The organism is Paenibacillus sp. PL2-23, from assembly GCF_040834005.1.
GTDB lineage: Bacteria > Bacillota > Bacilli > Paenibacillales > Paenibacillaceae > Pristimantibacillus.
In genome coordinates, this window is the sequence record NZ_CP162129.1 from 1817672 (window position 1) to 1933014 (window position 115343).

Annotated in this window: 76 protein-coding genes (2 of these 76 running past the window's edge); 68 read left to right on the forward strand and 8 right to left on the reverse strand. The window is 46.1% G+C overall.

Going from position 1 to position 115343, the window contains the following annotated elements:
• The 17 genes from AB1S56_RS07750 to AB1S56_RS07830 form a co-directional block, all read left to right on the forward strand.
• On the forward strand, positions 1-862 hold the 3' portion of the coding sequence (locus AB1S56_RS07750) for an ABC transporter permease subunit (RefSeq protein WP_340870346.1). It extends 53 nt beyond the left edge of the window; only the last 862 of its 915 coding nucleotides appear in the window; the start codon falls outside the window, past its left edge; the stop codon is at positions 860-862.
• Between the two features lie 23 nt (positions 863-885).
• Positions 886-1758, forward strand: a complete 873-nt coding sequence (locus tag AB1S56_RS07755) for a carbohydrate ABC transporter permease (RefSeq protein ID WP_340870344.1) — start codon at positions 886-888, stop codon at positions 1756-1758.
• A gap of 152 nt (positions 1759-1910) precedes the next feature.
• On the forward strand, positions 1911-3512 hold the full coding sequence (locus tag AB1S56_RS07760) for an extracellular solute-binding protein (RefSeq protein WP_340870342.1): 1602 nt from the start codon (positions 1911-1913) through the stop codon (positions 3510-3512).
• Positions 3513-3635: 123 nt separating this feature from the next.
• Positions 3636-4679: a response regulator gene (locus tag AB1S56_RS07765; RefSeq protein ID WP_340870340.1), complete on the forward strand. Its 1044-nt coding sequence runs from the start codon at positions 3636-3638 to the stop codon at positions 4677-4679.
• Positions 4679-6553, forward strand: a complete 1875-nt coding sequence (locus tag AB1S56_RS07770; protein ID WP_340870338.1) for a histidine kinase — start codon at positions 4679-4681, stop codon at positions 6551-6553. The genes AB1S56_RS07765 and AB1S56_RS07770 overlap by 1 nt, the downstream gene beginning before the upstream one ends.
• On the forward strand, positions 6543-7310 hold the full coding sequence (locus AB1S56_RS07775; RefSeq protein ID WP_340870335.1) for a 3-oxoacyl-ACP reductase family protein: 768 nt from the start codon (positions 6543-6545) through the stop codon (positions 7308-7310). The genes AB1S56_RS07770 and AB1S56_RS07775 overlap by 11 nt, the downstream gene beginning before the upstream one ends.
• Positions 7307-9400, forward strand: a complete 2094-nt coding sequence (locus tag AB1S56_RS07780) for a heparinase II/III family protein (protein ID WP_340870333.1) — start codon at positions 7307-7309, stop codon at positions 9398-9400. Before AB1S56_RS07775 ends, AB1S56_RS07780 begins: the two co-directional genes overlap by 4 nt.
• Positions 9397-11772: a DUF4962 domain-containing protein gene (locus AB1S56_RS07785; protein ID WP_340870329.1), complete on the forward strand. Its 2376-nt coding sequence runs from the start codon at positions 9397-9399 to the stop codon at positions 11770-11772. The genes AB1S56_RS07780 and AB1S56_RS07785 overlap by 4 nt, the downstream gene beginning before the upstream one ends.
• A 218-nt stretch (positions 11773-11990) precedes the next feature.
• Complete coding sequence (gene aldA / locus AB1S56_RS07790) at positions 11991-13457, forward strand: aldehyde dehydrogenase (protein WP_340870327.1); 1467 nt, start codon at positions 11991-11993, stop codon at positions 13455-13457.
• 193 nt (positions 13458-13650) lie between these two features.
• Positions 13651-16842, forward strand: coding sequence for an S-layer homology domain-containing protein (locus AB1S56_RS07795; RefSeq protein ID WP_340870323.1), 3192 nt, complete (start codon positions 13651-13653; stop codon positions 16840-16842).
• Between the two features lie 114 nt (positions 16843-16956).
• Complete coding sequence (locus AB1S56_RS07800; RefSeq protein WP_340870321.1) at positions 16957-18774, forward strand: histidine kinase; 1818 nt, start codon at positions 16957-16959, stop codon at positions 18772-18774.
• Between the two features lie 5 nt (positions 18775-18779).
• Positions 18780-20402 carry a response regulator gene (locus AB1S56_RS07805; protein ID WP_340870319.1) on the forward strand — a complete coding sequence of 541 codons (1623 nt, stop codon included), beginning with the start codon at positions 18780-18782 and terminating at the stop codon, positions 20400-20402.
• A 16-nt stretch (positions 20403-20418) separates the two neighbouring features.
• Positions 20419-21780, forward strand: coding sequence for an extracellular solute-binding protein (locus AB1S56_RS07810; RefSeq protein WP_340870317.1), 1362 nt, complete (start codon positions 20419-20421; stop codon positions 21778-21780).
• A gap of 175 nt (positions 21781-21955) precedes the next feature.
• The gene (locus AB1S56_RS07815; RefSeq protein ID WP_340870316.1) at positions 21956-23344 is read left to right on the forward strand and encodes an extracellular solute-binding protein; all 1389 of its coding nucleotides are present in this window, start codon (positions 21956-21958) and stop codon (positions 23342-23344) included.
• A gap of 63 nt (positions 23345-23407) precedes the next feature.
• Positions 23408-24277 (forward strand): sugar ABC transporter permease, encoded by an 870-nt coding sequence (locus AB1S56_RS07820; RefSeq protein WP_340870315.1) that lies wholly within the window; start codon positions 23408-23410, stop codon positions 24275-24277.
• 4 nt (positions 24278-24281) lie between these two features.
• On the forward strand, positions 24282-25595 hold the full coding sequence (locus AB1S56_RS07825; protein WP_340870314.1) for a carbohydrate ABC transporter permease: 1314 nt from the start codon (positions 24282-24284) through the stop codon (positions 25593-25595).
• Positions 25596-25627: 32 nt separating this feature from the next.
• Positions 25628-26404, forward strand: a complete 777-nt coding sequence (locus AB1S56_RS07830; protein ID WP_340870312.1) for an SDR family NAD(P)-dependent oxidoreductase — start codon at positions 25628-25630, stop codon at positions 26402-26404.
• Between the two features lie 60 nt (positions 26405-26464).
• On the opposite strand, the gene AB1S56_RS07835 is transcribed toward AB1S56_RS07830, so the two are convergent.
• Positions 26465-28708 (reverse strand): helix-turn-helix domain-containing protein, encoded by a 2244-nt coding sequence (locus AB1S56_RS07835; RefSeq protein ID WP_340870310.1) that lies wholly within the window; start codon positions 28706-28708, stop codon positions 26465-26467.
• Positions 28709-28942: 234 nt separating this feature from the next.
• Here AB1S56_RS07835 and AB1S56_RS07840 point away from each other — a divergent pair, with 234 nt between their 5' ends.
• The 8 genes from AB1S56_RS07840 to AB1S56_RS07875 all read left to right on the forward strand — a co-directional run bounded on the left by AB1S56_RS07840 (position 28943) and on the right by AB1S56_RS07875 (position 42971).
• Positions 28943-29857 carry an ABC transporter permease subunit gene (locus AB1S56_RS07840; protein ID WP_340870308.1) on the forward strand — a complete coding sequence of 305 codons (915 nt, stop codon included), beginning with the start codon at positions 28943-28945 and terminating at the stop codon, positions 29855-29857.
• 27 nt (positions 29858-29884) lie between these two features.
• Positions 29885-30775: a carbohydrate ABC transporter permease gene (locus AB1S56_RS07845; RefSeq protein WP_340870307.1), complete on the forward strand. Its 891-nt coding sequence runs from the start codon at positions 29885-29887 to the stop codon at positions 30773-30775.
• A gap of 43 nt (positions 30776-30818) precedes the next feature.
• Positions 30819-33128, forward strand: a complete 2310-nt coding sequence (locus AB1S56_RS07850) for a glycoside hydrolase family 3 N-terminal domain-containing protein (protein WP_340870305.1) — start codon at positions 30819-30821, stop codon at positions 33126-33128.
• On the forward strand, positions 33118-35781 hold the full coding sequence (locus AB1S56_RS07855) for a family 78 glycoside hydrolase catalytic domain (protein WP_340870303.1): 2664 nt from the start codon (positions 33118-33120) through the stop codon (positions 35779-35781). Before AB1S56_RS07850 ends, AB1S56_RS07855 begins: the two co-directional genes overlap by 11 nt.
• Before the next feature lie 29 nt (positions 35782-35810).
• Positions 35811-37064: a hypothetical protein gene (locus AB1S56_RS07860; RefSeq protein WP_340870301.1), complete on the forward strand. Its 1254-nt coding sequence runs from the start codon at positions 35811-35813 to the stop codon at positions 37062-37064.
• 201 nt (positions 37065-37265) lie between these two features.
• Positions 37266-38900: an extracellular solute-binding protein gene (locus AB1S56_RS07865; RefSeq protein ID WP_340870300.1), complete on the forward strand. Its 1635-nt coding sequence runs from the start codon at positions 37266-37268 to the stop codon at positions 38898-38900.
• A gap of 106 nt (positions 38901-39006) precedes the next feature.
• A complete protein-coding gene (locus AB1S56_RS07870; protein WP_340870298.1) occupies positions 39007-40593 on the forward strand; it encodes a sulfatase-like hydrolase/transferase in 1587 nt (528 codons plus the stop codon).
• Positions 40594-40616: 23 nt separating this feature from the next.
• A complete protein-coding gene (locus tag AB1S56_RS07875; protein ID WP_340870297.1) occupies positions 40617-42971 on the forward strand; it encodes a helix-turn-helix domain-containing protein in 2355 nt (784 codons plus the stop codon).
• 74 nt (positions 42972-43045) lie between these two features.
• On the opposite strand, the gene AB1S56_RS07880 is transcribed toward AB1S56_RS07875, so the two are convergent.
• Positions 43046-45313 carry a helix-turn-helix domain-containing protein gene (locus tag AB1S56_RS07880; protein WP_340870295.1) on the reverse strand — a complete coding sequence of 756 codons (2268 nt, stop codon included), beginning with the start codon at positions 45311-45313 and terminating at the stop codon, positions 43046-43048.
• Positions 45314-45526: 213 nt separating this feature from the next.
• Between AB1S56_RS07880 and AB1S56_RS07885 the strand changes: the two genes are divergently transcribed.
• From AB1S56_RS07885 to AB1S56_RS07895, 3 genes are all read left to right on the forward strand, one after another.
• Positions 45527-46477 (forward strand): sugar ABC transporter permease, encoded by a 951-nt coding sequence (locus AB1S56_RS07885; RefSeq protein ID WP_340870293.1) that lies wholly within the window; start codon positions 45527-45529, stop codon positions 46475-46477.
• Between the two features lie 20 nt (positions 46478-46497).
• Entirely contained in the window at positions 46498-47364 is an 867-nt protein-coding gene (locus tag AB1S56_RS07890; RefSeq protein ID WP_340870292.1) for a carbohydrate ABC transporter permease, read from the forward strand.
• A gap of 70 nt (positions 47365-47434) precedes the next feature.
• Complete coding sequence (locus AB1S56_RS07895) at positions 47435-49003, forward strand: extracellular solute-binding protein (protein WP_340870291.1); 1569 nt, start codon at positions 47435-47437, stop codon at positions 49001-49003.
• A 131-nt stretch (positions 49004-49134) separates the two neighbouring features.
• Here AB1S56_RS07895 and AB1S56_RS07900 read toward each other — a convergent pair whose 3' ends face one another.
• Complete coding sequence (locus AB1S56_RS07900; protein ID WP_340870290.1) at positions 49135-49941, reverse strand: phytanoyl-CoA dioxygenase family protein; 807 nt, start codon at positions 49939-49941, stop codon at positions 49135-49137.
• A gap of 146 nt (positions 49942-50087) precedes the next feature.
• Here AB1S56_RS07900 and AB1S56_RS07905 point away from each other — a divergent pair, with 146 nt between their 5' ends.
• The 5 genes from AB1S56_RS07905 (at position 50088) to AB1S56_RS07925 (ending at position 55759) form a co-directional block, all read left to right on the forward strand.
• A complete protein-coding gene (locus AB1S56_RS07905) occupies positions 50088-50882 on the forward strand; it encodes a helix-turn-helix domain-containing protein (protein ID WP_340870288.1) in 795 nt (264 codons plus the stop codon).
• Positions 50883-51016: 134 nt separating this feature from the next.
• Complete coding sequence (locus AB1S56_RS07910; RefSeq protein WP_340870287.1) at positions 51017-52663, forward strand: extracellular solute-binding protein; 1647 nt, start codon at positions 51017-51019, stop codon at positions 52661-52663.
• Positions 52664-52748: 85 nt separating this feature from the next.
• Positions 52749-53711 carry an ABC transporter permease subunit gene (locus tag AB1S56_RS07915; RefSeq protein WP_340870286.1) on the forward strand — a complete coding sequence of 321 codons (963 nt, stop codon included), beginning with the start codon at positions 52749-52751 and terminating at the stop codon, positions 53709-53711.
• A gap of 17 nt (positions 53712-53728) precedes the next feature.
• Entirely contained in the window at positions 53729-54607 is an 879-nt protein-coding gene (locus tag AB1S56_RS07920) for a carbohydrate ABC transporter permease (protein ID WP_340870416.1), read from the forward strand.
• Between the two features lie 30 nt (positions 54608-54637).
• Positions 54638-55759 carry a glycoside hydrolase family 88 protein gene (locus AB1S56_RS07925; protein WP_340870285.1) on the forward strand — a complete coding sequence of 374 codons (1122 nt, stop codon included), beginning with the start codon at positions 54638-54640 and terminating at the stop codon, positions 55757-55759.
• Positions 55760-55818: 59 nt separating this feature from the next.
• On the opposite strand, the gene AB1S56_RS07930 is transcribed toward AB1S56_RS07925, so the two are convergent.
• A complete protein-coding gene (locus AB1S56_RS07930) occupies positions 55819-56700 on the reverse strand; it encodes a helix-turn-helix domain-containing protein (RefSeq protein WP_340870283.1) in 882 nt (293 codons plus the stop codon).
• A 174-nt stretch (positions 56701-56874) separates the two neighbouring features.
• Here AB1S56_RS07930 and AB1S56_RS07935 point away from each other — a divergent pair, with 174 nt between their 5' ends.
• The 7 genes from AB1S56_RS07935 (at position 56875) to AB1S56_RS07965 (ending at position 68589) form a co-directional block, all read left to right on the forward strand.
• Positions 56875-58320 carry an L-fucose/L-arabinose isomerase family protein gene (locus tag AB1S56_RS07935; protein WP_340870281.1) on the forward strand — a complete coding sequence of 482 codons (1446 nt, stop codon included), beginning with the start codon at positions 56875-56877 and terminating at the stop codon, positions 58318-58320.
• A gap of 132 nt (positions 58321-58452) precedes the next feature.
• A complete protein-coding gene (locus tag AB1S56_RS07940) occupies positions 58453-59847 on the forward strand; it encodes a sugar ABC transporter substrate-binding protein (protein ID WP_340870280.1) in 1395 nt (464 codons plus the stop codon).
• Between the two features lie 88 nt (positions 59848-59935).
• Positions 59936-60838: a sugar ABC transporter permease gene (locus AB1S56_RS07945; protein WP_340870415.1), complete on the forward strand. Its 903-nt coding sequence runs from the start codon at positions 59936-59938 to the stop codon at positions 60836-60838.
• Positions 60838-61665 carry a carbohydrate ABC transporter permease gene (locus tag AB1S56_RS07950; protein WP_340870278.1) on the forward strand — a complete coding sequence of 276 codons (828 nt, stop codon included), beginning with the start codon at positions 60838-60840 and terminating at the stop codon, positions 61663-61665. Before AB1S56_RS07945 ends, AB1S56_RS07950 begins: the two co-directional genes overlap by 1 nt.
• A gap of 163 nt (positions 61666-61828) precedes the next feature.
• Complete coding sequence (locus AB1S56_RS07955; protein ID WP_340870276.1) at positions 61829-64387, forward strand: glycoside hydrolase family 78 protein; 2559 nt, start codon at positions 61829-61831, stop codon at positions 64385-64387.
• On the forward strand, positions 64380-65927 hold the full coding sequence (locus AB1S56_RS07960; RefSeq protein WP_340870274.1) for a sulfatase-like hydrolase/transferase: 1548 nt from the start codon (positions 64380-64382) through the stop codon (positions 65925-65927). Before AB1S56_RS07955 ends, AB1S56_RS07960 begins: the two co-directional genes overlap by 8 nt.
• Position 65928: 1 nt before the next feature.
• Positions 65929-68589, forward strand: coding sequence for a glycosyl hydrolase (locus AB1S56_RS07965; RefSeq protein WP_340870273.1), 2661 nt, complete (start codon positions 65929-65931; stop codon positions 68587-68589).
• A gap of 11 nt (positions 68590-68600) precedes the next feature.
• Here AB1S56_RS07965 and AB1S56_RS07970 read toward each other — a convergent pair whose 3' ends face one another.
• Positions 68601-69629, reverse strand: a complete 1029-nt coding sequence (locus tag AB1S56_RS07970) for a LacI family DNA-binding transcriptional regulator (RefSeq protein ID WP_340870271.1) — start codon at positions 69627-69629, stop codon at positions 68601-68603.
• 168 nt (positions 69630-69797) lie between these two features.
• Here AB1S56_RS07970 and AB1S56_RS07975 point away from each other — a divergent pair, with 168 nt between their 5' ends.
• The 15 genes from AB1S56_RS07975 to AB1S56_RS08045 all read left to right on the forward strand — a co-directional run bounded on the left by AB1S56_RS07975 (position 69798) and on the right by AB1S56_RS08045 (position 89459).
• Complete coding sequence (locus AB1S56_RS07975; protein WP_340870270.1) at positions 69798-71144, forward strand: sulfatase; 1347 nt, start codon at positions 69798-69800, stop codon at positions 71142-71144.
• 627 nt (positions 71145-71771) lie between these two features.
• Positions 71772-72194, forward strand: a complete 423-nt coding sequence (locus AB1S56_RS07980) for a DUF6431 domain-containing protein (protein WP_340869355.1) — start codon at positions 71772-71774, stop codon at positions 72192-72194.
• A gap of 46 nt (positions 72195-72240) precedes the next feature.
• Positions 72241-73596: a DDE-type integrase/transposase/recombinase gene (locus tag AB1S56_RS07985; RefSeq protein ID WP_367903367.1), complete on the forward strand. Its 1356-nt coding sequence runs from the start codon at positions 72241-72243 to the stop codon at positions 73594-73596.
• The gene (locus tag AB1S56_RS07990) at positions 73589-74389 is read left to right on the forward strand and encodes an ExeA family protein (protein WP_367903368.1); all 801 of its coding nucleotides are present in this window, start codon (positions 73589-73591) and stop codon (positions 74387-74389) included. Before AB1S56_RS07985 ends, AB1S56_RS07990 begins: the two co-directional genes overlap by 8 nt.
• Positions 74390-74406: 17 nt before the next feature.
• Complete coding sequence (locus tag AB1S56_RS07995; RefSeq protein ID WP_367903463.1) at positions 74407-74613, forward strand: DUF5348 domain-containing protein; 207 nt, start codon at positions 74407-74409, stop codon at positions 74611-74613.
• Between the two features lie 135 nt (positions 74614-74748).
• Positions 74749-75660 carry an ABC transporter permease subunit gene (locus tag AB1S56_RS08000; protein ID WP_340872691.1) on the forward strand — a complete coding sequence of 304 codons (912 nt, stop codon included), beginning with the start codon at positions 74749-74751 and terminating at the stop codon, positions 75658-75660.
• A gap of 15 nt (positions 75661-75675) precedes the next feature.
• Entirely contained in the window at positions 75676-76542 is an 867-nt protein-coding gene (locus AB1S56_RS08005; RefSeq protein ID WP_340872689.1) for a carbohydrate ABC transporter permease, read from the forward strand.
• 65 nt (positions 76543-76607) lie between these two features.
• Positions 76608-78248, forward strand: coding sequence for an extracellular solute-binding protein (locus AB1S56_RS08010; protein ID WP_340872687.1), 1641 nt, complete (start codon positions 76608-76610; stop codon positions 78246-78248).
• A gap of 187 nt (positions 78249-78435) precedes the next feature.
• Positions 78436-80649, forward strand: coding sequence for a helix-turn-helix domain-containing protein (locus AB1S56_RS08015; RefSeq protein WP_340872686.1), 2214 nt, complete (start codon positions 78436-78438; stop codon positions 80647-80649).
• 60 nt (positions 80650-80709) lie between these two features.
• On the forward strand, positions 80710-81315 hold the full coding sequence (locus tag AB1S56_RS08020) for a hypothetical protein (protein ID WP_340872685.1): 606 nt from the start codon (positions 80710-80712) through the stop codon (positions 81313-81315).
• A 5-nt stretch (positions 81316-81320) separates the two neighbouring features.
• Complete coding sequence (locus tag AB1S56_RS08025; RefSeq protein ID WP_340872683.1) at positions 81321-82577, forward strand: hypothetical protein; 1257 nt, start codon at positions 81321-81323, stop codon at positions 82575-82577.
• A 203-nt stretch (positions 82578-82780) separates the two neighbouring features.
• On the forward strand, positions 82781-83644 hold the full coding sequence (locus tag AB1S56_RS08030) for an AraC family transcriptional regulator (protein ID WP_340872682.1): 864 nt from the start codon (positions 82781-82783) through the stop codon (positions 83642-83644).
• A gap of 109 nt (positions 83645-83753) precedes the next feature.
• Positions 83754-86639: a glycoside hydrolase family 2 TIM barrel-domain containing protein gene (locus AB1S56_RS08035; RefSeq protein ID WP_340872680.1), complete on the forward strand. Its 2886-nt coding sequence runs from the start codon at positions 83754-83756 to the stop codon at positions 86637-86639.
• On the forward strand, positions 86636-88027 hold the full coding sequence (locus tag AB1S56_RS08040; RefSeq protein ID WP_340872678.1) for a sulfatase-like hydrolase/transferase: 1392 nt from the start codon (positions 86636-86638) through the stop codon (positions 88025-88027). Before AB1S56_RS08035 ends, AB1S56_RS08040 begins: the two co-directional genes overlap by 4 nt.
• A gap of 31 nt (positions 88028-88058) precedes the next feature.
• Entirely contained in the window at positions 88059-89459 is a 1401-nt protein-coding gene (locus AB1S56_RS08045) for a sulfatase (protein ID WP_340872677.1), read from the forward strand.
• Between the two features lie 189 nt (positions 89460-89648).
• Here the strand turns inward: AB1S56_RS08045 and AB1S56_RS08050 are convergent, their stop codons facing one another.
• Complete coding sequence (locus AB1S56_RS08050; RefSeq protein ID WP_340872675.1) at positions 89649-90494, reverse strand: AraC family transcriptional regulator; 846 nt, start codon at positions 90492-90494, stop codon at positions 89649-89651.
• A 217-nt stretch (positions 90495-90711) separates the two neighbouring features.
• Here AB1S56_RS08050 and AB1S56_RS08055 point away from each other — a divergent pair, with 217 nt between their 5' ends.
• Positions 90712-91854, forward strand: a complete 1143-nt coding sequence (locus AB1S56_RS08055; RefSeq protein ID WP_340872674.1) for a glycoside hydrolase family 88 protein — start codon at positions 90712-90714, stop codon at positions 91852-91854.
• A 105-nt stretch (positions 91855-91959) separates the two neighbouring features.
• Here AB1S56_RS08055 and AB1S56_RS08060 read toward each other — a convergent pair whose 3' ends face one another.
• Positions 91960-93408, reverse strand: a complete 1449-nt coding sequence (locus AB1S56_RS08060) for a sulfatase-like hydrolase/transferase (RefSeq protein ID WP_340872672.1) — start codon at positions 93406-93408, stop codon at positions 91960-91962.
• A 129-nt stretch (positions 93409-93537) separates the two neighbouring features.
• Between AB1S56_RS08060 and AB1S56_RS08065 the strand changes: the two genes are divergently transcribed.
• From AB1S56_RS08065 to AB1S56_RS08100, 8 genes are all read left to right on the forward strand, one after another.
• Positions 93538-94299 carry an AraC family transcriptional regulator gene (locus AB1S56_RS08065; RefSeq protein ID WP_340872671.1) on the forward strand — a complete coding sequence of 254 codons (762 nt, stop codon included), beginning with the start codon at positions 93538-93540 and terminating at the stop codon, positions 94297-94299.
• A gap of 126 nt (positions 94300-94425) precedes the next feature.
• The gene (locus AB1S56_RS08070; protein WP_340872670.1) at positions 94426-96255 is read left to right on the forward strand and encodes a histidine kinase; all 1830 of its coding nucleotides are present in this window, start codon (positions 94426-94428) and stop codon (positions 96253-96255) included.
• Positions 96233-97321: a response regulator gene (locus AB1S56_RS08075; protein WP_340872669.1), complete on the forward strand. Its 1089-nt coding sequence runs from the start codon at positions 96233-96235 to the stop codon at positions 97319-97321. The genes AB1S56_RS08070 and AB1S56_RS08075 overlap by 23 nt, the downstream gene beginning before the upstream one ends.
• A 193-nt stretch (positions 97322-97514) precedes the next feature.
• A complete protein-coding gene (locus AB1S56_RS08080; RefSeq protein ID WP_340872668.1) occupies positions 97515-98495 on the forward strand; it encodes an ABC transporter permease subunit in 981 nt (326 codons plus the stop codon).
• A 19-nt stretch (positions 98496-98514) separates the two neighbouring features.
• Entirely contained in the window at positions 98515-99396 is an 882-nt protein-coding gene (locus AB1S56_RS08085; RefSeq protein ID WP_340872667.1) for a carbohydrate ABC transporter permease, read from the forward strand.
• 255 nt (positions 99397-99651) lie between these two features.
• Positions 99652-101016, forward strand: coding sequence for an extracellular solute-binding protein (locus tag AB1S56_RS08090; protein WP_340872665.1), 1365 nt, complete (start codon positions 99652-99654; stop codon positions 101014-101016).
• 186 nt (positions 101017-101202) lie between these two features.
• The gene (locus tag AB1S56_RS08095; RefSeq protein WP_340872664.1) at positions 101203-103812 is read left to right on the forward strand and encodes a glycosylhydrolase-like jelly roll fold domain-containing protein; all 2610 of its coding nucleotides are present in this window, start codon (positions 101203-101205) and stop codon (positions 103810-103812) included.
• Positions 103813-103842: 30 nt separating this feature from the next.
• Positions 103843-108798 (forward strand): alginate lyase family protein, encoded by a 4956-nt coding sequence (locus AB1S56_RS08100; protein ID WP_367903441.1) that lies wholly within the window; start codon positions 103843-103845, stop codon positions 108796-108798.
• A 170-nt stretch (positions 108799-108968) separates the two neighbouring features.
• Here the strand turns inward: AB1S56_RS08100 and AB1S56_RS08105 are convergent, their stop codons facing one another.
• Complete coding sequence (locus AB1S56_RS08105) at positions 108969-109859, reverse strand: AraC family transcriptional regulator (RefSeq protein WP_340872660.1); 891 nt, start codon at positions 109857-109859, stop codon at positions 108969-108971.
• A gap of 166 nt (positions 109860-110025) precedes the next feature.
• Between AB1S56_RS08105 and AB1S56_RS08110 the strand changes: the two genes are divergently transcribed.
• From AB1S56_RS08110 to AB1S56_RS08125, 4 genes are all read left to right on the forward strand, one after another.
• Positions 110026-112293 (forward strand): glycoside hydrolase family 3 N-terminal domain-containing protein, encoded by a 2268-nt coding sequence (locus tag AB1S56_RS08110; RefSeq protein WP_340872659.1) that lies wholly within the window; start codon positions 110026-110028, stop codon positions 112291-112293.
• 100 nt (positions 112294-112393) lie between these two features.
• On the forward strand, positions 112394-114166 hold the full coding sequence (locus AB1S56_RS08115) for a sensor histidine kinase (RefSeq protein WP_340872657.1): 1773 nt from the start codon (positions 112394-112396) through the stop codon (positions 114164-114166).
• A 16-nt stretch (positions 114167-114182) separates the two neighbouring features.
• Complete coding sequence (locus AB1S56_RS08120; RefSeq protein ID WP_340872656.1) at positions 114183-114965, forward strand: response regulator; 783 nt, start codon at positions 114183-114185, stop codon at positions 114963-114965.
• A 103-nt stretch (positions 114966-115068) separates the two neighbouring features.
• On the forward strand, positions 115069-115343 hold the beginning of the coding sequence (locus AB1S56_RS08125; RefSeq protein ID WP_340872655.1) for an extracellular solute-binding protein. Its footprint extends 1021 nt past the window's final position; only the first 275 of its 1296 coding nucleotides appear in the window; the start codon lies at positions 115069-115071; the stop codon falls past the right edge of the window.

Genomic DNA, 115343 nt, shown 5'->3' on the forward strand with positions numbered 1-115343 from the left:
TTTCCTTTCCATTCCAGGCTTGCTTTATTTTCTGGTTTTCAAATACGTGCCTCTGTTCGGGTCCGTCATCGCGTTCCAGGATTTCAACCTGTTCAGCGGCGTATTCGGAAGCCCATGGGTTGGCTTCAAGCATTTTGAGCGGATGTTCTCGCATTATGACTTTATCAACATCCTGAAGAACACCCTGCTCCTGGGCATGTACGATATTTTGTTCGCCTTCACGGCGCCGATCGTACTCGCGCTGCTGCTGAATGAAGTTCGGCTTATGCTTTATAAGAAAATTATTCAGACCGTTATGTATGCGCCGCACTTTCTGTCTTGGGTCATTGTAAGCGGTATCTTCGTCGGCATTCTGTCGCCTGAATCCGGCGTACTGAACGTGATGATTGGCTGGTTCGGCGTTGATCCCATCTACTTCCTGGGTGACGAATCTTATATTCGCACGATTCTTGTCGGCTCCGGATTATGGCGCGATGTAGGCTGGGGCACTATTATTTATCTGGCTGCTCTCGCGGGCATTAATCCTGATCTGTACGAGGCTGCTGAAATTGACGGAGCGGGCCGTTGGAAACAGACGCTCAACATTACACTTCCTGCGCTCTTGCCCGTAGTTACGATTCTGTTCCTGCTCAAAATCGGCGATTTCATGGATTATGGCTTCGAGCGCGTATTCGTCTTCCAGAATCCGCTTAACATTCAGAACAGTGAAATTTTGGACACTTATATCTACAAGGCTGGCTTGAGACAGCTGCAGTTCAGCTACGCGACGGCGATCGGCGTATTCAAATCGGTTGTAGGTTTGACCTTGCTTATGATTGCCAACACACTAAGTAAAAAAGCGACGGGAGAATCCTTGTACTAACTCAGGGGAGAGGTGTAATTGCAATGAGACATGCAAGCTTAAGCAGGAAAATATTTATGGTATCCAACTATGTGTTCCTAACTTTACTCGGACTCACGATGTTTCTCCCGTTTATGAACGTTATTGCCCAATCCTTCAGCAGCGGCGGTGCCATCGATCGCGGCGAGGTTATGTTCTGGCCGGTAGAGTTTACCACCCATTATTACCAATATGTGTTCGCGGATGTTTCGATCTGGAGAGCCTTTGGCATCTCGGTCTACATTACGGTCGTCGGCACCATTATCAACCTGGCGGCAACATCTCTGTTAGCTTACCCGATTTCTCGTCAAGAATATGTGGGCCGGCGTCTAGTTATGATTCTGATCCTGCTGACCATGATTTTCAGCGCTCCACTCATTCCGCAGTTTATTCTAATGAGAGAGCTGAGCTTGACGAATACGCTATGGGCGCTTATGCTGCCTACAGCTATCAGCGCATTTAACCTGTTTGTCCTACGTTCCTTCTTCGCCCAGCTGCCGAATGAAATTATTGAAGCGGCAAGGATTGACGGCTGTGGAGAAACGCGTACACTATGGAGTATTGTGCTTCCGTTGTCCAAGCCAGCCCTGGCAACTGTCGGTATCTTCTACTCCGTTACGAACTGGAACAAATATATGGATGCCCTGTACTATATTAATGACCGCAGCTTGTACCCGCTTCAGGTTAAGCTTAGAGAGCTTCTTATTACCGATGACCTGTCGGATACGGGAAATCTTGCTTTCGAAGTCACTTCGCAGTCTGTACAAGGCGTTCAGATGGCCGTCATTCTCGTAGCGACATTGCCCATTATTCTGTTGTATCCGTTCCTGCAGCGCTTCTTCATTAGCGGTATGCTGATCGGATCCATCAAATCGTAAATGATCGACTTGTACAAAACCTAAAAAAATGACAAGGGACACAAAGGAAGTCCATTGTTGACCCGAATCGAAACTGACTATACTTGAGTTGAGCTTGAAAGCGCTTCATGAAGTCGTTTTCAACTAATAAAAAACGAAATGAGGGGTTAGGCATGACAAGGTTTTTGACAAGAGCCGGCGTGCTGCTTACAACATTCGCACTGCTGGTCGCATGCTCTGGCAACAATGGTGGAAATGAAGGAGGCAATGCTACAACGGCTCCGACTGCCACGAACAACGGTGCTGGGACTGTTGATGAGAAAAAGGATCCGGTTAAATTCTCCATCTCCATGAGAACGCTGAACGTAGCGTACGTAGAGAAGCATCCTGACATCAATGAAGACAAATACGTCAAGAAGCTGGAAGAATTGACAAACTCGGATCTGGACATTCGTTTGATTCCTCATAACGAATATCAAGACAAAATGGTGCAAATGTTCGCGACTAACGATATTCCGGATGTAGTGCAAGGCTCCGGCGGTCTGAGCGGAGCGGAGCTGGCTGGCGGAGTAGCCAACGGTGTATTCCTTCCCCTCAATGATTTGCTGGAAGAGCATGGCAAGGACCTGTTAGCATTTATTCCTGAAGCAGCATGGGATCGTATGACGGATGACAAGACAGGCAACATCTACGGTATTCCTGAAGTGCTGACGAATCCATCGCGCCGTGCAACATGGATCCGTACGGACCTGCTGGAGAAAGCAGGCAAGGAAATTCCAACTACAGTTGAAGAGACGCTTGAAGTGCTTCGCGCCTTCAAAGAGCTGGGAGTTGAGCAGCCATTCGCTGGCCGCCAGAACTTCAAATATGCGGACACGTTCTTCGGCGCTTACGACGTATTTGGTTACCTGAACCAATTCAAGCTGTTCCCTGACGGCCAAGTGAAGCCAAGCTTCTTCGACTCAGAGAACATGAAAAAAGCGATTCAAGTGTACAAAACAATGTATGACGAAGGCTTGATCAGCAAAGAGTTCGCAACAGTCGAAAGCTCCGACTTCCGCAGCAACATCACAAGCGGCAAGGTAGGCATGTGGTCCATGAACGCGAACGAGCTTCCAATCTGGGGAGCGCAGCTGAAAAACAATGTACCAGATGCTGAGATTGCTCTGATTCCTTCTCCTGTAGGTCCAGACGGCAGCGGCGGCTACGCGCATTACAACCCTGTAACGCGTTCCTACCTGATCAACGCTGAAGCGAAGGACAAAGCTGCTGATATCGTGAAGTACTTTAACTGGATGGTTAGTGAAGAAGCGGAATTGTTCTTCAGCTACGGTATTGAAGGCGAAGATTATCAAGTTGTAAACGGTGAGCCGAAGTTCGAGGTGCCTACTGATACAGAAGGCACGGACAAGATGAGATACCTGAACTACTGGCTGTGGATGGTTCAAGACACAACTTACAACAAAATGGTATCCTCCCTGTCGGACAGCGGCTTGCAAATGATCGACGCATTCGATAATATGCTATCCAAAGAGGGTCGCAGAGGCATTGAATTTGATCCACGTCTGGAAGCTCTTATCCAGAATCCGGATTTGAATCCGAAATCCGATGAAATGCCGCCGCTTGTACTGGAGAAGGTACTGCGTATTGTATACGGCAAGGACTCCCTGGATTCGTTCGACCAAGTGCTGGAGGAATACCTGTCCAAAGGCGGCAACGATGTAATTAAAGAGGCAACAGAACGTTATAACAGCAAAGAAAATTCTTTCGAATAGAAATTTGCATTAGCTGCAGAACACCCTTCCCGATCATGGCGCAGCCTCCGTCGGGAGGGGTTCCTGCATCGTATGGCCTGAAAATTGCTTTCCACTCCCAAGCCAAATGAAATGAGGTGCTCCATGTATCGTATTCTTGTCGTCGAAGACGAACCGATGATTCGCAAAGGTCTGGAAAAGCTCATTCATCTGGCTTGCAAAGGAAAGGCCGAAATCGAAAGCGCTGAGAATGGGGAAGAAGCGCTGGCTCGCATAGAGGCGCTTCGCCCCGACTTCGTATTCACGGATGTTCGCATGCCGCGTATGGACGGACTGGAGCTGTGCAGGCGGATCAGAGAGCTGCAATACGATATTGATATTGTCGTTGTGTCGGGCTATAGCGATTTCGAATATGCGCAGAAGTGTGTCTCTTATGGAGTCAAGGAATATATCTTAAAGCCGGTAACCCGTGCGGGCATTGCCGAAGCCGTACAGAAGCTGATGGATGGCGCGCAGGCCAGGAGAAAAGCCTCTTTTATCTCGTTCGAGGAGCAGGCGGAGTGGGCAGAGCAGCTGGAAGACGCGCTCTGGCATCTGAATGCCGGTGATCGCGAGCAGGCTTTGACCCATTTGAAGGACTACTGCGCGAAGCATTCATTTCCCGCCGTACAATTGGGCCAATTGCTGCAGGAGCTTAACCAGCGCATCGTGAAGCTGCTGAATCGAAGAGACGTGTACAGCTTTCCGGAACGGGCCGCGGACGCAGGTCTGGATGATCGCAGTCCGGAGGCCGTATTCCAATGGTTCGAGCAGGAGCTGGATGAAATTGCCCGTCTCATTCGGACCAAACGGAGGGGACATCTGAAGGACCCCGTCGAGGAAGTAAAGGCGTATATCGAGCAGAATTTGTCCAAGGAATTATCGCTGGAGGAAGTGGCGGAGCGTCTTGGACTCAATCCATCCTATTTCAGCCAGCTGTTCAAGCAAATGACGGATGAGACCTTTGTGCAATATCGGATCAAACGAAGAATGGAGCGGGCCAAGAAGCTTCTGGCGCTGCCCCATTACAAAATTACCGACATCTCGCATGAGGTCGGCTATTCGGATCATCCCTATTTTACGAAAACCTTCAAGAAGGTAACGGGTTTGACGCCGTCGGAGTACCGGGAAATGCTGGGGATTGATTGATGAGGAAAAGCCTGGCGACGCAGATTTTTGTCTACTTCTTTGTCCTCGTCCTTCTATCCATGTGCACCGTGGGCATATTCTCGTACATGGAATCCGCTAGAGCTATTGATAAGCAGGTTGAAAAATATTTTACAACGGTTATTAACAACGCCGCTATGCAGACGGATCGACAGCTGATGATGTTCGAGCGTATATCAGTGTCGGTTCTATCTCAGCAGCAGGTGAAGAAGTTTCTCGATATGGACCCGGAGGACAGCTATGCCTACTATCAATTTTCGACCAAAATCCAAAAGGATATCTTCGAGAAAATTCATATCATGTATCCCAATCAAATTAATATGATGTATGTGCTGGGCTATCATGGGCGCTCCATCTTCGATGCGAACCAAAACTTCTCCGCGCACAGCGTGAGTACCGCAGACAGACTGAAGGAGCTGGATGAGCAGACGGAGGCTAACGGCCGAATTGCGATCTTGAATACGGGCCTGCTTAACCGAGACGCGGACCGTGTCATAACAGTTGCTCGCAAAATAAGAGGGTATTCCACCTATGGCATTAAAGGCGTGCTTGCCGTGGAATTTCATGAAGAGCAGCTGACGGACCTGTGGGAGCAGATGGATCTAGGCGAAAATGGTTTTTTCTTCATTCTGGACCAACAGGGCCAGGTCATATACGCTCCTGACGGCGATAGAATGAGCGATTCCTTCCTGGAGCAGGTATCCGCCCAGATTGTCGATAACGGAAATCAGCGTTTTGTTGTGAATGATGAGTCCCAGGAGCGTCTTATCGTCTCGCGCAAATCGGAATATTCCGGCTGGAGTCTGGGGATTGCCATGCCGCTTGAGGAGCTTCGCGAGCCGATCTCGGTCATTCGCACCACTACGGTAACTGTGGGTGTGCTAACGCTGGCAGCGGCGCTAGTGCTGGCCTTGCGCTTCGGAGGGACGATCGTCAGTCCCATCCGCACACTTATGAATGGCATGCGGGAGACAGAGAAGGGCAATTGGCAATATGTGCAAGTGAAGCCGCGCAAGGATGAAGTGGGCGCACTTGTTCACAGCTATAATCTGATGGTGGGACGGCTGTCCGAAATGATAGACCGGGTCTATGACGCCGAGCTCAAAGGGCAGAAGGCGCAGCTTGAGCTGAGAGAGCTGCAGCTGGAGCGGCATAGAGCGGAATACCAGGCGCTGCAGCTACAGATTAATCCTCATTTTCTGTACAACACGCTGGAGACAATCAATTGTTATGCCATCGTACAGGATTCCGACGATATCTCGGAGATGGTCGAGGCGCTGGCTTACATGCTTCGTTACTCCGTTCAGACGAACCTGGAGGAAAGCACGATTGTCAATGAGCTGAATCACGTTAGAAATTACATGATTATATTGAAGCATCGCATCGGCAGGGAGTTTGAGGTCGACGTCGTTATGAATCCAGAATTGCTGCTGAAGGGCATGGTCAGGCTGACGCTTCAGCCTATTGTGGAGAACATCTTCCAGCATGCGTTCCCGAACGGCATTGAGGCGCATCATTACATTCGGATCGACGCGAAGCAGACCGAGGGCAGAATCGTGGTTACCGTTGAAGACAACGGCGCAGGCATGTCGGAGGAGCGGCTGTCCAAGCTGAGGAAGCGACTGCTGGAGAACCGTCTGTCCGAGGATCAAGACAAAAGAGGCAACCGCAAGCGCGGCGGCATTGGCGTTCTAAATGTACACAGAAGGCTGCAGATGGTATATGGAGACGAATACGGCATTTCGATTGAAAGCAAGGCTGATCAGGGGACTATTGTTTTTATAACAATGCCTGATTCTCAATCCATTGGCGTACACAAAGAGATCACTTGGGGAGGAACAAAAAATGAACATTAATTTGACTGGTAAAGTAGCATTGGTAACAGGCGCAAGCGGCGGTATTGGCCGCGGAGTAGCCATCGAGCTGGCAAGGCAAGGAGCGAAGGTAGCCGTTAACTACCTGAGCAGCGTGCAAGGAGCAGAGGAAACGGTAGCCGCAATCCAGGCGATTGGCGGCGAAGCTGTCGCGATCCGCGCAGACGTAACGGACGTGGCGCAAATTAACGATATGGTAGCTCAGGTCGAGAAGGCCTTCGGCGCACCTATCGATATTCTTGTCAACAACGCTGGTCATCTGGTTCAGCGGCTTGCTAATGCCGAGATGACAGAAGAGCTTTACAATAAAATTATGGACGTCAATATGAAGAGCACCGTATTCGTCAGCAAGGCGGTCATCCCAGGGATGAAGAAGCTTGGCGGCGGACGAATCGTTAACTTGACCTCCATCGCGGCCCACAACGGCGGCGGACCAGGCGCCTCCATCTACGCGGCGAGCAAAGCTGCGGTATTGTCTTACTCCAAAGGCTTGGCTAAAGAGCTGGCTGCCGACGGCATTCTGGTTAACGCGATTTCGCCTGGCTTCATCGGCGGTACGGCATTCCATGCAACCTTCACCCCGGATGCGGCAAGACAAGCGACCATTCAAGGTATTCCGCTGAAGAGAGAAGGCACGCCTGAGGATGTTGCGGGAGCCGTCCTGTACCTCGTATCGGAGCTTTCGTCTTATTTGACGGGAGAAACGATCGAAATCAACGGCGGAATGTTCATGAGATGATGAATTTACAAGGGCAAACCAAAGGACAGGCAGGACAACAAGCTACACTAAACCGGCTGAAGAAGGAATTGGATCAGGCGATGGCGTGCGAGGCTTCCATTCCTATGGAGCCAGGCGGCTGGTGGCATCAATATGTATGTCCCACCCATCATACAGAGCTGCTGTTTGACGAGCTTCGCGAGGATGACGGCCGCTACCACTGTCCATATGGCTGCGTGCTGGAGGGGGAGCCGTATCATGGCGCATGGCTGGTGTATCGTCACCAGCTATGGGCTAGACGCTCGCTGAAGGCGGCTGCGGTATACGCCGCAACGAAGGAGCTTGCATACGGGAGCTATGGGCGCGATATTATTAGCGCTTATGCCAAGCAGTTTCCCCTGTATCCCGTTCATCCCGATGCGCAGCCTTGGATGCTGAAGGGCCGCGCCTTCCATCAGGCGCTGACCGAGGCGATCTGGGCAACCACGCTTCTCCAGGCTTATCTGCTGCTGCAGGATTCGGGACTAGCGTTCGGGGAAGCGCAAGCGGATATTACACAATTTATCAGCATGCTGGAGAGCAGCATGGAGCAATATCATCATATTCTGACGATCGAAAGAGACCAGCCTGAGAATAACTACACAGCCTGGCTGAATGCGGCGTTAAGCTGCGTATACGCGGCCAAGCAGGACCACGCGAAGCTTGATAGTCTGCTTGAGCGCAAGGGCGGCATCCGGAACCATCTGGAAATCGCGATTTTGAACGATGGTCTGGAATTCGAAGGCAGTGTCTATTATCACGTTTTTGTGCTTCGCGCTTATTTGATAACGGTGGAGATGCTGAAGCGCTTCGACATCGACGGCTTCGAGATCAAGGCGGAGGGCTCGCGTCATATCGAAGGCATGCTGGATGTTCTGATCCGCCTGGCCGAGGAGGATGGCCGTCTTCCAGCGACACATGATGGACCGTATGGAAGAATGCCTTATACGCTTGAGATCATTGAAGTGTTCGAGAAGGGCTTGGCGAGATATCAAAAACCTGAATATTGGAAATTATTGAACTATTATTATGAAACAATGGGGCAGGGGGACAGTGAGGCGCTTCAATCATCGGAGCCGTGGGCCTATCGAAACGCTGGTCTCGAAGCGCTGCTGTACCGTCAGTGGACAGGCGAGGAGATCAGCCTTGAGGATCCCCCAGCCGCTTCCTCCGCTCTGCTTCCGGACAGCGGGTTTGCCTGGCTGAGACAGGCCGGCAATCCTCTTACAGCCATGGTGGATTTCGGTCCGCATGGCGGCTCGCATGGCCACTTCGACAAGCTGAATGTCATGCTTAGCTTGAATGGCAAGCCTGTTTCACCAGACAGAGGAACCGTTCCTTATGGATCGGTGCTCAAGAAGAGCTGGTATCCTGCTACCACGTGCCATAACACGGTTAGTGTAAACGGTCAGTCTCAGCAAGAAGCAGAGGGATGCTGCCTGTCCTTTGTGGAAGAGAAGGCCTATACGGCTATGACGATGTCTGTGGACGGCGCTGTACCTGGAGCGACTCTTGTCCGCCATCTGCTTGTGGGCGCAGATTATATCGTGGATTGGTACCAGATTGGACTGGCTGAGCCCGGCGAGATTGACTGGTGGTTCCACTTCATCGGCGAACCGTCGGTGGAGGGCTGGGACTTCAACGCGACTCCGGCCGCTCTGGGCCAGGACAACGGCTACGAATATGTGCGCGCGATCGCGAAGTGGAGCAAGTCGTCTTCTGTGTCAGCGAATGAGGACATCATGGCCCGTGTGACCATTACAGGGCTGGAAGGCGGCAATAGCCTGTCCTCCGCGGTTGCCCTCTCGGAGAATGCGGAAGCCTATTTGGTGGAATCCCCCGGACTTGCGGATGACCCCAGTGTCATGATGAAGGGTGTTCTCGTCCGGACAGCGGGAGCTAGTGCCGATGTGGCAGCCGTATATGCCGCTGGCGACAAGGAGCTGGACGTTCGTCTCCAGCCTCTGGATGAGAGCGGAGCAAGCGCCGAGAAGAAGCTTACCGTGCGCATTGGCAATGAGTTGATCAGCTATCAATTAACCGCAGATGGAATCAGGGAGATGAGCATATGAATACCCTCAAGCTATTTGAACCGCAAAGCGGCATATTGTCTGTCCCATATGAACCGAACGATCAAAGCAAGCTGCTGGAGAATCCGCCTCGCTTCACGTGGATGCCCGCGCTCGCGGAAGGCGATTGTTATGCGCTGCAGTACTCCAGCTCGCCCGACTTCAAGACGGGGGATACCGTTACGGTTCGCAATATCCCGTACAACCTGTATACGCCGTCCGAAGCGCTGGAGCCCGGCTCCTATTATTGGCGTTACGCGCTGGAGGGCGGACGCCCGGCTTCCAGTCGCAGCGGCTCTCAGGCATGCAGCGTATCCAAAACCGTTGGCGGAGACCTGGATGGGTCAATCGGCAGCAGCTGGAGCGTGGTAAGAAGCTTTCAAGTACCGGAAGGTTTGCCTGAAACGCCGCTTCCTGATCGAGACGGCCGCTATAGCTCCACCATCGCGACGCATCCACGTCTTTGGCTGAATCAAGACGGACTTCAGAGCCTTCGAGAGCGTATCGCGGCAGACCCCGCTTATGCGGGCTGGGACGTATTCATGGAGCGTTCCGTCCAGCCCTGGCTGGAGCGCGAGCTGATCGCCGAGCCGGCTCCATATCCCGATAACAAGCGTGTGGCTGCACTATGGCGCCGCATGTACATGGATTGCCAGGAGACGCTGTATGCGATTCGCCATTTGAGTGTTGCCGGTGTGGTGCTGAAGGACGAGACGATCTTGGAGGCGGCGAAGAAGTGGCTGCTGCATACCGCCTCGTGGAATGCTGAAGGCACGACGTCGCGCGATTATAACGACGAATCCTCCTTCCGGATCGCGGGCGCGCTTGCGTGGGGCTACGACTGGCTGCACGATGTGCTGAATGAGGAGGAGCGGAAGGCTGTGCGTGAAGCGCTGCTGGAGCGCGCGCGACAGGTTGCGTTCCATGTCATCGACCGCTCCCGCATTCATCAGGTGCCGTTCGACAGTCATGCCGTTCGTTCGCTTTCTTCGGTATTGGTGCCTGCAGCCATCGCTTTGCTGCATGAAGAGCCGGAAGCGCAGGAATGGCTGGACTATACGCTGGAGTATTACGCTTGCCTGTATTCGCCATGGGGCGGAGAGGACGGCGGCTGGGCGGAAGGTCCTATGTACTGGACGACGGGTATGGCCTACTTGATCGATGCGCTGAACCTGGTTCGCAATTACTGCGGCATCGACATGTATAAGCGGCCGTTCTTCTCGAAGACGGGAGATTTCCCGCTGTACTGCTACAGCCCGGATACAACAAGAGCAAGCTTCGGCGATCAGTCCTCGCTGGGAGAGCGTCCCATTCTGAAGACGGGCTACAACATCCGTCAGTTCGCCGGCATTACCGGCAACGGCCTGTATCAGTGGTATTATGAGCAGACGCTGGACAACGATCCCGACCCGGACTCCAAGTTCTATAACTATGGCTGGTGGGACTTCCGCTTCGACAGCGTCATGTTCCGCCATGATTATCCCGAGGTAGCGCCGGTTATCCCGGATGAGAGCGTCATTGAGCCTGTGAAGTGGTTCCGCGATATCGGCTGGGTCGCGATGCATCACCGCATGCATGAGCCTTCTGAGCATGTTATGCTGCTGGCGAAGAGCAGCCCATACGGCTCCATCAGCCACAGCCACGGCGATCAGAATGGCTTCCTCATTCACGCGTTCGGCGAGCCGCTGGCGATCGAGAGCGGCTATTATGTAGCGTTCGGCAGCACGATGCACAGAAATTGGCGAAGGCAGACCAGTTCCACCAATGCGCTGCTTATTGACGGACAAGGGCAGTATGCTGGAACAAACAAGGTGCTCGCCATGGAAGCGGCCGGGGTTGTGCAGGAAGCATGGCACAAGGACGGAATCAGCTATTGCAGAAGCGACGCAACGGCAGCTTACAATGAGACGGTGCCGTATGTGAAGCGCTGCATGCGCGAGATTTATTTTATCGACCAATCCTATTTCGTGATCGTGGATTATGTGGACCTGGAGCAGAAGGGCAAGGTGGAATGGCTGCTGCATACGATGAACCAAATGACATTGTCCTCCAATGCGTTCCTTGTCAATGGAACGAAGGCGGATATGGACGTTCGGTTCGTATACAGCTCCTCTGGCAGCCTGTCGCTTCGCCAGCATGACGAGTTCACCGATGTGGAGCCTTCCGAATATGAGGGCCTTCCGAAGCAGTGGCATCTGCATGCCGAGACGAAGGAAGCGCGCAGCCATAGGCTTGTGTCGCTGCTTGTCCCAATGAAGAAGGGCGACTCCAAGTTCGTCTCGCACTTCATGGACGATCAGGACCACGGCGTGCATCTGTACTTCACGAACGAAGCAGGCAAGACACGCAAGATTGAGGTTGCGAAGGCTTATTAATAGATGAATGGATCGGCAGGCTGTCTGGAGCATTCCAGGCAGCCTGTTTGGTTTGTCTAAGGGATTGGACTGGATCGTGACCGCGTGTTTCATGATTTGTTCAGCCGACTAGCCGCTAATAAGTGAAGATATTTATAGAAAGTCATTTATATATTTGTACGGCCGCATGGCTGGGAGGGGGTAAAATGATGCAATCCTACAATTAAGAGGTGAAGGTTATGATGACAGGGACAACAGGCAATACAACCTATTATCGACTTTATATAGACGGACAATGGATGGATTCGGCCTCCGGGCGCTTGACTGAGGTGCTGAATCCTGCCAATGAAGAAGTGATTGGACATGTAAGCGATGCGGATCCGGAGGATGTGCAGAAAGCGCTGCACTCCTCGGAGAAAGCTCAGCGCTCGTGGAAGCTTCTGCCCGCTGTTGAGCGGGCACGGTATTTGGTCAAGCTGGTGGACCGCATCCAAGAGGAGCGGGAGCATTTCGCCCGGCTGCTTGTGCTTGAGCAAGGCAAGACCTATCGCGAGGCGCTTGGCGAAGTCGACGATACGATGGCTTATTTCATGTACGCGGCGGAATCGGCGAACCGTCTGAAGGGTGATGTGCTGCCGGCTAACCGTCAGGGCGAGATGCTGATGATTCAGAAGGTGCCGTATGGCGTCACTGTAGGGCTGTGTGCATGGAACTATCCCCTTGCGCTCATTGGCCGCAAGCTTGGTCCGGCGCTGGTGACAGGGAATACGATGATTATTAAGCCGCATGAGCTCACACCTCTTGCATCTGCAGAGCTGTTCCGCCTTATTGACGAGGTTGGCTTCCCGCCTGGGGTAGCCAATCTGGTTACGGGTACAGGTGTGGAGGTCGGGCAGGCGCTGGTTAGCAGTCCTATTACGAAGCTAGTGACCGTTACGGGCAGTGTCAGAGCGGGTCAGGCGATCTACAAGGCGGCGTCGGACAACATTACGGCGTTATCCCTGGAGCTGGGCGGCAAAGCCCCGTTTGTTGTGCTGAAGGACGCTGATGTGGATCAAGCGGTGGAAGCGGCAGTTGGCGCGCGCTTCGCGAACTGCGGGCAGGTGTGCATCTGCAATGAGATGGTGCTTGTGCATGAGAGCATTGCCGATGCATTTACGGAGAAGCTGCTGGAGCGAGTGAAGTCTGTTAAGCTGGGCGATCCCTTCGACGAGTCAGTGACGATGGGACCGAAGGCGAACGGACGGGATCTGGAGAAGATTGATGCTATCGTGCAGGAGACGATCCGACAAGGCGCTACTCTGGCTGCGGGCGGCAAGCGTCCAACAGGAGACGAGTTCCAGAAGGGATACTGGTACGAGCCGACGGTACTAACGAATGTTACGCCTGATATGGCTGCAGCACGAGAAGAGATCTTTGGACCGGTCCTGCCGATTGTTCGGATCGGAAGCTTCGAGGAAGCGGTGAGCATCATTAATGCCAGCGAGCTTGGCTTATCGGCTTATCTGTACACCAATGATTATCGCAAGCTGATGCAGGCAATCCAGGTGCTGGAGGTTGGCACGGTATTCCTGAACCAAGGCATGTCGGGCTGCATGCAGGGCCATCACAGCGGCCATAAGCTGAGCGGTATTGGCGGCGAGGATGGCGAATACGGCATTGAGGGCTACCTCCAAAAGCGAACTGTCTACTTGAATTATGCTTAATAGAGGTTAAGAAGCCAAGAAAGAGCAGCGGGGCGGGAAGTTTAAGTCCTCGCTGCTCTTTCTTGTATTGGCTGGGAGAACGCTTACGATTTTTATAGGATTGCCATGCAAATGCTTAAGATATTTATGCGATTGGCCAAGCCTTGTTCGATAGAATGGAGGAGCAGATGAATCGGAAAGGGGTTAACAAGGAATGAAGCGACACAGTTTGATGATTCTGGTCTTCCTCATCATGATGGGAGCGTTCTCCTCGCAGGCGTATGGCATGTCCTCCAAGCACTGGGCGGATGGCACAATTCAGGCTTGGGTGCAGGCGGGATATGTCGAGGCGGCATCAGAAGAGGTAAAAAATCCGAATCGCGCTCTCTCTCGCGAGGATGCGGCAAAGCTGATTGGGAGCTCCATCGGCTGGGAAGCCATGGATGCTTCGAGACTGTCGAATGCGGGAGCAGCGGCATGGGCTGTTCAAGCGTCCCAAGGCAAGCCTATTGATCAGGCCAATAAAGGAGTTACTCGAGAGGAAGCCGTCATTATCGCTTCTGCATTCATAAGCGATGATGCTGCAGGAAGCGTAGAGCTGGACCGGATTTTCCGGGATATTGCCGGTATGAGCGCTGAAGGGAAGGCGGCGCTTAAGGCCGTATATGAGGCTGGAGTGTTCGTAGGCAACGGGAGCAAGCTGCGCCCTCAAGCGAAAATTACGTTCGCAGAGCTGGTGACGGCGCTTGACCGTGTCATCTCCTATCGTTATGGATTCCCTTCTCTTGATTTCGAGAATGGTGCGATTCCAGACTTTGTAACGACAGGAGATTCCACGATTGAAGTTGTCCACAACGAGGCAACGAACTCCAAGGCGTTGAAGGTCGTCTACGGCGCGGCGGACTTCCCGACTGTCAAATTCACGGCGACTACGCCTTGGCAATTCGGCAGCAGCAAAGCCTTGTCCTTCGAGGTCACGAATCCGACGGACAAGGACATCACCTTCTACCTGCGAATGGATGATGACAAAAGCGCGGACGGCGTGGCGCATTCCACTGTAAGCGCTGCCGTTGCGAAAGCAAACAGTACACAAAAATATTTTCTCAGCATGGGCTCGGAAGCGCTGGATCTCGGCATGCGGTTTCTGCCGCCCAATCCTGCCGGCAGCCAGCTTGGCTACGGCTGGGGAGAGAAGGGGCTGGACAGCAGCCATATCGTGGAATTCCAGCTGTGGCAAATGTATACGAAGCAGGAATCCACTCTCCTATTCGATAACATTGCCGTAATCGGCGATCCCAATACGGATCTCAGCTACATGGACGACCTGGTGGATGGTTATGGCCAATACAGGGGCCTGGACTGGGAGGGCAAGGTACATACCGATGGGGATTTCCTTGCTGACAAGAAGGAAGAGGCTGCTGCGCTCGCCAGCGCCAAGCCGTTGGAAACGAGCAAATATGGCGGTTGGCTGAACGGACCGAAGCTTGAGGCTACCGGGCACTTCCGTGTGGCGAAGCATGAAGGTAAGTGGACGCTGGTGGATCCTGAAGGCTACTTGTTCTTCTCCAATGGTCTTGATATCGTTCGACTGGATGATATGAATACCTGGATCTCAGGCCGGGAAAATATGTTCACGGAGCTCCCCTCCAAGGATGGAGAGCTGGGCGAGCATTACACTTATACAACCATAGTAGGGGCTCCTCCACTGGGGCAAACAGAGGGCTGGCTGTTCAACCATTACCAGGCCAATCTGGAGCGCAAATACGGACAGGACTACGTGAAGGCATGGAAGGACATCTCTGTGGATCGCTTCAAGAGCTGGGGCTTCAGCTCGCTCGGTAACTGGTCGGACCCGGCATTATTTTTCGGGAAGGGCGATGAGCATGGTATCGCTTATGTTGCCAATGGCTGGACGCATTGGGGACAGCATGCCACCATTCCAAGCGGAGGCGGCTGGGCGCCGGTAGCAGATCCATTCGATCCGGCATTTAAGACAAGCGTGGACGACATGCTGGACGAACAAATATTGGCGTATGGCGTTGAAGATGACAAGTTTATGATTGGGGTCTACATCGATAACGAGATCGCTTGGGGCAATCCCGCCAATACGGGAAGCAAGTATGCGCTGATTAGCAACATTATGGCCATGGACAGCTCAGCTAAGAGCAGCTATGCCAAACGCACAATGATTGACCACCTGAGGGCTGTTTATAAAAACAAAATTGAAAGTCTGAACAGCCAATGGGGCACCAGCTTCGCTTCGTTTGACGCTCTTGGCAAGCCTTATCAGCCGGCAGAGCTGTCCGAGGGCATGCTGCCTGACTATTCGGCCATGCTGAGTCTTCTGGCGGATGAATACTTCCGCATTGTGGATGAAGCGGTGAGCGCGAAGCTTCCCGATACCCTTTATCTGGGCTCGAGATTTGCGGAGTGGGGCACAAGCGAAGAGGTGCAGAAGGCAGCGGCGAAGTATGTGGACGTCATCAGCTTCAATGTGTATAAAGAGGATGTGGAAGGCGAAAACTGGATGCATCTTGAGGAGCTCGATATGCCGGCGATTATCGGTGAATTTGCTTTCGCTTCGGATGACAGAGGCATGTTCGGAACGGGGCCAAACGCGGATACGTCGGCTGTGGATCAAGAGAATCGCGGCGAGAAGTATGTTCATTATATGGAGACTGTACTGAACAATCCTTATTTTGTCGGTGCGCATTGGTTCCAATATGTGGATCAGCCGCTGCTTGGACGCGCATGGGACGGGGAAAATTATAACCTAGGTTTTGTGGATGTAGCCGATGTGCCTTACGAGGAAATGGTCAGCGCTGCAAAGGATGTGCATGCGAGAGCATATGACATCCGCTTTCTTGGCAAGGGCACGGGTACAGGAGGCGGCCAGCCAGGCAAGGAGTGGCTGATGTCCTTTGAGTCGAACGAGGATTTGTCCATCGTTACAGCCTACAAAACAGCCGTTGTTCAGTATGGAGCCGCTGGCGCAACGGATGGCAAACGGGCGATGAAGGTTAGCGTAGGTACGCTAGACGCGGATTACTCCGGAGTGGAGATTAAGCCGGCAGCCCCATGGCACCTGGGGAGCAAGCCGCTCGTGGTCGCCGATGTGACCAATCCCAATGGGCTGCCGATCCAGCTTCGCGCGAATGTAACGGATAAGAAGGGCGCGCTTCGTACCTATTATTTTGCCATTGGGGCCAAGGAATCCCGCACGATTTCGATAGCCCAGTTCAAGGCATCCGACCCTGTATGGGGGGAGCAAGAGGGCTTCTGGGGAGCGGAAGCGACGGGGCTCGACGCTTCGGGAATCGCCTCCATTCATCTGTATCTGTGGGAGGATGCGCCGGAGAGCGGTGATTCGTTTATTATCGATAACCTTCGCTTGTCACAGAAGTAGGCTGTCCCGCTGGTTTGAGCACTTTGTTTCCAATTGGAAACGGGTGCTCTTTTCCACTTTGTATCTCATCCCTTACAATAAGAGGACGTGATACTGGGAAGGAGAGGTGGAGCATTGCGGATCTTGTATGCTATAAGCCGATACATCGGCAAGTCCCTGTATCGCAAAATATTATTGTCTTATTTGATTATTATCGCTTTAATTGTATTCGTGCTCCTGTTCGACTTCTATTTCCGAACGGCTAATGACTTGCGGGCACAGGCAGTAGATAGTCACCTTCGCCTGACGCAGCAATCCGCTTCCACGCTGAACGCGAATATGACGAACGTCAAAAGCTTTGCCTGGAACTACTTTGGAGACTTCGACTTTCATCAGTTTGTGCGCGGTATGGGCACAGATCCAGAGGGACAAAGCTCCTACCGCGGCAAAATATCCAATTTTGTATACAATCATCCCATTGTATCGAATGTGGTGATCTCGCAGCTTGACGGCTTCGCTATGCGGGTAGGCGGTCTGGTATCCACCCTGATTGCCCCGAGTGAAATGCAGCGCTTGACGGATGTCGCGATTGAAGCCAATGGCAAAGGCTTGTGGCTGCCTACGGATATGTACAATCCCAGTGCGTCAGGACAGCAGGTCGGTTACACGTTGTCGTACGTCCAAGCGATTAGACAAATTACCTTGACATCGCCAGGTCCCATTATTGGTGTGATGCATTTTACGCTGTCATCGGAATCGCTGGAGCAGTGGCTGGCGGAAAGCGAGGGGAGCCGAGAGGGCAGAACCTATCTGGTGGAAAAGGATTCTGGCACCGTCGTGTATTCCAGGAATGCTGGTGAGCGGGGAAAGCGTATCTTGACAGCCGAAGAGCTGCTGATGGTTGGCAGCCAGAGCAAAGGCCACTATTACCGTTCCAGCTCAGGAGAAAACCAATTGATCGCATATGACAGTCTGGGGCATACGGGCTGGCTTGTCGTTACGGAGGTGCCTACTCGGGTACTGACGGAGTCTGCCGACAATTTCACGAAGCGGACGATCTGGATTGGCGTGTTCACCCTGCTGTTCTCCATGCTGCTGGCGGGATTTATTTCGTCCCGAACCATTACGCCGCTTAAGCTGCTTAGCAAAGGCATGAAAGCGATTGAGAAGGGCAATTATTCCGTCGTGCTTCCCGTACGTACCGAGGATGAGATCGGGTATCTGAGCAAATCCTTCAATCGTATGACCAGGGAGATCAACCGTCTGATCAGCAAGGTATATGAATCGGAAATAGTGAAAAAAAATGCGGAAATCAAATCGCTGCAATCGCAGATCAATCCCCATTTCCTGTACAACACCTTAGGCATTATCGATAGTATCTCCTCGCTGCACGGGGACGAACGAGTATCTCTGATCAGCCGTTCGCTGGCCAAGATGTTCCGCTATAATATAAGCGGCAATGATGTGTCCAAGCTGGATGCGGAATTTCAGCAAATCAGGCTCTATTTGTCCATACAGAAAATCCGGTTCGACAGCAGGCTGGACTACACCATTTATTTGGAGCCGGGTCTGGAGCAGGTGCCGATCCCAAAGCTTCTGTTCCAGCCGCTAGTGGAGAACAGCGTCAATCATGGAATCAGCCATAGCATTGATGGCGGGATTGTCCGAATTGAAGCGATTTCTCTGAGTCAGGACGAGCTTCAGGTGAAAATATGGAATAATGGATTGGTCATTGATGAGGAGCGGCAGCAGTGGCTGAGGGCGCTGCTGCAGCTGGAGGATGCTCCTGCAGGGCTTGAACATCAACAGGCTTCTATTGGCCTTCACAATGTGCAATCCCGTATCCGCATGTTATATGGTTCGGAATGCGGCATTACGTTCAACAGCGACGAGCAATATGGGACAACCTTTTCCATTACGATCAAGACCTATTTGCCCGACCAGGAGGCTTAAACGATATGAGAATTATGGTGTTGGATGACGAGCCCATTATTCGACAAGGCATCATCCATAAGATTCGTCAAACCGGTCTGCCTGTAGAGGTCGTAGCGGAAGCGGGGGACGGGCTCAAGGGGCTGGAGCTGATGAAGACAGCGAAGCCGGAGCTGATTGTAACGGATATTCATATGCCCGGCATGAACGGGCTGGAATTTATCCGACACGCGTTGGAGCTGGATGCCCGGGTTAAGCTGGTCATTGTAACCGGCTATGATCAATTTGATTATGCCAGACAAGCGATCAAATACGGAGTCAGCAATTATTTGGTGAAGCCGCTGGAGGACGATGAGCTGTATGCAACGTTGATGGAGCTGTTGGAGCGCAGAGAGGCGGAGCAGCAGACGGATCAGATGATTCAGGAGCTGAAGAGCGTGGCCGAAACAAGCCAGGAGGCTTCCCGTCAGCAGGTGCTTACGCAATTTCTGCAGGAGGAGGACTTCGCGGAGGCCAGCAGCGAGCTGGATGAGCTTGCGAAGCATGGAGCTGCCTTTACGGCGGTTGTCCTCCAATTGGAGCCGTTCAAGGTGCCTCATGGCTCCTTTGGTCCAGGTGAGGAGGAGCTGCTCTGGTTCGCGATCAAAAATATTGTAACGGAGCGCTTCTTGTCCAATGCCATCAAAGGTATTCTCGTGCACCATTCACTGCGGCGCTTCGAGCTGGTATATGTGCTTGGACTGCAGAAGGGGCAGGACAGCGCTGGAGTGACCTACACGCTGGAAGCGATTTCGTTCGGCATACGGAAGTATCTGAAGCTGGGTGTCACGATAGGCGTAGGGCCTTATCAGACTCAAATGGCCAAGGTGCAAGAGAGCTACCGGGAAGCGAAGCAGATCGCCAGGAACGCGATCCTTCATGGAGGGAATCGGATCTATCAGGCCCAGGGCGCAGCGAATGGGGGGCAAGAGGCGCAACGGAAGTCCTTTATCGGCCAAGAGGATGTCAAGCTCCTGGAGGATTGGCTGGGCAAGTGGGAGAAGGACAAGGTTCACAAGTGGATCGAGCGGCGGCTAGGCGCCATTGTGCAGGAGCCCGCCTCCAGCTATGTGATGGTGGAATGGTTCTGTGTGGATTTCTATCTGTTCCTCAACAAATATTGGATCACCCATGCCACGGACTCGCAGTGGGCGATTGGAGAGCTGACGGATCTGCAGCGAGAGCTGCAGCAAGCGACAGCATGGCATGAGATTGTCGAGCAGATGAAGCGGCTCGTTACGAATATGATTGGCTTATTGTCCAAATCCAATAATATTGAAGGAAAAGAAATTATGGAGGCAGTTCGGCTCTACTTGGAGCGCCATTACGCAGAGCCTATCCAGCTGGCGATGATTGCGGAACGGTTCTTTATTCATCCCAATTACTTCTCCAAGCGCTTTAAGGAGAAATACGGGGAATCCTTTGTTGATTTCTTGAATGGGCTTCGGATGAAGGAAGCGGCGCGGCTGCTGGTGGAGACCGATATGAAGATACGCGATATCAGCGAGAGGGTCGGCTTCGACGATGCGGCTTATTTCGGAAGCGTATTCCGCAAGCGCTTTGGCGTTACTCCAGGCCAATATAGGGATAAGAGCGCTCCGCATGCGTAGAAAGGAGGGGAGAAGGATGGTTGCAGGTATTGTGACAAAAGCGACATTAGGGGCGGGCGCTGTCCTATGGTTCCTGTTGTCTTTGACCGCGTGCTCCGGAGATAACCATCTGAAGCTGGAAGACGGCTTGACGGACCCTGTTGTCGAAATTGTTGTCTGGGACAAGCCATTCGCGGGTTCGGCAGAGAAGCCGTATTACGAGCGCATGTTTCAGGAATTCGAGCAGGCCTATCCCCATATCCGGGTGATTCATATGGAGGCGGCCTTCCAGAAGGAGCGCGAGCAGTTTATGACAGCTGTCGCAGGGGGCGAGCAGCCGGATTTGTACAATGCCGCATTTCCCGATATGGAGTCGTACATTGATCAGGGCATTCCTGCCGATATTACAGAGATGTGGACACAATATCCGGACAGCGCCGACTATTCCTCCATTGCTATGGCGACAGCGGAGAAGGATGGACGAATCTATGGTATTCCTAACTTCATGTATGTGACAGCCTTGGCGTATAACAAACGGATTTTTGAGGAGAATGGCATCAACCCGGAGGAAGCTTTCCTGAATTGGGACTCCTTCGCAGCGGCGGCGGAGCAAGTGACCGACCGCTCCAGCAATCAATATGGCTATACCATTCTGGGAACCGAGTGGGCGGATTGGTTCTATGAATATTATGTGTGGCAAGCTGGAGGCGATCTTACCAGCAAGAATCCTGATGGAACCGTACAGTTGACCTTTAATTCCAATGCCGCGGTTCAGGCGCTGAGCTATTATCAGGATTTGAAGTTCCGCTATGGCGTGACGCAGCCCAACACGCTGCAAAGTCTGGATGACAACAAAAAAGACTTCTACGCTGGGCGCGCCGCGACGATGATTACAGCCTCCAACTGGTTCGGGGAAATGCTGGAATCGGGTGTTGACATGGATGATATCGGAGTGACGACGTTTCCGAAGGGTCCCGCTGGCGTGTCACTTGCGCAGGTGGGCGGAGGTATCTGGATTTTGAACCCGAACGCGACGGAAGAGAAGCAGCATGCAGCCTTCACCTACGCGACCTTCATGACCTCCAAATACGCTTTGGAGCAGATGCTTCGATTCCAGAAGGAGCAAGGCATGCTGCCCAATCTGCTGTCGGTGCGGGAGGACGTTGATCCCATCGCTTACGCGGAAGGGATGCCGGAGGAGCTTGTCCGCAGTATTCAGCGGGCAGCCGAGGGGAGTCGGCTTGAATATTTCCTCAAGTCCCGTCTAAGCCCTTATGTCTCTGCTGCGGTTCAGGAGGTTCTGCTGAATGAAAACACAAAGCCATATGATGCCCTCACCCGAGCGCAGGAGAAAGCTCAGCGCGAGGTCATTGACACTTATAATATGGAGTTCGACTAACCCAGCGAGCGGACAGCCTTCCAAGGCTTCCGCTCGTTTCTGTATGTATGGTTAAGATATTCGTATGAACCGCTTAATATATTCTTACAGCTCACGCCCCCATTCCTTCTACAATAAGAAGTGTAAAGCAAAGCAAAGCAAAGCTAAGCACATCACTCGAATGGGGGAACTATCAGTGAAAAAGAAAGCAAAGCTAATGGCTGTTCTAGCCCTGACTCTCGTTGTATCGCTGTTCATGGCAGCATGCTCCGGCAACAACGGCGGCAATAATGGAAGCGGCAAGGGCGGCGATTCCGCATCAGCACCGCCTGCTACGGATGAAGTGGTTGAGATTGTATCTTGGGACATGCCGCAGGACGGCGACCCCGCTAAGCCATATTGGGAGCAGGTGTTCAAGGATTTCGCCGAGAAATATCCGAACATCAAGGTTGAGCATGTGATGCAGACGCTGACCAAAGAAAGAGAGCAGTTCATGACAGCGGTTGTAGGCGGCGAGCAGCCGGATCTGTACGCGAATGCGTTCCCGGATATGGAATCCTACATCGACCAAGGCATTACGGCTGATATTACGGAGCTGTGGAACAACTACGCGGAGAAGGATATGTTCCTGCCTTCCGCTACACAAGCAGCTACAAGAGACGGCAAAATTTACGGCATTCCGAACTTCATGTATGTAACGGGACTGGCTTACAACAAACAGATGTTTGCTGACGCGGGCCTTGATCCGGCAGAAGCGCTGAAAAACTGGGAGTCCTTCGGCGAGGCAGCGCAGAAGCTGACGGATGCCTCCAAAAATCAATACGGCTATGCCTTGCTGGGCATGGACTGGGCGGACTGGTTCTTTGAATATTATGTATGGCAAGCCGGCGGCGACCTGACCGAGCAGCAGGAAGATGGAACGGCTAAGCTGACCTTCACGTCTGAGCCTGCCGTACAAGCGCTGCAATATTACAAGGATCTTAAATTCAAGTATCAAGCGACACAGAAGAATGTTGTTCAAAGTCTTGACGAGAACTCCAACGACTTCTACCAAGGCCGCGCAGCTTCTATGATTGCCGCATCCAACTGGTTCGGCGGTATGGTTTCCTCGGGCATGGATATCGAAAACATTGGTTTCTCCGTACTGCCTCCGGGCCCTGGCGGCACGTCCCCAGCACAGGTGGGCGGCGCGGTGTGGATCTTTAATCCGAAGGCAACACCAGAGAAGCAGCAAGCGGCGTTCACGTACGCAACGTACCTGATGTCCAAGGAAGTACAGGATGGGTTGCTTCAGTACCAGATGGATAACGGTATCTTCCCGAACCTGTTGAATGTAAGAAGCGACGTGGATGCGTCTCAATTTGTGGAAGGCATGCCTCAAGAGCTGATCGAGAATGTGCAGGCAGCAGCTGGCGAAGGCCGTCTGGAGTACTTCCTGAAAGCACGTCTGAGCCCTTATGTGGTCAAAGCTGTTCAAGAGGTGCTCCTGGATGAGAAGGCGGATCCAATGGCGGTTATGCAGAAGGCGCAGGATCTGGCACAGCGTGAAGTCGTAGACAAATACAATCAAGAAGTTAAAAAATAATAGCCATTGGGATTCCCCCGGCCGGGGGAATCCCGATAGCCGTTCCTGGGGTGAGGGAGACATATGTTGCGTAGATTAAACATTCGCTGGGTGCCGGTTTTGTTTTTGTTGCCTTCTGTAATTTGTTATGTGATGTTTAAGTATTATCCATTAATGAATATGGCCTATATTAGTTTTTTTGACTATAGCATCGTTAATCCGCCTGGTAAATTCATCGGCTTCGCCAATTATACGGAATTTTTGAAATCAACTACGTTCTGGCAAGCGATTTCGAATACGTTTATATTCTTTGGTCTATATTTGGTCCTTACATTCTGGATTCCCATTGTTCAAGCTTTGTTCCTGTATGATATTCGACGGGGCAACGCTTTCTTCCGTTTCATGTATCAATTGCCAACCATCATGCCTCTTGTAGGCGGGGTGCTCGTATGGAAATGGATGTATAACCCGGATTTTGGCTTGCTGAACTACTGGCTTGATTTTGTAGGATTAGGTCCATACCTGTGGCTCAATGACGCCACGATGACGAAGCTTGCAATCGTTCTGCCTGCCGTATTCGCCGGCAACGGAATAGCACTGCTGTTGTATTATTCCGCACTGAAGTCCATACCAACGGAAATATTGGAGGCGGCGAAGATGGATGGAGCAGGTCCATGGAGAAGGATGTGGACGATGCTTCTGCCCAATATCAAATTTATTATTGTCATTCAATTTGTGGCTTTCATGTCAAGCGTCCTGCTTGCTTATGACCATATTTACATTATGACGCAAGGCGGACCAGCAGGCAGCACAACGGTCGTGTCCATGCTTGTTGTCAACTCAGCCTTCCAGCAATCTCGATTCGGCATATCCGGTGCGGTATCCGTATTTATGTTTATCGTCATTGCGTTACTGACCATCATTCAGAATAAAATTTCCGCAGAAAAGGATTGATCATATGGAACGCACTCGCATAAGGGAAAAAGGGGGAAGATCGCTAAAGATTACGGCCTATGTGGTGACAATATCGTTCGTAATCTTTGCGTTAATCCCTATTCTGTGGATGTTCGCCTCCTCGCTCAAGACGGAGAAGGATATTAACTCCTATCCACCCAAGTGGCTGCCGACGATTCCCCAATCCATTCAAGTGACAATTGATTACACAGGAATGGATGAGACTGATCCGGCATTCTACGAGAAGGACGCCATGAGAGCGATGTGGTATCCGTGGATGAAAAATATCCGTGAGAGCATTGGCGATGTGACCATCACAGGCGTGAAGGACGGTCGTAAGCTCTATACAGCAGAGACCGTCTCCTCTATGTTCTTTGTCGGACAGCCTAAGGTTGTGCCAACCACGATCTTCAATGACAAGATGATGGATAAGAAGCTGCCTATCATCCAGGAGAACAAGCTGTCCAAGTTCGAATGGGAGGGTGACAGCGGGAAGAGTATAGCGGTAACGCCGTCTATTGCGGAGTCCGAACTGTCCAGCCGCTTCTCTGCCTTCTATCAATCCAATGAATTAATAAAGGGTCAAGTTGTTGCCATTAGCGAACAATCCAACTGGGTTCGTGTATTCAGCAGCTATATGGCGCTCAACAAAATCGCGGAGGATACGGCCGGGGCGCTGGGCTTCGCCCAATATTTCTTGAACAGTGCTATTATTACAGTGGCGAGCGTCCTTGTGCAGATGGTGCTTGGCGGACTTGCGGGATATACGCTGGCGCATCTCATCGAGAGTAAGAAATGGAAGTTTTTCTGGATCATGTTTTTCCTGGCTACAATCATGATTCCTGATATTTCCTTATTGCTGCCGATGTATCTGCTCATGAAGGACTTGGGTCTCGTTAATTCCTTACTCGCCGTAATTTTGCCGCATACCGCCTGGGGGATTATCATCTTCCTATTCAAGGGCTTCTTCGACCAAGTGTCCAAGGAGCTGCTGCAGGCGGCCAGGGTTGATGGCGCTACCGAGCTTAGAACGTTCCTGCAGATCGTGACGCCGCTCTCTATTCCAATCTTTACTACTGTCGGCGTCATGACCTTCATTCCGGTATGGAATGAGTTTCTATGGCCGCTTGTCGTCAACAGCTCGCCGAAATATTGGACGTTTACCGTTGCGCTCAATGACCTGCAGAATCAGCCAAGCGTGCTGCAGAATATGCTGATGGCCAGCGCATTTGTATCCATGATCCCGCTGCTGCTGATCTTCCTCTTCTCACAGAAGTATATCGAGAAGGGTGTTGCATTCTCAGGTGTGAAGGGTTAAGGGGCTTCAGAACAAGGAGGCGAATTGCCGATATGATTGGGAAGGTTGCGATTGTGACGGGCGCAGCAGGAGGTATTGGCAGAGGCATCGTCGAAGTGCTGCTTCGCGAGGGCTGCCGCGTCGCTATGCTGGACTGGAATGAAGAGGCAGGCCATGCAGCCATGCGAGAGCTGACTGCGGCCGGGGGAGAAGCGGTTTTCATATGTACGGATGTAGCCAAGGAAGAGGATCTGCAGGAGGCAGTGAATCAGACCGTCTCCCGATTCGGAGATATTCATATTCTGGTCAATAATGTAGGGACACATTACTACAGGCCGGTGGAGCAGATTCCTTCAGATGAATTTGACCGGGTGCTGCGAACGGATCTGAAGGGGCAGCTCCTGCTTATTCAACAAGTGTTGCCGCATTTGAAACGGAACCAATCCGGCTCGATAATTAACATCGCCTCCGTACATGCACAGGTTACACTTCCGGGCTTCAGTTCCTATGCAGCGATCAAGGGCGGAGTAACGGCGATGTCGAGAAGTCTTGCGCTGGAGCTGGCGCCCTTCGGCATCCGGATCAATTGTGTGCTGCCGGGTTTAACGCGGAACATAGGCATGGACCGCTACCTGAGCAGCATTGCCGCTGATGAACGCAAGACGAGAGAAGCCGAGCTGACCCGCAATATACCATTGGGGAGAATGGCGGAGCCTGTCGAGATCGGCGAGCTGGTCGCTTTTCTTGCAAGCGACAAGGCAGCCTATATGACGGGCTCCTCGCTGGTGATCGACGGCGGGGTGTCAGTCCGGCTGCATAATGATTATTAATACGGTAAGGTGCCTAGCGACTGTGCTGAGGCACCTTTCTCATTAATATAAGAAGTGGTCTTATTCTTTCTTTTGCCCCAATTTGCGATATTCCCCTGGTGTCATTCCTTCCTTCTTCTTGAAACGATCTATGAAATAAGAGACGTTGATATATCCAGCCCCCGTAATAATATCTTTCACAGAAGTATCCGTCTGCAAAAGCTCTTTTTTTACATGCTCGATGCGCAGGTCAAACACATAATCGGTAAAGGTAGCCCCTGTCATATCTTTGATGGAGCGACTGATAAATGACTGGGATAGGGACAGCTCTTCTGCCATTTGGCCCAGGTTAAATTCATATAGCAAATAATGCTCATGAATATAGGTTATGATTCGTTGGCCCAGCTCCGTTATTTCCTCGTTCTTGCGCTCCTTGGCATGCTGGCATAGCGTGACCACACATTGACTTATGTCTTGTCTGAATTGATCCATGGACTGCTGATTGACGAGCTGCTTGAACGTTTCGGTATGATGAGGCAGTGCTTGCGCATGAATCAGCTTGAATATGGAGTTGACCAAATCCGATGTCATACACTTGGTCATCAGAAGGGACTTCTGGTCGTTAATCTCCATAATAATTTGCTCAAGAGATTCCAGCGCCAACTGCTCGTCCCCTTGTTTAATGGACTGGAGTAAAGTGAGCTTAATATCAGCGGAGTACCAGCGAGTTGAATCCTGCTCATTCCAGTCGACGACATCAAGATAGTTAATTACGCTGCCAGAAGGGAACTTCAGCTCATATTCCTTGGCAGCTAATGATTCAATATATGATCGGTGAATACCGAGAAAGGTGTCGTAGATTCTGCCAATGCTAATCGTTGGGCGAGCCCCCGTTCGTTCGGAGATCACCTTCTGCAATTCTTTGACGGCATGGTCAACGTTGCTTGACGATTCATGAGATTGGTTAGACAGGCCCACGATACAAGCGAAGGTTCCGCGACGATAAAATTCAATTGGATAAACGGCTATATTCTCATTGGAGAAGGCAGCCAGGTTGTTCGATAACTCCTGCGTTAATGTGGTGCTCGCTTCTTCAACGCTAAAGCTCAATATGAAGTGTGAGACGCCTCGAAGGACTACCTGATGTTCCTTCATGAAGGCGTATATATCGGACTCCGCTATAAAGTATCCGCTAATAAGCTTGACCAGAAATTGATCCTGAATGAATTGCTTCTGATTCTCCACTTGATAGAGAAGAGATTGTTGACTTTGTGACATGCTTTCAAAGGAATGGGCAATATAATCAAACTCTTGATCCGTATTAGGTCGGGCTGCTTCAAGCTCTAGCTGAATTCTGGAGATTATTTGCTGAACAGGCTTGTAGAATCGCTTGGATAACAAAATAGCAACAGCTACCCCGATAAATACTAAGGATATCAGCAGGTACACAATTAAATTGGTTAGCTTCAATACTCGTTGGTAGAACTGATCAGTCGGAATGAGAGTCATATAGGTCCATCCGGTTGCCTCCGATTTGACCCAGGATACGGACATTGAATTCGATTCGATAATCATTGAGGACTGCTTGCTCTTCGATGCTTGATCCTGAAGATGATGGATAAAGTCATCTGTAAGTGTGAGCTCATTTGTCTTGGAGGTAAGTAGATTTCGATTCTGATCGAATACGAATACGGCACCCCTGAAGTCTCCTAAGATCGGCGCCATTAATTTGTATAATCGCTGGCTATCGAACAAATAAAGCACAATGCCATGCGGGTTAAGTGATCGAACAGGGAAAGGAATGCCGATGGTCATAATTTCCTTGGAAATATGATGGGTAATTACAGGTTCGGATGGCCGCACAAAAGGCAGCTTGTGTTCCTTAAGATCATTGATCCAGTGCTCGGACACCTCCGTTTTGCTCCTATAATAGTCTTTGATCAGCGATGCTGTGCTGTACAAGGCGTTCGAAGAATAAAAATTACCGCTATCAAATTGATGATAAAAAATTTCCTCGAAGTAGGAGGAGCTTGCTTTGTACTTCTGGATTTCCTTTATGACCTGCATAGAGGCGTAGGTATCGTTAAGATGATAGCTGGACAAATCAGGATTCAAGGACATCAATACAGTCGTTTCGGTTAAATCCAGGAACTGCTGATCCATCAGGTCTACAGCCTGATGAAGCCGAGCCAGATTAGTTTCTTCAATTTCTGTTCGGAGAGCGCTTACAGCGCCTGCATATATAAAGACACCCAAAATGGCGACAGGAATACTGAACATAATAATAAAGGCGAGCAGGTATTTGGTGTATAAGTTCCACCGCATGCGGGCACTCCCTTTCTGGGCTTATTAGGTGTATCTCTTATTGTAGCTATATATGGAGCGACAATAAAGCATGAAATAGCCATATTGCGAAATCGGATATCCCGAATGAAGCGGATATGCCCATTGTATATATTCGATTATGAAGGGGAATGGAGATATTTACGGTAATGGCGTTGGGGTGCTACAGTCGGAGCAAGTTACGAAACGACAATAGACAAGAGGTGGTTCATTGCTATGAACGTGTACTTGCAGACTTGGAAAAAACAAATTAAACGAAACTGGCACCTGTATTTGTTTATATTGCCGACATTAGCTTATTTTATAATCTTCAACTACCTGCCCATGTATGGGCTGCAAATCGCATTCAAAAACTTTTACCCCTCTCAAGGCATATTCGGGAGTGAATGGATTGGTTTTGAGCATTTTGACCGATTTTTTAATTCACCTTCCTTTTGGACGATTATTCAGAATACGATATCCATCAGTCTGTATGAGCTTGCCTTGTTCCCTCTCCCGATCCTGTTCGCGTTAGCTATTAATGAGCTGCGAAATGGGATGTTTAAGAAAAGTGTTCAGATTATTACCTATGCGCCACATTTTATATCTGTCGTTGTAGTTGCGGGGATCATCGTTTCTCTGGTTCATCCAACAACAGGAATAATCAATAAGGGTATTGTCCTGTTAGGCGGAGAGCCCATCAGCTTCATGACCGAGCCAGCTTGGTTCAAATCCATCTATGTATGGTCCGGGACATGGCAGCAATTAGGCTGGAATTCGATCATTTATATAGCGGCGCTCAGCGCAATTAATCCGGAGCTGCACGAGGCAGCTACTATAGACGGCGCCACTCGTGTGCAACGAATTTGGAATATTAACTTGCCGGGAATTATGCCTACCGTCATTATTCTGTTGATTCTAAGTATAGGCAGCTTTATGTCTATCGGCTTCGAGAAGGTCTATCTATTGCAGAATCAGCTGAACATGGATTCGTCAGAGGTCATTCAAACTTATGTATACCGGAGCGGCTTGCTTCAGGCACAATACAGCTTCTCAGCGGCGGTAGGACTCTTTAATTCCGTCATTAATTTACTGCTGTTAGTTTCAATTAACTCGATTGCACGCAGGGTAAGTCAAACAAGCTTGTGGTAACACACGAAAAATAGGGAGTGAAGCCAAATGAAATCCTCTTTCGGAGACAGGGTTTTTGAAACGATCAATCGTGTTGTCTTAATTCTGGTGACGCTGGTTGTGCTGTATCCTCTAGTCTATGTTGTGAGTGCCTCAATCAGCGATCCAACTTACGTAAACACAGGCCAAATGTGGCTGTGGCCGATCGACATCACGTTAGATGGCTACCGCAGAGTGTTGGATAACCCAGATATCTGGACAGGTTATCGGAATACCATTATTTATACTGTGCTTGGTACAAGTATCAATCTTCTATTAACGATTCCATGTGCTTATGCTTTGGCGCGAAAGGATTTATACGGCCGTAATTTCATTACTGGCATATTTCTTGTAACCATGTTCTTCAGCGGAGGTCTAATTCCGAGCTATCTTATTATTAAGAATCTGAATCTTCTGGACACTCCATGGGTGCTTATTATAGTGGGGGGAGCCAGCGTCTGGAACTTGATTGTGGCAAGAACCTTCTTCCAGAATACGATTCCGCGAGAGCTTGAGGAGGCTGCTGAGGTTGACGGCTGCTCCCATATCTCCCTGTTCCTGCGCATTATAATTCCAATATCAGGACCAATTATTGCGGTAATGGCATTGTTCTATGGTGTTGCTCACTGGAACCAATACTTTAATGCGCTGATGTATCTGCAGGATCGATCATTGTTCCCGCTGCAATTATTTCTGAGAGAAATTCTGATCGTTAATGAAATGAGCGCCAGTATGATGATGGATGGTGATTCGATGGCTGCTATGGCCGAGCAAGCGAAAATTGCAGATATTATCAAATATGCTGTCATTATCATTTCTGCGCTGCCCTTGCTTATTTTATATCCGTTTGTTCAGCGGTTCTTTATTAAAGGTATTCTAATCGGCTCATTAAAAGGCTAATAGAGACTGATTCGAAATCATAATCGAGACATGGAGGAAAGATATGCATCCTTATAAAAACGTCGACTTACCTGTAGATGTACGAGTAGACGATTTATTGCATAGAATGACGCTGGCTGAGAAGGTGGTGCAGACGCTTTCGATTGGAAAGGTTGGACAAAGCTTTGATGTCCAGCTTAATGAAGACGGGAGTCTTGCGGAGGGAGGTATTGAAGAAATTTATAAGCATGGTGCCGGCGCCATTCAGCTTCCCTTCAAGACCGACTCCATTGAGGCAAGAATCAAGAAGCTTAACGCGCTTCAGGACTATTTTGTAAACAAAACAAGGCTGGGAATACCTGTAATGGCTCAAGAGGAATGTCTGCACGGACATCTAGCTAAGGATGCGACAAGCTTTCCCATCCCTATCGCTATGGCGAGCACATGGGATACAGAGCTGATTGAACGTGTATACACCGCAATTGGGAAGGAAGCAAGGGTCAGAGGGGGGCATGAAGCGCATACGCCTGTGCTTGATCTTGCAAGAGATCCTCGATGGGGGCGAACAGAGGAAACCTACGGCGAAGATACGCACCTTGTTTCGAGAATGGGAGTAGCTGCAGTCAGAGGCTTACAAGGCACCGATGAAACCGTTGGACCTGAGCATGTCATTGCCGCTCCCAAGCATCTGGCTGGTTATGCGCAGTCTGATGGAGGACGCAACTTTGCGCCAAGCAACATTCCCATTCGCGTGCTGAGAGATCAGATTCTGCCTCCATTCCAAGCGGTGGTACAAGAAGCTGGAGCGCTCGGCATGATGCCTTCTCATAATGAGATTGATGGAATTCCTTGTCACGGGAACAGGCAGCTGCTAACCGGCATTCTTCGAGATGAATGGGGCTTTAACGGAATTGTTGTATCCGATTACTTCGACGCCTCCAGATTGGATATCTTGTTCCATGTTGTAGACAATCAGAAGGAAGCCGCAGTCAAAGCGCTCAAGGCAGGTTTGGACATGGACTTGCCTGGCGGAGGATGTTTTGTCCATTTGTTGGATGCCATAGCTGAGGACCCTGCGTTGGAGGAAGTTCTGAATGTTACAGTAGCACGCATATTACGAGTCAAGTTTTTGCTGGGGCTGTTCGAGAATCCATATGCAGATGCAGAGCATGCCAAGCAAGTCATTAATTGTGAGCAGCATAAGAAGCTTGCCAAGGAAGCGGCGGACAAATCGATTACCCTGCTAAAAAATGAGGGCGGGCTGCTGCCTCTGAACAGGCATGCAATTCGCAAGCTTGCTGTAATTGGACCGAATGCACATCCCATCTGCACCGGTTCATACAGTACAAAGCCGAATAAAGGAATTAGTATTCTGGATGGAATTATAGCCAAAACAAATGGAGAGCTGGAAGTTGCTTATGCGGTAGGCTGCGAAATAATAAAAGGGAAGGATGATAGCGGGGAAACGGAACTGGATCGACGCATGAATAATCCTCAATTAAGTACATGGGATAAAAATGCTGCTTGGATCGAAGAGGCAGTCTATGTAGCTCAGGAAAGTGACGTAGCTATTCTCTGTGTAGGAGGCAACACCTTAACAAGCAGAGAGGCTATATTCTTCAATGATGATAGAGGAGACAGATATGACTTGGATCTCCCTGGTGTTCAGAATGAACTGGTCAAAAGAATCGTCGAGACCGGTACGCCAACTGTGGTCATTCTTATCAATGGAGGTCCATTGACGATTAACTATATCGCGAAGCATGTGCCCGCTATCCTGGAGGGCTGGTATCTTGGGGAAGAGACAGGTCATGCGGTAGCGGATGTATTGTTCGGCGATGTGAATCCAAGCGGCAAGCTGCCTATTACTTTCCCTCGTTCAGCAGGACAATTGCCTGTGTATTACTCACAAAAACCAACGGGCTTATTCAAAAAATATTTATTTGCCGAGCACGATGAGCCGCTGTTCTCTTTCGGTACGGGATTAAGTTATACAACATTCCAATATCGTCATTTGCAATTAAGCTCAAATACGATGCCGATGAATGGTTGCGTCACTGTAACTGTCGAAGTCAGCAATACGGGTGAGCGCGCAGGGGATGAAATTGTGCAATTGTATATTGCAGACCTGGTGAGCTCTGTCACAAGACCCGTTCAAGAATTAAAAGGCTTCATGCGCATTACACTCCAGCCAGGTGAAGCACAAACGGTTGCTTTCCGCATTGAGCCTTCTATGCTGAGCTTTACAGGAGAGGACTATGAAATGACGGTGGAGCCTGGCGCATTCAAAATAATGGTGGGTTCAAGCTCGAAGCATTATGATTCTATCGTTCTGAATGTGATAGAAGAGGAGAAAACAAACGATGCACAATAAGGGCAGCTTTCATCCTTACGACTTGCGCTGTGAATATAAGGCGCATTACCTTGGGCTGGGTGAGCGCAGCCCAAGGTTCAGCTGGAAGCTTCACGCGGATGCCCGAGATGTGCGGCAATCCGCTTACAGGCTGTGTGTATCGACTGGAGAGCAGGAAATATGGGACACAGGCAAGGTCGATTCTGATCAGTCCCTGTATGTCACATATGCGGGTCCTGCCCTAAGCTCAAGAACTTGTTATGAGATCCGAGTTAAAGTCTGGAATCAGCTTGGGCAGGAGTCGGATTGGAGTGAAGCAGCATACGGTGAGACAGGGCTGTTGGAGCTTGATGAATGGAAAGCCTCATGGATCACTGCCAAATTCGAGCAAACGGAGCCCTGTCAGCTGATGCGCAAGTCATTCACATTAGACGAGAGCATCGCTTCGGCCCGATTGTATGCAACAAGTCTTGGCGTATACAGGGTGTATGTTAATGGGGAGTCCCCTGATGACACCTTGTTTGCACCCGGCTGGACTAGCTATAGCAAGAGGCTGCAGTACCAAACCTATGATGTAACGAAGCTGCTTGCAAGCGGAGAGAATACAATTGGCGTCATGCTGGGCAATGGCTGGTATATGGGCAATTTGGGCTGGAATGGATTAAGTCAGCTGTATGGCAATGAACGCGCCGCATTATTGCAGCTTCACGTCCAATATAAGGATGGCAGAGAAGAAGTGATTGTCTCGGATAACTCCTGGAGAGCCAGTAAGAGCGCTTTGCTTATGTCTGAGCTGTATCACGGCGAATATTACGATGCGCGGCTCGAAAGCAAGGGGTGGCATCAGCAAGGATTCGATGATAGTGAATGGATCCCCGTATCACTGTTAGACTATGGCTATGATACATTGATAGCGCAAGAAGGCGAGCCGGTTCGAATAGTGGAGGAGCTGCAGCCTGTTCAAGTGCTTTGTACACCTAAAGGGGAAACCGTAGTAGATTTTGGTCAGAACATGGTTGGTTGGGTGCAGTTTGCGGTCGAGGCGGATGAGGGACATACCATTGTAATTCGTCATGCAGAGGTGCTGGATGAGGACGGAAATTTCTATACGAGTAACCTGCGTACAGCCAGACAAACAATCACTTATATCTGCAGTGGAGGACAAAGGGAATGTTATGAGCCTTATTTTTCATTCCAAGGCTTCCGCTATATCCAGGTTGAAGGTATTCAGCCGGAGCTGATTGCAGCAAGTGTTGTGGCTAAAGTTATTCATAGCGATATGGATCAAACGGGATCGTTCGAATGCTCTGACGAGCTGGTGAATCAGCTGCAGCGAAATATTGTATGGGGGCAAAGAGGGAACTTCCTCGATATCCCAACCGACTGTCCGCAGCGTGATGAAAGGATGGGCTGGACGGGTGATGCGCATGTGTTCATGCGCACAGCTGCCTTCAATATGAATGTAGCCCCTTTCTTCACCAAATGGCTGAAGGACCTGGCCGCCGATCAGCTTCCAGATGGTGGCGTACCTTTTGTAATCCCCGATGTGCTTCGAGGAAGGCACTCATCAGCAGCCTGGGGAGATGCAGCCGTTATATGTCCTTGGGTGCTGTATGAACGTTATGGGGATAAGCGGGTGCTGGCGCAGCAATATGAGAGCATGGTGAAATGGGTGGAGTATATCCGGGCGCAGGGCGAGCAAGAGTATTTATGGAATACGGGCTTTCACTTTGGCGATTGGCTTGCAATGGATGCCCCGAACGGCAGTCGTGTAGGTTCAACACCAAAGGACTTGATTGCGACAGCTTTCTATGCGTATTCTGCCGCACTCCTGGCGAAGACGGCGGCAGTGCTTGACAAGCTGGAGGACGCAGCCCGTTATTCGGAGCTTAGCGAACGAGTAGCCCAAGCCTTCCGGAGGGAGTTTGTCACCCCGAATGGCAGAGTGGCGTCGCCGACGCAAACTGCCTATGTATTGGCTCTTATGTTTGATTTGCTGGAGAAGAAGGATAGGCCGCAGGCAGCCGCTGTTCTGGCTCGTTATGTAGAGGAGCAGGACACTCGTTTAACAACCGGCTTTGTAGGCACCCCTTATCTTTGCCTGGCCTTGTCCAAGCATGGATATACGGAGCTTGCCTATAAGCTGGTTCTGCAGAGAGAGTATCCGTCTTGGCTGTATCCGATTTCCAAGGGAGCAACAACGATCTGGGAGCATTGGGACGGCATTAAGCCTGACGGATCCTTATGCAAGGATCCCATGAACTCTTATAATCATTATGCCTATGGCTCAGTTGGAGAGTGGTTATACAGAATCGCGGCGGGACTGGATACCGATCTGCAGAATCCAGGCTACAAGAAGGTGAGAATAGCGCCTCAGATTTCGGAAGCGATCAGCTATGCCCGTGCGTCTTATAGCTCTATGTATGGGGTGGTCGCATCAGGCTGGGAGCGGCTGGAGGACGGAAGAATGAGGGTGAAGGCCGTCATACCGCCGAATACGGAGGCATCTGTTCTGTTGCCAGGAGCAGTAATGGAGCTCGTGTTGGAATCCACGGTTCCCGTCGCAAATGCTGCAGGCGTACATTCGGCACAGCAGACAGATGCTGGTGTACTGCTTGAGGTAGGCTCGGGAGAATATGAGTTTCTATTCTGCTGTAACCCCAACATGAGATAAGCTTTACGAATGGAGAGGAGGACCATACAATGGGCAAAACGGTATTAACCATTGAAGGTGAGCAGTTTGTTATTAATGGGAAGAAAACGTATACGGAAATTGCCGGCAGTCCGTCCCAGGTTCATGGCTTATTAATGAATGCGAGATTTGTTCAAGGTATATTCGATGATAAGCAAGACCCCCATCGCTTCCACCGTTTTGGGCGCAGGTTCGATCCTGATGAGAATACTAATGCTCTTATTGCTGCATTGCCAGAGTGGTATCGGGCAGGTCTGCGAGCATTTACCGTTTGTTTTCAAGGTGGCGGTCCATGCTTTACCATACAGAATTCAACGATCGATAACAATCCTTTTTCGGAGGATGGCACAAGCATTGATCCGGCTTACGGGAATCGAATGGACCGTCTGATCAGAGCTGCTGATGAATTGGGCATGGTCGTTATTGTAAGCTACTTCTATACAGGGCAGACAGGACGCTTGAAGGACGGCAAGGTGGTATTAAATGCGGTCAGGTCAGCATCTCGATTTCTGAAGGAAGGCGCTTATACGAATGTCATTATTGAGGTCTGCAATGAGCACAATATCGCGCGTGACCATCCATTAATTGCGTCGAGCGAGGGAATGGTTGCCTTGATGGAGATTGCTCGTTCAGAATCTGGAGGAATGCCTGTAGGCTGCAGCGGTCTAGGAAGATATATTAATGAAGAGGTTTGTAAGGAAAGTGACGTTATTCTTATTCACGGCAACTGGCTTTCTCGACAACATTATTATAATCACATTCAGCAAGTAAAGGCATGGGCGCCTGGCAAGCCGGTCCTATGCAACGAGGATTCGCCAGACATCAGCAAGATGGATGTGGCTTTTCGCACCGGTACATCCTGGGGTTATTACAATAACATGACGAAACAGGAAGTGCCCGCTGATTGGACGATTACACCTGGTGAGGATCGTTTCTTTGCCGAGCGAATGGCACTAGGCTTGGGCATTGAGAGGTCTGTAATACCAGAGGATGAACAGTTTTATCTTCAAGGTTTGGAGCCTGATATGTCCTATGAAGGAAAACGTTGGATCAGGCTAGCGAGCTTATATCCGGAGAAAATTAATTATGTGGACTTTTACCGAAATGGAGAGCTGCGGTTTACGTGCTATGATGGCGTACATGCAGTTAATCATAAAAAAAACTGGGAAATGGGTGCGGTAGACATAAGCCCTGAGGAGGAGGTATGGAAAGCAGTTGTACATCTGCATGATGGAAGAATTGTAGAGAAAATTGGTAAGGGTTGAGGTATACGAATACGATGCAAGAAAGGAATATATGGCTTCTCTCATGCTGTATTCGTCCGCTATTCTGATAAGTACAAGCGTTATGCATAATTGGAGTATTAACGATAAAAGAGATATTTCGGAGTGACATCCAAAGGGTTATAGTGAAAGCGTTACCTGCTGAACTTCATGTAGGAAAAAAGTAAAGGGGAGTGTTACGACTTGAAGAAAAAGATGCTGGCATTAGTGGTAGCTGCTTCAATGCTGATGAGTTTGATCGCAGCCTGTTCATCCAAGGAAGAAACAGAAGATAACAAACCTCGAAATTCTGCAGTCCCTCAAAACTTAAATGCAACCGGGTACCCTGTTGTGAATGAAAAGGTGACTCTTAAGTTAATGGGAGCGAAAGGAGCCAACCAGGGTCCTTGGGATCAGATGATGTTTTTTGAGGAAATGGAAAAAATAACAAATATTCATTTTGATTTTGATACACCGGATAGCAAGGTGTTTCAAGAAAAGAAAAATCTGACGTTTGCCAGCGATAATCTGCCAGATGTGTTTTTTGCCGGCTCTTTGACCACCTTTGATCAGATCAATTACGGCAAACAGGGCCTGCTCATACCACTTGAAGACCTTATTGACCAATATGCGCCGAATTTCAAAGCGTTGATGGACGAGAATCCTGCCATCCGTCGAGCGATTACTGCACCGGACGGCCATATCTATGCGTTGCCGCAAGTTTCCGATATCATTCGAGATATGATGTTCTTCAGAACCTATCTGAATGCAGAGTGGATGGAAGCGCTGGGCAATCCGCAGGTTCCACAAACGACTGACGAGCTGTTGGAGCTGTTAAAGCGCTTCCGTGACGAGGATCCTAATAGGAACGGGAAGCAGGATGAGCTCCCGTTGTCCTTTATTAATGTAAAAAATGATTCGTTGAACATGGCTAGAACGTACATCATGCCAGCCTTCGGAGTGCTGGAGGATAGACCGAATCAATCCCGCTTGCAGGTGTCAGAGGACAAGGTCAAGGCTGTATTCATGTCGGAGGGCTACAAGGAATTCCTGAAGTATATGAAGACCTTGCATGATGAGAAGCTGCTTGACCCAGAGATATTTACTCATACGGATCAACAGCTGAAGGCTAAAGGCCAAGAGAACGTGATTGGGATGACAATGCATGCGGCTCCGTTCTCCGTATTCAAGGTTGAAAAGCCCGAGGACAATGAAAAGTATCCATTGGTGATGCCGTTAACAAGCGCTATGAACAGCGAGAAGCTGTTTACCCCGCGTCCTAATATTACAATCGGCACCTTTGCTATTACCAAAAATAATCCACATCCAGAAGCAACAATGAGATGGGTAGACTACTTGTATACGCCAGAAGGCTTTATGCTGGGGAATCAAGGAATTGAAGGCGAGGCCTGGAAGTGGAAGGACGAGAGTAAAAACGAGTGGGAAAGAATTACGCCAGAGGGAATGAACAAGGAGGAGTTCCGCGCCCAGAATACACCTGATATTGGCTCAACGATCCCGCTTCTGAAGAGCATGGAGCTTAACTACAAACAAAATGACCTGGTCAACAACATTCTCAATAAGCAGGCCGATGAATTGTCGCAATATGCTCAAGAAGCTATGCCGCTGCTCTTCCTGTCGGAGGAAGAGGAAAGCCGTGCAAATATTTTGAAAAACGATCTAATGAACTACATCGCGCAAATGGAAGCAAAGTTTGTGCTTGGCAAAGAGAGCTTTGACAATTGGGATAGTTATGTGTCTACTCTAAAGAAAATGAATGTCGATGAGTACGTAGAGATTTATCAGAACGCGTACGACCGTTGGAAGGATACAAAATAAAGATAGTAAGAAGCTCCACTTTTGTTGCAGTGATTGTCTGCTGCAATGAAGGTGGAGTTTACACTTTATTTGTGTAAGCGCTTAATTAAATGTGGGGTGAAGTGAATTGAATCAAAAACCATTAAATATCCTGTGGATTTCGTTAGAGGATACGAGTCCAAGGTTTGGCTGTTACGGAGATGCGGTTGCCCGAACGCCTCATATCGATCAGCTCTCAAGGGAGGGCTGCCGCTATCCCAATACGTTTGCTACTGCCGGCGTTTGTGCGCCCAGCCGTTGTGCGGTTATTACAGGGATGTATTCCACCTATGTAGGCGGTCAGCATATGCGAACCACTCATACGAATCAGGATACTCCTGAATTACCTACGCCTTATGAAATTGTTCCCCCTTCTTATGTCAAAGTATTCTCGGAATACTTAAGGGCTCAGGGCTATTATTGTACAAACAATCTAAAAACGGATTATCAGTTCAAACCGCCATTTACGGCATGGGATGAATGCGGACCAGATGGACATTGGCGAAATCGCGGAGCCAATCAACCGTTTTTTGCGGTATTTAATACCACCGTCACCCATGAGAGCAAGATGTGGCCTAGGGAAGAGGAAGAGCTGAAGACGAACCCAGATGAAGTGGCATTACCGCCATACTTGCCGGATACTCTGCTTGTACGGGAAGCTATAGCCCGGCATTATGACAACCTATCATTAGCAGACGACTATGTGGGTAAACTGTTGCAGCAGCTAGAAGAGGATGGTTTATCGGAGAATACGGTTGTTATGCTATGGAGCGATCATGGCGAAGGACTTCCTAGAGCAAAGCGGTGGACATATGATGCGGGCATTCGGGTGCCGCTTATCGTTCGCTGGCCAGGCCGAATCCAACCGGGGACTGTCAATGAGCGACTAGTGAGCTTGATCGATTTGGCCCCGACTGTATTAGAGCTTGCTAATCTCCAGATACCTGCTCACTTGCAAGGCAAGAGCTTTCTCCATAAGGGTGAAGAAAGAGCATACATTTATGCTGCACGCGATCGTTACGATGAATCCTATGATATGGTCAGAGCGGTTCGTGATAAGCAATACAAATATATTCGGAATTATTATCCTACCCAGTCGTATCAGCTATGGATTCCGTTTCTGAATCAGCATCCCATCCAGAGAGAGCTCTGGCGATTGCATGAGGAAGGGAAGCTGGAAGGCTTGGCTGCACAGTTTGTTGGGAATGGCAGACCTGTTGAAGAGCTGTACGACTGTCAAGGGGATCCATACGAGCAGCATAATTTGGCCAATAAGCCGGAGTATTCCAAGGAGCTTCAACGTATGCGAGAGGCGTTGGAGCAGTGGAGAACGAAATACGATCGTCTAGCCGAGGTGCCAGAGACAGAAATGGTCGCACAGATGTGGCCTTCCGGCAAGCAGCCGCAAACCGCCAAACCTCGATTCGTGACAGTGTCTGGAGGGATATGCGCTTCAGAGCTTATTGAGAATGGAACTGTTAGTCGGCCGGCACTTGTTCAAATTCATTGCAGTACACAAGGAGCATCTATTGCTTATAAGCTGAATGACAATACACCTCAGTGGAGCTTGTATACAGGCGCCATTCGTATAACCGAGGATGTGAAACGGCTTCGTGCAAAAGCTATTCGCATAGGCTATCAGGAAAGTGTGGAGACCGTACTGGGATTTGAATGATTCTCTTGAGGAGAGAATGCGGAATGAGAAAAAAACGTATCCAAAGCGTGACAATAACTTGGTTTTTTTCCTATGTCATCGTACTATTATTGCCGATGGTCATCAGTGTATTCGTATATCAGGAATATTCGAGGTCCTTAAAGAATGAAACAAGAATGGCCTATTCTTCTTTGTTGATGCAGCTGCAAGAGGCAGTTGACAAGGATTTGGAAAGTATGAAGCGTTTGAGCCATCAGATCGCCTGGGATCAAAATATTCAGAACTTATTGAGATACGCAAATCAAGATATTCCGCGGACAAACTTGAATTATGATTTGTTTCTGCTTGCCCAAAACTTATCACAGTACAAGTCTACCTATCTAGATATGGACCAGTTTTATATTTATCTCTCAACGCCCAACCCTACGGTTGTATTTCCTGGGGTTGTGAATGAACCGTTAATGGCCTATCAATTTGTTCATATGAACGAGGCATACTCCTATGAAGCATGGTTGGAGAGGATGCAAAGCAAAGTGAATCAGGGCTTAGTATCCATGCCGAGATTAGGAGCCAAGCCTGCAATTGCTTATTTGCAAAGCTTTGCGAGCAGTCATACTACAGGGCCAGCCGGCATGAGTGTCGTTATGATTGACCAGGCTCACATTCTGTCAGTCGTTCATAAGGTTCAGTTATTTAACGAAGGCAAAGTGTTTATTGTTAACCCTGACAATGAAATATTAGTTTCCAGTGATGAAGACTCCGAGGAATTGCTGGAGGTCATGAGGCTGGAGCAGCTATCCTCTCCGTCAGGCTATGTCAGCTTCGAGTCGCAAGGACAAAGTTTTGAGGTCATATATCTTCAGTCGCCAGCTACTCAGACCAAATATATCTCCATTGTGCCAAGTCAAGTATTGTGGGAGAAAGCAGAGAGGGTAAGAGCCTTAACGTATTTGAGTCTTTTGGCGAGTATATTAGTCGGGGTTATCCTGTCTCTGCTGCTCTTGCGGAAAAATTACGGACCTATTCGTCGCCTACTCCACAAGGTAACGGAGAATTCGGGTGGCTCCGCTCTTCAACGTGAAGGGAATGAATTTGCTTTTATTGAACATTCATTGAATCAGACGTATCTGAAAATGGATGAAATGGTGGTCGATATGAAGAAGAATCATCACGTGCTTCGCTCTTACTTCCTATCCAGATTGCTCAAGGGCAAGCTGGACTCCAGGCTGCAGGTAGAGGATACCGCATCGGCCTATGATATTAGCTTTATCAGTGAAGAGTTTGTGGTCATGCTGCTTCTTGTGGAAGACGCCGAAGACTTCTACCAAAGAGTCGAATGGCTGAAGCCAACCGAGCAGCAGCAGATGCTTCAATTTATTATATCCAATGTTGTGGAGGAATTGGCCAAACAAAAGCATAAGGGATTTATAGTCGAAATAGACGATGTATTCGCATGCCTGATCAATCTCCATTCATCTGAGGATGAGCAGAATATGGACGATCTGATGCAATTAGCACAGGAGGCGCAAAGCTTCTTGCACCAGTCCTATCAGATTAACTTGACGATATCAATTGGCTCGATTCAGAGCTCTTGGACTGGTATTCATCAGTCCTACCTGCATGCGTTAGATGCAATGGAATATAAGCTGGTGATGGGACGAAGGGAAATCATTAGGCATGATAAGATTCAATATGAGCCGCAGGTGGAGCAGCATAGGACCTATTATTATCCACTTTCCGTTGAGCAGAAGCTAATAAACGCGGTAAAAACAGGGAATAAGGAGCTGGCTGTTGGCACGTTAGAAGATGTTATTGAGCAGAATCTTACCAATCGCATTCAATCTCTTCCGTTAATAAAATGTTTAATGTTTGACCTCGCCAGCACCATAATGAAGACAATGAATGAGACTGACTTCGTAGAGGAGCTGGAATGGGATACAGCTGGCTTGATTGAACAAATCATGAACAGTCAAACCCTTCAGGATATGCAGGTGCAGCTCCTGATCTGGGTTAGCAAGGCTTGTGAATATACATTAGCGAAGCGTGACAGCCATATTAACGAAAGCCGTCAGCGAGCAGTACAGGATCTGGTGTGCGGAGTTATTGCGTACATTGAAGCCAACGTGAGCGATGTCAATCTGAATGTATCCATGATTGGTGAGCACGTACAGATGAGTCCTACTTACGTTTCAAAGCTGTTCAAGCAGCATACAGGGGACGGAATTCTTGAATACTTGAACAAATATCGTGTGCAGCAAGCCAAAAGGCTGATCGCAGAACAACAGTTAGGGATCAAAGAGGTAGCGGAAAAGGTTGGCTATACAGAAGCGACGACCTTTATACGCATCTTTAAAAAATATGAGGGGATTACTCCGGGAAAGTATAGGGATTCCATCTAGCTCACGCCATTAAAATGAACAATCGCCGCTTCTTTCTTCATGGAAAGGAAGCGGCGATTGTTTTGACGTGAACTTTAATTGGGATCTTCATTATCCTTCGATTTTCTCATTGCTCTATATTGCCCGGGTGTTAGCCCGGTTTCCTTCTTGAACGAACGTATAAAATTTTGAGTATTTTTGTAATTCAGTTGTGTAGATATTTCATTAATAGCCACATCGGATTGAATCAGTATTTCCTTCGCTTTATTAATCCTGTCGTATTTCACATATTCAGAGAACGGTACGCCTTGCTCCTTGCGGAATATGAGTCCCAGATATCCCGGCGAATAATTTAATTTAGTGCTGATCGACTCAAGGGTTGGCTCCGTTTCATTTTGGATAAGCAACAGCATTTGCTCGGATATTCGTTGATGCTGCCGTTCATTTTTTTCTTCTATTAAACGTAATGATGGTGTGATTACACGATGCTTGAACCAGCTTTCTATTTCATTAGCTGTCTGCAGCTCCATAAGTTCTCTAGGTAAGGATTGTCCGTCTAGTATTAAATTCGCGTTCTCATTGTCAGGCTGGTATAGACGAACAATGTCATTCAGCAGTCGTATGAGAATCATCTGGTAGTCTGTAAGAGATAGATGATTGTTTTGGAACAGCAATTGAATAAACCGATGAAGCGCATCGTCCGCTTTTTCTGGTTCATTCAATTTTATGGCATCAGTTAGCTGAATAGATAAGTATTCAGGATAGTCAATTGGGTTTCTGTTGCTTGATGGTTCTACATCTTCAATAAATAGTAGAGACTGATTCCCGAACCGAACTCTATACTTAAGGGCATTCATGGCTTCTTTAAGAGCTGAAGGAGCATCGATGAGATCTGTAAATGTAGTACTAACTCCAGCACTTACCGATAGCTTAGTGTACTCGCGAATTTTTTCTAAAGTATTCTGAGCATGAATAAGGATCGTACCTTTATTCAAGTTTGCATCTTGATTCTTTAATCCAAGGATGCAGATGAGGGATTGATTCATCACAACAGAAGATAATCGCATGGAAGAGGGGATGACTTCTTCCAAGATATTCATCAGGATAAAAATAAGCAACTCCCGATCGCTCTCCTTGAACCGACTGTTTGTCAGGGTGTCGATTTGAATAGCGATGAGAGCGTATTGCTCTTGAAATTGCAGCTGTTGGTGATGATCCAGTATTTTTTCCTGAATTTCGTTTCGCAGCATCCCACTGGACAAAAGCTGGAATACATAATATTTATTGAGATGAATGCCTTGCGATATGATTTGCTGTTTCATATTTTTCAGAGCAGATTCAATATATTCCAATTCATCATATGTTCGACTTCCTGGTTTTTTCTTCTCAATTAGACTTGAAATTTTTCTAATGGGGTTATGAATTTTCACCGCTCCTGTGAATGACAGTGCCACCATGATAATTATTAATCCGCAACATATCATTAGCGTGACCCAGCCGATCCAACGACTATCTTTATGGATAACTGATTTCGGCACAATGGAAATATAAGTCCAGTTAGTAAACTCCGATTTTTTGTAAAAGAAATATACATCCTCTCCTTGAAACTCTCCCCTTGTGAAACCTGAAGGCGTATCCGGATATTGCTCTAGGAAAGGAATATCTAATCGATCAGGGATGTTTTTATTGTCATTAGAAGCCAATACCTGTTTTTCTTTATTAATAATGAACAAGGTGTTAAAGCTTTGGGACTTGGCAATCCATTCACTCCACTTACTCTCGCTGATTTTTACAGCAAGCAAACCCATAGGTGACCTCCATACATTTGCAGGTACGGACTGTATATGCCAGATGCCTCTTGGCAACTGAGTATTGTGTATGAGAGGTTCTTGTCCCAAGTGATTATCTAATAATATAGAAGATTTGAACTTTAATTGCTGTAATAGCAATTGGTAAGCATCTGTTTGATGTTGGTTTAATTGAAAGGTTTTCCCCGGATAAATAGCCCAGTTATGCTTCATGTTTATATAGTAAATTGACTCGATGCCGAGTTCTTTAGTGAACATGTACTCCAAGTTGAGAGAAGCATCACGTATGACTTGAAAATTCCTCTCATGAAGTGCTGTATTCGATAGCTTATCCATTATTGGGAGGTTCGAGAATTGAACGACTGAACGCTCAATGATTTTCAAGTTCTGCTCGATGGATATCTCGGTTTGAGCAAGCAGTTGCTGGTTGCTGTTCGTTACTTTATTTAATATACTGGCCGCTGAATTGTGATACGCAAAATATCCAAGCAATACCATGGGGAAAATGGAAAGAAACAAGCCATAGATAAGTAGTCTCATGAAATATGTAGACAATAAATCACCCCTTTTTCTCATTTAACAATAGCTTATTAAGGATTTCACACGCAATAATCATTCTCCCCAATTCGTAATCATCATACACCGAAGTGTGTGATGATTATAGACAGTCATACAATATAGCTGTAATTTCGAATTGTAACCCACATCAAGCGTGAAGATGGGGTGCGTATCAATACGATTATAAACAACAAGGAGCTGAGAATACATTTGACTAATTTTTTCTCGAACAGACAGCGTGTCAAAGGAGCTGCGGCACAAAACCTACTTAAGGATATTTGGCGAAACAGATGGCTCTATATTTTTGTGATCCCAGGGGTGTTTTATTTCTTGATTTTTAAATATATCCCTATGGGAGGTGTGGTCATTGCGTTTAAAGATTACACCCCATTTCTAGGAATTGTAGAAAGCCAGTGGGTGGGGTGGAAGCATTTCGAAAGACTATTTCAAAACAACGATTTTGTGATGTTATTCCGCAACACCATTTTAATCTCCTTATATAAGCTGTTGTTTTACTTTCCCGTGCCCATCATTCTTGCGCTTATGCTCAATGAAGTGCGTCTGAAGGTGTTCAAACGTTTTGTACAAACGGTTATTTACATCCCGCATTTTTTCTCATGGGTAGTCGTTGCAGGAATTACTTATGTGTTACTGACCACTGAGGGCGGTATTGTTAATGAGTTTATCATGTGGGCCGGCGGGGAGAAAATTAATTTTTTGGGCCAAAATGCTTGGATTCGCACCTTGCTTACTTCTCAGACCATTTGGCGAGAAGCGGGTTGGGGGACCATATTGTATCTTGCGGCGATGAGTGCAGTAGATCCACAGCTTTATGAGGCGGCCAAGATAGATGGAGCAGGCAGATTTCGTCAGATGTGGAATGTGACCTTGCCTTGTATACGCAGTACGATTGTCATCTTACTTATATTGCAGATCGGAAACTTTATGGATCTGGGCTTTGAGCAAATCTACAACATGATCAATGCAGGCAATAAGGATTATGGCAATGTGTTTGATACGTATGTCTATACGATCGGTATAAAGGAAGGACAATTCAGCTATAGTACAGCTATTGGACTGTTTAAGTCAGTCATAGGCCTGATCTTAGTGCTTGGCTCCAATTATTTGGCACGAAGGTCTGGTGAGGAAGGCATATTCTAGGGATAGGAGGAAATCAACAAATGAGGAAAAGTGGTTTATCGGACCGTAGCTTTGACACTATAAACGTGCTGCTGTTAATTGTAATTTCATTGATTTGCATTTTGCCTTTTTTGCAGATCGTAGCGGGCTCTTTTGCAACTCAGCAAGAGTTGATGGAAAAAAAGTTTGTGTTGATTCCTGAGGTGTATTCGCTTGATGCATATCGATTTATTTTTTCGGATATAACCATACCCAAAAGTATGATGATCTCTGTATTTATTACCGTTTGTGGGACAATCATTAATCTTGTTTTCACTTCTATTACTGCTTTTGCATTAGCTAGACGTGGCTTAAGAGGCCGGCGCTTTATTATGTTTCTAATCGTGTTCACCCTGCTGTTTGATGGAGGGATGATACCGGCATATCTCGTCGTGAAGGAATTAGGTCTCATAAATACGTATTGGGCAGTAATGATTCCGAATGCGATTAGTGCATTTAACTTGATCTTAATGCGCAACTTCTTCATGAGCTTGCCGGAGGAATTATTCGAATCAGCTAAGATTGACGGCTGTAATGATCTTAAAACATTTATCCAGATCGTTATTCCGTTATCTATGGCTTCAATGGCTACATTTATGTTGTTTTACGCTGTGAATCACTGGAATAATTTCATGATGCCATTTCTCTACTTGAATACACCTGACATGTGGCCTGTGCAGATTTGGCTGCGTCAAATCATCATTATGGCGACTGCAGATTTTGGTGATTTTGGAGCTAGCATCGAAATACCGTCTCAATCCCTTCGAATGGCTACGATTGTTGTAGCTACTCTGCCTATATTGCTTGTGTATCCATTTATTCAGAAGCATTTTGTGAAGGGTGTTATGATTGGCTCGGTTAAGGGATGACAATGAGAATCCATTTTGTGGAATGGGTTCGCATCATCTTTTAATAAATAAAACTAAATGGAGGGTTAAAATGCTTAAAAAAACAAAAAAAGCTTCAGTCATTCTCTTATCGCTCGTGCTATTGTGTGTTGTTGTCCTATCAGGCTGTGCGGGGAATGAGAATGGCAACGGCGCCGATTCCAATGCTGTCGATTCGAATGGATCGTCGGCAACAGATGGGAAAAAAGACGACGCTCCCGAAGCAACAAAATCATTGGAGCCCATTAAGGTAACCGCGCTTCAACCATATTGGGGAGCACTGCCTGATATGGATGGCTCATTGTTCAAGTACATTGAAAAATCTATGAATGTAGAATTTGAAACGGAGTTTGTATTCGGACCTAACTTTATGGATAAGGTGAATGTCGCCTTAGCATCGGGAAACCTTCCTCACATGCTATATATCTTCGATGGGAAGCAGCCTTCTATCGTTACTGCGATTCGGGCAGGTGCATTCTGGGAATTGGATGGAAAACTTGAAAAGTATCCAAATCTAATGGCAGGTAAAGATAAGATAAGAGACGAGAATATCAAGGTAGACGGAAAAACTTATCAAATTTATATTCCTGAGGCTATCTCAAGACAAGGTATGAACATGCGCCAGGACTGGTTGGACAATCTAGGCCTCCAGAAGCCTACAACAATTGATGAGTTATATAATGTATTAAGGGCTTTTACCCAGGATGATCCTGATCGGAATGGAAAAAATGATACGATAGGTCTAGCGCAAAGACTGCACGCTGGCGTGCCTGTCGGATTTCCGATTCTGCTTGCCAAGTTTGGCGCCCCTAATGGTTATGAGGTGAAAGACAACAAATTTATTCCGGCTTTCACGACAGAGGCCTATAGAGAGACGATGCGTTTCTTTAAGAAATTATATGATGAAGGTATTATGAACCAAGATTTTAGCTATCTTCAAAGAACCCAGGGCGAAGAATTGATTCAAAATGGAAAAGCCGGAGTACAGATAAGCAACGTCGATGAAAAACTATTGTGGAATCCGTTACTAGACAGCAATCCTAATGCTTCCATCGTCTCATTATCCTATCTAGAGGGACCTACCGGCAATCACTTATTTACAAGTAAAGGCTATTGGGTGACTATTGCCTTCCCGAAAAGCACAGTAAAAACAGAGGAAGAGCTCGACCGACTTCTTGCCGCTTTGGATTTGATGGCTGCGCCAGAGCAAAAGGAATTTTTTATGCTAGGCATCGAGGGTGAGCATTACAAAAAGGATAACGGCAATATATCGATTGTTAAAAATGTGGAAGCTGAGCTGGTTTCTTTGCGAATGTTTGCCCCTGACGCCTTTGAGCCTATAGCTCCACCTGGGACTCCAAAGCATATTGAGGACATGTATGATGTGTTAAGTGAAAATGAAACCTCTAATAACTTGGTGAACAATCCGGCGGCTTCCATTATATCGAAAACGGCTATTGAACTAGGTGGAGAGCTGGATAAAATGATTCAAGACGCAACTGTAAAGTACATTATGGGTGAGGTCAATGATCAACAATTTGACGAGGTTATTGAAAAATGGAAAAGCTCGGGCGGAGTTAAAATGTTAGAGGAGTTCGAGGCTGAATATAATAAGAAGTAAAAAATGATGTAAATAAAGTTGCAATCCCCTCACCAGCTCTACTGGTTGAGGGGATTATGCTCTTTAATAAGAAGGAGCATGGTCTAAGAAAGGGCTAGGCATTTCCTCTTATTTATTCTATGAGGTGACGATTAATGGGGGTAAAGAGATTTGAATTCGAATCCGCAAGGTCCACCATCCGGGTTATCGATTAACTCAACGATGGAGCCGTCGGCTCGAAATAATGGCTGATAGTGCTTGCCAATGTGAGTGGCCGACTCGTTCGCGTAGTGGCAGATGAAAGCCCTCCGAAATCTGTCTTTTGTCTTATTCCGATAGGAGCCATGAATAAGATTTCCGTTGAAGAACAGCACATCGCCAGGCTCCATAATGACTGGCATAGGTTTTTGCTCCTTCGGGGGCTTTACATAGTGGGTTGTAAACGATTCCTTCGAATCTGACAGCTCCGGACAGACGATATCGTATTGCTGCGTCTTGGGTACAACCAGTAGACCGCCGTTTTCTTCATCTGCGGGGTCGATAGCCGTCCAGGCTGCAATGCAGTTTCCCGGTTCAACCTTTAAATAGAAGTTATCCTGATGAAGAGCCTGTCCTCTCGCTCCAGGGGGCTTATAATAGAACATGCTTTGTGCTGCTAACGCCGCTTCATTATATAGGCTCTCGAGCACGGACATCACCGGCTGGTGCAGCATATATTTTTTTGCCGTTTCATTAAATCGATGCGGGTGCATAACCCGAGGATATCGCCTTAATGGATCTGGGGACTCAGAGGATAAATCAGGCTCAAAGTATCCTGGAATTACACTCTCGCTAATCTCTTGAAACGTTTGCCCGATTTCATCCAGCTCCTGCTTACTGAATAGTCCTTTTACAATAACGTACCCTTCCATTTCGAATTGGTTCTTTTGTTCTTTCGTTAACACTGTTTGGCTTTGCATGATGCTCTCTCCCTTCATATCTTGCTTAATAACAGTCTAAGGTCAAAGCAGGTTCCAAGGAATTAGCAATTCTGCTTTTCAATCATACCATTCTGCTTTCTGCAGTTATCTATAGTTGGTTATATATCCGGATTGGAGGTATTGCATTGAAGCCTATCAACGACCCTTCTCTTCTGAACACTGGGATTAGCATTTCGGGACACTATCAAATGTCAGATGCTTATGCTACTCATCGGCCGAAAGGTATGACAGAGTGGCTAATAACCTATACATTACGTGGAAAAGGATATATGGATGTCCCCAGCGGAATGCAGCATTGTATCAAAGGTGATTTAACATTTTTAAGACCTGGCACGCCTCACAGATATGGTACTGTAAAGGGCGAGGAGTGGGATTTTTATTGGGCGCATTTTAATGACTATCTTATTGAAGACAACTTACTGCCTTCTGAACCACTTTTTATTCATAATTTTAAAGCAAATACGGTTCAAAGGAGAATAAATCAGGCGTTTCGCAGACTCCTTTTTGATTCGACTGAACGAGACGAATATTGGCAGGAGCTTTGTTTGAACTCGCTTCGCGAAATGCTAATGCTGTTAGCTCAGGAGCAAAAGCTACAGCGTGATCCGCGCATCGTAGAAACAATCCATTATCTTTCTATCCATATGCGGGATAGTGTGCAAATCGAGGAGCTCGCACGAACAATCGGGCTTTCTTCCTCAAGATTGTCACATTTGTTCAAGGAGCAGACTGGACTTTCCATTATCGATACCTTGAACCAAATGCGAATTCGTCAGGCTGCTTTACTGCTTACGCATACAAATCGAAGCGCAAGTGAAATATGTTATGAGGTGGGATTCCACAATTACAATCATTTCATTAATCAGTTCCGAAAGTGGTATGGATTGAGTCCAAGCAGCTATAAAAGAAAGTATACTTAACATAAAAGGGCTTTTTTACGATTTTGTAGATGGAATTTCGTAAATGATCGATATACGTTGTGGAAAAGGGGCTCTTATAATCGGGATAAGGAGTTGTGAAACTCTCGACAAAAAATGGGAGGTTGATGGTTACGGTGAAAAAGACAAAAGCAAGCTTGTTGGCTGCAGTACTTTCAGTATTCATGATTCTAGTCAGTGTAACAGCAGCATGCTCCAGCAATTCAGAGGAGGCAAGCCAGAGCTCGAACAGCCCGACACAAAGCGCAGCCCCACAAGACAATACGAATGAGGCAACGACCTATCCCATTCAAACGGATAAGAAGCTTACGTATTGGGCGGGCATTAATTCCAATCTGGCTGGGATCCGCAACTCGTTGGATGAGGTGCCGTTTTTCCAGGAATGGCAGAAGAGAACGGGAGTTCCATTGACCTTCATTTCACCTACGGCGGGTCAACAGAAAGAGGCGCTTAATGTCATGCTCGCTTCCGGTGAATTGCCTGATGTGATTGAATATTCCTGGATTAATTTCCCTGGCGGACCGGAGAAGGCCATTAAAGATGGCTACATTCTAAGACTGAATGAATTAATGGATCAGCATGCGCCCAACCTGAAAAAATATTTGGAGGAGCATCCAGAGGTTGATCGCCTGGTGAAAACAGATTCAGGCAGTTATTATGGATTCCCGTTTATCCGTGGAGATGAATCCCTGCTGGTCTTCTCAGGTCCTATCGTTCGTCAAGATTGGCTGGATGAGCTTGGTCTTGAGGTTCCGACTACCATCGATGAATGGTATACCGTATTGAAGGCGTTTAAGGAGAAGAAGGGAGCTTCTGCGCCATTATCGTTCCTAAGCGAAGGTAAGCTGGCAGGCCTTGGGAACGGAGCGATTATTGGAGCATTTGGCATCAATCAAAGCTTCTATTTGGATAATGGACAGATTAAGTATGGTCCTGCAGAGCCTCAGTATAAGGATTTCCTGGCCACAATGAGCAAGTGGTATGCGGAAGGGCTGTTGGACAAAAACATTGCAACAACCGATCTAAAAACGTTAGATGCCAATATGATCAGCGGTGCGACGGGTGTAACTCTTGGTAATGCTGGTTCACATCTAGGGAAATGGACACCGCTCCTTAGCGAGAAGGATCCGAAAGCCGTATTGGCTCCAGCGCCTTATCCCGTCATGAATAAAGGGGATGTTCCTAGATTTGGACAGCTGGATAATCCTTTCGCTGTCAATGGCACGGCTGCGATTACCTCGAAAAGCAAAAATCCGGAGTTAGCTGTAAAGATGCTGGATTATGCTTACAGCGAGGAAGGTCATATGCTCTTTAACTTCGGGGTTGAAGGCGTCAGCTATACCATGGAAAATGGTTATCCCACTTACACGGACTTGATGATGAAAAATCCGGATAAGCTGGCTCCTGCCCAAGCCTTGTCCCTCTATATCCGCGGCAATTATTTTGGTCCCTTTGTGCAAGACAAACGCTACAGCGAACAATATAATGTGCTGCAATCGCAGAAGGATTCTATTGAAGTCTGGAAGACGGATGCTAAATCAACAAAGCTGCCGCCCATTACGGCAACACCTGAGGAAAGTACCGAATTGGCTAAAATTATGACGGATGTGGAAACGCTTGTTAATGAGATGACACTCAAAATTATTTTGGGAAGCGAGCCATTATCCAGCTATGATTCCTACATGAAGAAGCTGGAAACGCTTAACTTTGACAGAGCGATTGAAATTCAAAAGGCGGCTTTGGAGCGATTCAATAAACGTTAATATGTACCAAGGTGGCTTAGAGCTCCCTAAGTCTAAGCCACCACCGCTTCACTTAAAGGCAATCAAGTAAATAAGGGGCGAGAGTATGAGACCTTCAGCATCCCCTAGCCATGCTGGGAAACCTGTTAAGAGCAGAGAAATTGTTGTTAGTCGCCTGGTGAAGGATTTGGCGCTTAACAAATACCTCTATATGATGATGATACCTGTTCTCGCGTATTATATTTTGTTTCAATACGGTCCGATGTATGGAGCTATCATTGCTTTTAAAGAATATTCGCCGATTAAAGGAATAGTAGGCAGTGAGTGGGTCGGATTGGCACACTTTCAATCTTTTTTCGAAAGCTATTATTTCTGGCGCATTCTGAAAAATACACTATTGTTAAGCCTTTACTCCCTTTGCTTTGAATTCCCAGCGCCTATTATACTTGCCTTGTTAATTAATGAGGTCAGAAATAAGCGGTTTAAATCCATTGTACAATCCGTAACCTATATGCCTCATTTCATTTCCCTCATCGTTATCTGTGGAATTATTAAGGATTTTACGAATAGCGGGGGCTTGATCAATACCTTTATTACCTATCTAGGCGGCGACGGGCAGGCAATGCTGCAGAAGCCAGAGCTCTTTCGAAGCATTTATATTATATCGGATATATGGCAAGGCATGGGATGGACATCCATTATCTATTTAGCAGCGCTCATGAATGTCGACCAAGAGCAATTCGAAGCGGCGCGCATCGATGGAGCGGGCAGACTGAGGCAAATATGGAATGTATCCCTTCCGGGCATCCTGCCAACTATTATCATCATGCTCATTCTCCGTATTGGCAATTTGCTTAGTGTAGGGTTCGAGAAGATTATCCTGTTATACAATCCTGCCATTTATGATACTGCTGATGTGATCTCCTCCTTTGTTTATCGTAAGGGCTTACTCGAGTTCGGCTGGAGCTACAGCGCGGCTGTAGGGTTGTTCAATTCCGTAGTCAATTTGATATTGCTAGTGCTTGCTAATCGATTGAGCAAAAAATTTAGCGAAAATAGCTTATGGTAAGGGAGGTGAGCGGCATGATGACCAAAAAATCCAGACTTGAGCGAACGTTTGATGTTTGCTTATATACAGTCTTGTCGGTGTTGGTTGTGATTACCTTGTACCCTCTCATCTATGTGGCATTTGCTTCGATCAGCGATGCAGCGTATATCGTTGCTCACAAAGGGATCTTGTGGAAGCCGGTAGGAGTTAATTTCGAGGCGTATAAGAGCGTTTTTGCCAATGATGCCATATGGAGCGGATACAAGAATACATTATTTATCATCGTATTTGGAGTTATACTGAACCTGTTTATGACGTCGCTGGGAGCTTACGTGCTGTCACGCAAAAATGTCATGCTGAACAAACCGTTTATGATTTTTATCATCATTACGATGTTCTTTCATGGGGGTCTGATTCCTTTCTATCTGGTTGTGAAAGGCGTAGGGCTGCTGGATACGCTTTGGGCGCCTATTATTCCATTTGCTATTAACACGTTTAATTTGATTATATTAAGAACCTCGTTCCAATCCATTCCTGATAGTCTGGAAGAAGCGGCCAAGATGGACGGTGCCAATCACCTTGTTATTTTGTTTCGTATTATTCTGCCGTTATCCTTGCCTATCATGGCGGTCATGACGCTTTATTATGCCGTAGACAAATGGAACGGCTGGTTCTATTCTTCAATCTTTATTAGTGACAGAGATTTATTCCCGTTGCAATTGGTCATCAGAGAGATTCTGATAGCGAACTCGACAGAGGGGATGTCATCTGGCGGATCAGGCAACGACTTGTTCCAGATTGGCGAGACAATTAAATATGCGACCATTATGGTGTCAACTTTACCTATCCTGATGGTATATCCTTATCTGCAGCGATATTTCGTTAAAGGAGTAATGGTTGGATCACTAAAGGGCTAGCCCATCGGCTAGCAGGGGGAGGATATTCGCATGTCGGATAGAAATTGGTTCGATCACGCCTGGGATCAGACAGTAGAGAAGGTGAACAGGACGAGCAGGCGTATAGGGGTGTCCTATCCGCATCTTTCTATTGATGGAACTTATGATAACAATAAGAGCTTCTGGACCAAGGGCTTCTGGCCCGGTATGTTATGGCATATATACAATGAGACGAAGGATGAGCGACTGAAGGGGATTGCCATTGCAATAGAAGATGAGCTGGATGAAGTGTTGAACGGATTCTACATCCTGCATCATGATGTAGGTTTTGTATGGAGCTTGACTGCAGTGGCGCAGTATAAATTACTGGGTAATGAATCCTCCAAGCGAAGAGCCCTTATCGCAGCAAGTCATCTCGCTGGCCGGTTCAATCTGAAGGGCAGCTTTATTCGAGCGTGGAATGATCAGCAAGGCGGCGGCAGGGACAATCGTGGATGGGTCATCATTGATTGTATGATGAATCTGCCTATTCTATATTGGGCATCTGAAGAAACAGGTGATCCGCGTTTCAAGCATATTGCGATCGCTCATGCAGACACCGTGCTGAAGGAGCACATTCGTGAGGACGGCTCTGTTCACCATATTGTCTGCTTTGATCCCGATACTGGGGAAAGAATAGGAGCCATGGGCGGTCAAGGCTATTCACCGGAATCTGCTTGGTCGAGAGGCGCGTCGTGGGCGATTCATGGATTCGCTTTGTCATACCGGTACACAGGAGAACAAAGATATCTGCAGGCGGCTAAGAAAGCAGCACATTATTTCATCGCCAGTCTGCCCGAAGACCATGTCCCTTACTGGGATCTGAGAGCGCCGCTTGAAGAGAATATGCCGAGAGATACCACAGCTGCGGCCTGCGCGGCGAGCGGATTAATCGAAATCGGCAGATCTGTGCCTGAACAGGAACAACGATTCTATCTGGAATGGGCAGAACGTATCCTGAAGTCGCTTTATGAGCATTATGGAGCTTGGGATAAAGAAGAGGAAGCGCTGCTGGTTAAGGGAACCTCGCATTATCCTGCAGGAATCGGTATTAACACGCCGATAATCTATGGAGATTACTTCTTTATGGAGGCGTTGTCGAAGCTGAGGGGCAATACAGAATTGTTTTGGTAATCCGCATCACTAAGCCCACACCTGAGTCATAGGGTGTAGGCTTAGCTGTGTTATTCCGGTTACTTTTTTGAACCGCCCTCCTGCCACATCTTTCGAAAAATAAGAGGTGTGCACTCGACTCGTTCCTTAAATAAATAGATAAAATGACTGACATTTTCAATACCTGCTTCGACAGCGATCTGTGCAATCGAGAGTTTTGAATATTTAAGCAGCTCCTTGGCGTGTGTAATTCTAATGTTAATAAGATACTCATTGGGTGGAAAGCCTGTTACGCGCTTGAACTGCTTAGATAAGTGATATTTGCTGACGGCAAACTTTTTGGCCAAATCATCCAGCGTGATTTTTTCTTGAAAATGAAGCTTCATTTCCTCTATGACCGCAGAAATATAATCCCCTTCACTAGAAGCTAATCCATATGACTGTTCCTGCTCAAGCAAGCAGTCGGTCAGAAGCTCGACTAATAGCTTTGAGCATTTCAATTCATTATACAAGCTAGGTTTCTTGTAATTAAGAAGCTGATTCATTACATAAGGAATATTTGATTCTGGCTGTAAGCTCAGAACGGGCTCTCCAGCCTCAGCAAACTTCTCGTAATACCCCTGTGCAGTGCTGCCATTAAAGTGTATCCATAACAGTTCCCATGGATCATCAAGGTCCGTCCTATAATGATGATAATCCATACAATGAATAAAAAATAATTGATTGGCTTTCACAACGTGAGACTGCTGCTGATAGGTAAGATGCCCAATTCCCCCCAGTGTATAGATCATCAGAAAGGAGTCGAGCTGCTCGCGTTCTGTAAAATAGGAGGGCAGTGTCTGAAAATGCCCCATTTCTTGTACATAAAATAAGTTTGCTTTTGCAAATGATGAAGAGGTAGCGATGATTCGTACGGAGTCATTACTCCAAGCGGTATTATATCGTTCCTTGTAAGCTGTCATGAGTCACCTCGCAAGATTCTATTATTTTTATACAAGATACTTCGATGTATTATCGAAATAAAGCGGTTACAATTAAGTCGTAAAACTATTATTTCATATTTGAACGGGGTGGTAAAGATCGTTTGGAAGCAGTTGATTAAGCCAGCAAGTAAACCTAGAATCGGATTATATTCGGTGGGGTTGAAAGCATACTGGGAACAGTTCCCGGGTTTGAGGGATCGTTTGCTCGCTTATGGAAGGTTTATCGAAGGCAAGTTATCCGACTGGGCTGAGGTGATGAATTTCGGTCTAGTTGATACTGAGGGGGAGGGACGCAAGGCCGGCGAGTGGTTTAATGCGAACCAGGTGGATTTAGTGTTTTGCCATGCTGCCACCTATTCTACGAGTTCCACAGTGCTTCCGGTGCATCAAATTTGTAAGTCGCCAGTAGTTTTTCTGAATCTTCAGCCTACAGAACGTATGAATTATGAGTCTTCAACGACAGGTGAATGGCTGGCTCATTGTGGTGCATGTCCAGTGCCTGAGTTTGCCAATGCATTTGCCAGGGCAGGACTTCCCTTCCAAGTCGTAAACGGATTGCTGGGGTTGGATTATAGCCCAGACATTTCATTAACAAATGAAATCACTTATGAGCGTACAGAAGCAATAAGCGCATGGAAAGAGATAGAAGAATGGGTAAAAGCAGCTTCGGTTCCACGTAATTTGCGTTACAGCCGTTTCGGCTTTCTAGGCAATACTTACTCCGGCATGCTGGATATGTACAGCGACTTTACAATGGTTCAAGCTCAGTCGGGCATACATCTCGAAATGCTGGAAATGTGCGATCTCGATCGGTTGGTTCAGGAGGTAACTCCTCAAGAGGTTAAAGCCAAGCTTGAAGAAGTGCATGAGATGTTCGAAATTAGTGGCGATTCCCCTTCTGATCCTATTGCGAGAAGGCCCACCAAGGAGCAAATGGAGTGGTCTTGCAAAGTAGCTGCTGCACAAGAGAGGCTTGTCAGAGCTTATGATTTAGATGCCCTTACGTATTACTACCACGGTGCGCCTGGAGGGCACTATGAGGAGCTGCAAGGTGGATTTATTGTAGGCCATTCATTATTAACGGCGCGAGGCATTCCGTGTTCAGGTGAAGGAGACCTGAAGACTGCTCTTGCTATGAAGATATGCGATCTTCTCGGCACGGGGGGCAGCTTCTCGGAAATAGTCGTAGTTGATTATGTGGACGAGACGATCATTTTGGGGCATGACGGTCCGTTCCACATCGCGATTTCCCAAGGCAAGCCTATTCTAAGAGGTATGGGCCTATATCATGGTAAACAGGGCTCAGGAGTTTCTGTTGAGGCAAAGGTCAAGACCGGGCCCATCACGACGCTAAATGTGACACAGACTGGCGACGGCAAGCTAAAGCTGATCATCAGCGAGGGGGAATCAACCAATGGACCTATTATGCGTATAGGCAACACACAAACCCCTGTGAAATTTAAAGAACACCCGGATGCATATATGAAGCGGTGGTTCATGGAAGCTCCGACGCATCATTGTGCCATGGCCATCGGACACCAGGCACGTCTATTTGAGAAGGTAGGCTGCCTCATGAATATGAACACCGTAATTTTGTAAAATAGAATTGTATTGACAACGCTTTCTAGGCAGATTATTATTTGTTTATAAAAACGTTTTTATAACTTTTTAGTCCGGTCTAAGTTCCAAATGTTTTCATTAATTATTAATACTAAAGGGGAGTGCTGTGTAATGAAGAACATAAGAGATGTTTCAATGAAAAAGCTGACCTTGATTAGTTTCATCTTAGTATTGGCTCTCGTGTTTACTGCTTGCTCCAATTCGAATGGGAATGCCTCGACTGCTGGCAATGCCTCTAACAACCCAAAGGAAACGGAAGGGGTTACAAAGGATAAAGGTTCTGAGACCGTTACCATAAGGGTTGCCATAAGAGATTATCTAACTGCTGAAGCCGAAAAAGTAGTTGCTGCATTTGAGGATCAGCATCCTAACATTAAGGTGGAGTTAGAGCCGTGGCCTACGAACGAGGACCAATACCGACAAAAGATTACAACCAACTTAGCGGCGAATAATTTACCCGATATTTTGGCGAATTTGGGAGGGATGGTTTCCCTTTTCGCGGATTCCGGTATAACTATGAGCTTAGATGAATTGTTGGGTTCCGACTCTGGTCTTAATAAAGATGAGTTTGATGAAGCGTTTTTACAAACCGGTGTATCCTTCGGCAATAAGACAAAAGGCGAAGTTCATATGCTGCCGCTCGGAGCGGATGCCCTTGTTATCTTTTATAATAAGAGACTGTTTGACGAAGCCAATGTACCCTATCCAACAAGCGACTGGGATTATGAGAAATTTATTGATACGGCTAGGAAGCTGACCATTAAAGATGATAAAGGGAACACCGTTACTTACGGTGCCAATATTAGATATACGTGGCAAGCCATCTATGGACCGTTGCTAGAAAACTTCGAAGGCTCATTGGTAAATGCAGAGATGGACAAGGCGTTATTCCATAGCCCTGAAGCCATTAAAGGCTGGAAAGCTATGCTAGAGCCTGAGAAAGAGGGAATATTTGTACCGATGACGGTTCAAAACGATATGGGGAACGATAATGCTCCGTTTCTAGGCGGCAAAGCAGCTATGCATACAGGAATTAGAGCCCAAGTTCCTATGGTAAGGAACGGCTTGAAGGATGATTGGGATGTTGTTGAATTGCCCTATATTAACGGTGTAAAAAAGGTGGGTGCTGGAGCTGTAGGCTTCTCTATCACTTCAAGCACGAAGCACAAAGATGAGGCATGGGAATTCATGAAGTTTATTTATGATGGTGAAGGCGGCATGAAGATTTTTGCAGAAAACTATTCAGTGGTACCGCCGATTAAGTCGCTATATAATAGTTCGTTTTGGAAGGAGCTTCCTGGTCCTCCTTATTCAAACCATGTATTCACGGATACCTTAAAGTATTCGGTTATCTCCCCTCCTTTGCCGGTTGAAGCAAGCGGGGCGTTTAAGGGAGCTATTAAGGAGGCATTGGAGAGGTATTTGTTAAACGATGAAAATAATCTTGAGGCTTTAATGCAGGAAGCCGCGGATAAAGCGACAAAGGCTCTGAGTGAAAATAAATAACAGTCCGTTGTGATATTAAAGTGCTAGGAGGTTTCCTGGCACTTTAATATTAATTAAGTGGATGGATGGAGTGAGCTTAGTGAGCACTATGACGAAAGAGTACTGGATTCGAACAAAAAAAGCGTTGAAGAATGGAGATAATTGGTGGGCGCTCATATTCCATTTTCCTAATTTGCTCCTTTTTTCTGTTTTCACGATGTTTCCAATCCTGTTTGCCATAATCCTATCCTTTTATAACTGGAATGTAGTGGAAGCGCCTGTCTTTGTGGGATTGGATAATTTTGTCGATTTTTTTCGTGATGATAAAGCGATTACCTCCCTTCAATTAAACATTCTACTCATTTTATATTCTGTCCCAACTGCAGTAATTATTAGTTTTCTATTGGCTGTGTTGATTAATCGCAAGATGGCAGGCATACAGGTGTTAAGAACGATGTATTATTTTCCGATCGTTATATCCTTAGTATCATCCGCGGTAATTTGGAAATGGATCTATTCAAAAAACTTTGGCATTTTAAATTATGGTCTTGATTTTCTGGGAATCCCTCCAGTAGATTGGCTGGGGGATAGTCAATTTGCTTTGATAGCTATTGCAATTGTTATTGTGTGGAAGCATATTCCGGCGACAATCATTATTTATTTAGCCGCTTTGCAAAGTGTGCCTACACACTTGTATGAAGCCGCCTCTTTAGATGGCGCCGGATATTGGAAAAAAATGAGGTACATTACGTGGCCTATGGTTGCCAATGCTACTTTATTGTTATTTATCTTAAATATGATCTGGACGTTCTTTGGATCGTTTGATGCAGTGGAGGTACTGACTAAAGGCGGACCTTACGGTTCTACAGAAATTATTATTTATTATTTGTATGAGAAAGCATTTATAGAGCTGAAGCTTGGATATGCTTCCGCACTCGGAATTGTATTATTCGTAATTTCTCTGCTCATCACATGGCTGCAGTTTTCGTTGAAGAAAAGAGGCGACAAATAATGAAAATGGAGATTGTAAAAAAACAGACTGTAAATGCCATCGCTTGGCTGATTGGAATAGGGATGTTTTTTCCGTTTATTTGGCTATTTACGACCTCGATTAAGCCTTCAGATGAAGTATACGTTTTCCCTCCTGAATTTGTACCTTCGTCCATAGAATGGGGGAATTTTTTACTGGCTTGGGAAGATCTTGGGCTGAGGACTTTTTTCAATAGCGTCATTTTTACGAGTATTGTTCTTATTGGCCAAGCCATTATTTGTTTAATGTCGGGTTTTGCTTTGGCGAAAATACCCGCTATGGGACAAAAGATATTTTTTGTTCTGCTGCTGATGTCCATGATGGTACCCAGTCAAGTCAGTCTTGTTCCGACTTTTATCATTGTTAAAAACCTGGACTGGATTAATACGTATCAGGGGCTTATTGTTCCTATCATTGCACATACGGGATTTGGAACATTCCTGTTCAGACAGTTTTTGGCGGATATTCCGGATGAGATTGCGGAATCTGCCAAGATGGATGGCGCGAACTGGTTTACTATTTTCATCAAAATATTTCTCCCATTAAGCAAGCCCGTAATTGCTACTTTCTCGTGTTTAACATTTTTGGCTGCATGGAATATGTATTTGTGGCCACTTATTATTACGCAAAAAACAGATCTGTGGGTGCTTACATTAAAGCTGGCAGCTATGAGTTCAGAGTACACTTCTGCTCCTTGGAATGTAGCTATGGCTGCAAATATATTAGCTGCTTTGCCTGTTATTATAATATTTCTATTTTCTCAACGTTTCTTTGTCGAAAGTCTATCGACGACAGGGATGAAAAACTAAAGATTGTGAGCAGTCGGAAACATGTATAAAACGAGTTTGGAGAGAAGATGAATTGAGACATAACGTAGAAGATATTAGGTGCGAGTATAGAAGAAACCCAGTGGGCTTAGATGTAAAGCATCCCCGAATTAGTTGGAAGCTCTATTCCGACGGCAGGAATGTTATGCAGGCGGCATATCAAATTCAAGTATCGATGAGCAGTTTCAACGTCACGGATATTTTATGGGATACAGGGAGAGTGGACTCCGATCAATCTATTCATGTTACCTATTCAGGCCCTGAATTGCTTTCACGGACTAGATATTATTTTCGTATAAGAGTGTGGGTCGATCTTGATACGGTCTCTGAATGGAGTGATGTGAATCACTGGGAGATGGGAATGCTGGGTGTAGGCGAGTGGTCTGCCCGTTGGATTACAGACGATGTGTCACGTCATGCTGACAATCATGATGCATGTCTTATGCTTCGACGGGAATTCTCGCTAAAGGGGAATGTGAAAAAAGCGCGGTTGTATGCCACTGCCCTAGGCTTGTATGAGCTTTACCTTAACGGGAGGAGAGTAGGGGATTGGCACTTTACACCGGGGTGGACCTCATATAACAAGCGACTACAATATCAGACGTATGATGTAACTGAACTTCTGCATGCAGATATAAATGCCATAGGTGCCCTTGTAGGAGGGGGCTGGTACAAAGGCAATCTGGCCTATCGAGATCAGCGAAATATATATGGCAACGAATCTGCGCTAATGTGCCAGTTGCATATTACCTATGCAGATGACACTGAAGAGATGATTTTATCGGATGAACACTGGAGGTCGGCAACTGGACCGATAATCATGTCTGAAATATATCATGGTGAAACCTACGATGCGCGATTAGAGAAAAACGGCTGGAATCTAGCTGATTTTAACGATGCAGACTGGTCGGGAATAAGGATGGTCGATCATTCTTATGAGACACTGATTGCTCAAGAGAATATGCCTGCACGGATCATACAAGAGATTAAGCCCGTCTCATTCATTCAAACGCCTTTAGGCGAGACGGTATTGGACATAGGTCAAAACATGGTGGGCTGGATGCATTTCAGAGTGAGCGGTGAGCGTGGCAGGAGAATTACATTACAGCACGCGGAAGTCCTTGATCACAATGGGAATTTTTATATTGGTAATTTAAGAAGCGCAAAACAAACGATCAATTATGTGTTAAAGGGGGGTGAGGAAGAGGAGTTTGAACCCCGGTTTTCTTTCCAAGGCTTTCGATATGTGAAGGTTGAGGGATGGCCTGGGGATCTCGATCCCAGTACATTCACCGCCAAAGTGATACACACAGATAATGAGATTACAGGGACGTTCGAGTGTTCGGATCAAATGATGAATAAATTGCAACAAAACATAGTATGGGGTCAGAAGGGTAACTTTCTTGACGTTCCAACCGATTGCCCGCAAAGAGATGAAAGGCTGGGCTGGACAGGAGACGCTCATGTATTTATGAGAACCGCTTCCTACAACATGAATACAGCGTTATTCTTCACAAAGTGGCTGCGAGATCTTAAGGCAGATCAGTTGCCAAACGGTGGCGTGCCTCATGTAATTCCTCATGTGCTGCGTGCTGAGGATCACTCCTCTTCAGCCTGGGGGGATGCGGCGGTTATATGTCCATGGACACTTTATCTATGCTATGGAGATAAAAGAATATTAGAGCAACAATACGATAGTATGAAGGCATGGGTGGAGTATATACGCTTTCAAGGGGAAAATGAATACCTTTGGAATACAGGGTTCCACTTTGGGGATTGGCTTGGCTTAGACGCAAAAGAAAACAGTTATGAGGGAGCGACTCCCAAAGATCTCATAGCGACAATTTTTTACGCGTATTCAACGCATTTGCTGAAAGAAACAGCTATGGTCTTGAATCGTTTTGAGGATGCGGCAAAGTATGGACAACTGCACCAACACATTGTGGATGAATTTAACAATGAGTTCATTTCGCCCAATGGCAGGTTGATTTCAAACACCCAAACTGCACATGTGTTGGCTCTCATGTTCGATGCTGTCAAAGTGAAGGATCGTCAAAGAGTTGCGGACGCATTAGCTCAGTTAATTATTGAAAATAATGTTCACCTAACTACAGGCTTTGTCGGGACGCCTTATTTATGTCATGTATTGTCAAGGTTCGGCTATGATCATCTAGCTTACCAATTAGTGTTCCAAAAGGAATATCCTTCGTGGCTGTATGCCATTACTAAAGGAGCTACTACGATTTGGGAGCATTGGGACGGAATCAAAGAGGATGGTTCCTTCTGGAGTGATGATATGAATTCGTTTAATCACTATGCTTATGGAGCCGTTGGAGACTGGCTATATCGGAGAGTGGCTGGAATCGACACAGCAACAAGTCAGCCGGGCTACAAACATATCATCATAAATCCAACCTTTGGATCAGAGCTGAGTTGGGTGAAAGCTAGCTATGAAAGTCTGTATGGTACCATTCGCTCGGAGTGGAGCAAGCAGGAGGACGGTATGGAGATTAATATTGCTATACCGCCCAATACAACTGCACAGGTAATCTTTAAGGGAATAACCAAAGTTAAGCAATTAGAAGAGGGAGGCTCGATGCTGCCAGTTATGGAGGGCTTGTTGAGCTGGGACTGTTGTGAGGAGCATGTTGCATTACACTTAGGATCAGGAAACTATAGCTTTAGATATAAGGGAGATGATTGACTTGAGGCCGAACATTATTTTTTTGATGACGGACCAACAGAGATGGGACTGTATAGGAAGATATAATAAGCATATTCAGACGCCTAATATTGACCGGCTGGCCGACGCGGGAATTGTTTATAGTCAAGCCGTATGCCAGGCGCCGATGTGCGTCCCAAGCCGTTATTCCATGATGTATGGTCTTTATCCCTCCCAGCTTGGGGTTCGCACAAATTATGATGGGATTACGAATGAAGAGCTGCTGCCTGCTGACCCGCTGCCGGAGCTCATGAGGAAAGCTGGCTATCAAACCGCAGGGTTTGGCAAAACCCATTGGAATCATAATGCTGAGGGAGTCTCCGAGCCTTCGGCCCGAGGCTTCGAACATCGGGCGATTGGGTTATCTCGCGCGAACGGCCACTACGAGCAAGGTGCGATTATGATGGGGGATACACATCCTGAGCGGCTGGAGGCCTACATGGATGAAACCAAGGATTATGGCGCAGGGGAAGAGAACGCGAACGGTTATATCGGCTCTACCAGCAGAATCCCGATGAACCATCATCGGGACGGCTGGGTGGCCGAGCAATGCTTGCAATTTATTGAGGAGGACGGAATTGATTCGGAACGGCCATTGTTCCTATATTTATCATTCTTGAAGCCTCATGCTGGATATAATGTTCCTCAAGAATTTGAGGATTTATATCGGATAGAAGATATACCTGACATTCAGCAGCCGCCATGGGAGCTAGAATCGGATACGCATCTAGCGGCAACGGATGCTATTAATCAGGAAAGCCTTGACGATTATCGTCAAAAGCGGGATGTCTGGGAAGCGATGAGTTCTTTGGAACGCCGTCGCTCTACGTTGCGCTATTGGGCGAATTGCTCATGGCTGGATCATTATTTTGGTCAAGTACTGGACCGATTGCGGGAGCGGGGCGTGCTGGATAATGCGCTGATCGTCTTCTGTTCGGATCACGGTGAGATGTTCAGTGAACGGCGATACCGCTTCTCGAAATATTGCCTGTATGACAGCAGCGTGCGTGTGCCTCTTGTTCTATCCGGTTCTGCGATTCCCCGGAACAAACGAGGGACCACGGATGATCGTCCGGCCGAACTAATCGATCTCGTGCCTACGCTGTCCAACGTTGCGGGCTTGCAACGGAATCCGATGCTGCCAGGTCTTGATCTGTTGGGTGAAGCAGTGCGAAGAGGCGCGTTTTGCGAGTTTCACGGGAAAGGCGTACCCGTCCATTCCGCTCCGGCGTATATGTGGAGAACAAAGGAATGGAAGCTGATTCTGTACCTGGAAGGAGCAGTGGGCAACGATGGGACGCATCATCAGGACATTCTAGGCGAACTGTATGACCTGGTAGAAGATCCAAACGAATGGAATAATTTGTACTCACAAGATGGATATACAGGAATTCGAGAGCAGTTGAAAACTGAGCTGCTGATGCATCTGGCAATAGCTTGGGCGAAGGCGCCCGTGTTCTATGATAGAAGAGGTTTGAAAGGATTAGAGCGATTTGAGACATGTCGAAAGGAATTGGAATAGGATGGAAGTCTATAAAGAATTAAAGGAACAGTTCACGTCATTGTCTCCACCACGAAGTATATATCCGTTGTTGTGGCTGCATGGTGACCCTCGGGAGACAGACTCTGTAATTCGTCAGGAGATTGCTGCCATGGACGAAGGGGGAAGCGCGGGATTCATCATTGAATCCCGTCCACATGCTGACTACTTAGGTGAAGGCTGGTGGAGAGATCTTGACATCTGTCTGGACGAAGCGCAGAAGCGAGGTATGAAGGTATGGATATTCGATGAAGAATATTATCCTTCAGGTATTGCAGGCGGCAAAGTGCTGCAGAATATGCCGGAGGCTCGAATGAAAGTGCTCGTGAAGGAAACGATACCTTGGCATACTTCGGAGTGTACGTTTGATAAGCTTGATTTTAGTGCTTGGGACACCATCTTTAAATTTGTGTGTGTGCCTCTAATAGACGGTTATCCACAATGGGAACGTTCTGTACGCTTTAACGATATAGACAGCTTATTGTCTTGGCAGGAGATGGGTGAAGAGACGGCCCCATGGCTTATTCATGTGTTCGGTCTTAAGCACTCTTGGAGTGGACGAATGTACGATAAGATGGTGGATTATCTTGATCCGCAAGTTACGGATTGCTTTATCGCGTTAACTTACGAAGCAACAAAAGAGCAGTATGGACATCTATTCGGAAGCGTGATTCAGGGCTTCTTCGGCGATGAGACAAGCTTCGAAAATTATGCCTCCTACGATGTCCTGTTTGGCGAAGATACCCCTTGTATGCCATGGACGCGTGTTATGCGGGAGGCATTTTCCCAAAATAAAGGATACGACTTGTTCGATGAGATTGAATGGCTGTGGTACGAACATTCTGATGGTCGAGCGGGAGCGGTTCGTTTCGACTTTATGGACGTAATGACACAACTATTCTCTCAGAACTTCTTTGCGAGAATTCAAGCCTGGTGCCATGCAGAAGGCGTAAGCTTTATAGGGCATGTTGTTGAAGATAACCAGGCACATATGCACCATGGTTATGGTGTGGGGCATTACTTTCGTTCGACTCGTCACTTTGATATGGGCGGCTATGACTTCGTATTGCGTCAGGTGGATTCGGAGCAAAAGCTGGTGCCCTATGAGGAGAATTACCCTCAATTCAAGCATTATAGAGAAGGCTTAAACCCGGATTTTTTCCATTACACGCTAGGGAAACTGGCACAATCCCAGGCTCATCTTGAAGTCCAAACTGATCTCATTATGTGCGAGAATTTTGGTGCCTATGGGTGGGATCTAGGGCTTCGCGAGATGAAATGGCTGACCGATTGGATGACTGTGCGTGGTACTAACTGGTATGTCCCGCATGCCTTTTCTCCACTCTTTCCGGATGATGATTGTCCACCGCACTTTTATGCCGGGGGCCGTAACCCGCAATGGGGCTTCTTTAGGAAGTGGGCAGACTACGCAAATCGATCCTGCCTCATGCTAAAGCAAGCAGAGCATGTGTCAAGGATCGCAGTGTTATATCCCGCTGAGTCGCACTGGGCTGGCGATGAGACGGTGCTTGATCAGGTGAATAGGGAACTGATGCAGCATCAATATGATTTCGACATTCTATCCATGGATTTACTTATGGATCGTAATCGGAGCCGTCTCATGGATGGTAAGTTGTGCGTAGCTCAGCATCAATTTTCATGTATTTTGCTGCCGGGAATTGAAACCTTGCCAGTGGAGGTGCTGGAACGGCTTCTGGAGTTTCGCGATGCCGGGGGACTACTGCTCCAAGTTGAATGCCGTGTAAATAAAGATTGCCGTGGACGCCATAGTCTCATACACTCGCTTACGGGGTCATTAAACGAAAACGAAGGCCCGGTTCCTCTGCACCGTTTGGCTGATACGCTGGATAAGTATTCAGGCCTGAGAAGCCTGCGTCTGCTCAACGCATTCCCGGAGCTGCATTATTGCCATTATGAACGTAAAGGTCTTGATATATTTTTCCTTAATAACGAGAGCTTGCAGCTGGTGTTTGAGGATGAGGTGACGTTTGGCGCATCAGGTTGTCCGGAGGTATGGGATGCCATGAGTGGTGAAGTGTTGCCGGTACCCTCCTATCAACAAGCGAATGGGGAGACATGTATGACAATGCGTCTAGCTCCTTATGAGGGCTTATTCGTGGTATTCCATTCGTCGCACGGCTCGAAGGCCTCCCAAGTACCACCGGCCAAGGTAGATCGAACGCGCGAGATACCTTTAACTGACTGGAGATGCATTCACATCAGCAGTCCCATCTCAACCTTCAATGACGGCCAATCGCTTCCCGTCCCTGGTGACTGGATTGCGCAGGAAGGGTTCGAGACCTTCAGCGGTACAATAACATATGAATGTAGATTTACATTGAGTGCCCAGTCCTTGCTATGGATGAATGATGGTGATGCCAGCATCGATCTTGGAGAAGTGCATGAAACAGCTGTATTGAAAGTCAACAGCAATGTGCTGACTTCGAAGATCTGCCCGCCGTATGTTTGGAGAGTATCACCCGATCTGTTCCAAGAAGGGGAGAACACACTGACCCTCGAGGTAACGAACACCCTTGGTGCTGCTGTTCACAACCACTGCAATCGAAGTCGTCCGGCACCATCCGGTTGGTTGGGCCCTGCCCAATTAGTGTTGTATTCATAGCTGGGATTGGGCTAAAGCTGTTTTTGTGAACCGCAGCTGCTTCGAATGAAAAGCTCGCTAGGAATAATTAAGTTTTGAGGAGACAGCTTTCTTTTATAATTTATTTGCTTTAAGAGTAGACGGGCAGCTTCTTTGCCTATATGGTACAGCTCAGTGGAGATGGATGTGATTTGATGCTTCTCAGCGATATCTGAGTTTTCAAAGCTTACCAACGCTAGATCATCCGGTATTCGCAGTCCGTTTTCAGCACTGTATTTTATCACGCCAAGAGCTTGAATATCTCTGCCCGCAATGACAGCTGATGGTATTTTTTTTAGTTGACGAAAATATTTCATTGCCTCATATCCGCTTTCTTCTCGTGAATCGCCTATATACAAATAACGATCATCAATCCTAATATTATTGTCTTGTAACGCGGCTTTATACCCTTCGTATCTATCTTCCGAAAGAAGATAATCCAGCGAACCGGGACTGATAAAAGCGATATCCTTGTGCCCTAGCTTTATGAGGTGTGATGTATTTCGATAGCTAATGTCAAAGTTATCAACGTTTACGGTATTCATGGTCAAGTTGTCCATTTGAGGACCCATAAAAACAAATGGAAAATGGTGTTGTATCAGAAAGGAGATAGGCTCCATTTGATCTGTGGGACTAAATATTAAAAACCCATCAACCGTTTTTGCTCCAGCTAAGGATTCCATCTTCGAATGACTGGATGAAGCTTGATCCCACGAGAGCAGAAGGTTATAGTTTTGCTCGTCGATCACCTCGCCAATGCCTTGAAGCATATCGTTCAGCAAGGTATTCCCAACGAATTTGAATATATTTGACTTGGGATTAGGAATAAATAGGCATATGGTATAGGTCTTGCTGGTGACAAGACTGCGAGCTGTGGAGCTAGGCACATAATTTAATTTTTTTACCGCCTCCATAATACGTTTTTTCGTCTCCTCAGCAACTGGAGCGGTACCGTTTAAAGCGAAAGAAACGGTAGATATACTAACTTTAGCTTCTCTAGCAATATCTTTAATTGTCGCCATTAGCAGGCTCATTCCCTTCGGCAGCAAGTCATTTTCGAAGTAAGCTCGTTATTTGATCCATTCATCGTAATGTCAGTCGAGTTATAAAAACGTTTTATATATTATATATTAAACTTACATCCGTAACAAGAAAGTGCTTCTATAGATCTTTTAAGGGGATGAATAATCATGAATGCAAGAAAACCGAATATTATATATATCTTTAGCGATCAGCATCGAGCAGACGCTGTAGGGTTTGAGAATGACCCGAATGTTAAGACGCCTAACATGGATAGGTTGTCGCAGGAAGGACTTCGATTCTCCACGGCTATTGCTTGCATGCCGGTATGCGCCCCCTATCGAGCCAGTTTGATGACGGGACAATATCCCCTGACTCATGGTGTGTTTGTTAATGATGTTCAATTAAGCAATAACGCTGTGTCTCTGGGTAAAGCATTTAAAGCAGGAGGCTATAATACAGCATACATCGGAAAATGGCACTTAGACGGGGGTAATAGAAAAGGCTTCATTCCTAAAGAAAGAAGACAAGGCTTCGATCATTGGTGTGTGCTAAACTGCACTCATCATTATAATGAATCCCAATATTATGGCAATGAAGATGAATTTATGCAATGGGAAGGCTATGATGCATTCGCTCAGACAAAAGAAGCTCAAAGCTATATTTCTCAATATGATGACGAAAAACCGTTTATTCTTGTGCTTTCTTGGGGGCCGCCGCATAATCCATATGAAACTGCCCCGAAAGCATACCGAGATATGTACGATCCACAGCGCTTAACCATAAGGGGCAATATTCCGGATGCTTGTGAGGAACAGGCTAGGGAAGAGCTGGCAGGGTATTATGCGCATATTTCGGCCTTGGACGATTGTTTGGGGGACTTAATGAATGAGGTGGAAAAAAAGGGGATTGCAGAGGATACGATATTTATATACACCTCCGATCATGGAGATATGCTCCACTCCCATGGCGAAATACGAAAGCAAAGACCGTGGGATGAATCCATTCGAGTCCCCTTTTTACTGAAATACCCGCGCAAGTTCGGTGACAAGGCTAGAGAAGTAAGCATCCCGTTTAATACACCGGATATAATGCCTACCTTGCTGGGGTTATGCGGCCTTAGCATTCCCGAGACCGTGGAAGGGATCAACTATGCGCCGCATCTGCTTGGTGAAGAGACGCTGCAAGTAGAAGAAGCGTTAATCATGTGTCCCCACCCGTTTGGCGAGTATATACGGGCTAAAAATGGTAGAGAGTACCGAGGCATTCGGACTGAGCGTTACACGTATGTTAAAGATTTGAAAGGCCCATGGCTATTGTATGATAACATGGAGGATCCGCTGCAAACAAGAAATTTAGTGGATTTGCCCCAATACGAGCAGCTTCAAGAAGAGCTGGATCAAAGATTAATGCGCCTCCTGAAGCAGAGAGAGGACGACTTTTTACCCGGAGAGGCTTATATTCATAAATGGGGATATATAGTGGATAAGGATGGCACAGTTCCCTTTGAAGGGTGATATTTGCGTCTAAGATCGTGCGAAGTCTGAATAAATGAGTGCCTTAAAACCCCATTATTATGGGGTTTTTTGGTGCGACTCCAGATGCTTGTTAAGCCAGTTGACGTAGTCGTACAGATCCACATTACAGAAAATGATTATTCATTAGAATAAGGTTATTATCTGCCTGATATGCCTGCTTACCAATTGATTAAGCCACAGAAAAGTATAAATTGTTTTGAATTCATTATTTTTATAGCATTGAAATAGAAAGCAAACGAAAAAGTACTTAAACTCACAAGGTGGTGGTAAATGTCAGAGGATTATGAAGGGCAACAATAATTTTATTTTAACAGTGAGGTGTTTCTGCCGTCCATTAATAGCCGGAAGTTGACGTTCATAAATGTCCGAAATTAGACCGATATAGTGACCATACTATCAGTCTAAAGAAAGAAGAAACGCTTCCGTAATCGTCATGCTGTTACGAGCAGCATAACCGGAAGCGTCACCCCAAGAATATGGTCATTGTATCAGATTTCACGCTGGTTGAGAAGGAGTCTGCGACCGGCGTTTTTTGTTAGGAGTGCGGAATTGGTTCCCTGTCCCTGCTGCGGCTGCTGGTTAGAGGTAGCGGGCAGTCGGGGGCGGGTGTGGTACAGAAGTAGCGGAGAACGAGCGAAGCTCATCATTCGGAGGTTGTACTGTAGGTCATGCGCAAGAATTCATCATGAGCTGCCAGATCTGCTTGTCCCCTACAAGCGGTATGACGCTGAAAGCATCGAAAATGCCTTAGTAGAGCCAGATGCTTTAGTAGTAGCCGCAGACGAATCCACCCTTTCTAGATGGCTGGCTTGGTTTCGGGTATGGGCGGCGTATGCAGCAGCAGCGCTTCAGGCGATTAGCATCCAGTTCCAGCTCCCTGTGCAGCAAGCGTCCGTTGCTCCGCAGTCCGCACTCCACGCTTTAGGACGGTATGTCGGTGACGCAGCCGGGTGGCTAAGAAGAACTGTCCGCCCCATCGCCAATTTAAATCTTTGGGTTACAGACCCGTTCTGCCTGTCTGTCCGCTGAAGCTTGTTTTAGACTCATGCTAACCCTAGTAAATGGAGGCATGAGGATGAACAGACAAAAGAAATCGGACAAGGTTGCGGCGGAACGCTTTCAACTGCTGTCGCCGCTCCTAGCATCCGGTCTGGATGCGGCGAAGGCGGCTCAGTTAAAGTCGGCCATTTGTGCGCAGTCCGGCTTATCAGAGAGGACGCTGCGCCGGTACTTGGCCGAATATCGCAAGGATGGGTTCGACGGACTCAAGCCGAAACCCAAAGGCCGGAAGCCGCTGCCAGACACCATACCAACTGAGGTGCTGGAAGAAGCGATCCTGCTTCGGCGGGAGGTGCCGAAGCGGAGTGTGCGCCAAATTATCCAGATCCTCGAATGGGAGGAGAAGATCGCACCTGGAATAATTAAACGCAGCACCCTGCAGGCGAGATTAACCAGGCGCGGTTACAGTTCAAGGCAGATGCGGATGTATGCCGGTGGCGGTACGGCCGCGCGGCGCTTTCAGAAGCAGTCCCGCAATCGCTTATGGCAGAGTGACATCAAGTATGGGCCGTACCTTCCCATTGGTCCTGGCGGTTCGAAGAAACAAGTCTATCTGGTGTTATTCGTGGATGACGCGACGCGGTATGTGCTGCATGGAGCCTTCTACGCGTCGATGGAGCAAGCCATCGTCGAGGACAGTTTCCGAAGAGCGATCGAGAAATACGGTGTCCCAGAGGCCGTGTACTTCGACAACGGCAAGCAATACCGCACGACTTGGATGAACCGGACGTGCGCGAAACTCGGTATTCGCTTGCTCTTTGCCAAGCCCTACTCTCCGGAAAGTAAAGGCAAGGTTGAGCGTCTAAACGGCGCTGTGCAGAGCTTTCTGGACGAGGTCGCGCTTGAGAACGTTAAGACACTCACCGAGCTTAACGACTGGTTCCAAGTATGGCTTTCGGAGTGCTACCAGAATAAACCCCATGCCGCGCTGGCGAACAAACAAACACCCGAAGCTGCGTTTCGGAGCGATCCGGCAGCGCTTCAGTTCGTAAATTCCGAGCACCTCGCGGCCAGCTTCCTCCACGCGGAACAGCGGAAAGTGGATAAGGCCGGCTGTATCAGCTTTCAAGGCAAGAAGTATGAAGTTGGGCTGTTGTTCATTGGGCAAACGGTTCAAGTCGTCTATGACCCGGCAGATATCACAGAAGTGACGATCGAATACGAGGGATGTACGCCTTGGCAAGCACGGGAGCTCATCATTGGAGAAAGGGCTGGCAAGCGGCCGGCCCTTCCAGAGCATTTGCAGAAGCAGTCAGCAACGGAATCCCGCTTGCTCCGAGGTGCCGAGCGGAAGCATGACGAGCGCGCACAAACCCAAACGCCGGCCGTCTCCTACCGCATGCTGAGGAAGGAGGCTGGCAAGGATGTTTGAATCCTTCTACGACATGACCCGTACACCATTTGCTCGGGATATTCCCGTGACAGAGCTTTATCCGGCGAGTGCTATGGAAGAGATGCTGGACCGGTTGCAATACGCTGCTGAGCGCCAATTATTCGCCGTCATTAGCGGCGACTGCGGGACGGGCAAGACAACAACAGTCCGCCGCTTTGCCGCCATGCTGGATGCAGCGAAGTATAAGCTGTTGTACCTGTCGGACTCCAAGCTAACGCCGCGCCACTTCTACAAAGGGTTGCTCGAACAACTCGGATGCGAGTCGAAGTTCTACCGAGGCGATGCGAAGCGTCAGTTGCATCGCGAAGTGGAACTCATGCGCGGCATTCATCGACTGGAACCGGTTGTCGTCGTAGATGAAGCCCATCTGCTCGATCGGGAGATGCTGGAGGAAGTGCGCTTTCTCCTCAACTTCAAGATGGATGCGCAAAGCCCCATGGCGCTAATTCTAGTCGGGCAGAACGAGCTATGGGAAAAGCTTCGTCTTCAATCCTACACAGCGATTCGTCAGCGGATTGACTTGCAGTGCAAGCTGCCCTATTTCGACCGTTCCCAAGTCGGTGAATATCTGAAGCGTCAGTTAGCGTATGCCGGCACCAATCATGAGATATTCTCTGATGAGGCGGTAAATGAAGTTTACCGATTCTCGGGCGGATCGGCCAGACTCATCAACAAGTTGAGCACTCATTGCCTCATCTACGGAGCCCAGATCAAGCGCCGCATCATTGACGATCATATGGTGAAGCACGTGATTCAGGGTGAATTGTCATGAACGAGCCTTGGAACCAGATGACCTACGATCGGGACGCGAATAGTTGGTTTGTCCTGCTAGGAGAGAAAGCTTATCCTGTTTATTGCGGTGAATGTTTTGAAATTCGCATTGGAGATCGTGGCATTCCCTGTCGACTCGAGCTTGACCGATATTGGTACGTGATCATGAGAGAAACGCGATTTAACTTGAGGAATAAAGAAGTTTACCATATTCGATTCGTTTAACAGAAATGGGAAAGCCGAAACTTCTTGGCTTTCCCATTCATTGAATCTCTATGGACATGATTACGATCAGACCTTGGATAACTAACGCGATCATTTTCTGGACAGTATGGATCAGCAGTAACAGTGAGGTGAAAAATGAAACAACATATAGGAATCATTAGATATTTTCAAACAGCTTGGCCTCTGCTAATCATGTTTATTCCTGGAGCGTTATTTTTCATTTTATTTAAGTATACACCGATGCTTGGAGTTGTAATCGCTTTTAAAGACTATAATTTCACTGATGGAATCCTTCATAGCGATTGGGTTGGCTTAACAAACTTTGATTTTCTATTTAGCAACATTCAAACACTCCAAATTATTAAAAATACATTATTCATAAGCGTAGTTGGCATAATTGTCGGATTTCCTTTTCCTATTTTGTTAGCTGTGTTATTAAATGAAGTTCGTCTGAAATGGTTTAGAGGCACCGTTCAAACATTGATCTATTTACCTCACTTCTTATCATGGGTAATTGTCGGAGGAATGGTGATAACCATGTTCTCCATCAATTCGGGAGTTATAAATCATGCTTTAGAATGGATCACAGGTGAAAGGTTTCCTTTTTTGTATAACGGAACTTCTTGGTTAGCAGTTTATTTTGGATCTGGGATATGGAAAGAGGCTGGTTTTGGAGCCATTATTTATTTAGCTGCTCTATCAAGTATTAACCCAAGCCTCTATGAAGCTGCCAGTATTGACGGAGCCGGACAGTTACGAAAAATATGGCATGTATCGATCCCAGGTATATCCAATATTATTATTCTTATGCTGATCTTATCAGTTGGCAGGGTAATGGAAGTTGGATTTGATCAAATATTCATTCTTCAAAATGATGTAGTGAGCAATAAAGCGGAGGTTATTAGCACATACATTTTCCGTACTGGTATTTCTCAAGGCCAATATAGTATAACGGCTGCTATTGGATTATTTGAGTCCCTTGTAGGGTTAATATTAGTGCTTACAGCAAACAAAATTGCAAAAAAATATAACCACGGCTTATGGTAAAGGAGTTAAGTAATAGTGAAAATCAAAAGATACGACTCATTATTCCATATATTCAACTATTCAATATTAGGCATAGCAAGTCTATCCTGCTTACTACCTTTTCTTCATATTCTTTCAGTATCGCTGAGCTCGAATCATGCTATTCTATCGGGAAAAGTTTTGCTATGGCCGGTAGAGTTTTCTTTTGGAGCCTACAAGGAACTGTTTATCGGAACGCCAATCATATCTGCGTTTCAGAATAGCACTATCATTACAATCGTTGGAGTCTTCCTGAGTATGATGGTTACTGTGATGACTGCGTATCCTTTATCTAGGAAATATTTTAGAGGGAGAAAAGGGCTAACTCTAGGTATTGTTTTTACTATGCTGTTCTCGGGTGGACTAATTCCAACATTCATTTTGGCCAAAAATTTGGGGCTACTTAACTCATACTGGTCATTGTGGCTAATAGGTCTAGTAAGTGCTTATAACTTGTTGATCATGAAAACATCCTTTGAAAGCATTCCACCCGAACTGGAGGATGCTTCTAAAATTGATGGCTGTGGAGAGTTTAGATTTCTCATAAACATTGTATTGCCACTGTCTCTTCCGATGCTTACCACATTATCTTTGTTTTACGGAATACATTATTGGGATTTGTTTATGACAGTTTTAATCTATATTAATGACACTGAAAAGTATAATTTGGCTGTTATGGTTCAGCAAATGATTCAATTATTTTCCCTAGAAGATAACGTTTCAATGACCAATGAAAAAGATATCATCCCAGAGATGATTCAAGCAGCTTCGTTAATTGTTATGACGCTTCCTATGATTATTGTTTATCCCTTTGTTCAAAGATTTTTTGTTAAGGGGGTGATGATAGGAGCAATTAAAGGTTAATTAAAACCTATTTTGTGGCACTAGGTAGAAGAAGAGTAAATTATATTGCGAGAGGAATGATTGTATTGAAGGAAGTAAAGCTATGCACGGTAGTCATGGTTATGATTGCTGTTTTCCTTGTGGGTTGTAGCAATAATAATACGCAGAATTCTCAGAAACCAAGTGATCAAGCCGCAAGTGAAGATAAAAAAGCTAATCTCCAATCGCCGAAGCCGAAAATAAAAGTTGCCGTAACAGAAAAAGCAATTCCGCCTTCAGAAGGTACATTAGAGGATAATCGTTGGGTGAGATGGATTAATGAGAATGGACCAGTCGAGATTGAAGTTGTTCCTATCCCACCTTCTGCAGATCAAATGCTTCAAAAATATACTACATTATTTGCCTCTGGTGACGCACCCGACATTATATATTCTGGACATGGTGATGTAATGAATGCATTGTATAACCAAAAACAATTATTACCTCTTGATGAATTAATTGAGCAGCACAGTACTGTTTATAAAAAGAAAATTGAAGAAAACTCCGTATTGAAAAAACTTGGAACTAAAGATGGACAGTTATATTTATTAGGCGGTGTAGCTTCAGAGCTTTATCCAAATACTATTTTCTATATCCGTATGGACTGGTTGAAAAAATTAAACTTGTCAATGCCCACAAATGTAGAAGAATTGTACAAAGTGGCGCACGCCTTCACATGGAATGATCCTGATGGAAATGGGAAAGACGACACATTTGGTATTCAACTTAGTTGGGTAGCGGAAGGAGCATTATCAAATAGTTTTAATGATGCTCGTTGGTTTGTAAAAGATGGTAGCATCGTTTTCGATTTGCAGCCTGCCAAAGCACTTGCAGAATTTAAAAGAGAAATATATAAAGAAAAATTGACAGACAGAGATTTTCTGACAGATAACAAGGGAGCAAAAGCGACGGAGGATTGGGTAAATGGCAAGCTCGGGATATATATACAAGGAGCTGGTCTAACGTTAGGCAAAGGATACGCTACATTTGAGGCATTCAAGAAAAACAATCCTGATGGTGAAATAGCCGTACTTCCTTTGTTTGAAGGGCCCTATGGTACATTTAGTCCATATATGCAAAATCCTGTCGATCTTGAGGTCGCTGTCAATGTAAATACAAAGCATCCTGAAGCAGTCATGCAATATATTGACTTTATGGTACTTCCTTCAACGCAAAAGATGCTTACTCAAGGGATGGAAGGTATTCATTATAAATCGAGTAATAATGAATGTGCCGAACCGATTGATTTAGAAAAAAATAAGCTTGAAATGAGTGCAGCATTTGTGTTTTTAGAAACGGTAGAGTGTCATTGGAAGGCAAGACTTACTCTTGATCCTGAGAAACCGTTAAGTAGTAGTTTTTTAGAATTAATTAAAGAAGGGGAAAAGTATATTAATCCGAATACACCGATCCCGCAATTTACACACCCAACGTTTATGCCTAAACTACCGAAAGACATTAACTTGATTGAACAGGAAGCCTTTAAAGCAATTAATGATCTTTGGACCCAATATATTGTTGGCAGTGTCAGCAAAACTTCTGACGATATATATATGGAAACGGAGGATTTATGGAATAAGATGAATGGAAAGAAAGTGGAACAATGGTACACACAGTGGTATACAGAAAATAAAGACTCATGGGTATTTAAACAAGAACTTTATGATACATTCCCACATCCGAAATAATCGTATTTGAAATCTGTAGATACTGATTAAAGTAGGAGAGGGCTCCCTCTAAGCTTTCTCCTACTCCAATTGGAATTACTAATAAGCAGAAATAGCAGAATAAATTAATATGTCAGAAAATCATAACTTGTTATAGCTATCTAATTTCTTTAGTATTAAAGGTACCTTACTAGAGGAGAGAGTACCTATGTTTTATCGTTTATCGATTTCTTATTTGTCTATTTTTCTTGTTATTATTGTGACGCTTATGCTCCTCTTTTCAATGATGATCAGTGATACGATGAAAAAGGAAACGGCAAAATTAAATTATCAATACTCTCAATTTATCATGCAATCCATAGACAACAAACTTATCGCGATCAATCAAACCATTATTGATGAGTTATTAAATAGTGAAGAATTAGCCTTGTTTTTCAACGAGGGAAGCTACCAAGATCCCATATTGAATGCGAAAATCTCTAGTTATTTGAATGCGCTTGCTTTTCAAAATCCATTAATTGATGGAATTTATTTAGTACGCTACGAGGACAAGCGAGTGATGAGCAATCGTATTTTCGTTCCTTTGGAGGAATACGGCGATCAACCCTTCATAAACGAAATGATTACCAATGATCCGCCTATTAAATGGACCAATTCAAGAGTATTTAAAGAACTCAATACTTTAGAAGAAAAGGTAGTGGTAAGTCTAGTCAGAAAATTCCCTCTATTAACAGGTGAAAAGGGTCTTATCGTCATCAATATAGATAAGAATGAACTTCAAGCTATCATTACCAGATTAAATGATGAAAACCTAACTTATATCGAAGTATATGACCAGAAGGCTTTCCTGTTTAGCGGGAATTTACAGGGTTCGAACAATAAAAAGGAGGCCATAACCACCATCCAGTCACCTCATACGGGATGGACTTATAAAAGTGGATTTTATTCGTTTAAGGGAGAATTGTATTCCACTATTTCATCAATGAATTATTTATGGTTTGTATTATGTGCCTTCATTATCATCATTGGTGTCCTGTTAATTCTTATCAAGACGAAACAGAATGTTAAGCCGGTAGAACAACTCATGAGTCGCATAAGATCTGAGCATGAAGGAGTTTTGGACACACACGCATCGGAGTTTTACATAATTGAAAAATCATTCGACCAATTAGTTGAAATCTCTAAAAAATATCGTGCTCAGGCTTCCGAAATTACAGAGTTAAATAAATTTAGATTATTTAAGGATTTATTGGAACGGGATATAACTTTTTCATCAATGGAGTGGGAGACATATGCCAAGCTTTATGGACTGCCTGTTCACTTTGGAGCGGGATTGGTTGCTATTATCGAAATCGATAAATTTACCGAATTAAGCGTCCGCTATAAGAAGAATGAACTAGATTTGTATAAATTCGTTATTAGCAATGTGCTCTGTGAGATTACACACCAAGAGGGATTCTCTATACTCGGGCACGAGTGGTTGGAGTATAAACGTTTAAGCGTGTTGTTCTCGTTTGATTCTAGTGTCATGCAACCAGAAGATGTGGTCGAAAAGATATCAAAACTATTACAACTTTGGATCTCAAAGCATACTTCAATAACACTTACCGTAAGTATAGGAAGAAAAGTGACTAGTATAGAACAAATTATAGAATCTAACGAGGAAGCTTTGAAAGCTCTTCAATACAAAATCGTCTTGGGGAACTCGGTGATTTTGCGTTACCATTCCTTACAGATTAAAGAGCATCATGAATTATTTGAACACTTGAATCAGCTCAGGAATGCTGCTGATTTATACCGTTTGGGTAAACATGAATGGCAGTCTAAATTGTCGGCTGCATTCGATGCATTTAAAACAGAGTTACTCTCTGATGAACAAGTAAAAAGTCTTCTTTATTATTTTATTTTTTATTTGAATCTTGAGATGAGCAAAAGTCCTAAAGAAATTGCTGGATTGTGGGGTGACAACACAGCAACAAAATTAACTGTAATCTTAGATGAGGCATACGATCTGAATCAGCTGTTTCAAGAATGGGAAGATATGCTGTGCATTATTCAGGAAAAATTAAAGGAAAAGTATGCTCAGGGTCCTTATTATCATTTAATTCAAGAGGTCAGAATTTTTGTTGAAGAGAACTATAATAATCCAGATATTTCACTGTCTATGTTAAGTGTCAAATTTAATATTAACGCTAAATATTTAAGTCAACTATTTAAAGAAATTTTTGGAGAAACGTTTAGCGAGTTAATTCAGAAGTTGCGCATGAAAAAAGCAATAACTTTATTAATCAATACGGATAAACCAATTCAAGATATTGCTATTGAAGTCGGATATTTAAGTTCCATATCGTTTAGTTTAGCTTTTAAAAGATGTGAAGGTGTATCACCTTCACATTATCGCAACAAACAAATAAAGACGTAGTGTTAATCACCTTCTTCGAGTTTTCATTACATTTTATATGCTAATTGTGAAGCGAAAGGAATGGATAAAATGATGAAGGAAAAAGTGTTTCAAGAAAAAGATGGTCTCATTGTAGTTGAAATAGAGTCTGTTCCTATCCCTTCTGAAGAGTATTCAAGGGAGAATTCCTATAAAGGGATCTGGAATGAATGGAAAGCTGAAACAGAATTGAAAGGATACACAGGGAACTGTTATTACACATGGGCGGGGCCCGACTTGTTTGCAAACCCAGGCTGTGGCATATTAACTTACAAGGTTCAAATTGAAAATGAAGGAAAATACTCATTTTCCATTCATAATCGTCATGATAATTTGGATCCTACTGAAAGCAATGATGCATTCGTTAAGGTGGACAATGGCATTTGGGTAAAAACGTTTTCAGCAGTAAGAGGGGAATGGACATGGAGTACCTTTTTTGAATTTGGGCATCACCAAAAAGAACCTGCTTCCATTGTATTCACGAAAGGTCTTCATACCTTACAAATTTGTGGAAGATCAAACGGATTCAGCATAAATCGTTTTGTATTATTTCAAGAAGCCGTAAACGGACAAGATACGCAATTACCTGAATCCATTGTATTGGATTCTAAAAAAAATGATCCAACAATACGGAAAACGGGAGTGTGATTTCAGTGGGAAAAACAGTGCTGGCCATCGAAGGTGAGGATTTTGTCATTAACGGCAAAAAAACCTATTCAGAAATCACAGGAACTTATCCGAATGTTCATGGACTATTAATGAATGCAAGGTTCGTCCAAGGGGTATTCGATGATAAAGCTGATCGTGCCAGATTTAACAGATTCGGTCGCAATTTCGATCCTGACAGGAATACGGACGATCTGATTGCCGCTCTACCCGAATGGTATGATGCCGGACTTCGAGCGTTCACGATAGGGTTTCAAGGCGGCGGTCCCTGCTTTACTATAATGAACTCGACGATTGATAATAATCCCTTTTCGGAGGATGGAAAGTACTTGGACCCATCGTATGCCAGCAGAATGGATCGACTGATTCGAGCGGCGGATGAGATCGGCATGGTCGTTATCGTCAGTTACTTCTATACGGGTCAAACTCCGAGGCTGAAGGATGGGAAAGTTGTACTTAACGCCGTAAGAACGGCTTCCCGTTTCTTAAAGGATGGCGGATATACAAATGTAATTATAGAGGTATGTAATGAACACAACATCGCGCACGAGCATCCTTTAATCGCATCAAGTGAGGGAATGGTGGCACTGATGGAGATTGCCAGAGCGGAATCGGGCGGGATGCCTGTGGGATGCAGCGGACTTGGCAGATACATTAATGAGGAGGTTTGCAAGGAAAGCGATGTCATTCTAATCCATGGCAACTGGCTTAGCCGCCAGGAATATCTCAATCATATTCGGCAAGTAAAAGCATGGGCACCGGGCAAACCTGTCGTATGCAATGAAGATTCGCAAGATATAAGTAAGCTGGAGGTATCCTTACGTGCCCGCACATCATGGGGCTATTACAATAATCTCACGAAACAGGAAGTACCTGCGAACTGGGGGATCACACGCGGCGAGGACCAGTTCTTCGCTCAACGTATGGCGGAAGGACTTGGTATCGCACGATCAGAAATTCCTGTGGAAGAACAATATTATCTTCAAGGATTCGAGCCTGAGATGGAGTATGAGGGGAAACGTTGGATTCGACTAGCGAGCTTATATCCCGAAAGAGTCGATTATGTGGAATTTTATCGGAATGGCGAATTGTTCTTTACTTGCTACGACAAACCTTTTTATGTGAACTACATTAAGAATTGGCAGATGGATGCCATTGAATCGAGTCATGAGGATCAGGTGTGGGAGGCCGTTATTTACTTGGTAGACGGTAAGATTCTGAAAAGAACTAACATCCCGGAGTAATTTCCTCTTGCGATCAGTCTTTGAAATCCAACAAGACAAGCAGCTGCATTCCATACGGGATGTAGCTGTTTTGCGTGACCAGGTTTATAATTGAGTATCATATAGCCCTCAACTATCGGCGGGAATGCGGCGTATAGCAAACAAACAGTTATATAAATATTCCTTTGCCTCCCCAGCGTTATATTCAGAAAGGAAGTGCTTGTATGCAGAGCGATAATACTCCTGTGATCAAGAAGCTGATACATCATTCTCCAAGCGAGCTGGCTAAGCAGCTTCCGTGTTATGTGAACGCTATGGGGTGGAGGGTGTATGGAGCTGACATGGCTAACGAGAGGAAAACAGGGGAGTTTTACGATTTTCAAATTCAGTACGTTCTGAAGGGCAAGGGATATTTGTTATGGAACGATACCGTTTATTCACTCCAGCAGGGCGATTTTTTCTTCATCAACCTGAGTATTGGTCATAAATATTACGCCGATCCGATAGAGCCATGGGAAGCGGTGTGGATACATTTTGGAGGCAGTCAAGCCACCCTCTATTACCATTTGTTCGGCCAGTCGCGACCCGTTGTAACCTTCCCGCACCATGATATCGCTGGAGAGCTAATGCTTCAATTGCTTGAGCAGTATGACCGGCTATCAAGCGAGTTCGATCTGCTAGCAGGCGCACATTTGATTCGGATCATGACCGAGCTTACTATAGCGAGCACATCCAAGCTTAAATTGACCATCAGTAACGAATACAGGAGCGAGGTACAGAGGGCGATTCGATTTATAGAGGAGCATATACAGGAATCGTTAACGGTTGAGATGGTTTCTCGGTATGTCAAGTTTAGTCCGTTTCACTTCTCCCGCTTATTCAAGAGGATAACAGGCTTCTCTGTGCTAGAGTATATAACGAAATACCGAATTTCACGGGTCAAGGAGCTGATGATCCAGACAGACTTGTCGCTTGCTGAAATAGCAGGCAGGACCGGATATTGCGATCAAAGCCATCTGGGCAAGATGTTTAAGCGAATGGAAGGCATCACTCCAAATCAATTTCGCAAAAATGCGAGATTCCGTTAGGTAGTAGATTCATCGATTGCGCAGGAATATACCAAAATGTATATTGAAATATAACAGACTCCATTCGGACGCTCCTTTATAATACGGGTAAAAGGAGATGTGGGTATAAATGAGTCAATTAGACTGTCGCAAACGAGAATGCTTCGATTGGAATTGGAAGTTTATTTTATCGGATGAGGTGGACGCTTACCGGGACGACTATGACGACAGCCACTGGCGAACTGTGCAGCTTCCTCATGATTGGAGTATAGAGGGTGAGTATGCCGAGCAGAACCCGACTGGTAAGCGTGGCGGCTTTCTGCCCAGCGGCATAGGCTGGTACCGCAAACAGCTGGAGTGGAGCGGGACCATAGGGGAAAAGGAGCTGTTTCTCGAATTTGACGGCATTTATATGAACAGCACAATCTGGATTAACGGCTGCAAAGTAAACGAACGGCCTTACGGCTACATGGGCTTCGAGGTTGCTTTCGCAGACCTGCTTCGGGAAGGAAGCAATACCATTGCCATTCGTGTGGACAATACCGGAAGCCCCAGCGGCCGCTGGTATACTGGATGCGGCATCTATCGCCATGTTTGGCTTGTGGAGACAGACGTTGTGCGTGTCGCGCATTGGGGGACGTATGTTACGACTCCGGCCATACACGATGAGTATGCTCTTATTCACGGTCAGATCGAGCTGACCAACCATTCCGCTGGTGAGCGCGAGGTGACGCTTGTTGCTCAAGTCTTTTCTCCTTCAGGCACGCTTGTCGGGAAAGCGTCGAAGCTCTTGAAGCTGGAGGCTAATAAAGGCGCGACTGAGGAAGTGGAGATGAATATCAGCTCTCCTAAGCTCTGGTCTGTGGATACTCCGGAAGTGTATACAATGAAAACAGAGATATTCGCGAACGGCTGCTGTATCGACGATTATGTGACGAGCTTTGGCATACGGAGCTTCTCTATTGATACTACGCGCGGCTTCGTCTTGAATGGGCAGTCGATGAAGCTGAAGGGGGTATGCCTTCATCATGATGCCGGGCCTGTTGGGGCAGCAGTGCCCGAGAAGCTGCTGATGAAGCGGCTCCGAATGCTCAAGGAGATGGGGTGCAACGCAATCCGCACAGCCCATCATCCCATGTCACCCGAGTTTTATGCATTTTGCGATCGGCTTGGTTTTATCGTGATGGACGAAGCGTTCGACGGCTGGGAGGAGACGAAAGCAGATTGCGATTATGGGTTGTACTTCGAAGAATGGTGGCAGCAGGATCTCGGAGATATGCTGCGACGCGACCGCAACCATCCTTGTGTGTTGTTCTGGAGTATCGGCAACGAGGTTCTCGGCATGAAGCCCGAAACAACCCGCAAGCTTGTTGAATTCGTGCATCAGCTTGATCCGACCCGGCCGGTTACCTGCGGGATCGATTCAATTGGGCCGGGTCCTGATGAGAACCGTTCACTTCTTGATGTGGCCGGATACAATGATGGCCGTGGTTCTTGCTTTGGTTATGAGCTGGATCACGAGAAGCATCCGAATCGAATAATGGTTGCTACAGAAGCGCCGCACACCTTCCAGACCAGAGGCTTCTACCGGACGCAGACCTGGTGGCGTGACAAGAACCGTCACCGCATCGAAATCCCCAATTTGACGGAGGAGGAGCTCTTTTTTGACGGGGCGCTCCAGTACAATTCCTCTTATGACAATAGCGGGGTCCGGACCTCTGCCAGACATTCGTGGGGCTTTGTTCAGAAATATTCATACCTGATCGGAGAATTCCGGTGGACTGGCTTCGATTATCTTGGAGAATCGTTCGGCTGGCCTGCACGAAGCGCGAATTTCGGAATTATCGATTTGGCCAACTTTCCGAAGGACCATTATTATTTCTACCAGAGCCGATTTACGAGCAGTCCCATGATTCATCTGCTTCCTCATTGGACACATCCAGGCTTGGAAGATAGCCGTATACCTGTATGGATATACACGAATTGCGATGAAGCAGAGCTGCTGCTGAACGGTCGTTCGTTGGGCAGAAAGAGAATGGGAGATGCGATGTACTTGTCGTGGGACGTGAGCTATGAGCCTGGCACACTGGAGGCTATCGGGTATGTAGCAGGACAGCCGCAGGCTGTAAAGAAAGTGCGTACTGCCGGTGAGCCTGCGGGCATACGGCTGGAGACGGATACAGACAGCCTGCGCCCGGATGGACGCGATGTCGCGCAAGTCAGCTTCTCAATCATTGATGCACAAGGGCGATTCGTGCCGAGCGGGGATAGTGTCGTCGCTCTTCAGGTTGCAGGACCTGCAGAGCTTCTTGGCACGGAGAATGGGGACCCATTGGACCTGACTCCGCCGCGGTCTCCGCTTCGCAAGGCGTTCTACGGTCTCGGCATGGGGCTTGTGCAGTCAACCTTCGAGGACAAGCCGATTGAAGTTACGGCTGCCGTAATTGCAGGATCGACTATATTTACTGATTCAACCACTGTGACTATTGCTTTAGAGCGCATTGCCCTAAGAGGGGAGCTAAGCTCCAGGGAGCTTGCCATCTATTATTCCATAGACGGTTCAGAGGCGAACACGCTTTACAAGGGAGCCTTCGAAATCAATAACAGCTGTACGATTCGAGCTGTCGTGGTGGAGAATGGAGGAACGATCCTTGAGCTGCATGCCGAATTCAAAAAGGGAGTGCATGAGAAGGTCATTGATCTGACGCATGGCAATCGTCAGGAAGAGCCTGCTAGGTTCAACGGGCCGTTCGCTTTTCAAGTATGCGGTGATTGGACGGATGGCACCCTGCGGTATCATTTCCAGCCTGACGGAACAGTGCTGCAATCCATCGGCTTAGATACTCCTCTGCTGTATGGAACATGGTGGTGCGATAGCGGAACGGGGGAGCTTGCGCCTCTGGACGGGCAGAAGAATCACAAGCTCACGCTTGTCACTCAGCCAGCGGAAAGTCTGTCTCTTGAACATGACCATTGCAGGATCACATTGACTAGATTGACTCAGGGGACAATATGAACGGATATAATATCTTATTTATCATGACAGATCAGCTTCGATTAGATGCGCTCGGCAAAACAGGAGGCTGGGTAAAAACGCCTCATATCGATGCTCTTGCCGCAGAGGGAATGCTGTTTACCAATTGTATCACCAATTCTCCGGTTTGCATTCCGGCCCGGGTTTCTTTAGCTACAGGCTTGTACCCTCATAATACAGGGGTTTGGAAAAATATGGAGTATGATTTGCCGGCGGACAGCAGCACATGGATGCAAACGATCCGGGATGCGGGTTACCGTACCGGTCTGATTGGCAAAACTCATTTGCACCGCCACAAGGGTGATTTGAGGGAACGTGAACATCTTATGCATGCCTATGGATTTGATCATGTGGACGAAATTGGCGGACCAAGAGCCAGCATGTGGGTTGGCAGCCATATGACGGACGAGTGGAGCAAAGCTGGCGTGCTGGATGCATATATTCAGGAATATAATGACCGGTTCACCACCAAACCGTATGTAGCGAGACCGTCGGTTCTTCCTTTGTCTCTGTATGCGGATGTATATGTCGGAACAAAGGCCCAAGCATTCATCAGCAGCTATAAGGACGACAAGCCTTGGTTTTGTATGGTCAGCTTCGGCGGTCCGCATGAGCCGTGGGACGCTCCTGAGCCTTACGCCAGCATGTACGAACCGGAGCAAATGCCAAAGCCTATCCCTAGACCTTCAGTTGACTCAACTCGTCCCATAGGGCATTTGGATGAGCTGATGAACGAGGATCGGCATTCACCTGTTCTAGAGGAGCAGGACATTGCCGCCATGAGGGCCAATTATGCCGGTAATGTGACCCTGATTGATGAGCAGATCGGTCAGATACTTCAAGTCTTGAAAGAGAAAAACGAATTGGATAAGACGGTGATTGTGTTTACCGCGGACCATGGGGAAATGAACGGGGATTACGGCTTGCTTTACAAAGAGAACTTCTTAAACGCAGCGGTAAAGGTGCCGCTAATCATTTGGACCCCGGAGCTAAAGAGCAGTGAGCATGCTGGAGCAGTATACGACGGAATGGTAGAGCTGTTCGATATTGGTCCGACCATGTGCGAATTAGCCGGAACGCAGCTTGCGCATTGTCATTTTGCGAAATCGTTGAGTCCTGTTCTCGAAGACCCCAGGACAGTGCACAGGGAAGAGGCGATATCCGAGATTCACGGCGAAGTGATGCTGCAAAACCGGGAGTGGAAGTTAGTGCTTAACGCACAAGGTACTCCTTATCTGCTGTTTCATTTGACAGAGGATCCCAATGAGCAGCGTAATTTGATGGGAGAACCGGCTTATGGCGAAGTAGTTCAGAAGCTGAAGGATACTATTTTTGCAAGATTGATGTCCAGCTTAGTTTATAAGAACTAAGCCAAATCATTAACGGAATGGGGGATTTACGTTGGAAGCCAACCATACCTCGGTCAACCGACCGAACTTCATATTTATTTTGTTGGATGATATGGGGTGGAAGGATCTGGGTTGTTACGGAAGCTCCTTCTACGAGACGCCACATCTAGACCGCCTTGCAAGCGAGGGAATGAGATTTACGGATGCGTATGCAGCTAGCCCAGTGTGCTCTCCTACACGCGCCAGCATTCTGACGGGGAAGTATCCAGCTTCTCTCGGAATCACGAACTGGATTGGCGGCGATGCAAAGGGGAAACTGCTTGATGCACCTTATCTTCGCTATTTGCCCTTGGAAGAGAAAAGTATGGCCCGTGCTCTTAAAGAGCATGGATATCGCACCTGGAACGTAGGCAAGTGGCATATGGGCGGAAAAGATTTTTATCCCGAAAAACACGGCTTTGACGTCAATGTCGGCGGCTGCGACTGGGGATCGCCGCACAAAGGATACTTCAGCCCTTATGGAATTGAAACGCTTCCGGATGGTCCGGAGGGAGAATATTTGACGGACAGATTGACCGATGAAGCGATCAGACTGATTCAACAAAAGGATCAGGCGCCGTTTTTCCTTTACTTATCGCATTATACGGTGCATACACCGATCCAGGCCAAAGCGGAAGATATCGCCAAATATACCGAAAAAGCCAAGAAGCTCGGATTGGATCAGTTAAGTGCTATCGAAGAGGGGGAACTCTTCCCCTGCGAGCACAAGAAACATTTGCGCGTCCAACGAAGGGTGATTCAATCGGATCCCGTCTATGCGGCAATGATTGATAATCTGGACTGGAATATCGGAAGGCTGCTGCAGGCTCTGGAGGAGACGGGACAAGCTGAGAATACGGTTATTATCTTCACCTCGGACAACGGTGGATTGGCTACAGCCGAGAGCTCGCCTACATGCAATGCGCCGTTACAGGAGGGAAAAGGCTGGATGTACGAAGGCGGTGTGCGCGAGCCGTTGATCGTCAAATGGCCGGGAACAATAAAGCCCGGCAGTGTATGCGAGGTTCCGGTAACCAGCCCCGATTTTTATCCGACCCTGCTCGAAATAGCGGGACTTCCCTTATTACCAGAGCAGCATTCAGACGGAATCAGCTTCGTCCCTTTGCTGAAGGGACAAGATAGCCTGGAACGGGAAGCGATATATTGGCATTATCCCCATTATGGCAATCAAGGAGGCACCCCTGGTTCATCCATACGTATGGGGAATGATAAGCTCATTGAGTTCTTTGAAGACGGGCGTGTCGAGCTGTACAATTTGCTTGCGGATTTAGGTGAGGAACATGATATTGCCAAAGAGCGGCCGGACTTGGCGGAGAAGCTCCAAAAGAAGCTAAGCCAGTGGCGAGAGCAGGTTGAAGCGAAAATTCCAGTGCCGAATCCTGAGTATAGATAATCATTTTGATACCCCAAACTTACGTAATTTCAGCTCCTATCGCTAGATGGGAGCCTTTTGACGTTTAATGTGTCCATAAGAAAGCGGCAAACTGGGATATAGTTTACCAGAAACCCTCGCCTTGTAAATAAGGCGGGGGCTGAACAATTATGATCAGTGCGTGAATGATGATTCGTGCAGTACCATTATTCATCCATTAAATTTAGATGGTGTGACTCCTGTCCATTTCGTAAACGCTTTATAAAAATTCGAGTAATCTACAAATCCGGAAAGACGTGCCGCCTCCGATGGCGGTACGTCAAGCTTGAGCATCTCAGCCGCCTTGGATAGCCGTTTGTGCAGGACATACTGCTTGAAGGAAACGCCCATGGTTTTTTTGAATAAGTGAGAAAAATAATACTTATTCATGTGAAACTTATTTTCCATATCATCCAGCGAAAGGTTGTCGGATAAGTGATCGTGGATATAGTTAATCATCTGATCAAGCTCTTCGTGATGATCCAGTATTGGCTCATCTGGACTGTCATAGGAGGAGATGAGTTGGTTTACTTCGACAAGCAATCGAATGAACGTCAATTCAATAAGCAGGGGATTCTGAGGTTCTTCCTCGCGACCCAAGTACTCGATCTCGTCAAAATAGGCCTGTATATTAACGTTCTTCACTATAGATGAGGGAAGGCGATTAAAGCTCCCAGGCTTTTTCCTTTCAAAGTACTGTAACAAATTATAGCCCGGACTATTGTAATAGCGACAAAATTCAGGCTTGAAGAAGATGAGAATGCGCTCATAGCTCTCGTCGGATGTAAAGTAGGGACGGTGTAATTCCTTAGAGTTGAAAATCAACAGGTCGCCAGGAAGTAATCGATAACTCTTTCCTTCAATTTGGTAATCTACGCTGCCTGAGATCAGGTAATAAAGTTGATAACGCTTCAGTAAATAAAGACGGTGCTGACCGTTATCAGGTCTAGGGGTTAGGCTGTGGATATAGGAGAACGCCCCGTTCCCCAGTTCAATCTTTACTTGACTCGATGACACGAATGGTCTCCCCTTAATAGCATATTGTAAGGTCCTACAATATTTTATCACGTCACGTCAATAGATATCTAACAGGACGAAGTACAATCGGTAGTTTTCATCATTGCCCAGGGGAAATAGAACAAGATTTGCAAGAATATCCGCAATCCAGACCATATCCATAAGGAGCAGGCAGAACTATACTTAGGAAAAGTCTAGCTTACTTTGCGAATGGAGGATGATTACAGTTAATAAATTGTTGCAGAATCAATCAAGTTATATCGAGGATTGTTGGGAACGCATCGAGGGGAAGCTTGCAGTAACGATTGAACGTATTAAGGACGGGATGCCGCATTCCACGTTCGATGGTGTATATGATGACTGGCAGGATCAGAAGTCATGGTGGACGAATACGTTCTGGGCCGGTATATTATGGCTGCTTTATCGGGAAACGAAGCAGGAGCATTATAAAGAATACGCTCAGAGTATTGAAGCCAAGATGGATGAGGTTCTTTATGGGTATGACAAGTTGCACCATGATGTTGGTTTCATGTGGCTGTTATCGAGCGTTATGAATTATGAGCTGACAGGCAACGAGCAATCGAAACAACGCGCTATGCTTGCTGCTAATATCCTATCGGCCAGAGCCAACATCGCCGGTGGTTATATCCGTGCCTGGAACGGTGACAAAGAAGGCTGGGCGATCATAGACTGCATGATGAATATTCCTCTGCTCTTCTGGGCGAGCAAGATGAGCAAGGATGATCGCTTCAAGCATATCGGCATCATGCATGCGGACAAGACGATGAATCATTTCGTTCGGGAGGATGGATCAGTTCACCATATTGTTAGCTTCGACCCTTCGAACGGAGAAGTACTGGACACCCCACGAGGTCAGGGCTACGACAGTGGCTCATCCTGGTCTAGAGGGCAGAGTTGGGCGGTGTATGGCTTCGTTCAGGCGTATCAGTGGACAGGGAAGCAAGAGTACCTGCATTCGGCTAAGCGAATTGCTCATTATGTGCTTACATGTCTGTCGCAGACCGGATATGTTCCACCTTGCGACTACAGACAGCCAGCGGAGTCATCTCTTCTCGACAGTAGTGCTGGAGCTATTTTAGCATGTGGCCTTATCGAGATTGCGAAGTCTGTACCGGAGGCGGAGAAGATACTTTATCTGCAAGGGGCAATCTCTATCCTGAAGGCGTTGGATACTCAATGTGGGGTGTGGGATCTTTCGGATGAAGCGTTGCTTACGAATGCAACCTCGGCCTATCATCCGGGTGCGTTTAAGCGGGCGGTCATCGGCAACGGAGCACTCATTTACGGTGACTATTATTTTGTAGAAGCGATTTGCAAGTTGAAGGAAATGATGAAATGAGTTTATAGAAAAGGGCAGTGTTGACTGCTCTCTTTTCTTATATACGAGACTCGCCATGTATAAAGAGCCCCATGGCATGCGTTCTTCCTGCATGGGGCCCCTATTCTACTTCTTGAACGGTAAATATTGTTCTAGGAAACGGTCATACAAATCCACTGGCAGTGTGAGCAGATCGTTCGTTGACTCCATATGGGTTCGCAGCTTTCCTATCAATGCCTGTGTGAGCTCATGAGAGGATTTTTCAAAGACAAGGTTGTTCATCTCTTGAGAATCCGTCTTCAGATTATACAGCTCAAGATAGATCTCATCCTTAAAAATATCAACAATGAGTTTCCATCCGTCCTCCAGGATACAGCGCTGGAAGTTTCCGCGACCACCATTGCCATCAAATTGAACAAAAACCTGCTCTCGCCCTTTTGCTTGATCTTCAATGACTGACTTCAGGGAACGTCCGGAAATATTCTTGGGTATTGGAATTCCCAAGTAGTCGCATAAGGTTGGGAATATATCAATTGAGCTCACATATTCATCGGAAGCTCCTTTTATATGTCCCAAGCTTTTTGGGAATTTTATAATAAGTGGGGTACGGATGGACTCTTCATACATGCACATCTTTTGCCATAGACAGTGAGAGCCCAGCATCTCCCCGTGGTCAGAAGTAAACACGATAAGAGAATCATCATATATTTCCTGAGCCTCCAGCTCACGGATAAGCAATCCAATTCCATAATCAAGGAGTTTAACTAATCCCAGATATACCTTCCACACTTGCTCCCAATCTTCCCTGTCGTATCTTGTTCCTATAGCCCCGGTCAGGTTGTATAGTTGAAGAGGTGATTGGTTGCGTCCCCAGACTCCAACATTGTCAGGCAGCTGCACATCCATGATACTCGAGTACCATGGCTCCGGAACATCGAATGGGGGATGAGGCGCAAGGTACATTGCATTGAGCAAGAAAGGCTTGTTTCGGTCTCGCTGCCTTATGGCATCTAAAGATGTATTCGTAATGAATCCATCATAGAAGTAATCGAAGCCATCCTCGTAGCAGCCTGTCTGAGGTATGGAATAACGCTTGACTCTAGTAGTCGTGCCATGCGCCATTTCAGGAACAAGTCCAGTAAACGAATGTCCGCCCGGCACTCTTTTACCATTCCTTTCTAAGAATGGCTTGTAATTCACCTCGAGTGAATTCCAGTGGGTTCGATTTTGTTCTCGGCTTTCCAATCGTTCTTCGGTGTATAGATGCTGCTTTCCCGTGTGCCAGCTATCCCAATCCTTCTCCAGGCGTTCATATAAAGTAGCAACACCTTTTCGAACGATGCCATGCTCACGATCCAGGGGCTCCCACGGATTAATGATGCATCCCGTTTCATTTGGGTACAAGCCTGTAAAGAATGAGCCCCTTGCAGGAACACATAAGGGAGAGGCGCAGTAGGCACGGTTGAAGGAATATCCATCCTGAATAATACGATTGATATTCGGAGTGTGAGGACCGAGAGCGTCATAGCGCAATTGGTCCGCCATAATGATAATTACGTGTGGTTTCTCTAGCATTTGGTCTCCTCCAATATTAACAGTGAGAACGGAATATATACTGATAATTATATATACATTTCTAAGAACATACTATAAAGGATACTTGGGATGATTATAGAATACATCATTTGATTTAGGGGGCATTCGATGAATTCGTTACATATCCATTGGGCCGGCCATCATCATGCAGTAACAAACTGGCGTATGGCGGCTCCGGGTAATCGAAACTCACTTATTCTTGTTACCCAGGGAGAGTGCTGCTACGATATAGGGGACAAACAAGTAATCGTGCGACAGGGGGAACTTATATTTTTGAGTGAACATTTGCCCAGGATTGGAAGCAGCGATAAGCATACACCACACTCCAGATATACGGTCAATTTTACAATTGACGGAGATATTCGGCTCCCTCTCTTTATGGATCGTCATAATCATAAATTGGCGACTCGACAATTCCATTTTATTCAAAGCAGGTTTTCCTCCCTAGTCCGTTGCTGGAGAGAAAAATATAGCTATTTTGAGATTACTTGCCATGCGATTTTATATGAACTATTAGCATTAATGAACAGAGAGGTGGAGGACAAGAAGGTGTCTCCGCATAAGCATGTTTTAGCTGAACAATTGAAAGAGTATCTGAATCAATCATTTTGCAGGAAAATCACAATTCAGGAGTTAGCGGAAGTTATCGGACGATGCCCGAATTATGTAAATATAATATTTCAAGAAGTACAGGGTACCTCTCCCATTGCATATATGCATATGCTTAGGGTAGAACGGGCTAAGGAGCTATTAGAGAATTCAGGGTTGTCGATTGGTGATATAGCTGAACAGGTTGGCTACAATAATCAGCCTTATTTTCATTTCATGTTCAAGAAGCTGACGGGGCATACTCCGGGTGAATTTCGTTGATGGTAGGTAAAGTGAAAGACAAAGTAAATAGATTCATCATCGAAATGAAAGGCTTGCATTGGAGGGTAGCTCCCTCAAACATAACATTTATAAAGATATAACACAGGGATTGTGAGGGAGGACGCCATGCTTCATCATATACGCAGCTCGCTGCATTGGAAGCTGATTCTTATCATTACCTCGGTCATCTCCGTTATTCTTACTGCGATTGGTACGTTTAGCTACTACAAGAGCTCTCAAGCGATCGACTCCGATGTACAACGCTTCAGCAGTCAAATTCTGAAGCAGGCCAATTTGAATATGGAAAGATACCTCGGTGATAATGAACATTTCTTTCAAACAATGGCGGAAAGCACTGAATTTGAGCAATGGACAAAAATTGCGGTTGGTGAGCGATTCCAACTTTATAACCTGATGAGATCTATGGAGGAACGAACGATTAGCCCTTACATTCGATATCATCCGGAGCTTCTCTCCATCATTCTGTATCAAGAGGATGGAAATGAGAGTGTATATCGAAGCAGTCACGCACACGATATCGTACTCGACCATCAGTTTTCATTAAGCCGTGTACCATGGATTAAGACTATCGCAACCATAGGTTCGACCTACAAACATGTAGAGCTCAGACGGGATTACTCCGACCGATTTAATCAACAGCTTCTATTACCTGTATTAACTTATGTTCAGAAATTTAATTTCTCCGATAAAACAACCTACCTGGCAATGGACATTTCCTTGTTGTCGACACAGGCAATCCTGAATGAAATTCATCTCGGTGACAATGGATATTCCATAATTGTAGATTCAAGGGGCCGAATCATAACCTCGCCCGAGCCGACCATGGTGAACTCGCTCTTCGAGGATGGAATCAGCCGGTCTATGCTGGACAAAGAAGCAGGATCCTTTTACCTCGAGGATACTGAGCAGATGGTTGTCTTTCAGAGCATTAATCGAACCGATTGGAAGGTCGTCTCCTTCGTGCCCTATGAGGATTTGGCCGTCAGTATTCAGAGCATTCGCAACTGGACCATCGTGATGACCCTCGCCGCTCTGATTGTATCGGCCGTGCTAATCTTCTTCATTTCCTCCTCCATCACCAGAAGACTGAAGGAGCTGCGACGGACGATGAGACTGGCAAGAGTAGGTCGATTTGATATCCGCACAAATGTAACCGGCATCGATGAAGTTGGTGAACTCGGTGATGCTTACAACCATCTGCTGGAGCGGGTCAATACGTCCATTCATGAGCTGGCTGAAGCACGTGTCGTTCAGCAACGGGCAATTCTATCGGCATTGCAATCCCAGATAAATGCACACTTCTTGTATAATGCACTCGAATCGATTAACTCAATGGCTAATATCGCGGGTCACGACGGAATTATGAAAACCACCGTTGCGCTCTCGAGCATGCTCCGATACACGTCCAACTATCGAGATACGGAAGTAACCATTGCCGAGGAGATTGAGCATCTGCATGATTATATACATATCATTACGCTGATGTATCAGGATGACATCACCTATCAGGTGCACATCCAACCGGATCTGCTCAAAGGCAAGTGTCTAAAAGCGATATTGCAACCTCTCGTAGAGAACAGCATCAAACACTGCTACGAGGTGAGCGGGGGAAAACTGGCCATACAATTGCGAATGGAACGTGTCGAAGAGCGTTATGTTAGTATTGTGGTGGAGGATAATGGGATCGGTATGACGGCAGAGCGACTTCAGGAAATTCAGCATGCCTTGCGGCAGCTGCGGACCGAACAAGAGTTCATGATGCTGTCTAGGATCGGTCTGCTCAATGTGCATTATCGACTCATTAACTTTTATAGGGATAAACGCACTGGGATTACGGTAGACAGAGCTTACGGTCAGAGAGGAACTAAAGTTGTAATCACTTATCCTTGGGAATTAAAGGAGGAATCACCGCATGCTCCGCGTGCTGATCGTTGATGATGTGCCATTAATTAGACAAAGCTTATCGGTGTTTGTAGAAGCCAACAATGATACGACCATCGTCTCCGGGACGGCTGCCAATGGCAAGCAAGCGATGGCATGGCTTCAGGATTCTTATGTCGACCTATGTATTACCGACATACGTATGCCGGTGATGGATGGACTACAGCTCATCAAACAGATCAACGCCAATTTTCCCTGGATGGCGTGTCTGGTCGTATCTAGTTATGACGACTTCGAGTATGCCAAGCAAAGCATAGAGCTGAATGCTCTCGACTATGTACTGAAGCCCGTTAATAAGGAAACAATGAACAAGGCGTTGGCCAAGGCAACGAACAAAATTCAGGAGCTCCGCAATTGGGACGCCGCGCAGCTGTTCCTCAAGCGGCTGCCGCATCATCGTTCGGTGCTGGAGCAATGGCGAGAGCATATTCTTACCATCCGGATGGAGACGCTGCCCCTTCTAATTGTAGAGACACTGGAGCTGTTGGAGCAGTGGGTGGAAGGGAATTATTATTTATTGAATGCCCTGTCCAATCTGTGGCTGCAAACCTTGATCGAAGAGCTAACCACCGAGAAGATACAGCTCGAGCTAGACGAAGGCAAGGATCTGGGGCTAGGGGAGAAGCATCTGGAGCTGTCGAGGACGCGCAGCTACTTCCGATTATGCGCTGTACGCAGGCTGGAAGAAGGAGCTTATCGACTGATTGCAAGCATGAGGGGCGTCAGGAATCAGCAGTCGGTCAAGGTTGTCAATCAGATTAGGCAGTATATTCAACAACATTGCGGCGAGCCCCTTAATCTTCAGAGCTTGGCGGACCATGTTGCACTGAACAAAACTTATATGTGTAAGCTGTTTAAGGAGGAGACAGAGCAGACCATTCATACCTACATTGTGTTGGAACGTATGCAATTGGCACGCAGCCTGCTGCTTGACGGCAGCAATAAGGTTTATGAGATTGCCAAACAGGTAGGCTATGAGGATGTGGATTATTTCACCCAAATCTTCAAAAAACATTACGGGCTAAGTCCGCTCGATTACAAGAGAAGAATGAAGTCATAATAGCTTTACTAATTTCAGAGGACTGTCCAGTGTTGATAAGGCATACTGGACAGTCCTCTGCTTTTATACCGAGTTTAATAATTACAGAATATTATCGGGTAATTTCCGAATATCATGTCGTGGCTAGCTTGTCGAATCCTAGGTATCATGAAACTATACTCAAACAGCTGCACACGTAGAGAGGGGAAAGACCATGCAGAGCAAGTCGATACAGCCGTTGCAAAAAGCACCAAGTAGGAAGCCGACACGGGCCCGCAGGCGAACGGGAGAGGTTCCCTTCACCACCTTCGTGAAGAAAAATCATGCACTTTACGTCATGTTGATTCCCGTCGTTCTGTATTTCATCATATTCAAGTACGTTCCGTTGCTTGGATCTGTCATTGCTTTTAAAGACTACAATATATTTGATGGCTTTTTAAAAAGCAAGTGGGTGGGGCTCCACTGGTTCGAGCTCATGTTCACGAATCCGATGTACATCGACTTGTTTAAGAATACCATGATCATCAGCTTCTATCAGATTGTCTTTGCTTTTCCCGCTCCAATCATTCTGGCTTGCTTGCTCAATGAGGTGCGGCAGATAGCCTTCAAGCGGGGAGTGCAGACCATATTGTACCTGCCTCACTTCCTATCATGGGCATTGGTCTATGGCCTGGCCTACATGATGTTCTCGACGCAAACCGGAATGGTGAACAATCTTCTGAAGGAAATCGGCGAGCCTGTCATCAATTTTCTTCAATCGACTGAGCTGTTCCGAAGCGTGGTGGTGGGATCAGGCATCTGGAAGGAGATGGGTTGGAGTACAATCATCTTTCTGGCCGCGTTAGCCGGAATTAATCCGTCGCTTTATGAAGCAGCCAAGATCGACGGAGCCGGCCGCTGGAAGCAATTCGTTTATGTGACGTTGCCCGGTTTGTTGCCTGCTATTACGATTCTACTGTTACTGAAGATCGGGAATGTGCTGGATGTAGGCTTTGAACAAATTTACATCTTCCTTAATCCAGTCACGTTATCTGTCGGAGAGGTACTCGATACATATTCGTATCGGTTAGGGATTTTGAACGGAGAATTCAGTCTGACAACCGCAATTGGATTGTTTAAATCGGTGATTGGATTTATTCTGCTGGTGTCAGCCAATCAGTTAAGCAAACGAACGACCGGCGAGAGCTTGTACTAGAACAAGGAGGTCACATCGAATGGAAATACGCAGATCAACAGGCGAGAAGCTATTTGACACACTAAACATCGTATTGCTAAGCCTGTTAAGTTTAGCTGCCATCATCCCACTGCTCCACGTGGTGGCCGGCTCCTTCAGCTCGGCCAATGCAATTATCCACTCCAAGGTTACGCTATGGCCGGTCGAGCCTACCTTAGAGCATTATAAGCTGGTTACACAGACAAAGGCTTTCTGGCTGGCAGGCTGGCTGACGATTAAGGTCGTTGTACTTGGGACAGCACTAAACATGTTGCTGACCATTATCGGCTCGTATCCGTTGTCTAAGGCGTATCTTCGGGGACGCCGACCGATTCTGTTGTTCATTGTGTTTACGATGATCTTCCACGCACCGATGATTCCTATGTATTTGGTTGTCAAGGAGCTAGGAATGCTGAATACGATAGGTGCTCTTTTGATTCCCGGAGCTATCAGTGCCTTCAACATGATGCTGTGCATCACCTTCTTCCGTAATCTTCCTGAGGAACTGTTCGATGCGGCAAAGGTTGACGGGATGAGTGATTACCGTATCGTGTGGCAAATCGTAATACCGCTGTCCAAGCCGATTCTGGTCACTTTGCTGCTTTTTTATGCTGTAGGTCATTGGAACAATTACTTCACTCCACTGTTATACATTAATGATCGTTCGATGCAGACGTTACAGGTATATCTGTTCAATCTCATTACGTTAGGCTCCAGCAACGATATGATGAGTGCCGCTTCGGCTGAGTCTTCCCTGAATATGCTGCCGCAAGCGTTGGAGATGGCTACCATTGTACTGGCGACGCTGCCAATCGTTGTGCTGTATCCTTTTTTACAGAAGCACTTCGTGAAAGGCGCGACGTTAGGTTCGGTGAAAGAGTAAGGTTATGCTGGCGATCAGCCTTCATATACAAGGGATATCAATTGATGTCCTATTATGTTAAATAGGGGGAATACAACAATGTCAAAGAAACAAAAGTGGATCGGCATTACGTTAGCTCTATGTATGGTTTTCTCTACGACTGCATGCTCTTCAACGAAGTCGGAACCTCAAGAGGCAGATTCACAGCCGAAGGGACCTGCGAAGATATCGATGTTTGCATCCGATGTTGGGCAGCCTGTCCCTGGAGGGGAATCTATGGACGATCCTACACTAAGGTACTTGGCTGAGCAAACGAATACGGAATTGAATATTACTTTCATTCCTAACAGTCAATACCGGAATCAGCTTCGTGTCAAATTTGCGAGCGGCGAGATCCCCGACATTGTGCAGGGCTGGGGTATTATCTCAGATCTGGCCGATAACGATCAACTCTTGCCTCTCAATGATCTTATTGACGAGCATGGGCCTAACTTGAAGAAAATAATCCCTAAAGAATCATGGGATGCCGTTACCCGGAATGGCAAGATCTATGCCATTCCGGAAGCCCCGCTTGGTGACAGTCCGGTAGCCCGGGTGCTCTTCGTTCGCAAGGACTGGATGGATAAGGTAGGCATCAAGGAGGCTCCTAAGACGGACGCCGACTTCCTTGATATGCTTCGCGCCTTCCGTGACAAGGACCCTAATGGCAATGGCAAACAGGATGAAATTCCGTTCTCTGCCCGTGAGAATTTCACCTGGTTAGATAATGTATTGAGTATGTATGGTGTAACCATGTACGGGGGAACGATCGAAAATAACGAGGTCATCCCGCAGTACGCGAGTAAAAATATGAAGCAGGCTCTCGGGATCGTGAAAACGATGATGGATGAGAAGCTCATCGACAGCGAATTCATGTCCAACAAGCGAAACGTATGGGAGCAAAAGATTCAAAGCGATCTCGTAGGCGTATGGGTACATGCTCCGAATCTCGCTTGGGATTGGCAGGAGCGTTTGAACAAGTCGCTGCCGAATGGCAAACCGGAGGTGATCGCGATTCCTACACCGAAAGCGCCAGGAGTTACAGAATCAGGCTTTGGTAAGAAGCCATTTAATAAATCGTTTTCGATCACGAAAGCAAGTAAAGACCCTGCTGCTGCTGTGAGATTACTCGATTGGCTGGTCACTCAAGAGGGTCAAGAATTCGTTCAATTCGGGGTGCCCGGTGTGACAGTTACCAAGGATGATAGCAAGATCAATTATAACAAGCAGAAGGATACGGATGACAAAACCGCCTTGTGGCGTCCACTCGTCTTTAACCTGGCAGGCTTTAATGAGGAAATCCAATTAGTCTTAAGCGGAAACGAGCAAGCCGTAGCTAAGATTAAGGCTGTGTATGAGATCGGAAAGAAGGAAGGTATAACTAATGTGACCGCAGGAGCGCCAACTTTTAAATCCGATCAACCGGAGATTGGCGATTATGAGACAGCGTCTACTATGTTCATCGAAACCGCCGGACTTATTGTTCTAGGAGAAAAGCCTCTTGACTACTACGATGAATTCGTCAACAACTGGCGTACTCGCGGTGGCAATGAGTTGATTAAGCAAGCGACGGAATGGTATCAACAGAACAATAACAAATAAGATGGGCAATGGGGCCGCGTAAGCGGTCCCTCATATACACATCACTCTGAATGTAAAAGCACAAGAGGGTACATATTGTTCAATAAGACTTGTAAGCGTTTTACTCCCGGGTAGGAGACAATGGTGACGAAGGAGCTACCGGAGGACATCCTTTCAAAGCGGGTTAAGAAGGGGAAAGGAGAACCCATGGACACACGATTGCTTGAAAATTTATCTGGGCAGGAAGGGAACTATATCCTACCGTTTTTCTGGCAGCAAGGGCAAGAGGAATCGGTACTGCGGTCGGAATTGCGAAAAATACGTGACAGCGGTATACGTGCTGTATGTGTAGAATCCAGAACGCATCCCGATTTCGTTGGACCCGGCTGGTGGAGAGATCTGGAGATCATCCTGCAAGAAGCCGAGGAGCACGGCATGAAGGTGTGGGTGTTCGATGACTCTCACTTTCCTACGGGCTATGCCGTTGGTCGAATGAAAGAGGAGTTCCCGCACTTGAGGAATCGATATCTTACCGAGGTTCACATAGATGTGATGGGTCCGATGCAGGGAGCGTCACTGCTTGTAGGGGAACATGTTCGAGACAAGGAAGAGCTGGTGGGAATCGTCGCCGCAGAGCGGCTGACGGACACGAATGAACTGGGCTCATTGGTAAGCATCGGCGAGCGAAATCATGACGGGGTGATGTATTGGGATGTTCCAGAGGGGCATTGGCGAATATTCCTTCTCAAGCTGACGAACGAAGGCGGTCATGAAAGGCTGCGGTATCATCTCAATCCGCTGGAGCCCGAAGCCGTCAATGTGCTTGTACAGACTGTGTATGAGCCTCATTATGAACGCTGGCACAACAAGTTTGGGAACACATTCGCCGGATTTTTCAGTGATGAGCCAAGATTCGGGAACAGCTTGTCCTTTGAAGATATCATCGGAAGCACCTCAATGATCCTGCCATGGTGCAAGGACATGCTTGGCCTGCTGCAGCAGCAAGCGCCGGGAGAGGACGTGCTCACCCAACTGCCGCTATTGTGGTATCCGTCAGGTATCCGATCCTCGACTCTGCGTTTTCAATATATGGATGTGCTCACCAAGCGCTATGCCGTCAATTTCACCAAGCGCTTAGGGGATTGGTGTCGATCGAGGGGGGTAGAGTATATCGGCCATGTCATCGAGGATAACAACGTGCACACCAGGCTGGGCATGGGTGTCGGGCATTTCTACCGCGCAATATGGGATCAGGACATGTCAGGTGTTGATGTGGTCCTGCAGCAGATCATTCCCGGCATGACACGCGACTTCCGCATCGCTACCGGCGCGGGGGATGGTGAGTTTTATCATTTTGGTTTGGCCAAGATGGCGTCCTCCTTAGGTCATCTGGATGCGAAGAAGAAGGGCAGAACGGTATGTGAAATCTTCGGCGCCTACGGGTGGGTAGAAGGGCTGAAACTGATGAAATGGCTAACCGATCATATGCTTGTCCGCGGAGTTAACCATTTCATCCCGCATGCGTTTTCGCCCAAACCATTCCCGGACCGCGATTGTCCGCCGCACTTCTATGCGCAAGGCAACAACCCACAGTATCGACACTTTAAGCTGCTGATGGAGTATATGAATCGTCTTTCCCATCTGTTGAATGGAGGCACTCATATCGCCAGTGCAGCAGTGTTGTACCATGCGGAAGCAGAATGGTCTGGAGAAGCTATGCTATTTCAGAAGCCAGTAAGGCAGCTGCTGGAGCGACAGATCGATTGTGATGTCGTGCCCGCTGATCTACTACTAGAGAGGATGATGGTATCCAACAATCAGCTTCTCGTTCACGCCGAACGATTTGATTATCTTATTATTCCCTATGCCGAGGCATTGCCTAGCCGACTACTACATTCTCTTTACGAAGCGTTGCAGGCGGGTCTAACTATCTATTTCGTGGAGGGGCTTCCTGTGAGGTCGAGCGATGGCAAAGACGTTCAAGGCGTGCTCGAGTTTATAGCTAGACATGCGAATCAGTGCACGGTACCTTTAGATTCGCTAGTAGATCAGATTCAACAACGGTTTACCCCTCTTCTGAAGCTGGACAGCTTTCAGCCTGATCTGCGGGCATACCTCTATCAAAGAAGCAACTCTCGGTTCCTCATGCTGTTCAATGAGCATCCTTATGAGGCCATTCATGCCCAAGTGGATATTAACTTAAGGGGAGCCGTGTACCAGTATGATGCCTTTGCCAATGAGGTAAGAAAATATCCATGTAGTCGGGTAGAGCAAGGGAGCCGCATTCCGCTGCATCTTGAGCCTTACGAGTCCAACGTCTTCATTTGGGATGAATCCTCTGATATCGTGAAGCGGAGCTTGCCACTTAGAGAAATGCACGGCACGATACTGAAGCAGACGATTTTATCGGAATGGGAGATCAGCATAGCGGAAGCCATTCAATATCCTGACTTTAAGCCTTATTGCATGTTACTACAGCTGATCAACCTTGCGGTTCCTGAATATTTACCAAGGTTTAGCGGTACCTTCCGTTACGAAACGGTGCTCCAATTGGAGAATGTCGGAGCTGCAGTTGTGCTCGATCTGGGTGCTGTCTACGAAACGGCAGAGCTTTGGGTCAACGGCCATCATGCCGGGACTCGAATTTGCCCTCCCTATCGGTTTGACGTGACGTCTCTTCTTCAAGCAGGGAGCAACAAGGTGGTGGTGGAGGTGACGAATACACTGGTGAAACAGGTGCGGGACCGTTTCTCTATCTATAGGCAGCAAGAGCCATCCGGACTCATAGGTCCTGTAGAGTTGCGGCAATGGTATTGATAAAAAGTTAACTGGGAGGGAATATAACTTATGTTTGGATTTAAAATGCTGAAATTGCTGAAAAGAGCATTATCGGTTTTTATAGCGACGTGTGTGTGCATTAGCTTAATCTCATCGACTAGCGGTTACACATATGCAAACACATCTCAGGAGTTGAATGGTGTGGCAGACGCATCTGTGAAGGTGTTATTTGATGAAAGCTATGCGAATGTAGCGGGCCAACTATCAAGTGACTGGAAAACAAAAAATAATATAAGCTATACAGAAAATTATATGGAACTGTACCGTAATGATGGGAATAGCAAAACGATTTCTTTAGAAAGACTATTTAGTAATGACGCAACAGGAGTTGTCACAATTGAGTTGGAATTTGCTAATAGCAGTACAGATGGTGGTAAAGGAAGAGCCCAATTTAATCTTGCAGCAAAGAGTGCAGAAGGAACCGTTAGCAATGTTTTATCTTTTCAACATCAAGATAATTTGGTAAATGTAAAAAATGTCGATAAGTATGAGACACTTAAAACTGTGGCGGTTGGGGAGAAGGCTACGGCTAAGATTGTTGTAGATACAGTTGAAGATAAAATATATGTTGGCATCAATGGTGATGAACTAAAGGAATATCCTCTTGTGAATGCTATGGATATGCAACAGGTTTATTCAATGTACTGGATTTTAGCTGATAAGACTAAATTTGATGTAGGTATCAGATTGTACTCAATGAAAGCATCAGTACCTACAACAGAGGAATTAAAAATACAATCTGATTTAGATGAGATTACTATAGAAAATATGTGGGGGATAAAAGACAACTTTATAGTACCCTTGAAAGGAACGAGGGATACGGCATTTAGTTGGACTTCTGATAATACAGCAGCAGCTGTTAACAATGAGACAGGACAAGTAACTATTACCCGTACAGAGCTTAATCAAAAGGCTACATTAATTGTAGCTGGAACTCTTAATGGAAAGAGTGCAGTGAAAGAATTTGATATAACAATTATTGGTGAAGATACACCAATAGGAGATGGAAATAGCTTAGTTTATTTAAACGAAGAAAGGTTAAACCTAGCTAAAAACGAAATTGAATTAAATAATCCTACCTATAAAGAAGCTTTTGATGCTTTGATTCTTGAGGCAGATGTAGAGCTGGCAAAGGAGATTGATCCTGTAACGAATAAAACGCTCTTACCGGCAAGTGGTGACATCCATGATTACTATAGTATATCACCTTACCACTGGCCAGATCCCACGAAAGAGAATGGACTGCCATGGATTTATAAAGATGGTCAATTCAATCCAATAGCTGCAGGTCCTGAAACTGATTGGAAGCGGTTGAGAGAAATGTTTACATCATTGGATACATTGACATTGGCGTATTATTTCACAGAAGATCAAAAATATATAAATAAGGCCAAAGAAATTGTTCAGGTTTGGTTTATTAATGAAGAAACGAAAGTGAATCCTAATGTGAACTTTGGTCAAGCTATACCAGGTAAAGTAAGTGGAACCATGTTTGGTATTATTGAATGGACTATTATCGGAAACGTTATTACAACCGTTCAAATGTTGGTGAAAAACAATCTGTTGGCTGAGAGTGAGCTGGCAGCAATGAACGATTGGTTTAATGAGTATTTAAATTGGTTGAGAACAAGTGAGTTTGGAATTGGAGCAAGTACTAGAACAAATAATCATGCTACTAACTATGATTATCAAGTTGCAGGTCTTATGATTTATCTAGGAAAAGTGAATGAAGCTGAAGCATTGATAAAAGATACTATGATAAAACGTATAGAAACACATATTGCGCCTGATGGCAGCCAACCGGAAGAATTAAAAAGAACAAAATCAGTTAGTTACACGGTTAATAACTTATGGGCATTAGCCAGGCTTGCTGACTTGAGCCGTCGCTTCACAAATGTTGACTTATGGTCATATAAAACGGAAGAAGGTGTGAGCCTGAAAAGTGGGTATGATTTCGTAATACCGTACATCTTGGGAGAAAAAGAATGGACATGGCAACAAATTACAGGTGGTGGAGTTGAAGCTTCATTAAAGGACTGGGCATTACCGATGTTTAGTAGAAGTGAATTGATGTTAGGTGAAGATATCCTTCCTGCTGGACTTAATGGATATCACGAATTTAACTACAGGGATATACTGGCGTATGCACCTTTAGATATCAATAAAGATAAGGTTCCAAACGAGAAGAGCTTGACTTATTTAAATGAAGAAAGGTTAAGCCTAGCTAAAAACGAAATTGAATTAAACAATCCTACCTATAAAGAAGCTTTTGAAGCTTTGATTCTTGAGGCAGATGTAGAGCTGGCAAAGGAGATTGACCCTGTAACGAATAAAACACTTATACCAGCAAGTGGTGATATCCATGATTACTATAGTATTGCACCATACTGGTGGCCAAACCCAGATACAGAAAACGGTATGCCATGGATTCATAAAGACGGACTAGTTAATCCTATGACCAGAGGTTCGGTCTCTGATTACACACGCTTGCGAGAAATGTTTACATCATTGGATACATTGACATTGGCGTATTATTTCACAGAAGATCAAAAATATATAAATAAGGCCAAAGAAATTGTTCAGGTTTGGTTTATTAATGAAGAAACGAAAGTGAATCCTAATGTGAACTTTGGTCAAGCTATACCAGGTAAAGTAAGTGGAACCATGTTTGGTATTATTGAATGGACTATTATCGGAAACGTTATTACAACCGTTCAAATGTTGGTGAAAAACAATCTGTTGGCTGAGAGTGAGCTGGCAGCAATGAACGATTGGTTTAATGAGTATTTAAATTGGTTGAGAACAAGTGAGTTTGGAATTGGAGCAAGTACTAGAACAAATAATCATGCTACTAACTATGATTATCAAGTTGCAGGTCTTATGATTTATCTAGGAAAAGTGAATGAAGCTGAAGCATTGATAAAAGATACTATGATAAAACGTATAGAAACACATATTGCGCCTGATGGCAGCCAACCAGAAGAGTTAAGAAGAACAAAATCAGTTAGCTACACGGTGAATAACTTGTGGGCATTAGCCAGGCTTGCTGACTTGAGCCGTCGCTTCACAAATGTTGACTTATGGTCATATAAAACGGAAGAAGGTGTGAGCCTGAAAAGTGGGTATGATTTCGTAATACCGTACATCTTGGGAGAAAAAGAATGGACATGGCAACAAATCACAGGTGGTGGAGTTGAAGCTTCATTAAAGGACTGGGCATTACCGATGTTTAGTAGAAGTGAATTGATGTTAGATGAAGATATCCTTCCTGCTGGACTTAATGGATATCACGAATTTAGCTACAGGGATATACTAGTTTATGCACCACTAGATTACGTGGTACCAACCTACGATATAGCTACCATAACGGATCAAACCGCAACAGCGCTAACTCAAGGTTACCAATCAGGTTCGCAGGAGAGTATCACTATCCAAGTTTATAACAACGGTACCGGAAATTTAGCGAATCTTAAAACAGCCGTTACCGGCACTGATTTTGTAATCACGCAGCCTAGTGAGACGTTAAATAGCGGCGCGACTACCACTTTTATGGTGAGAGCAAAGGATAACTTATCGGCAGGAACTTACACCGAAACGATTACGATATCAGCGGATAATTTGACGAATGTGGCATTTAGGATTACACAAGTCGTGAACTTGCCGAATGCTCCAGCCTTTCCTCTGCAACCTTTATCATCTACAGAAGATCATCAAACTAATGTTGAGGTACTAGTTAACGGAAAAATAGTAAATATAGGTATTGCTACGATCGAAAAAGTTGATGGGCAACGTGTAACAACGGTTGTAGTGGATGAGGAAAAATTGCAAAAACGCCTTGAAGCAGAAGGGGAGCGGGCAATCCTTGTGATTCCGGTTGAAACAGAAAGTGAAGTTGTTATCGGAGAATTAAATGGGCGCTTGATTAAAAATATGGAGTCCAAGCAAGCAGTAGTAGAAGTTCGTACTGAAAATGCTGCATATACGCTGCCAGCGCAGCAAATAAATATTAAGGCCATCTCGGAGCGATTTGGAATGCAGGTGGCTTTGGAAGATATCAAGGTTAAAATAGAAATTGCAATGCCTACAGACGGTATTGTTCAAGTGGTTGGAGATGCGGCATCTAAAAGCGGATTCACTATTGTAGCGCCGCCTGTAAATTTCAAAGTATATGCCGTTTACAATGACCGTACAGAGGAAATTTCGAAGTTCAATTCTTATGTGGAACGCACCATTGCGATTCCGGAAGGAATCGATCCCAATCAAATAATGACAGGTGTGGTTGTTGAACCGGATGGGTCGGTTCGTCATGTGCCTACCAAGTTCATTAGCATTGATAGCAAGTCATACGCTCAAATTAAGAGTTTGACGAATAGCACATACTCTGTTGTATCACACCCGCGAGGATTTAAGGATGTAAAGAGCCACTGGGCGATGGATGCAATTAATAATATGGGCTCTCGTATGATTATTCAAGGAACAGGAAACGAAATGTTCAGCCCTAACAGAGATATCACTCGAGCCGAGTTTGTAGCAATCATTGTAAGAAGTTTGGGTTTGAAGCAAGAGAATGGAACAGACACATTCTCAGATGTGAAGACAACAGATTGGTACAGTAGTGCCATAAACACAGCTTATTCGTACAACCTAATCAATGGATTTGAAGATGAAACTTTTCGTCCAAATGACAGGATTACACGAGAACAAGCGATTGTCATTATTTCAAGAGCAATGTTGATGACAGATTTGAAAGCTGAAACTCCTACACAATCAACTAATACAATTCTTAGTCCGTTTCAAGATGCCTCAGATGCATCCACATGGGCAATAATTGGCATTGCAGATAGCGTGCAAGCTAATATTATTTCGGGAAAAAGCAATATGAAGCTTGCGCCAAAGGATTATATGACAAGAGCCGAGGTTGCAACAATTGTTGAGCGATTACTCCAAGAATCAGAACTGATTTGATTTAAATCATGTACAAAACGGGGCGTCATATCGTAGCTTCATTGATACTGCCGCCATTCAGTTTACGGTTGAGAGTGAGCCCTCGGAATAAATCCGAGGGCTCTATTTTAATCGCTGCAAAAGTTCCACGCTCGGATACTCCGTATCAAGAGCTCTGAAGTCGCAATCGTTTAAAAATAGGGGGTGCTGTATATTTTTCGAAAATGTACAGGTGACACCCCTGTTTTTTTCTTGAATAAGAAGCCAAAATAAGCACCGCTTCCAAATCCGCAAAGCATAGCAACATCTAGAATGCTGGCATCAGTAGTGAGCAGCATTCTTTTTGCTTTCTCCAATCTTAATTCAACAATATAATCATTAGGCGTTTGTTGCATCGCTTTAGTGAAGATAGAGTGGAAATAAGAAGGGCTTAGCCCAGCAATTTGAGCTAATTTCGCTAAATTCCATTGCTCGTCCAGATTGTTTTTAATATAAGCTATTGTGTTCGCAATCGTTTTGGAATGAGCCGAGGATGGGACATCTTGATTTGAGTTTTGAGCAATATGATCCATGTACAACTGATGAATGATTTGAAGGACGATAGATTTCATTAGCAAGTGGGATCCAGCGTTTTGTTTAATAAATTCATTGGCAATACACTCAAACCAGTATTCATACCTTTTCGGAAATGGAGGGCTGATTATCGTTGGAATGGAGTCAAGCAATGGATTAACATAATAGGGCTGATACACCTCTTGCATTTCTCCAACGGTGTATTCGTCATCCCTTTTGTCTGTACTATTTAACATGTCGAACACGACCAAGTGGCATGCATAAGGCATTATAGATTGGTTGAGATCCCTTGGTCGTCTAAATACAATGTCATTTTTTTTAACAGGGTAAAGGGTGCCGTTCAACTCGATAGCCCCTTCACTTGCCGTATAAAATTCCAGCTCATAATCGTAAACAAATCTATTTTTCAAACGAGAAGCCTTCTCGCGTTGTGTGCCATTAAAATAAATGGCTGTAAGTATTCGGGGGTTTATTTGTTCAGTTGAAATATGATGATGAATGGTTTTCATACATGAAGTCATCCCTCTCCCGTCTCACTTCATTGACTAAGATAATAATAATATTTCTATAATCAGTATAAGATATCAAATGAAAAAATATAATGCCTAAGTTAATATTCTAAATGAGATCATGAATTTCATGAAGTAAGATTTATATATTAGGAGGCGCAATTAGATGGAAGCATACAAAAACTCATCTCTGCCTATTGAAGCGCGAGTTGAAGATTTAATAGCTAGAATGACCTTAAAGGAAAAAGTGGCCCAAACTCTTTCTTTAGGAAAAGTTTCCGAAGCATTTGAAGAACGTTTATTGAGTGACAATGGAGCCGGTGAGCTGCCTTTTGAAGAAGACATTTTTCAGCATGGGGCCGGTGCTATTCAAATGCCCTTCAAAGGGGATACAATTGCTACAAGAATAAAAAAGCTAAATGCAATGCAAAACTATTTTGTTAATCAAACCCGTCTAGGTATTCCAGTGATGGCTCAAGAAGAATGCCTTCATGGACATTTGGCTAAAGAAGCTACATGTTTTCCCGTCCCCATTGCGATGGCTAGTACATGGGATACGGAGCTAGTTGAACGTGTATTTAGTGCAATAGGCAAGGAGGCCAGGGCTAGAGGAGGACATGAAGCGCATACACCTGTACTTGATCTTGCGAGAGACCCGCGATGGGGAAGAACAGAAGAAACCTATGGAGAAGATACGTTTCTAGTAACACGTATGGGAGTAGCAGCTGTGAAGGGGCTTCAAAAACATGTGATTGCAGCTCCGAAGCATTTTGCAGGATATGCGCAGTCAGACGGAGGGCGGAATTTTGCGCCAAGTCATATACCGCCTAGAATGCTCAGGGATCAAATATTGCCGCCGTTTAAAGCCGTGGTTGAAGAGGCTGGCGCATTAGGAATGATGCCTTCGCATAATGAAATTGATGGTGTGCCTTGCCACAGCAGCAGATATCTGCTCACAGAGCTGCTGCGAGAGGAATGGGGATTTCAAGGTATTGTTGTTTCCGATTATTCGGATAGTTCAAGACTTGATGTTTTATTTCATATTGTTAACAACCAAACAGAGGCTGCAGTAAAGGCCTTATATGCCGGATTAGATATGGACCTGCCGGGCGGCGCGTGTTATATACATCTCATCGAGGCTATAACGGAGAAGCCTGAATTGGAGGAATTATTAGATCTTGCAGTTGCTAGAATTTTGCGATTGAAATTCCAATTGGGATTATTTGAAAACCCTTATGCAGACACGGAACACGCACAGCAGATTATTAATTGTCCCGAACATAGGAGTATAGCAAAGGAAGCGGCAGATAAAGCCATTACATTGCTTAAAAATGAAGGCGGTCTATTGCCGTTAAATAAGAACAAAATTAAAAAGCTAGCTGTTATTGGCCCCAATGCGGACCCCGTCTGTACAGGTACCTATAGCACCATTCCTAACAAAGGCATTAGTGTACTTAAAGGTATTGAGCAGAAATTCCAAGGTGAAATGGAAATTGTTTATGCTCACGGCTGTAAGATAACCTATGAAACGGATATTAGCGGCGAAAGTGAGCTTGATAAACGGGTTCACAATCCGCAATTGTGCACCATGGAGGACAACCATCACTTGCTTGAAGAGGCGGTTAAAGCTGCTCAAGACTGTGATGTAGCTGTAGTTTGTGTAGGAGGTAATACCTTAACGAGCAGAGAGGCTATCTTTGTCGGAGACGATCGAGGAGATCGAGCTGATTTGAATTTAGCTGGAGACCAAAACGAATTAATAAGAAGAATTGTTGAAACGGGCACGCCTACTGTTGTTGTTCTTCTTAATGGAACTCCGTTGTCCATTAACTATGTAGCTGAACAGGTACCCGCCATTTTGGAGGGATGGTATCTTGGGGAAGAGACTGGCAATGCTATAGCTGACGTATTGTTTGGTCATGTGAATCCAAGCGGCAAATTACCTATTACTTTCCCTCGTTCAGTTGGACAATTACCTGTATATTATTCTCAAAAACCTACGGGGCTTTTCAAAAAGTACTTGTTTGACCAAAAAGACGGCCCATTGTTCGCTTTTGGTACGGGCCTAAGCTATACTACATTTCAATACAGCAATCCCACCCTCACAGCTAACCACATCACATCATCAAATTCTACAGCTGTAGCTGTAGATGTAACCAACACTGGAGAGCTAGCAGGAGACGAAATCGTTCAAATGTATATAACGGATTTGGTTAGTTCCGTAACTAGACCGAATAAGGAGCTGAAAGGCTTTAAACGAATTTCACTTCAACCTGGTGAAACAAAAACCGTAACGTTTGAGATCGAGCCCTCTATGCTTAGTTTTACAAATGAAGCGTTCGAAACTGTTGTAGAACCGGGCGAATTCAAGATTATGGTAGGAACAAGCTCAGAACAATACCAAACACTTATTTTAAATGTGGTAAAGGGTTAGAATAAGCTTAATAGTGAGTCTTAGCAAGACATGTCAAAAAATCCACTTCTACAGTGGATTTTTTGACATTCATCTATATGGTGCAATGGAGGCAGGCGCTATGAATACAAAGCAACTAAAAATTTATAATATTCTAACCAAGCTTGGTTTGACGAGAACAAGAGTTCAATTATTTATGTGCTTTGTTTTTATAATGATATTAATTCTTTGGATAGCTGGATGGTTGACCTATCATACTACCCTGCCCATCATTGAGAGGAATACCGTTAGAATAGTGGAGAACAGTGCTGCGCAAACTCAGAAGCATGTGGAAGCATTATTTGGAGAAACGAATACGATATCATTGCAATTTACTATGGATTCTAGAGTGCAGGACATTCTTGAACAAGCTAGCCAAAACGCCGAAATCGGCATTTCAGACAAATTAAATGTAAGACCCATTATTATTGAATACACAGCATTTTCCCAAAATATTCATTCTATCGATATCTACTCGGAGAAAGGATCGTTATATCCCGTTGAATCGCTTGCACTCCAGGCTCGAATAGGTAGTACCGCTTACAATCAATTAAAGCAAAGCGCAGGAGAGGCCATCTGGCTTGGAGCAGATCCCCTAGACTCCAATTATTTGTTGTCTGTCAGAAGGATTAGATTACAGCATAATGGCCAGTTTGCTGGATACCTGGTTGTTCGCACATTCAATACCGTGCTAACGCAGGTTCGTACGGAGCAATCATCTGAAGAGCTATTGCTCCTCTTCGATCAGCAAGATAGATTAGTGTATACGTCGATGGAACCCATCTCATCCATCGAAATGGAGGATCTTAAGGGGAAGGAAACTGTACTTATTCGAAATCGAAGCTACAAGCCTGTAATTAAATCTTCGAATATGACAGGCTGGAGCTTGGTCATTCTTACACCTATGGATCAAATTACTGCTGCGATACATGCGCTTAAGAAATCATTGTTATGGTCAGGTTTAGTGACAGGGGTGCTGCTGATTATCCTTTCACTGATTCTTTCATCTAAGATGATTCAATCACTTTATAGTATAAGGAAAATTATGCACAAAGCAAGAAACGGAAAGCCAATGATTAACGACAAGATCTATTTCAACAAAGAAGTCAATGAATTAAATCAATCATACAACAAGATGGCTGCAGATATTGATCAGTTAATTCATACCGTATATGAAAAGGAAATTTACAGAAGTCAATCAGAGCTAAAAGCGTTACATGCTCAAATTCATCCACATTTTTTGTACAACACGCTTGAAGTTATAAATTGGATGTTAAGAGAAAAAGGACAAGACGATTCGGCTGACATTATTGTAGATTTGTCACAGCTGTTTAGATATTCAATAAAAGCGCCAGAATGGGTTGCTTTAAAAGATGAGGTAGATCACCTTCGAAGCTATTTGAGAATTATGCAGTTACGCATTAAAAGGCTGGAATTCAATCTTATTCAAGATCCAGAGGTATCAGAATGCATCATTCCAAAGCTAATATTGCAGCCCATTATAGAAAACGCAATAAAATATGGTATTGAACCCATGCGTAAGCAAAGTATTCTGACCATAATCATTGAAAAACAAAATGCTGAACTCAAGGAAGATGCAGAGCCAGAGGAACTTCTTGTTATAAAAATTCATGATAACGGCAAGGGAATAAACGAGGATAAATTAGCACAGATCCGATCAAGCTTATATGCTACCAACATCAATTTGTTTAATGGTGAATCGGGAATTGGCTTAACAAATGTTCATCATCGATTGCAGTCGCTTTATGGGCATCGATATGGCTTGGAAATCAATAGTAAAGCGGATGAGGGAACTTGTGTCTCCATTGTAATGCCGTTAATTAAATTTAAATGAATAAGGTGAGGGTTACATGCGGGAGCAAATAAAAATTTTGGTCGTGGAAGATGAGGATTTAACGAGGAATGGAGTGGTAAAGGCTCTGCTCAATTATTTTGGAAGCGAAATAATCGTTGATACAGCGGAAAACGGAATAGAAGCTCTGGATAAATTTGAAGAGAAAGAAATCAATTTATTAATTACCGATATTAAAATGCCCGAGATGGATGGGATATCTCTGTTAGAAATATTGAATCAATCTAACAAGGAGTGTATGACGATTGTGTTGACAGGTCATGCGGAGTTTGAATATGCCCAGAAATCTATTGCTTATGGTGTGTTTGATTATATCTTAAAACCAGTGAACCCCAAGGTTCTGTATGAGTCTGTTCAGAAAGCGATTACAAAATTCTCTGAATTAAAAAAAATGAAAACGAACCTAAAACTCGTCGAGCAGCACGCAGGTACTTTACAGCCTATTCATACAAGTAAAAACAGAATCATTCAATACATTACGGAGTATGTCATGGAGCATTTGGACAAGCAGCTAACTCTAAAGGAAATTTCCGAGCTCGTCCATATGAACCCGAACTATTTGAGCGGTCTGTTCAAGGCTGAAACAGGTGAGCTCTTTAGCGAATTTATACTGAAGATCAGACTCTATAAAGCAAAGGAGCTTTTGGCTCAGACAGATATGAAAATCTATGAGGTGGCTGAAGCAGTCGGTTATCAGACTAGCAGATACTTTAACAGAATTTTTCAAGAGCATGAGCAAAAAACGCCAAACGAATTTAGAAAGTTATTTCGTAATATTTGATGAGATATGAGAATTGTGGCATTTTTACTGAGTGTTGTGTCATTGTGAGAGCGGTTTCAATTGCTTAAACTAAATGTGTAAGAAATAAAAGGGAGGTTCTACAATGAAGAAATTTTTTTATGTCATTCTTGTGCTTTCAGTGTTCTTGGTTGCTGCATGTGGGAATAATACCCCAAGCAACAGTGAGTCATCCAGCAATTCAAACAACAAGACTGAAAATCAAGGTGAAGAAAAAGAAAAGATTGAATTGTTGTTCTGGACACCAGAGGCAGGGGCCAAAAAAGAAGCAATTCAGAGCAGCGTTGATGCGTTTAATGCCAGTCAGAATGAAATTGTTGTAAAAGCAGAGCATATGGATGGTGAATCATTAAAAACTAA

What these genes read in the sequence shown, in the direction of transcription:
- AB1S56_RS07945 (WP_340870415.1), top strand. Translation starts at nt 59,936, where the DNA reads ATGACGAAAGAGTACTGGATTCGAACAAAAAAAGCGTTGAAGAATGGA.
- AB1S56_RS07795 (WP_340870323.1), top strand. Translation starts at nt 13,651, where the DNA reads ATGAAGCGACACAGTTTGATGATTCTGGTCTTCCTCATCATGATGGGA.
- AB1S56_RS07890 (WP_340870292.1), top strand. Translation starts at nt 46,498, where the DNA reads ATGAGGAAAAGTGGTTTATCGGACCGTAGCTTTGACACTATAAACGTG.
- aldA (WP_340870327.1), top strand. Translation starts at nt 11,991, where the DNA reads ATGATGACAGGGACAACAGGCAATACAACCTATTATCGACTTTATATA.
- AB1S56_RS08100 (WP_367903441.1), top strand. Translation starts at nt 103,843, where the DNA reads ATGTTTGGATTTAAAATGCTGAAATTGCTGAAAAGAGCATTATCGGTT.
- AB1S56_RS07755 (WP_340870344.1), top strand. Translation starts at nt 886, where the DNA reads ATGAGACATGCAAGCTTAAGCAGGAAAATATTTATGGTATCCAACTAT.
- AB1S56_RS07845 (WP_340870307.1), top strand. Translation starts at nt 29,885, where the DNA reads ATGAAATCCTCTTTCGGAGACAGGGTTTTTGAAACGATCAATCGTGTT.
- AB1S56_RS07775 (WP_340870335.1), top strand. Translation starts at nt 6,543, where the DNA reads ATGAACATTAATTTGACTGGTAAAGTAGCATTGGTAACAGGCGCAAGC.
- AB1S56_RS07785 (WP_340870329.1), top strand. Translation starts at nt 9,397, where the DNA reads ATGAATACCCTCAAGCTATTTGAACCGCAAAGCGGCATATTGTCTGTC.
- AB1S56_RS08040 (WP_340872678.1), top strand. Translation starts at nt 86,636, where the DNA reads ATGAACGGATATAATATCTTATTTATCATGACAGATCAGCTTCGATTA.
- AB1S56_RS08110 (WP_340872659.1), top strand. Translation starts at nt 110,026, where the DNA reads ATGGAAGCATACAAAAACTCATCTCTGCCTATTGAAGCGCGAGTTGAA.
- AB1S56_RS07920 (WP_340870416.1), top strand. Translation starts at nt 53,729, where the DNA reads ATGACCAAAAAATCCAGACTTGAGCGAACGTTTGATGTTTGCTTATAT.
- AB1S56_RS08080 (WP_340872668.1), top strand. Translation starts at nt 97,515, where the DNA reads ATGCAGAGCAAGTCGATACAGCCGTTGCAAAAAGCACCAAGTAGGAAG.
- AB1S56_RS07940 (WP_340870280.1), top strand. Translation starts at nt 58,453, where the DNA reads ATGAAGAACATAAGAGATGTTTCAATGAAAAAGCTGACCTTGATTAGT.
- AB1S56_RS07875 (WP_340870297.1), top strand. Translation starts at nt 40,617, where the DNA reads ATGAGAAAAAAACGTATCCAAAGCGTGACAATAACTTGGTTTTTTTCC.
- AB1S56_RS07840 (WP_340870308.1), top strand. Translation starts at nt 28,943, where the DNA reads ATGAACGTGTACTTGCAGACTTGGAAAAAACAAATTAAACGAAACTGG.
- AB1S56_RS08000 (WP_340872691.1), top strand. Translation starts at nt 74,749, where the DNA reads ATGAAACAACATATAGGAATCATTAGATATTTTCAAACAGCTTGGCCT.
- AB1S56_RS08085 (WP_340872667.1), top strand. Translation starts at nt 98,515, where the DNA reads ATGGAAATACGCAGATCAACAGGCGAGAAGCTATTTGACACACTAAAC.
- AB1S56_RS07990 (WP_367903368.1), top strand. Translation starts at nt 73,589, where the DNA reads ATGTTTGAATCCTTCTACGACATGACCCGTACACCATTTGCTCGGGAT.
- AB1S56_RS07925 (WP_340870285.1), top strand. Translation starts at nt 54,638, where the DNA reads ATGTCGGATAGAAATTGGTTCGATCACGCCTGGGATCAGACAGTAGAG.
- AB1S56_RS07970 (WP_340870271.1), bottom strand. Translation starts at nt 69,629, where the DNA reads ATGGCGACAATTAAAGATATTGCTAGAGAAGCTAAAGTTAGTATATCT.
- AB1S56_RS07820 (WP_340870315.1), top strand. Translation starts at nt 23,408, where the DNA reads ATGTTGCGTAGATTAAACATTCGCTGGGTGCCGGTTTTGTTTTTGTTG.
- AB1S56_RS07835 (WP_340870310.1), bottom strand. Translation starts at nt 28,708, where the DNA reads ATGCGGTGGAACTTATACACCAAATACCTGCTCGCCTTTATTATTATG.
- AB1S56_RS08115 (WP_340872657.1), top strand. Translation starts at nt 112,394, where the DNA reads ATGAATACAAAGCAACTAAAAATTTATAATATTCTAACCAAGCTTGGT.
- AB1S56_RS07985 (WP_367903367.1), top strand. Translation starts at nt 72,241, where the DNA reads ATGAACAGACAAAAGAAATCGGACAAGGTTGCGGCGGAACGCTTTCAA.
- AB1S56_RS07825 (WP_340870314.1), top strand. Translation starts at nt 24,282, where the DNA reads ATGGAACGCACTCGCATAAGGGAAAAAGGGGGAAGATCGCTAAAGATT.
- AB1S56_RS08120 (WP_340872656.1), top strand. Translation starts at nt 114,183, where the DNA reads ATGCGGGAGCAAATAAAAATTTTGGTCGTGGAAGATGAGGATTTAACG.
- AB1S56_RS07780 (WP_340870333.1), top strand. Translation starts at nt 7,307, where the DNA reads ATGATGAATTTACAAGGGCAAACCAAAGGACAGGCAGGACAACAAGCT.
- AB1S56_RS08055 (WP_340872674.1), top strand. Translation starts at nt 90,712, where the DNA reads ATGATTACAGTTAATAAATTGTTGCAGAATCAATCAAGTTATATCGAG.
- AB1S56_RS08070 (WP_340872670.1), top strand. Translation starts at nt 94,426, where the DNA reads ATGCTTCATCATATACGCAGCTCGCTGCATTGGAAGCTGATTCTTATC.
- AB1S56_RS07955 (WP_340870276.1), top strand. Translation starts at nt 61,829, where the DNA reads ATGCAGGCGGCATATCAAATTCAAGTATCGATGAGCAGTTTCAACGTC.
- AB1S56_RS08015 (WP_340872686.1), top strand. Translation starts at nt 78,436, where the DNA reads ATGTTTTATCGTTTATCGATTTCTTATTTGTCTATTTTTCTTGTTATT.
- AB1S56_RS08030 (WP_340872682.1), top strand. Translation starts at nt 82,781, where the DNA reads ATGCAGAGCGATAATACTCCTGTGATCAAGAAGCTGATACATCATTCT.
- AB1S56_RS08090 (WP_340872665.1), top strand. Translation starts at nt 99,652, where the DNA reads ATGGACGATCCTACACTAAGGTACTTGGCTGAGCAAACGAATACGGAA.
- AB1S56_RS08020 (WP_340872685.1), top strand. Translation starts at nt 80,710, where the DNA reads ATGGATAAAATGATGAAGGAAAAAGTGTTTCAAGAAAAAGATGGTCTC.
- AB1S56_RS07895 (WP_340870291.1), top strand. Translation starts at nt 47,435, where the DNA reads ATGCTTAAAAAAACAAAAAAAGCTTCAGTCATTCTCTTATCGCTCGTG.
- AB1S56_RS08035 (WP_340872680.1), top strand. Translation starts at nt 83,754, where the DNA reads ATGAGTCAATTAGACTGTCGCAAACGAGAATGCTTCGATTGGAATTGG.
- AB1S56_RS08105 (WP_340872660.1), bottom strand. Translation starts at nt 109,859, where the DNA reads ATGAAAACCATTCATCATCATATTTCAACTGAACAAATAAACCCCCGA.
- AB1S56_RS07860 (WP_340870301.1), top strand. Translation starts at nt 35,811, where the DNA reads ATGGGCAAAACGGTATTAACCATTGAAGGTGAGCAGTTTGTTATTAAT.
- AB1S56_RS07995 (WP_367903463.1), top strand. Translation starts at nt 74,407, where the DNA reads ATGACCTACGATCGGGACGCGAATAGTTGGTTTGTCCTGCTAGGAGAG.
- AB1S56_RS07975 (WP_340870270.1), top strand. Translation starts at nt 69,798, where the DNA reads ATGAATGCAAGAAAACCGAATATTATATATATCTTTAGCGATCAGCAT.
- AB1S56_RS07805 (WP_340870319.1), top strand. Translation starts at nt 18,780, where the DNA reads ATGAGAATTATGGTGTTGGATGACGAGCCCATTATTCGACAAGGCATC.
- AB1S56_RS07810 (WP_340870317.1), top strand. Translation starts at nt 20,419, where the DNA reads ATGGTTGCAGGTATTGTGACAAAAGCGACATTAGGGGCGGGCGCTGTC.
- AB1S56_RS07760 (WP_340870342.1), top strand. Translation starts at nt 1,911, where the DNA reads ATGACAAGGTTTTTGACAAGAGCCGGCGTGCTGCTTACAACATTCGCA.
- AB1S56_RS07950 (WP_340870278.1), top strand. Translation starts at nt 60,838, where the DNA reads ATGAAAATGGAGATTGTAAAAAAACAGACTGTAAATGCCATCGCTTGG.
- AB1S56_RS07765 (WP_340870340.1), top strand. Translation starts at nt 3,636, where the DNA reads ATGTATCGTATTCTTGTCGTCGAAGACGAACCGATGATTCGCAAAGGT.
- AB1S56_RS08095 (WP_340872664.1), top strand. Translation starts at nt 101,203, where the DNA reads ATGGACACACGATTGCTTGAAAATTTATCTGGGCAGGAAGGGAACTAT.
- AB1S56_RS08060 (WP_340872672.1), bottom strand. Translation starts at nt 93,408, where the DNA reads ATGCTAGAGAAACCACACGTAATTATCATTATGGCGGACCAATTGCGC.
- AB1S56_RS07915 (WP_340870286.1), top strand. Translation starts at nt 52,749, where the DNA reads ATGAGACCTTCAGCATCCCCTAGCCATGCTGGGAAACCTGTTAAGAGC.
- AB1S56_RS07850 (WP_340870305.1), top strand. Translation starts at nt 30,819, where the DNA reads ATGCATCCTTATAAAAACGTCGACTTACCTGTAGATGTACGAGTAGAC.
- AB1S56_RS07930 (WP_340870283.1), bottom strand. Translation starts at nt 56,700, where the DNA reads ATGACAGCTTACAAGGAACGATATAATACCGCTTGGAGTAATGACTCC.
- AB1S56_RS07965 (WP_340870273.1), top strand. Translation starts at nt 65,929, where the DNA reads ATGGAAGTCTATAAAGAATTAAAGGAACAGTTCACGTCATTGTCTCCA.
- AB1S56_RS07830 (WP_340870312.1), top strand. Translation starts at nt 25,628, where the DNA reads ATGATTGGGAAGGTTGCGATTGTGACGGGCGCAGCAGGAGGTATTGGC.
- AB1S56_RS07770 (WP_340870338.1), top strand. Translation starts at nt 4,679, where the DNA reads ATGAGGAAAAGCCTGGCGACGCAGATTTTTGTCTACTTCTTTGTCCTC.
- AB1S56_RS08065 (WP_340872671.1), top strand. Translation starts at nt 93,538, where the DNA reads ATGAATTCGTTACATATCCATTGGGCCGGCCATCATCATGCAGTAACA.
- AB1S56_RS07960 (WP_340870274.1), top strand. Translation starts at nt 64,380, where the DNA reads ATGATTGACTTGAGGCCGAACATTATTTTTTTGATGACGGACCAACAG.
- AB1S56_RS08075 (WP_340872669.1), top strand. Translation starts at nt 96,233, where the DNA reads ATGCTCCGCGTGCTGATCGTTGATGATGTGCCATTAATTAGACAAAGC.
- AB1S56_RS07900 (WP_340870290.1), bottom strand. Translation starts at nt 49,941, where the DNA reads ATGCAAAGCCAAACAGTGTTAACGAAAGAACAAAAGAACCAATTCGAA.
- AB1S56_RS07855 (WP_340870303.1), top strand. Translation starts at nt 33,118, where the DNA reads ATGCACAATAAGGGCAGCTTTCATCCTTACGACTTGCGCTGTGAATAT.